103 protein-coding genes, 2 tRNA genes, 3 pseudogenes and 1 riboswitch (2 of these 109 running past the window's edge) are annotated in these 115,343 nt (G+C 56.6%); of the genes and pseudogenes, 50 read left to right on the plus strand and 58 right to left on the minus strand.

The features are described from left to right. Together CEPID_RS08990 and CEPID_RS08995 are read right to left on the minus strand one after the other, a co-directional pair. Window positions 1–7 (minus strand): annotated as a pseudogene (locus CEPID_RS08990) (MFS transporter) (it extends 1,238 nt beyond the left edge of the window). Window positions 8–185: 178 nt separating this feature from the next. Beyond that, window positions 186–1,103, minus strand: coding sequence for an alanine:cation symporter family protein (locus CEPID_RS08995; RefSeq protein ID WP_047240699.1), 918 nt, complete (start codon window positions 1,101–1,103; stop codon window positions 186–188). 47 nt (window positions 1,104–1,150) lie between these two features. Between CEPID_RS08995 and CEPID_RS13585 the strand changes: the two genes are divergently transcribed. Then, a protein-coding gene (locus CEPID_RS13585; protein ID WP_144413386.1) for an IS3 family transposase occupies window positions 1,151–2,376 on the plus strand; the annotation gives its coding sequence in 2 pieces (ribosomal slippage) (window positions 1,151–1,430 and window positions 1,430–2,376; 1,227 coding nt in all). An 81-nt stretch (window positions 2,377–2,457) separates the two neighbouring features. Here the strand turns inward: CEPID_RS13585 and CEPID_RS13690 are convergent. Beyond that, a pseudogene (locus tag CEPID_RS13690) lies at window positions 2,458–3,012 on the minus strand (alanine:cation symporter family protein); the annotation flags it as partial. A gap of 272 nt (window positions 3,013–3,284) precedes the next feature. On the opposite strand from CEPID_RS13690, the gene CEPID_RS09015 reads away from it, so the two are divergent. The 5 genes from CEPID_RS09015 to CEPID_RS09035 all read left to right on the plus strand — a co-directional run bounded on the left by CEPID_RS09015 (window position 3,285) and on the right by CEPID_RS09035 (window position 9,459). Further along, window positions 3,285–3,962 carry a GntR family transcriptional regulator gene (locus CEPID_RS09015; protein WP_047240700.1) on the plus strand — a complete coding sequence of 226 codons (678 nt, stop codon included), beginning with the start codon at window positions 3,285–3,287 and terminating at the stop codon, window positions 3,960–3,962. Between the two features lie 220 nt (window positions 3,963–4,182). Next, window positions 4,183–5,373 carry an NAD(P)/FAD-dependent oxidoreductase gene (locus CEPID_RS09020; RefSeq protein ID WP_047241462.1) on the plus strand — a complete coding sequence of 397 codons (1,191 nt, stop codon included), beginning with the start codon at window positions 4,183–4,185 and terminating at the stop codon, window positions 5,371–5,373. A 13-nt stretch (window positions 5,374–5,386) separates the two neighbouring features. After that, on the plus strand, window positions 5,387–6,787 hold the full coding sequence (hglS, locus tag CEPID_RS09025) for a 2-oxoadipate dioxygenase/decarboxylase (RefSeq protein WP_083984425.1): 1,401 nt from the start codon (window positions 5,387–5,389) through the stop codon (window positions 6,785–6,787). 15 nt (window positions 6,788–6,802) lie between these two features. Continuing rightward, window positions 6,803–8,314: an L-piperidine-6-carboxylate dehydrogenase gene (amaB, locus tag CEPID_RS09030; protein WP_047240701.1), complete on the plus strand. Its 1,512-nt coding sequence runs from the start codon at window positions 6,803–6,805 to the stop codon at window positions 8,312–8,314. Window positions 8,315–8,334: 20 nt separating this feature from the next. Beyond that, a complete protein-coding gene (locus CEPID_RS09035; RefSeq protein WP_083984520.1) occupies window positions 8,335–9,459 on the plus strand; it encodes a Glu/Leu/Phe/Val family dehydrogenase in 1,125 nt (374 codons plus the stop codon). A gap of 61 nt (window positions 9,460–9,520) precedes the next feature. On the opposite strand, the gene CEPID_RS09040 is transcribed toward CEPID_RS09035, so the two are convergent. Beyond that, window positions 9,521–12,298, minus strand: coding sequence for an FAD-binding and (Fe-S)-binding domain-containing protein (locus tag CEPID_RS09040; RefSeq protein WP_144413499.1), 2,778 nt, complete (start codon window positions 12,296–12,298; stop codon window positions 9,521–9,523). A gap of 143 nt (window positions 12,299–12,441) precedes the next feature. Here CEPID_RS09040 and CEPID_RS09045 point away from each other — a divergent pair, with 143 nt between their 5' ends. Beyond that, the gene (locus CEPID_RS09045; protein ID WP_047240704.1) at window positions 12,442–13,146 is read left to right on the plus strand and encodes a GntR family transcriptional regulator; all 705 of its coding nucleotides are present in this window, start codon (window positions 12,442–12,444) and stop codon (window positions 13,144–13,146) included. An 833-nt stretch (window positions 13,147–13,979) separates the two neighbouring features. Further along, on the plus strand, window positions 13,980–15,338 hold the full coding sequence (locus tag CEPID_RS12530) for a hypothetical protein (protein ID WP_052843476.1): 1,359 nt from the start codon (window positions 13,980–13,982) through the stop codon (window positions 15,336–15,338). 32 nt (window positions 15,339–15,370) lie between these two features. On the opposite strand, the gene CEPID_RS09055 is transcribed toward CEPID_RS12530, so the two are convergent. Continuing rightward, complete coding sequence (locus tag CEPID_RS09055; protein WP_047240705.1) at window positions 15,371–15,964, minus strand: Type 1 glutamine amidotransferase-like domain-containing protein; 594 nt, start codon at window positions 15,962–15,964, stop codon at window positions 15,371–15,373. A 73-nt stretch (window positions 15,965–16,037) separates the two neighbouring features. Here CEPID_RS09055 and CEPID_RS09060 point away from each other — a divergent pair, with 73 nt between their 5' ends. Then, entirely contained in the window at window positions 16,038–16,781 is a 744-nt protein-coding gene (locus tag CEPID_RS09060) for a sulfite exporter TauE/SafE family protein (protein WP_047240706.1), read from the plus strand. A 261-nt stretch (window positions 16,782–17,042) separates the two neighbouring features. On the opposite strand, the gene CEPID_RS09065 is transcribed toward CEPID_RS09060, so the two are convergent. Genes CEPID_RS09065 through CEPID_RS09090 form a run of 6 tightly spaced genes read right to left on the minus strand, consistent with a single transcriptional unit; the run spans window position 17,043 to window position 23,615 of the window. Next, window positions 17,043–17,891 carry a phosphodiesterase gene (locus CEPID_RS09065; RefSeq protein WP_047240707.1) on the minus strand — a complete coding sequence of 283 codons (849 nt, stop codon included), beginning with the start codon at window positions 17,889–17,891 and terminating at the stop codon, window positions 17,043–17,045. Window positions 17,892–17,916: 25 nt separating this feature from the next. Continuing rightward, window positions 17,917–18,918, minus strand: coding sequence for a LacI family DNA-binding transcriptional regulator (locus CEPID_RS09070; RefSeq protein ID WP_158408038.1), 1,002 nt, complete (start codon window positions 18,916–18,918; stop codon window positions 17,917–17,919). Continuing rightward, window positions 18,911–19,798, minus strand: coding sequence for a glycerophosphodiester phosphodiesterase family protein (locus tag CEPID_RS09075; RefSeq protein ID WP_047240709.1), 888 nt, complete (start codon window positions 19,796–19,798; stop codon window positions 18,911–18,913). Before CEPID_RS09075 ends, CEPID_RS09070 begins: the two co-directional genes overlap by 8 nt. Further along, a complete protein-coding gene (locus tag CEPID_RS09080) occupies window positions 19,795–21,516 on the minus strand; it encodes an ABC transporter permease (protein ID WP_047240710.1) in 1,722 nt (573 codons plus the stop codon). Before CEPID_RS09080 ends, CEPID_RS09075 begins: the two co-directional genes overlap by 4 nt. After that, a complete protein-coding gene (locus CEPID_RS09085) occupies window positions 21,513–22,523 on the minus strand; it encodes an ABC transporter ATP-binding protein (protein WP_047240711.1) in 1,011 nt (336 codons plus the stop codon). Before CEPID_RS09085 ends, CEPID_RS09080 begins: the two co-directional genes overlap by 4 nt. 24 nt (window positions 22,524–22,547) lie before the next feature. Further along, window positions 22,548–23,615, minus strand: a complete 1,068-nt coding sequence (locus tag CEPID_RS09090; protein WP_047240712.1) for an extracellular solute-binding protein — start codon at window positions 23,613–23,615, stop codon at window positions 22,548–22,550. A gap of 356 nt (window positions 23,616–23,971) precedes the next feature. On the opposite strand from CEPID_RS09090, the gene CEPID_RS09095 reads away from it, so the two are divergent. From CEPID_RS09095 to CEPID_RS09110, 4 genes are all read left to right on the plus strand, one after another. Continuing rightward, on the plus strand, window positions 23,972–24,688 hold the full coding sequence (locus tag CEPID_RS09095; RefSeq protein ID WP_047240713.1) for a helix-turn-helix domain-containing protein: 717 nt from the start codon (window positions 23,972–23,974) through the stop codon (window positions 24,686–24,688). Next, window positions 24,681–25,460 (plus strand): Fic family protein, encoded by a 780-nt coding sequence (locus CEPID_RS09100; protein ID WP_144413501.1) that lies wholly within the window; start codon window positions 24,681–24,683, stop codon window positions 25,458–25,460. Before CEPID_RS09095 ends, CEPID_RS09100 begins: the two co-directional genes overlap by 8 nt. 130 nt (window positions 25,461–25,590) lie before the next feature. Continuing rightward, window positions 25,591–25,893, plus strand: a complete 303-nt coding sequence (locus CEPID_RS09105; protein ID WP_052843478.1) for a hypothetical protein — start codon at window positions 25,591–25,593, stop codon at window positions 25,891–25,893. A gap of 57 nt (window positions 25,894–25,950) precedes the next feature. Continuing rightward, the gene (locus CEPID_RS09110; protein ID WP_047240714.1) at window positions 25,951–26,982 is read left to right on the plus strand and encodes a hypothetical protein; all 1,032 of its coding nucleotides are present in this window, start codon (window positions 25,951–25,953) and stop codon (window positions 26,980–26,982) included. On the opposite strand, the gene CEPID_RS09115 is transcribed toward CEPID_RS09110, so the two are convergent. The 3 genes from CEPID_RS09115 to CEPID_RS09130 are packed head-to-tail and all read right to left on the minus strand — an operon-like array spanning window position 26,961 to window position 30,846. Further along, a complete protein-coding gene (locus CEPID_RS09115; protein WP_047240715.1) occupies window positions 26,961–28,016 on the minus strand; it encodes a ParA family protein in 1,056 nt (351 codons plus the stop codon). The genes CEPID_RS09110 and CEPID_RS09115 overlap by 22 nt on opposite strands. A gap of 50 nt (window positions 28,017–28,066) precedes the next feature. Beyond that, complete coding sequence (locus CEPID_RS12535; RefSeq protein ID WP_052843480.1) at window positions 28,067–29,065, minus strand: GIY-YIG nuclease family protein; 999 nt, start codon at window positions 29,063–29,065, stop codon at window positions 28,067–28,069. 2 nt (window positions 29,066–29,067) lie between these two features. Continuing rightward, window positions 29,068–30,846, minus strand: a complete 1,779-nt coding sequence (locus CEPID_RS09130) for a GmrSD restriction endonuclease domain-containing protein (protein ID WP_236684230.1) — start codon at window positions 30,844–30,846, stop codon at window positions 29,068–29,070. 360 nt (window positions 30,847–31,206) lie between these two features. Between CEPID_RS09130 and CEPID_RS13595 the strand changes: the two genes are divergently transcribed. The 7 genes from CEPID_RS13595 to CEPID_RS09165 all read left to right on the plus strand — a co-directional run bounded on the left by CEPID_RS13595 (window position 31,207) and on the right by CEPID_RS09165 (window position 39,078). Further along, entirely contained in the window at window positions 31,207–31,704 is a 498-nt protein-coding gene (locus CEPID_RS13595) for a nucleotidyltransferase family protein (protein WP_047240716.1), read from the plus strand. 393 nt (window positions 31,705–32,097) lie between these two features. After that, complete coding sequence (locus tag CEPID_RS09140; RefSeq protein ID WP_047240717.1) at window positions 32,098–32,319, plus strand: hypothetical protein; 222 nt, start codon at window positions 32,098–32,100, stop codon at window positions 32,317–32,319. 44 nt (window positions 32,320–32,363) lie between these two features. Beyond that, window positions 32,364–35,141 carry a class I SAM-dependent DNA methyltransferase gene (locus tag CEPID_RS09145; protein WP_047240718.1) on the plus strand — a complete coding sequence of 926 codons (2,778 nt, stop codon included), beginning with the start codon at window positions 32,364–32,366 and terminating at the stop codon, window positions 35,139–35,141. 86 nt (window positions 35,142–35,227) lie between these two features. Beyond that, a complete protein-coding gene (locus CEPID_RS09150; RefSeq protein WP_047240719.1) occupies window positions 35,228–37,696 on the plus strand; it encodes a CHAT domain-containing protein in 2,469 nt (822 codons plus the stop codon). A 413-nt stretch (window positions 37,697–38,109) separates the two neighbouring features. Continuing rightward, window positions 38,110–38,337 (plus strand): hypothetical protein, encoded by a 228-nt coding sequence (locus CEPID_RS13160; RefSeq protein WP_144413503.1) that lies wholly within the window; start codon window positions 38,110–38,112, stop codon window positions 38,335–38,337. 259 nt (window positions 38,338–38,596) lie between these two features. After that, window positions 38,597–38,794, plus strand: coding sequence for a type II toxin-antitoxin system RelE/ParE family toxin (locus CEPID_RS13740; protein WP_144413504.1), 198 nt, complete (start codon window positions 38,597–38,599; stop codon window positions 38,792–38,794). Beyond that, window positions 38,791–39,078: an addiction module antidote protein gene (locus CEPID_RS09165; RefSeq protein ID WP_047240721.1), complete on the plus strand. Its 288-nt coding sequence runs from the start codon at window positions 38,791–38,793 to the stop codon at window positions 39,076–39,078. The genes CEPID_RS13740 and CEPID_RS09165 overlap by 4 nt, the downstream gene beginning before the upstream one ends. A gap of 52 nt (window positions 39,079–39,130) precedes the next feature. Here the strand turns inward: CEPID_RS09165 and CEPID_RS12940 are convergent. Continuing rightward, window positions 39,131–39,517, minus strand: a pseudogene (locus tag CEPID_RS12940) (elongation factor 4); the annotation flags it as partial. Window positions 39,518–39,611: 94 nt separating this feature from the next. Here CEPID_RS12940 and CEPID_RS12540 point away from each other — a divergent pair. Further along, window positions 39,612–40,991 carry a hypothetical protein gene (locus tag CEPID_RS12540; protein WP_052843482.1) on the plus strand — a complete coding sequence of 460 codons (1,380 nt, stop codon included), beginning with the start codon at window positions 39,612–39,614 and terminating at the stop codon, window positions 40,989–40,991. Window positions 40,992–41,001: 10 nt separating this feature from the next. Here CEPID_RS12540 and CEPID_RS09180 read toward each other — a convergent pair whose 3' ends face one another. Beyond that, window positions 41,002–41,430: a Type 1 glutamine amidotransferase-like domain-containing protein gene (locus CEPID_RS09180; RefSeq protein WP_236684231.1), complete on the minus strand. Its 429-nt coding sequence runs from the start codon at window positions 41,428–41,430 to the stop codon at window positions 41,002–41,004. Between the two features lie 546 nt (window positions 41,431–41,976). Beyond that, a riboswitch (SAM riboswitch) is annotated at window positions 41,977–42,091 on the plus strand. A 16-nt stretch (window positions 42,092–42,107) separates the two neighbouring features. On the opposite strand from CEPID_RS09180, the gene CEPID_RS09185 reads away from it, so the two are divergent. Beyond that, window positions 42,108–42,542 (plus strand): hypothetical protein, encoded by a 435-nt coding sequence (locus CEPID_RS09185; protein WP_061363644.1) that lies wholly within the window; start codon window positions 42,108–42,110, stop codon window positions 42,540–42,542. A 96-nt stretch (window positions 42,543–42,638) separates the two neighbouring features. Here the strand turns inward: CEPID_RS09185 and lepA are convergent, their stop codons facing one another. The 6 genes from lepA to CEPID_RS13695 form a co-directional block, all read right to left on the minus strand. Beyond that, window positions 42,639–44,489, minus strand: coding sequence for a translation elongation factor 4 (gene lepA, locus CEPID_RS09190; protein WP_047240724.1), 1,851 nt, complete (start codon window positions 44,487–44,489; stop codon window positions 42,639–42,641). Window positions 44,490–44,591: 102 nt separating this feature from the next. Then, the gene (locus tag CEPID_RS09195) at window positions 44,592–45,386 is read right to left on the minus strand and encodes an ABC transporter ATP-binding protein (RefSeq protein ID WP_047240725.1); all 795 of its coding nucleotides are present in this window, start codon (window positions 45,384–45,386) and stop codon (window positions 44,592–44,594) included. Next, window positions 45,383–46,351, minus strand: a complete 969-nt coding sequence (locus tag CEPID_RS09200) for a FecCD family ABC transporter permease (RefSeq protein WP_052843484.1) — start codon at window positions 46,349–46,351, stop codon at window positions 45,383–45,385. The genes CEPID_RS09195 and CEPID_RS09200 overlap by 4 nt, the downstream gene beginning before the upstream one ends. After that, a complete protein-coding gene (locus CEPID_RS09205) occupies window positions 46,348–47,316 on the minus strand; it encodes a FecCD family ABC transporter permease (RefSeq protein WP_047240726.1) in 969 nt (322 codons plus the stop codon). Before CEPID_RS09205 ends, CEPID_RS09200 begins: the two co-directional genes overlap by 4 nt. A gap of 4 nt (window positions 47,317–47,320) precedes the next feature. Beyond that, window positions 47,321–47,887, minus strand: coding sequence for an ABC transporter substrate-binding protein (locus CEPID_RS09210; RefSeq protein ID WP_407921596.1), 567 nt, complete (start codon window positions 47,885–47,887; stop codon window positions 47,321–47,323). Window positions 47,888–47,968: 81 nt separating this feature from the next. Further along, window positions 47,969–48,229: a hypothetical protein gene (locus CEPID_RS13695; protein WP_330217762.1), complete on the minus strand. Its 261-nt coding sequence runs from the start codon at window positions 48,227–48,229 to the stop codon at window positions 47,969–47,971. 84 nt (window positions 48,230–48,313) lie between these two features. Here CEPID_RS13695 and CEPID_RS09215 point away from each other — a divergent pair, with 84 nt between their 5' ends. From CEPID_RS09215 to rpsT, 4 genes are all read left to right on the plus strand, one after another. Continuing rightward, window positions 48,314–48,946, plus strand: a complete 633-nt coding sequence (locus CEPID_RS09215; RefSeq protein WP_052843486.1) for a siderophore-interacting protein — start codon at window positions 48,314–48,316, stop codon at window positions 48,944–48,946. A gap of 21 nt (window positions 48,947–48,967) precedes the next feature. Then, the gene (locus CEPID_RS13745) at window positions 48,968–49,093 is read left to right on the plus strand and encodes an SIP domain-containing protein (RefSeq protein ID WP_407921623.1); all 126 of its coding nucleotides are present in this window, start codon (window positions 48,968–48,970) and stop codon (window positions 49,091–49,093) included. 29 nt (window positions 49,094–49,122) lie between these two features. Beyond that, the gene (locus CEPID_RS09220) at window positions 49,123–49,704 is read left to right on the plus strand and encodes a type II toxin-antitoxin system PemK/MazF family toxin (RefSeq protein WP_052843489.1); all 582 of its coding nucleotides are present in this window, start codon (window positions 49,123–49,125) and stop codon (window positions 49,702–49,704) included. A 219-nt stretch (window positions 49,705–49,923) separates the two neighbouring features. Continuing rightward, window positions 49,924–50,187, plus strand: coding sequence for a 30S ribosomal protein S20 (gene rpsT, locus CEPID_RS09225; RefSeq protein ID WP_047240727.1), 264 nt, complete (start codon window positions 49,924–49,926; stop codon window positions 50,185–50,187). Between the two features lie 731 nt (window positions 50,188–50,918). On the opposite strand, the gene CEPID_RS09230 is transcribed toward rpsT, so the two are convergent. Beyond that, a complete protein-coding gene (locus tag CEPID_RS09230; RefSeq protein WP_047240728.1) occupies window positions 50,919–52,262 on the minus strand; it encodes an FAD-dependent oxidoreductase in 1,344 nt (447 codons plus the stop codon). Window positions 52,263–52,452: 190 nt separating this feature from the next. Here CEPID_RS09230 and CEPID_RS09235 point away from each other — a divergent pair, with 190 nt between their 5' ends. Genes CEPID_RS09235 through CEPID_RS09265 form a run of 7 tightly spaced genes read left to right on the plus strand, consistent with a single transcriptional unit; the run spans window position 52,453 to window position 58,918 of the window. Then, window positions 52,453–54,174 carry a nitrite/sulfite reductase gene (locus CEPID_RS09235; RefSeq protein WP_083984430.1) on the plus strand — a complete coding sequence of 574 codons (1,722 nt, stop codon included), beginning with the start codon at window positions 52,453–52,455 and terminating at the stop codon, window positions 54,172–54,174. Further along, a complete protein-coding gene (locus CEPID_RS09240) occupies window positions 54,171–54,410 on the plus strand; it encodes a hypothetical protein (protein ID WP_047240729.1) in 240 nt (79 codons plus the stop codon). Before CEPID_RS09235 ends, CEPID_RS09240 begins: the two co-directional genes overlap by 4 nt. Next, complete coding sequence (locus CEPID_RS09245; RefSeq protein ID WP_047240730.1) at window positions 54,397–55,161, plus strand: phosphoadenylyl-sulfate reductase; 765 nt, start codon at window positions 54,397–54,399, stop codon at window positions 55,159–55,161. The genes CEPID_RS09240 and CEPID_RS09245 overlap by 14 nt, the downstream gene beginning before the upstream one ends. Beyond that, window positions 55,158–56,054: a sulfate adenylyltransferase subunit CysD gene (cysD, locus tag CEPID_RS09250; protein ID WP_162488680.1), complete on the plus strand. Its 897-nt coding sequence runs from the start codon at window positions 55,158–55,160 to the stop codon at window positions 56,052–56,054. The genes CEPID_RS09245 and cysD overlap by 4 nt, the downstream gene beginning before the upstream one ends. Next, on the plus strand, window positions 56,054–57,337 hold the full coding sequence (locus CEPID_RS09255) for a sulfate adenylyltransferase subunit 1 (protein ID WP_047240732.1): 1,284 nt from the start codon (window positions 56,054–56,056) through the stop codon (window positions 57,335–57,337). Before cysD ends, CEPID_RS09255 begins: the two co-directional genes overlap by 1 nt. Beyond that, a complete protein-coding gene (locus tag CEPID_RS09260; protein ID WP_047240733.1) occupies window positions 57,337–57,939 on the plus strand; it encodes a sirohydrochlorin chelatase in 603 nt (200 codons plus the stop codon). Before CEPID_RS09255 ends, CEPID_RS09260 begins: the two co-directional genes overlap by 1 nt. Window positions 57,940–57,952: 13 nt before the next feature. Beyond that, entirely contained in the window at window positions 57,953–58,918 is a 966-nt protein-coding gene (locus tag CEPID_RS09265; RefSeq protein ID WP_047240734.1) for a sulfite exporter TauE/SafE family protein, read from the plus strand. 26 nt (window positions 58,919–58,944) lie between these two features. Here the strand turns inward: CEPID_RS09265 and CEPID_RS09270 are convergent, their stop codons facing one another. From CEPID_RS09270 to obgE, 13 genes are all read right to left on the minus strand, one after another. After that, window positions 58,945–59,586, minus strand: coding sequence for a LysE family translocator (locus CEPID_RS09270; protein WP_047240735.1), 642 nt, complete (start codon window positions 59,584–59,586; stop codon window positions 58,945–58,947). Window positions 59,587–59,622: 36 nt separating this feature from the next. Then, window positions 59,623–60,576: a DNA polymerase III subunit delta gene (holA, locus tag CEPID_RS09275; RefSeq protein WP_144413563.1), complete on the minus strand. Its 954-nt coding sequence runs from the start codon at window positions 60,574–60,576 to the stop codon at window positions 59,623–59,625. Window positions 60,577–60,648: 72 nt separating this feature from the next. Beyond that, on the minus strand, window positions 60,649–62,046 hold the full coding sequence (locus CEPID_RS09280; RefSeq protein ID WP_052843490.1) for a ComEC/Rec2 family competence protein: 1,398 nt from the start codon (window positions 62,044–62,046) through the stop codon (window positions 60,649–60,651). After that, entirely contained in the window at window positions 62,043–62,693 is a 651-nt protein-coding gene (locus CEPID_RS09285) for a ComEA family DNA-binding protein (protein WP_047240737.1), read from the minus strand. Before CEPID_RS09285 ends, CEPID_RS09280 begins: the two co-directional genes overlap by 4 nt. A gap of 63 nt (window positions 62,694–62,756) precedes the next feature. Next, window positions 62,757–63,569, minus strand: a complete 813-nt coding sequence (locus tag CEPID_RS09290; protein ID WP_047240738.1) for a DegV family protein — start codon at window positions 63,567–63,569, stop codon at window positions 62,757–62,759. 2 nt (window positions 63,570–63,571) lie between these two features. After that, window positions 63,572–64,270, minus strand: a complete 699-nt coding sequence (locus tag CEPID_RS09295) for a histidine phosphatase family protein (RefSeq protein ID WP_047240739.1) — start codon at window positions 64,268–64,270, stop codon at window positions 63,572–63,574. After that, window positions 64,267–64,734, minus strand: a complete 468-nt coding sequence (gene rsfS / locus CEPID_RS09300; RefSeq protein WP_047240740.1) for a ribosome silencing factor — start codon at window positions 64,732–64,734, stop codon at window positions 64,267–64,269. Before rsfS ends, CEPID_RS09295 begins: the two co-directional genes overlap by 4 nt. Window positions 64,735–64,845: 111 nt before the next feature. Continuing rightward, window positions 64,846–65,517 carry a nicotinate-nucleotide adenylyltransferase gene (gene nadD, locus CEPID_RS09305; RefSeq protein ID WP_047240741.1) on the minus strand — a complete coding sequence of 224 codons (672 nt, stop codon included), beginning with the start codon at window positions 65,515–65,517 and terminating at the stop codon, window positions 64,846–64,848. Between the two features lie 44 nt (window positions 65,518–65,561). Continuing rightward, on the minus strand, window positions 65,562–66,452 hold the full coding sequence (locus CEPID_RS09310; RefSeq protein WP_047240742.1) for a hypothetical protein: 891 nt from the start codon (window positions 66,450–66,452) through the stop codon (window positions 65,562–65,564). Window positions 66,453–66,623: 171 nt separating this feature from the next. Continuing rightward, the gene (locus CEPID_RS09315) at window positions 66,624–67,967 is read right to left on the minus strand and encodes a glutamate-5-semialdehyde dehydrogenase (RefSeq protein WP_083984432.1); all 1,344 of its coding nucleotides are present in this window, start codon (window positions 67,965–67,967) and stop codon (window positions 66,624–66,626) included. A 21-nt stretch (window positions 67,968–67,988) separates the two neighbouring features. Further along, the gene (locus tag CEPID_RS09320) at window positions 67,989–68,897 is read right to left on the minus strand and encodes a D-isomer specific 2-hydroxyacid dehydrogenase family protein (RefSeq protein WP_047240743.1); all 909 of its coding nucleotides are present in this window, start codon (window positions 68,895–68,897) and stop codon (window positions 67,989–67,991) included. A gap of 68 nt (window positions 68,898–68,965) precedes the next feature. Continuing rightward, window positions 68,966–70,177, minus strand: coding sequence for a glutamate 5-kinase (gene proB / locus CEPID_RS09325; RefSeq protein ID WP_047240744.1), 1,212 nt, complete (start codon window positions 70,175–70,177; stop codon window positions 68,966–68,968). 24 nt (window positions 70,178–70,201) lie between these two features. Further along, window positions 70,202–71,713, minus strand: a complete 1,512-nt coding sequence (gene obgE, locus CEPID_RS09330; RefSeq protein WP_047240745.1) for a GTPase ObgE — start codon at window positions 71,711–71,713, stop codon at window positions 70,202–70,204. Window positions 71,714–72,140: 427 nt separating this feature from the next. Between obgE and CEPID_RS09335 the strand changes: the two genes are divergently transcribed. Further along, the gene (locus CEPID_RS09335; RefSeq protein WP_047240746.1) at window positions 72,141–73,019 is read left to right on the plus strand and encodes a hypothetical protein; all 879 of its coding nucleotides are present in this window, start codon (window positions 72,141–72,143) and stop codon (window positions 73,017–73,019) included. Between the two features lie 489 nt (window positions 73,020–73,508). Here CEPID_RS09335 and rpmA read toward each other — a convergent pair whose 3' ends face one another. From rpmA to CEPID_RS09350, 3 genes are all read right to left on the minus strand, one after another. Then, window positions 73,509–73,775, minus strand: coding sequence for a 50S ribosomal protein L27 (gene rpmA, locus CEPID_RS09340; protein ID WP_047240747.1), 267 nt, complete (start codon window positions 73,773–73,775; stop codon window positions 73,509–73,511). A gap of 39 nt (window positions 73,776–73,814) precedes the next feature. Beyond that, window positions 73,815–74,120 carry a 50S ribosomal protein L21 gene (gene rplU / locus CEPID_RS09345; RefSeq protein WP_047240748.1) on the minus strand — a complete coding sequence of 102 codons (306 nt, stop codon included), beginning with the start codon at window positions 74,118–74,120 and terminating at the stop codon, window positions 73,815–73,817. A gap of 180 nt (window positions 74,121–74,300) precedes the next feature. After that, window positions 74,301–77,267 carry a translation initiation factor IF-2 N-terminal domain-containing protein gene (locus CEPID_RS09350; RefSeq protein WP_052843492.1) on the minus strand — a complete coding sequence of 989 codons (2,967 nt, stop codon included), beginning with the start codon at window positions 77,265–77,267 and terminating at the stop codon, window positions 74,301–74,303. A 250-nt stretch (window positions 77,268–77,517) separates the two neighbouring features. Here CEPID_RS09350 and CEPID_RS09355 point away from each other — a divergent pair, with 250 nt between their 5' ends. Beyond that, window positions 77,518–78,240 (plus strand): hypothetical protein, encoded by a 723-nt coding sequence (locus CEPID_RS09355; RefSeq protein ID WP_047240749.1) that lies wholly within the window; start codon window positions 77,518–77,520, stop codon window positions 78,238–78,240. A gap of 206 nt (window positions 78,241–78,446) precedes the next feature. Here CEPID_RS09355 and ndk read toward each other — a convergent pair whose 3' ends face one another. Continuing rightward, window positions 78,447–78,857 carry a nucleoside-diphosphate kinase gene (gene ndk / locus CEPID_RS09360; protein WP_047240750.1) on the minus strand — a complete coding sequence of 137 codons (411 nt, stop codon included), beginning with the start codon at window positions 78,855–78,857 and terminating at the stop codon, window positions 78,447–78,449. Window positions 78,858–79,280: 423 nt separating this feature from the next. On the opposite strand from ndk, the gene CEPID_RS09365 reads away from it, so the two are divergent. Beyond that, a complete protein-coding gene (locus CEPID_RS09365) occupies window positions 79,281–80,582 on the plus strand; it encodes a hypothetical protein (RefSeq protein WP_047240751.1) in 1,302 nt (433 codons plus the stop codon). 76 nt (window positions 80,583–80,658) lie between these two features. Here the strand turns inward: CEPID_RS09365 and CEPID_RS09370 are convergent, their stop codons facing one another. Beyond that, window positions 80,659–80,970, minus strand: a complete 312-nt coding sequence (locus tag CEPID_RS09370) for a hypothetical protein (protein ID WP_047240752.1) — start codon at window positions 80,968–80,970, stop codon at window positions 80,659–80,661. Between the two features lie 26 nt (window positions 80,971–80,996). Here CEPID_RS09370 and CEPID_RS09375 point away from each other — a divergent pair, with 26 nt between their 5' ends. Both CEPID_RS09375 and CEPID_RS09380 read left to right on the plus strand, forming a co-directional pair. Continuing rightward, on the plus strand, window positions 80,997–81,899 hold the full coding sequence (locus CEPID_RS09375) for a pirin family protein (protein WP_047240753.1): 903 nt from the start codon (window positions 80,997–80,999) through the stop codon (window positions 81,897–81,899). Window positions 81,900–82,201: 302 nt separating this feature from the next. Then, window positions 82,202–83,554 (plus strand): IS256 family transposase, encoded by a 1,353-nt coding sequence (locus CEPID_RS09380; protein ID WP_047240754.1) that lies wholly within the window; start codon window positions 82,202–82,204, stop codon window positions 83,552–83,554. Window positions 83,555–83,814: 260 nt separating this feature from the next. Here CEPID_RS09380 and CEPID_RS09385 read toward each other — a convergent pair whose 3' ends face one another. Genes CEPID_RS09385 through CEPID_RS09395 form a run of 3 tightly spaced genes read right to left on the minus strand, consistent with a single transcriptional unit; the run spans window position 83,815 to window position 88,330 of the window. After that, window positions 83,815–84,234, minus strand: a complete 420-nt coding sequence (locus CEPID_RS09385; protein WP_047240755.1) for a DUF4233 domain-containing protein — start codon at window positions 84,232–84,234, stop codon at window positions 83,815–83,817. After that, complete coding sequence (gene folC / locus CEPID_RS09390) at window positions 84,231–85,709, minus strand: bifunctional tetrahydrofolate synthase/dihydrofolate synthase (protein WP_047240756.1); 1,479 nt, start codon at window positions 85,707–85,709, stop codon at window positions 84,231–84,233. The genes CEPID_RS09385 and folC overlap by 4 nt, the downstream gene beginning before the upstream one ends. A gap of 2 nt (window positions 85,710–85,711) precedes the next feature. Next, window positions 85,712–88,330: a valine--tRNA ligase gene (locus CEPID_RS09395; protein WP_047240757.1), complete on the minus strand. Its 2,619-nt coding sequence runs from the start codon at window positions 88,328–88,330 to the stop codon at window positions 85,712–85,714. A gap of 285 nt (window positions 88,331–88,615) precedes the next feature. Between CEPID_RS09395 and CEPID_RS09400 the strand changes: the two genes are divergently transcribed. Continuing rightward, a complete protein-coding gene (locus tag CEPID_RS09400) occupies window positions 88,616–89,644 on the plus strand; it encodes an EcsC family protein (protein WP_158408039.1) in 1,029 nt (342 codons plus the stop codon). 98 nt (window positions 89,645–89,742) lie between these two features. Here the strand turns inward: CEPID_RS09400 and CEPID_RS09405 are convergent, their stop codons facing one another. Further along, a complete protein-coding gene (locus CEPID_RS09405; protein ID WP_047240759.1) occupies window positions 89,743–90,717 on the minus strand; it encodes a malate dehydrogenase in 975 nt (324 codons plus the stop codon). Between the two features lie 384 nt (window positions 90,718–91,101). On the opposite strand from CEPID_RS09405, the gene CEPID_RS09410 reads away from it, so the two are divergent. Beyond that, entirely contained in the window at window positions 91,102–91,824 is a 723-nt protein-coding gene (locus tag CEPID_RS09410) for a TetR/AcrR family transcriptional regulator (RefSeq protein WP_047240760.1), read from the plus strand. Window positions 91,825–91,889: 65 nt separating this feature from the next. On the opposite strand, the gene clpX is transcribed toward CEPID_RS09410, so the two are convergent. Then, window positions 91,890–93,158 (minus strand): ATP-dependent Clp protease ATP-binding subunit ClpX, encoded by a 1,269-nt coding sequence (gene clpX, locus CEPID_RS09415; RefSeq protein WP_047240761.1) that lies wholly within the window; start codon window positions 93,156–93,158, stop codon window positions 91,890–91,892. A gap of 190 nt (window positions 93,159–93,348) precedes the next feature. Here clpX and CEPID_RS09420 point away from each other — a divergent pair, with 190 nt between their 5' ends. Further along, the gene (locus CEPID_RS09420; RefSeq protein ID WP_047240762.1) at window positions 93,349–94,107 is read left to right on the plus strand and encodes an alpha/beta fold hydrolase; all 759 of its coding nucleotides are present in this window, start codon (window positions 93,349–93,351) and stop codon (window positions 94,105–94,107) included. 99 nt (window positions 94,108–94,206) lie between these two features. On the opposite strand, the gene CEPID_RS09425 is transcribed toward CEPID_RS09420, so the two are convergent. Both CEPID_RS09425 and CEPID_RS09430 read right to left on the minus strand, forming a co-directional pair. Then, a complete protein-coding gene (locus CEPID_RS09425) occupies window positions 94,207–94,821 on the minus strand; it encodes an ATP-dependent Clp protease proteolytic subunit (protein ID WP_047240763.1) in 615 nt (204 codons plus the stop codon). A gap of 17 nt (window positions 94,822–94,838) precedes the next feature. Beyond that, a complete protein-coding gene (locus CEPID_RS09430; protein ID WP_047240764.1) occupies window positions 94,839–95,420 on the minus strand; it encodes an ATP-dependent Clp protease proteolytic subunit in 582 nt (193 codons plus the stop codon). 224 nt (window positions 95,421–95,644) lie between these two features. Here CEPID_RS09430 and CEPID_RS09435 point away from each other — a divergent pair, with 224 nt between their 5' ends. Continuing rightward, window positions 95,645–97,033 (plus strand): hypothetical protein, encoded by a 1,389-nt coding sequence (locus tag CEPID_RS09435; RefSeq protein ID WP_144413506.1) that lies wholly within the window; start codon window positions 95,645–95,647, stop codon window positions 97,031–97,033. A gap of 70 nt (window positions 97,034–97,103) precedes the next feature. Here the strand turns inward: CEPID_RS09435 and tig are convergent, their stop codons facing one another. From tig to CEPID_RS09450, 3 genes are all read right to left on the minus strand, one after another. Continuing rightward, complete coding sequence (gene tig, locus CEPID_RS09440) at window positions 97,104–98,444, minus strand: trigger factor (protein ID WP_047240766.1); 1,341 nt, start codon at window positions 98,442–98,444, stop codon at window positions 97,104–97,106. A 176-nt stretch (window positions 98,445–98,620) separates the two neighbouring features. Next, a tRNA-Pro gene (locus CEPID_RS09445) sits at window positions 98,621–98,694 on the minus strand. 860 nt (window positions 98,695–99,554) lie between these two features. After that, window positions 99,555–99,629, minus strand: a tRNA-Gly gene (locus CEPID_RS09450). A gap of 211 nt (window positions 99,630–99,840) precedes the next feature. On the opposite strand from CEPID_RS09450, the gene CEPID_RS09455 reads away from it, so the two are divergent. Then, window positions 99,841–100,062, plus strand: a complete 222-nt coding sequence (locus CEPID_RS09455; protein ID WP_047241477.1) for a hypothetical protein — start codon at window positions 99,841–99,843, stop codon at window positions 100,060–100,062. A gap of 102 nt (window positions 100,063–100,164) precedes the next feature. Continuing rightward, window positions 100,165–100,974 (plus strand): hypothetical protein, encoded by an 810-nt coding sequence (locus tag CEPID_RS09460; protein ID WP_047240767.1) that lies wholly within the window; start codon window positions 100,165–100,167, stop codon window positions 100,972–100,974. Between the two features lie 69 nt (window positions 100,975–101,043). On the opposite strand, the gene CEPID_RS09465 is transcribed toward CEPID_RS09460, so the two are convergent. Continuing rightward, window positions 101,044–101,517, minus strand: a complete 474-nt coding sequence (locus CEPID_RS09465; protein WP_047240768.1) for a ribose-5-phosphate isomerase — start codon at window positions 101,515–101,517, stop codon at window positions 101,044–101,046. Window positions 101,518–101,639: 122 nt separating this feature from the next. Here CEPID_RS09465 and CEPID_RS09470 point away from each other — a divergent pair, with 122 nt between their 5' ends. Both CEPID_RS09470 and CEPID_RS09475 read left to right on the plus strand, forming a co-directional pair. Continuing rightward, complete coding sequence (locus CEPID_RS09470) at window positions 101,640–102,860, plus strand: TIGR04053 family radical SAM/SPASM domain-containing protein (protein ID WP_047240769.1); 1,221 nt, start codon at window positions 101,640–101,642, stop codon at window positions 102,858–102,860. A 62-nt stretch (window positions 102,861–102,922) separates the two neighbouring features. Continuing rightward, window positions 102,923–103,648 carry an HNH endonuclease family protein gene (locus tag CEPID_RS09475; RefSeq protein ID WP_047240770.1) on the plus strand — a complete coding sequence of 242 codons (726 nt, stop codon included), beginning with the start codon at window positions 102,923–102,925 and terminating at the stop codon, window positions 103,646–103,648. Between the two features lie 7 nt (window positions 103,649–103,655). Here CEPID_RS09475 and CEPID_RS09480 read toward each other — a convergent pair whose 3' ends face one another. After that, on the minus strand, window positions 103,656–104,270 hold the full coding sequence (locus tag CEPID_RS09480) for a mycothiol-dependent nitroreductase Rv2466c family protein (protein WP_047240771.1): 615 nt from the start codon (window positions 104,268–104,270) through the stop codon (window positions 103,656–103,658). 195 nt (window positions 104,271–104,465) lie between these two features. Between CEPID_RS09480 and pepN the strand changes: the two genes are divergently transcribed. Beyond that, entirely contained in the window at window positions 104,466–107,045 is a 2,580-nt protein-coding gene (pepN, locus tag CEPID_RS09485) for an aminopeptidase N (protein ID WP_047240772.1), read from the plus strand. Between the two features lie 90 nt (window positions 107,046–107,135). Here the strand turns inward: pepN and CEPID_RS09490 are convergent, their stop codons facing one another. Then, a complete protein-coding gene (locus tag CEPID_RS09490) occupies window positions 107,136–109,778 on the minus strand; it encodes a choice-of-anchor M domain-containing protein (RefSeq protein WP_052843494.1) in 2,643 nt (880 codons plus the stop codon). A gap of 128 nt (window positions 109,779–109,906) precedes the next feature. On the opposite strand from CEPID_RS09490, the gene CEPID_RS09495 reads away from it, so the two are divergent. The 3 genes from CEPID_RS09495 to CEPID_RS09505 all read left to right on the plus strand — a co-directional run bounded on the left by CEPID_RS09495 (window position 109,907) and on the right by CEPID_RS09505 (window position 111,919). Continuing rightward, complete coding sequence (locus tag CEPID_RS09495) at window positions 109,907–110,443, plus strand: lipoprotein LpqH (RefSeq protein WP_083984433.1); 537 nt, start codon at window positions 109,907–109,909, stop codon at window positions 110,441–110,443. 158 nt (window positions 110,444–110,601) lie between these two features. Continuing rightward, window positions 110,602–111,528, plus strand: a complete 927-nt coding sequence (locus CEPID_RS09500) for a mechanosensitive ion channel family protein (RefSeq protein WP_236684232.1) — start codon at window positions 110,602–110,604, stop codon at window positions 111,526–111,528. A 10-nt stretch (window positions 111,529–111,538) separates the two neighbouring features. Next, window positions 111,539–111,919, plus strand: a complete 381-nt coding sequence (locus CEPID_RS09505; RefSeq protein WP_047240775.1) for a globin — start codon at window positions 111,539–111,541, stop codon at window positions 111,917–111,919. A gap of 19 nt (window positions 111,920–111,938) precedes the next feature. Here CEPID_RS09505 and CEPID_RS09510 read toward each other — a convergent pair whose 3' ends face one another. From CEPID_RS09510 to CEPID_RS12545, 4 genes are all read right to left on the minus strand, one after another. Then, window positions 111,939–112,544, minus strand: coding sequence for a hypothetical protein (locus CEPID_RS09510; RefSeq protein ID WP_047240776.1), 606 nt, complete (start codon window positions 112,542–112,544; stop codon window positions 111,939–111,941). Then, window positions 112,541–113,044: an acyl-CoA thioesterase gene (locus CEPID_RS09515; protein WP_052843497.1), complete on the minus strand. Its 504-nt coding sequence runs from the start codon at window positions 113,042–113,044 to the stop codon at window positions 112,541–112,543. The genes CEPID_RS09510 and CEPID_RS09515 overlap by 4 nt, the downstream gene beginning before the upstream one ends. A 169-nt stretch (window positions 113,045–113,213) precedes the next feature. Beyond that, complete coding sequence (gene ettA / locus CEPID_RS09520) at window positions 113,214–114,884, minus strand: energy-dependent translational throttle protein EttA (protein ID WP_047240778.1); 1,671 nt, start codon at window positions 114,882–114,884, stop codon at window positions 113,214–113,216. Window positions 114,885–114,996: 112 nt separating this feature from the next. Beyond that, window positions 114,997–115,343 carry the 3' portion of a single-stranded DNA-binding protein gene (locus CEPID_RS12545; protein ID WP_052843499.1) on the minus strand. Its footprint extends 232 nt past the window's final position, so the window shows 347 of its 579 coding nt (coding positions 233–579); its start codon lies off the right edge, out of view; the stop codon is at window positions 114,997–114,999.

The raw sequence follows: 115,343 nt of genomic DNA on the forward strand, positions 1-115,343 counted from the left end.
CTCGCACCGTATTGAGGACAGCTCTCCGGAGGTCATCCGGATGGTCCCGCTACTGCGCGACTGCTTGTGACATAGGATCCCTTTCAGTAATTTAGCGAAGTGGAACACATCACATAGGCCAGGGTGGTGTTGGAGTTAATTTCATGGGTCAAGGTCTCAAGCTTCCAGGCAACCAACATGCCCCGTCATCGTATGGTGGATCTCGGAGAAACTTCGACCTTCTTCTTGCCCAAAAGCGTTGATCGTTCATGCTCCGGAACAACCTCGCACTCACCGGAATCGACAAGGCGACGGTATCCCTGTACCTCCTCTTTCAGCTTCCCGCTAAGCAAGTAGATCCCCAGCAAGTTTGGAACTACGACGATGAAAAATACAGAGTCCGAGAATCGAGTGACTGTTTCGAGTGACACCGCTGCACCTACCACGATCATCAACAGGTAGACGACGTCGTACATGCGACAAGCGAAGCGATTTCCTTTGAACAAGAAGCCAGCTGCTTGACGACCATAGAAGGAGTAGCTCAGGACGGTCGAGAAACCAAAGAGGACAATACATACCGACAGAATTACAGGGAACGCGGCGTGAACAGTGGAGAAAGCATTCGTGGTCAAAATGATGCCATCGGCCCCTTCATTTTGGTATTGACCAGTAACGATAATTGCGAATGCGGTGAGTGTACATACAATCACCGAGTCAATAAATGGCTCCCACGCAGCCACGAATCCTTCTTCAGCAGGACGATTGTTTTTCGCGACCGAATGCGCGAGGCCGGCCGAACCCACACCAGCCACATTGGAAAACAGTGCACGTTGAATGCCGATAATTGCAACGCCAATCAGCCCACCTTTAACTCCCTCCCCGGTTAGACCTCCCACCACAATTAACTCAATCGCTTTTGGAATCTGTTGATAGTTGACCAACACAATTGCGCTGGTTGCAAGAAAATACAACACAGCCATGACCGGCACCAATCGGCTGGTCATGCTGGCGATTTTTTGAATTCCTCCGAGAATCACAACACCAGCAACTAATGCCAGACCGACTCCGATGAGCCATCCTCGTCCATTCAATGGACTGCTCTCACCACCACTGATATCAATCATGAAGCGTCCTGGGTTTTGTTCCTACTCACTTTTGAGAGGATTGGAACATGGCCAAGAGGTATTCACAGGAGTTCAAGGATCGCGCGGTGCGGATGCTGATCGATCGTTTAGCCGATGATGGCTCGTGTTCTCAGTGGCAGGCGGTCAATGAGATCGCACCGAAGCTAGGGATCGCGAATGAATCGCTGCGCCGCTGGTACGAGCAGCATTTAGTGAACGCGGGTGAACGGCAGGGGCTTACGCGTGAAGAGCATGAGGAGATTAAACGGCTCAAACGCGAGGTTGCGGAGTTGCGGCGGGCGAATGAGATTTTGAAGACTGCTTCGGCTTTTTTCGCAGCGGAGCTCGACCGTCCGGCCCGATAATGATTGCTTATATTGATGAGTATAGGGATCGTTTCGGGGTCGAGCCGATTTGCCGGGTATTGGGCGTGAGTCTGGAGGGAGGGTTTATCACCTCTCGTGGCTACCGGCTGGCGAAGAGCAGGCCAGCGAGCGCCAGAAGCATACGAGACAGGATCCTGATCGATGAGCTCAAGAAGATCCACACCAAGAATTACAGCGTCTACGGGGTGCGGAAGATGTGGCATGCAGTGCGGCGTGCTGGTTGGGATGTTGGCCGTGACCAGGTGGCTCGGCTCATGAGAATCGGTGGAATTGAGGGTGTTCGCCGGGGACGCGCCCCAATCACAACCCGGCCCGTTCAGGAAGTAGATTCTCGTCCGGATCTGGTCAATCGGCAGTTCAAGGCCAGTAGGCCCAACCAGCTGTGGGTTGCTGATATCACGTATGTACGAACCCTATCCGGCTTCGTGTATACAGCGTTCGTTACTGATGTGTATAGCCGCAAGATTGTGGGTTGGGCGACGCGTTCTTCGATGAAAACCGAGGCGCTACCACTAGAGGCACTCGAGCAGGCCATTCAGGGAGCGAAAGATACTCTGGTGGATCTGACGCATCATTCCGATCATGGCTCGCAATACACGAGTGTTGCCTACAACGAGAAACTCGCTGACTACGGGATCAAGCCCTCCACCGGGAGCGTGGGTGATTCCTACGATAACGCGCTAGCCGAGGCTGTCAACGGCCTGTACAAAGCCGAGCTGATCTATTCCCAGCCCTGGTTCTCACTGACCGAGGTCGAGTTTGCGACGTTGAACTGGGTCCACTGGTGGAACCACGAGCGCCTCCACGAAGCCCTCGGATATAAGAGCCCTGCAGAGATCATCGATATGTATAATCACACCCGGGTCAGCGAGCTGACCCCCGTATAAGAAGCGGAACAAAACCCAGGACGCTTCAATCAAGTGCACCGCAATTTGATTGGACTGGAATATATTTCCCGCGCCCATCGCAGCAATCATAAAGCAAAACGCAAAGATGAAGCCCAGCGCTTTGCCTAGCTTCGGTTTGCCTATCGATGCCAGCCCATCCGTGAGGTAATACATTGGGCCACCAGCAATCGACCCGTCGTCATTAACGCGTCGGAACATTTGGGACAGCGTCGCTTCCGCTAGCTTTACCGCCATCCCCAATACCCCAGCAATCATGATCCACAATGCAGCCCCTGGGCCACCCATGGTGATGGCAACCGCTACACCGGCGATATTTCCCAATCCGATGGTTCCTGCCAATTCTGTTGCCATAGCCTGAAAGCTGGTTACCTCGCCAGGATCGTCATGGCGAGACATATGCCCGCGAATGATTCGCAGAGTTTGCATAGCATCCTTGAAAGGGCGCACACGCAGCCAAAAAGTTAAGAACAGGCCACCACACAAAAGCCAAAGAATTACGAGTGGAACTTGAGCGTCCCCGATGGGGATCGCGTAGAAGACGACTGTTTCCAATACATCCACGAAGGGGCCGAACACCCCTTGAATAGCTGCATCTATCGAACCGCTTTGGGACATGCTCTCTCCTTACCTGCTCTTATCTACAAATGCCGCCGGGACGACGACGTAAGTCAAATCAAAAGCAGAAACTAAAGTGATGTGGAACACATTATTTCTCGCAGTGTATCTTATGGATAACCGATAATCCATAAAATGGCGGGCAAATTTTGTAAACTACGTTTCGCTATAATTTTTCGAAGCACCGCCAAACTTCTGGCGACCGCCACATCAGGCCCCACCTACCAACACATCAGGCCCCGCCTACCAAGCCATAACCCCAAGGAGCGTCGATGACACAGCCTAAAGCCTGGGACCTGGGCGACCATTCGAGCAAGCTCCCACAAGCAACCCTTAAAGATTCCACCGAAAAACTGATTCGAAGTTTGCTACTTAACGGCGACATGAAGCCGGGCGAAATTTATTCCGCTAACAACCTCGCTCAGCAGCTTTCAATCTCAAACAGTCCGGTACGTGAAGCGATGATTGCACTCTCACACGCAGGACTACTACAGACGATCAAGAATCGCGGATTTCAGGTTGTGGAACTCACCCCAAAAGATCGACTGGAGGTCTATGAGATGCGATTAATGGTGGAAGTGGAGGCGGTTCACAAGGCCGCAAGCCTGCGGCTGTCCGATAATGAAGCAGCTCACCTACTACAGTTGGCACAGGAAAGCCTTGAAATCGCTCAGAACTCCAGTGGGAATTCTATCGGCGACTATTTGGATGCCGATGACAAGTTCCACACTTTTCTTGTTTCCCTAATTGGGAATAGACGCTGCTCAAAAATGGTACAGATTCTCCGAGACCAGTCTCGCGTCAACAACAATTATTCCCACCTCACCGACAGTGAAGAGCTTGTCCAAACTGCACGCGAGCATATTCTCATCACAAACGCCGTACTCGAAAATGAACCAAAGCGCGCTAAAAACCTCATGATCGACCATTTGGAATACGCAAAACCTTAAGTCCCGGCACTGCCCGGGGGCTCCGTGTCCGCCTGCCTTTAGCTAGCAAGCGCAAAAACACTCAACCTCGACAAATCACCCCCTACCCCGCCGGGCTTAAAAATTGTTCCCCAATTCGTGACATGGAACACATATGTGCGCTAAGGTTATCGATAACCGCTAAGCGGCAACTTTGAATATGGTCGTTGCTCAGCAGAGCACTTCTCGAAAGGAGGAAACCATGCAAGGGGAACCAGTCTCCCTCGAGCTGACATATGCCAACCATCAACCGGACATCGCAAACGTTGTGATCGTAGGCGGCGGAATCATGGGAATGGCTACGGCGTGGACGCTAGCCCACAATGGAGTCACCGGGATTGTCGTCATCGAACAATCAGAGTTGGGCAGCGGATCTTCCGCGAAGCCACTGGGTGGCGTCCGCGCAAACTTTTCTGACCCAGCGAACATTGTTCTGGGCAAACGATCGCTGGCAGCCTACGAGACCTTTGCCGATGACTTTGGTGTCGATATCCAGCTCAGCAAGGTCGGCTATCTTTTCGTAGCCCGAACCGAAGGAGAGCTGGAAAGCCTCAAGGCCTGCGCAAAGGCCCAACAGGAACTAGGCGTCGATTGTCGCATCATCACCGCAGCTGAAGCGGTGAGGCTCAATCCGCTTCTTTCTCCTACGCACATCACCGGGGCGATCTTCTCGCCGAACGATGGCCACGTCAAACCCTCCAAAGTCGTCGAAGGATACGCCCGCGCGTGCCAAGAGCTGGGGGTCACAATTCTCAATCACACCCAGGTACTCAACATTGCGGTCGTCGATAATGCAATTGATTCCGTAACCACAAACCGAGGCACCATTCACGCTCCCCGTGTCATCTGCGCAGCTGGCGCCTGGAGCCAACGGATTGGGGAAATGGTTGGCCAGCACTTGCCAGTCACCGCTGTGCGTCGCCTGATTGGCATTACTCCGCCTATCGACGGCGGCCACCCTACCATCCCGTTCACCATTGATCTCGGCTCAACAATGTATTTCCATAATTACGGCGAAGGGCTCCTAGTTGGGGTCTCGCATCCAGAAGAACCAAGTTTGTGCCGGGAATTCTGCTACGACTGGGTACAACAATTCTCCGAAACTGCTGAGTTAATCGCGCCAAGCCTTGCCAATCCAGCATTATCCGGCGGCTGGGGAGGTTTTTACGAAAACACTCCAGATCACAACGCCATGATCGGCGCATCAGAATCAGTGCAGGGTTTCTACTACATCACCGGTTTTTCCGGACACGGGCTTTTGCAAGCGCCGGCCGCTGCCGAATTGCTAACAGATATCTACCTTGGGCGGGAAAGCTTCATGGACCCCGCTGTTTGGTCTGCCAACCGCTTTGCAGACCTCGACCGACTAGTGCAAGAAGTAAACATCATCTAGCCAGGAGATCACGTTGTCTTTCAAAGCTACTTGGGAACTACGCGCGGATTTCGCTGTCGCGCTGTCAAAAATGTACGGCGAAGAAGTACCGGCATATCACACATTGGTGGAAGTATCTGAGCAGGTCAACCATGATTTCTTGGCCAAACAAGGGGCCAACGCCGAGCGTCTCGGATCCATCCGTCGCGTAACTGCCGAACGCCACGGCGCAATTCGAGTTGGCACTCCGGAAGAGCTACACCAGGTGGCAAAGATCTTCCGGGCTTTCGGAATGTTTCCAGTCGGGTTCTACGATCTTCGCGATGCTTCTCAATCTTCCGTTCCGGTCGTATCCACTGCGTTTCGGCCCATCGATGACTCCGAATTGGCCAAGAACCCGTTCCGTGTTTTTACCTCCATGCTCGCTGTCGATGACCCGCGATTCTTCAATCTGGACGTGCAAGATCGCCTGCGTGGCTTCCTTAATAAGCGTCAACTGTTCACCCCAGAGCTCTTGGACCTCGCCCAACAAGCGATCGATAACGAGGGGCTGGAGGAAGAAGCTGCACAAGAGTTCATCGACCTCGCTTGTGCTGCCTTCAAACTTTCCGACGACCCTGTCGACGAAGCTTGGTATCGGGAGCTCGAAGGAATTTCTGCCGTAGCAGCGGACATTGGGGGTGTCAGCTCTACGCACATCAACCACCTCACCCCTCGAGTGCTCGACATTGATGCCCTCTATCAGCGCATGTCCGACCTGGGGATCACCATGATTGATGAAATCCAAGGGCCACCGAATTGGGACGGACCTGATATTCTGCTTCGTCAAACCTCATTCCGTGCTCTCGACGAACAACGCCAATTCCGATTCGCCGACGGCACCGTGGGGCCGGGAAGTTTGCGAGTGCGCTTTGGTGAAGTCGAACAGCGTGGAATCGCACTTACGCCAAAGGGCCGTGGGCTCTACGACAGTATGCTTGCCGAAGTAGATGATCGCATGCAAAACGACCCCGGTCGCACCCGAGTCGAGATCGCCCGCGAAGTGTGGCAAGAATACCTCCCGACAACGGAGGCAGAACTATGTCGTCGCGGGCTGGGCTACTTCACGTTTTATCCTGCCGAGGGTGCCAAGAGTTCGCATAACGGAGTAGCAAAGCTCTCCGACCTTATTGAATCCAAGGTAGTGATAGCAGAGCCCATCGTTTATGAAGATTTCCTTCCCCGATCAGCTGCCGGGATTTTCCAATCCAACCTGACCGGCGCGGGCTCTCGGGACAATGAACAAACAGGAACCGCCTATGACATCGAATCCTTTGAGGAGATCATCGGCGAACGAGTCCATGACCCTTTTGATCTCTACCGATCACAGAGTATCCGCAGCCTTGAGCAGTTGGAAACTCAACTTTCGCTCACTATCGAAAACGACATCTTCTAGTAAAGGAGCCTTCCCATGACCGCAAATCACAAAGACCAAGTACTTGCCGCGCTACGAGCTTGTGGTGTTCGCGAGGAGGAACTCGGGGGCGATCTCACCTCTCGTACCCCACTCACCGGTGACAGCCTACTGAGTGTTCCGCGAGCTTCTCGCGAAGATGTTGCTGAAGCAATCGAAGCCGCAGACTCCGCGTTCAAGCAATGGCGCGACGTACCTGCTCCAGTTCGTGGCAACGTCGTTAAGCGCTGGGGTGAACTGCTCACAGAGCACAAGCGCGACCTCGCCATTCTGGTGCAAGCTGAAGCTGGAAAGTCGATGTCTGAAGCCGAGGGCGAAGTCCAAGAGATGATCGACATCTGTGACTTCGCAGTCGGGCAATCCCGCATGCTTTACGGTAAGACGATGCCGTCGGAACGCCCCGGACACCGACTAATGGAGACGTGGCACCCTATTGGTGTCGTTGGTGTAATTTCCGCGTTTAACTTCCCTGTTGCTGTGTATTCTTGGAACACCGCCATCGCATTAGTTTGTGGCAATACCGTGGTGTGGAAGCCTTCTGAAATGTGCGTCCTCAGTGCTTTGGGCGCACATTCCCTCCTGGCACGGGCAGTATCCGACTGCGACGCACCAGCGGACATTCACCGCCTCGTCCTTGCAGATCGCACCGCAGGCGAAGCAATTGTCGACGATCCACGCGTCGCGCTCGTCTCCGCGACCGGCTCCACTCGTATGGGTAAAGAAATTGCGCCCCGGGTAGCACAACGCTTCGGCCGATACTTGCTGGAACTCGGTGGTAACAACGCTGCAATTGTCACGCCAAGCGCCGATCTCGATCTCGCCCTGCGTGGCATTGTCTTCGCAGCCGCCGGCACCGCTGGGCAACGGTGCACCACGTTGCGACGCCTGCTGGTGCACAACAGCATCGCTGACAGTTTGGTCCCCCGTATTGCAGATGCCTATGGCACGCTCACCATTGGTGATCCACGCGATGAATCCGTGCTGGTCGGCCCGCTGGTCAACGAAACATCCTTCAACGCCATGCAGCAAGCGCTTCAAGATGCAGAGGCACAGGGAGGTGAAATCCTCTGCGGAGGCAAGCGCGTGCTTGCCGACGAGTTCCCGAACGCGTTCTATGTGCAACCAGCAATCGTGAAAATGCCAGCCCAAACCGAGGTTGTCCAGGCAGAAACGTTCGCACCGATCCTTTACGTCATGACGTACGAGAACTTTGACGAAGCCATTGAGATGCACAACGCCGTCCCACAAGGACTGTCGTCAGCTATTTTCACGCAGGATCAGAGCGAGGCAGAGCGCTTCTTGGCGTCCAGTGGTTCGGACTGTGGCATCGCCAATGTCAACATCGGCACCTCCGGCGCCGAGATCGGTGGCGCTTTTGGTGGCGAGAAGGAAACCGGTGGTGGGCGCGAATCTGGCTCGGATGCGTGGAAGGCCTACATGCGTCGTGCAACCAACACCATTAACTACTCGGGCGAGCTCCCACTTGCTCAGGGCGTTAAGTTTCTATAGGAGGACCAAAGATGTCTGATTTGTTTTCGCTGATGGATGAATGGGGTCCGGAGAAAATCGTCGCAGTCAGTGACCCCAAAACGAAAATGCGGGGAGTCTTGGTCATCGACAACACCGCCCGAGGCATGGGCAAAGGTGGCACCCGAATGCAGCCAAGTGTGTCTGTGGAGGAAGTCGCCCGGCTCGCTCGGGTAATGACGTGGAAGTGGGCCGGCGTTGACCTGTTCTTCGGTGGCGCCAAAGCTGGTATTCAGGCCGATCCGAACTCCCCGTACAAGGAAGAAATTCTCCGATCTTTTGTCCGGAAGCTTCACAACGAAGTGCCCGCAGAATATGTATTTGGGCTGGACATGGGCCTCACCGAGAATGACGCTGCCATCATCAATGACGAGTTGGGGCGAGGTGCTGCCGTCGGCACTCCTTACGAGCTCGGTGGTGTCCCCTACGACAAACTAGGTGTCACAGGTTTTGGTGTGGCTGAAGTAGTTGATGAGATTGCCGCGCATCAAGACCTCCAAGGCGCTCGTGTTGCGATCCAAGGGTTTGGGGCAGTTGGGCATGCTGCTGCAGCTCGCCTGCATGAACTCGGGTACCGCGTTGTTGCCATTTCAACTGCCCGGGGTGCGCTTGCAGACCAGAATGGCCTAGACATCCCAGCGCTTCTCGCAGCTCGGGAGCAACGTGGCGACGACCTAGTGCTTGACTACCCGGATCTAAGCATCTCTCCAGGCGCAGAACTACGCGAGGATGCTGAAATCCTTGTCCCTGCTGCGCTTCAAGATGTTATTGATTCATCGCTCGCACAAGAACTCTCGGCAAAGCTCGTGGTCGAAGGAGCAAATCTGCCGACTAGCCCCGAAGCGCAGCGAGTGCTGAAAGATCGGGGCATTGAACTCGTCCCAGACTTCATCGCAAACGCCGGCGGTGTAATTAGCGCAGCCTACGCCATGGAGGCGCGGACTTCTCCATTCCGTCCCTCGGAAGATGTCATCATGGACACGGTGTCAACCAAGTTGCGGGCAAACGCCACAGAGGTCATGAGCAACAACCGCGTCACGACGGAAACTAGTCACGAAACTGCTCGTAATATGGCCCAAGATCGAGTAGCTGCAGCAATGAAGCTGCGTGGTAAGCCGCTGCCATAGTCCTCTGCATTAGATAAGCCCGCTGGAGTTCAATTAGATCTCCAACGGGCTCTTCTTTTATCTATCGTTGCTTCTTCAGCGCTTCAGCTAGAACCTCGGCGAGATGTCGCGGTTTCACCCCCGTGCCTTGTTCAATGTGGGTGCGGCAGGAAAAACCATCCGCCATGACCAGACCATCATGTGCGCGGACTCGCGGGAATACTTCACGTTCTCCGAGTTCAAAGGACATTTTCGCGTGTCCTGCCTCGTATCCCCAGTTGCCTGCTAGGCCACAGCATCCCGTGCTGATGGTTTCCTCATCGATCCCCAGAGCAGCAAGAATCTCCACGTTGCCTGTCCGATCTCCTAAGGATCGCTCGTGACAATGCACCTGGGTGAGCGCTGCGAGTTCTGAAGGAGCGAAGGTAATTTGTTGTTTCCGTAGCTCGTCAGCCGCAAACGTTGCCCAGGACTGAGTTTGCTCGGCTAGCCTCTTGATCCACGGGTCGTCGCAAAGCTCAGTGGCCTCATGTTGGAGCATTGCAGTACATGATGGTTCGATTGCCACCACTGGAAGCCCAAGCTCAAGGTACGGGCGCATCACCTCGGCAGTCCTCCTGAGCACGCGCTCGGCCATACCAAGCTGGCCTGTGGAGTGGAAGGTCAGGCCACAGCATACGAAACCTTGCGGAACGATGACTTGATAACCCAGCGCTTCCAGCAGATCGACTGTCGCTTGTCCTGCCGACGTGTCCAAGTGATTATTGAACGTGTCAGGCCACAGCACTACCTTTTTTGTGGACTTGTGCCCTGCCCGGCTCTTTGCCCACTTTTGCAGGCTCATCGGAGCGAGGTGGATGAGCGGTCGCGACGTATCCACGCCGCCAAGCTTTGCGACGACATAACGCAGTCCCGGCATATGCATCATCATGTCGGCAAGCCTGGCTGCCTTAGGGATTGTGTGTAGCAACCTTGCGCTGACCGGCAACCACCCCATGAGGTAATGGGACATAGGCCGGAGTCGGTTGGCATAGAACTGGTTAAGAAACTCCGCCTTATAAGTGGCCATGTCAACGTTTACCGGGCATTCTGAAGCGCATGCTTTGCAGGAGAGGCACAGATCCAGGGCTTCTTTTACTTCTTCTGACCGATAGCCTTCCTGGATGGATTCGCCTCGGAACATCTCCGAGAGGATTCGGGCACGTCCGCGTGTTGAGTGGACTTCGTCATGGGTGATCTGGAAGGAAGGGCACATTGCGTTGTCCATGGATCGACATGCTCCAACACCGACACACCGGTTCACTGCATTGACGAAGCTACCTTCGTCTTTGGAAAAGGCATGCTTGGGTGTCAATTCGAACGTGCGTTGACCCGGCCCCGGCCGTACACCAGCATCGATGGGCTCTGGTTGCACTAGCACCCCAGGGTTAAAGACATGATCGGGATCAAAAATGTGCTTGAACTGCTCAAATAGAGCCAGCATTTCAGGGCTGTACATATGTCCCAACAGCTCACTTCGGGCGCGTCCGTCCCCGTGCTCACCAGACAATGAACCGCCGTAATGCGCAACTAGTTGGGCTGCTTGGGTCATGAAGGAACGGAAAACCTCCAGGCCACTGTCTGTACCCAAGTCAAAAGAAATTCTTACGTGAACGCACCCCTCCCCAAAATGCCCGAAGGGGATTCCTCGGAGATCATGCTGCTCCATGAGTGCATAGAGGTCTTGGAGATAGTCGGCCAGGTTTTCGGGTGGGACTGCAGAGTCCTCCCAACTTGGCCATGCTTCTCCCCCGTCCGGGAGACGAGTAACAATTCCAGCCGACGCTTCTCTGATGTGCCATAAGTTGCGCATGTCCGTCGGATCCGTCACGACTATCGCATCCACAGTTGGGACTAGGGTGGCCAGTTCCTGAGCCTTGGCTTCTGCCTCCTCGATTGTCGTTCCCCCTACCTCACAGTAAAGCCATCCACCAGCGGGCTTCCCCAATCTGATTCCGGGGAGATCTGCGCCCGCATCTTGCTGGCCGTTTTTTGCCCGCAACGCATCAAGCAAATCACCACCCATTCCTTCGATTGTGGAGACTCCATCAACGCGTAAGCGCGGTGCTGCTCGGGCAGCATCAAAGACAGTGTCAAACCCCAAGACTGCCAAAGCTTTTGCTTTGGGAACCTCGACCAATCGCACTGTAAGCGAGGTGATAATCCCGCAGGTGCCTTCGGTACCTGCGAAAGCTTTTGCAACGTCGAAACCATGCTCCGGCAGGAGGTAGTGCAGGCCATAACCAGAGACTTGGCGAGGAAACCGCCCCAGCTCCTGTCGAATCAGATCGCCATGGTTATTCACAAGTTCTTTCAGACTTTCATCTATGCCAGAGTCATCGACCCCACCGCGCCTGATGGTCACTTCGCGCCCGTCAAAAAGCATGACTGTGGCCTGGACAATATTGTCGGCAGCGGTACCCCAAGCAACAGAGTGGGAGCCGCAGGCGTTGTTAGCCACCATGCCACCGACTGTGCATCGACTGTGTGTCGATGGGTCTGGACCGTAAGTGAGTCCATATTCAGCCGCTGCCTCGCGGAGTTGATCGCACACGACGCCAGGCTCAACCACCGCAGTCTTCGTCACCGGGTCGATGCTTAGGATTTTGTTGAAGTACCGGGAAGTATCGACAATGAGGCCTTGGCCTATCGCGTTGCCTGCCACCGAGGTTCCTCCACCGCGCCCAACAATTGGCCACCGATTTTCGCGCGCAATGTCCAGCGCATCCCTGATATCAGCTTTAGTTTTCGGCTCGATGATCGCAGCCGGTACTCGTCGAAAAATTGAGGCGTCTGACACGTAAGCCGCACGTGTAGTCATATCGGTACGCATGTTCGTTCGAGAGACCTTTGCAAAGTAGCTTGGATCACGAGTTATTGCGGACATTAGCTCTGCCTTTCCCTGCTGACTGGTTGGGTAACATGTTACATGTTTCAGGCGACAAGAATGTTAGAATTGGAGCGATGAAGAACCATATTTCTCGAGCGGACTCGCTCACCAACCAGGTCATGACCCACGTGCGCGCGGCGGTTGCAGACGGTTCGATGTCCTCCGGCGAGTGGTACAGCGTCTACCAACTTTCGCAGGAATTAGGGGTTTCCCGTTCACCGGTGCGCGACGCCCTACTTCGACTTGAAGAAGCCGGATTAATCACATTCGCCAGGAACCGGGGCTTTCAAATCCGGGAAACGACCGCAGCAGACGTTGCAGAAATCTTCGCCATTCGCCTAGCTCTCGAGCCGGCCGCGGCTAGACGCGCAGCTGAGTTACGCACTGAAGCACACGTGAATACCCTCCAAACACTTCTCGACGACATGTCGATGCAAGCGTCCAACAAAAACGCTGAAGCTTTTTTCAATCTCGATCAGGCCTTTCACGGCGAAATTCTCAGCGCCGGAAGTAGCTTACGCAGCCGAGAAATCATTGATCGACTCCGCATCAGCACTCGCCTAATCGGTGTCTCTACCGCCGGAACGTCCCGCACCCTGGAAGATATCCACCGCGAACACGAACCCATTTTCCTAGCCATCGAAGCCCAATATAAGGAGGGGGCAGCTGAGGCAATGCGTGCGCACCTGCAGACCACCGGAAAGCTCTTGCTCCAGCAAGCGAGCCCCGAGATGGATGCTCAGCAAGTTTCCTCGTTCTGGGCCCAGTACACTGACTAGACCCCACATCCGAGAATGGTGACGACATCACGGCCCGTTCAGTGTTGGCAGTGCACATAGCTTCAGTTACGTGCTCGACGATTGTTTTTCCGCCGATCTTCTACTTTTGGCGTTTTCTGTCAGCTCGCACTTACTTATGGAACTCCGACAAACAGAACCCCTATTTGATCACTGCTTCGCCGCTCTAGTCTTGCCAAAGCTTTCGACGACAACCCCTCGAAGAACATCGCCACTCCGTAGCCATGAGAGACGAGTACCAATCAATCCTCAATTTCGTAAAGCACCCGGATAGCAGTAGATGTCCTTCGCTCCCCAACTAAGAACATGGCCATCGTTGATTCACTCGACTACCCGCGTGTTTTGTTCCCGCTTCTACCGTGCCCGCACTTGCGACTAGGAGCTTCACCCATTCTTGAGACGGCCAAGCACAGGTGCCCTGCCCACACTTACGACGAGGGGCTTCACAGGCGCTAAGTCGTACTTCCGCGGTAGTACTCCTACCCAGATCGGCCAAAAATCGTCGAAAATCGGGCGGCTACGTAGGAGTACTACCGCGAAGGTACTGAATAGCAGGTTTGCAGCACCAGGCAACACCAAGCAGCGCCGGCACCACAACAACACCAGGCAGCGCTGGGCACCACACCAGCCCAAACACCAGGCAGCACGCCAGCCCAGGCAGTGCCAGCACCACACCAGCCCAAGCCCCAGGCAGCACCAAGCCACCCCCTTATCCGGTGCCCGGAACCACTATTCACTCAACAATCAAGCACAGATACCGTGTGAAAGATATTCTGAATTAGATTCCCGTAGCTATACTCCCTTTGGAGCCCTCGATGAACCGAACTCTCTCCCTCATTGTTGCCACGTTGTCTGCGCTTGCGCTCGCAGGTTGCTCGGGTGGTTTCGCCGGAGACAAATCTGGCGAAGCTCCATCATCTGCTGTCAGCTCTGCAGTAAGTGGCGCCACCAGCGCTAATAGCGAAACGTCGGGCACCACTGCGCCGAACAATAAGAATGCTGAACTCGCTGATGCATATGCCAAGGTGTTGGACAATCCTGGAGCGTTTGATTTCATTAAGCCCAACTACTTCACGCCAGCTGGTACATACTCCTACTTCATCACTGAGGTCACGGGGGATGACTCCCCTGAGCTGCTTCTCCGCGCGGATGTGAAAGATTACTACGCCCCGGTAACGGTGTTCAGTAAGCCTAATGGAGGCGAACTGTTCAACACCCGAGAAGTTTTGCTCACCGGTGCAGGCTCTGCGGGCGGCGGACGAGCCGATGTCTTTGCTGCTCAATCCGGTATTGGGCTCTATCAGGCTGACTATCAATCAATTGACACCGAGATTCCGCTTCAAAAATATGTGATTCGTGATCGCAAGATAGTGCCGGAGGGTGGCAAAGCCCTCGTTAGAATTTCCTCGGTAACCAGCGGAGATCGCAAGAAGATCGATTGGACCCCAGTCTCCGACCGTGCCCCTCTTGAGCAACTACGCAATGGATCCGGCCAGAAAGCTGCAGCAGCTCCCGGGCCACAAACCGCGGTAATTAAGAACTGTGGCAAGAGTGGTGAGAATGCGGTGTTTACCGCTACCTCGGCTACGTCCTGCGGTTTTGCTAATGCGGTTGCAACTGCGGTGCGCGCCAAAGGAAACGCTGGTCAGCAGTTTTCTATCGATGCTGCCAGCCCAGTTACTGGCCAGCAGTACTCCCTGAATTGCTCGGTGAATGGAAATGAGACAGTGTGCGAGGGCGGCAACAATGCGAAGGTTGTCGTCCGCCCGGCCGGGCCTGGGGATGATGTCGCCAGTGCTTACGCGCACACCTACGAAGGGGTCGTCGTGGTGAAGAGCGCAATCGAAGTCTCCCCCAATGGTCAAACTCCGAATGGTGAAGGCCCAGAAAACGAATACATTGTGCTCGAGCTCAGCTCTCCACAAGATGTGAGCGGGCCTAGGGCCAACATTCCAAGTATCACCAGGAGTGTCAGCCAGATTGGCTTGGGGGCAAAGGAGATCTCTGAATACGGTGCTCGGGACGAAACCGGGCCGTGGCGTCCTTACGTGGGCAAGCGCATCAAGCTGCACATCAACAACGACTTCTACTTCCAGTCGGATGCCAGCCTTCCGATGGGAATGCCACGCGTATCCAACAAGAACGCGGATTATTCGGTTGAGGTCGTCGAGTAGCTCCTTACCTCGCTTTTCGACGGGCGCCGCTACTACACCAGCGTGATTCGGCCATCTTCTACGATGAGCGCCTGCCCGTCGCGAAGCAGTTGCAGCGGGTGGGTCTCACCGTATTTGGCCACGATTTCGGCGATGGTGGTGACTGGGTAGGACGGGATCGTGCCGGAGGCGTGCGGCACCACGCTGATGTCCACAAAGCCGAAGCCGGTGTAATCATGCAGGTCGGGAGCAATGCCGGGGTTGTCCATCGGTGAGATGTATTCGATGTTGGGGCTTGCGATCACCGACCCAGCACTCGTCCCAATGTAGGTAAGCCCAGCCTCGACCTTGGACTTTAAGAGGTCGAATGTCCCGGTGGTACGCAGGACGTTGAGGAGGTCGAAGGTTTCGCCACCTGCGGCGTAGACGGCGTCGACACTATCAAGGATGCTGGCGGCTTGGTCGGCGGGAGTGGTCGATAGGGGCAGGTCAACCAGCTCAAAGCCCTGGCTGGCCAGAGTGTTTCGCTCGGTCAGGACCCAGGAGGCATCGCCGTAGCTGCGGGCAGCATCACCGATGTATGCCAGTTTTCCGCTCACGAATTCGGGAAGGCGATCATGCATGAAAGATGTAAGAATCAGCTTCATTTCACCCAATTTACCTGGGGGCTTCGCCGACAGCCGGGCGTCGAGAAGCAGCGGTGGCCTAGACTTTCACCTTGTGCTTACTTCGACGGTTCTAATTTATGTGTTCATCGCGGTGCTGATCTTGTTCGGCTCGATCACCCAGGGAACGATCGGATTCGGGTTAGGCACGATTGCGACGCCGTTCATTGCGATGCTCAAACCAGAGCTGGTGCCCACACTCATCCTGATTCTGGCGCTATTCATCGCCAGCTACACGCTGTCGAAGAACTACCGGGAAACCTCGTGGCGCATCGTGGCGATTTCCTGCCTCGCCAGAATCCCTGGTTCGCTCGTCGGAGCCTGGGCGCTCACGCTGCTTTCCCACGATGGGCTATCAATTATGATTGGTGTCGCAGTGCTGCTTGCTATGTCGCTGTCTGGCCTGGGGTGGAGCCCACAGCCAAGCACCCAAAACACCGTGGTGGCAGGCGTAGCCTCCGGCTTTCTGGGCACCACCACCTCCATCGGCGGACCACCAATGGCCCTTGTACTGAAAAGGTTCAACCCAGCGCAGGTACGCGGCACGCTATCCGCCACCTTTGTGCTTGGCTGCATCATTTCGCTGAGCATCCTCACCTGGAACCACCAAGCGACCCTGCACCAAGTGAGCGTCGCCGCGGCCTACCTGCCGCTAGTCGCGCTCGGCCTTTACATCGCCAACCGCCTCAACAAACGTATCGACGCCGTGATGCTCAACCGCATCGTCATTGTCGTGGCTGTTTCGGCCGCCCTGGTGCTGATTGTGCAATCCGGCGCGGCGCTGATGATGGCGCGGTGATTTTTGCTGGGGTGTTTGGGGTGGGGCGCTTGGGGCGAGATGACGTCTCTCGAAATGGGCTTTTAGCCCGGAGAGCGCCCTAACGACGACCAACTGGCCGAATGCTTGGCGGCCACAGCAAACGTCTTAGAACAAACACACTTGGGACTCGCATAACTGGGTGAATCGTTTGGAGTGATGAGCTGGTTTTTGTCCGGAGCGTGCGGCTTTCGCTCGCCCGGCCAGTCCAAAATGTACATGCTCCGTCGTCTGCGGCACCTGCTAAATAGGTCGCCCGGGTATTAACCTCCCCACGGTTTCGCCGCCAGGCATCGGGACGCACGTGTGCATCACCGTATCCGGGTACACATGGACGAAGTTAAGACCTTGAAACTCATCTCGCCCCCGAGTGCCGTGCATAGGCGTGAAAAGATCCTGTGTGTAGCAGGAACTCGTAGCCACTGACACCGGGATTCCGGCGAAAGTTGCGAAGGTGGAGTAATGGAGGTGACCAGCAAGAATCGCCCGAACATCCGTGCCAGCTAAGAGCTCCGAAAGCTCGTGCTGGCCCCTGAGTTCCACGGAGATTGCTGCTTCTTGGATGCACGGAACCGGCGGATGGTGCATTACTAGCAGTGTGCCTTCCGGGGCAGGTTCACGAAGTACTTCGGCCAGCCACGTAAGTTGTGCGGTGCTGAATTCCCCGTGATGATGGCCAGGAACTGTGCTGTCCGCGACGACTACTCGTAGCCCTCCAAAGTTGTAAACACTGTCGCAGGAAGCTGAATGTGGGTCTGTACGCAGCAGTATGCTGCGAAAATTGCTGCGGTCATCATGGTTACCCATTGCCCAAAGAATCTGCGCTCCGATTCTTTGGGCAACTGGCTCTACGAGTTCACGCAACGCTAGATAAGATTCCGGCGTCCCGAAATCCGTGAGGTCGCCCGAAAAAATCAACGCCTCAGGACGAACCTCCATCGCTTCGACAGCTTCAAGCAATTTGGATAGGTGCTCGCGATATGCAGCTACTCCATGCAGCTTTTCACCTTTTTCAACCGCAAAGTGCGTATCGCTTATGTGGATAAAGAAATGGTCCGGCAATCCTCTTTCGGAGTCGCTGAACGTATACATAAAGTGTCCTTCTAGCTCGACGAAGCTAAATCCTGGTGACGGTGCGCCCCGGGATAAGTTCGCCTGCAATTCGATGAGTAATAATGGGCTGTGCTTTGGGCTTTTCAGTGGCGAGCAGATTTTTAAGCTCGGTGATGGCATGCTGGGCTACTTGCTCTACGGGGATTCGATAAGACGTCAGCCCCATCAAGTCGATGCCGGGCAGTATTCCATCACATCCGGTCACGGAAACGTCCTCCGGAACTTCGAGATTTAGGGCCTGACAGAAGCGGATAACGTCCAGCTGTCGAACATCGGACGGGCACATGACCGCCGTAATGCGATTGTCGAAAAGCTTGCTGCGCAGCTGGTCGTGTCCGTTCCCTTCAACGACATCGATGATGTGAGCGGTGATGCCTCTGTGTGCAAGCTCGGTGATCATCGCCTCGGCTCGGATCCATTCGGGGAATGACGTTTCTTTCGCTGTTCGAATCACTGCGATCCTGCGGTGTCCATTGCCGACTACGAACGCTGCGAGCTGCCGGCCTGCATCTTCTTCGTCGTACGAAACCGCGTGTATTTTCGCCGAAATCTCGGGGCGGCCAGCGCGAATGATCGGAACTTTTTGGTGAAACGGGATGAGCTGCTCGCTTGGCACGCTTCCTGTTGCCACCACGAGACCTGCTACTTGCATACCCAACAGATGGCGAAGGCTATTGAGCTGCCCCTCGTTGCTTCGATCAATACTAATTGTCATCGAGATCAAGTTCATAGCTTGTTCTTGGGCGGACCGCTGCAGCTCTGTAAAGAGTAGACCGTAGGCCGGGTTGGAGGCATCGCGGAGAAGCAGTCCAATTGTGTTGTGCTCCTTCGATGCCAACGAGCTCGCCATTACGTTCGGCACATAACCCAGGTCAGCGGCGACTTTCAAGACTCGCTTTCGGGTGGTGTCCGAGACCTTATTTTGCCCCAGAAATACCCGAGAAACGGATGCCCGCGAAACTCCGGCTCGCTCCGCAACGTCTGACATCGTTACCGGTCTATCCATCCGTTTGGACACCTGCACCTCGCATACATTCAGCCGCATAGGAACTTAACAGCCATGGCCAATCAGTTTGGATCGCGTGAACACCTCGGCCCAGCAGCTCACCCCAGCCTTGGTCAAATCCGTTTTGAAGTGACGTAGCGTCATCAAACCCCGCAAAAAGTGGAGTTTCGGAATCCACGTTCTCCGCATTGACGAATACAAATAATCCTTGCTTTGCAAACGCCTCGATGGTATCACTACGTGCGAATTCATGTTCCGGTGAATCAGCGAGTAACTCAACCCCCATCATGTTAAGACCGGCCTCATCCGTAAGCGCCCACGCTTCCGCTGACGTGCGACAAATCGGCATGAAGGGGTACTTCACGGGATGCTCCGCCAGGCTCTTAATCTGCGGGCTGTCCGCAGGTGCTTTGAGGAGTAGCTGTTGAGTCATATGCAACTGATCCAGCAGTGGCAACAACGTGGTCCACCAAGGCCAACTCCGGTCCAGATTAAATAAAAATTCCGACTTACCGGCAAAGCTTGCAAGCAGCGCACCGAGCTTTTCGACGGCGCCTTCCGCTAATTCTGACCCGTCCGCGTGGTACTTCAAACTTGAAATTTCTGCAGCTGATAAGTTTTGCAAGTTGGTGTGAATGCCGAAGTGCTTGTTCTCGAGTCCGTCATGGAAGGCATAGAATTCCCCATCGCGGGACATGGTGGCATCGATTTCAACCATCCCGGCTCCGCTAAGGAAAGCGGCGCTGACCGCAATACTAGTATTCTCGACCACTGTCCCAGCCGCTACTCCACGATGCGCTACGACGAGAGGCAGTTGTCTACCCAGTGTCGCATTGATTAAGCGGTTTTCTTCCGCGAATTCAGGTCTTCCGAATGTCATGAATGAGCTTTCTGGGTTTTGTGCATGTTGCGAGACCTGGTCGATCGCCCGTAGATCAGATACATCGTCGTCGAGGCAATGATCATCAACAAAACGGTGTAGACGAAAGTGTTTGCTTTAGCCTCGGGGCCGACGTTGTCTGCTGTATTGGCTTGGATTACCAATCCGAGTGGCTGGAACAGCGGATGGGCGAGGAATACCGCGGCATCGTAGTCGTCGAGCAGGCTGTTGAAATTTAATGCAGTGACAGCGGCTGTCGCAGGTAGGACTGCTGGGAAAATTATCCGTCGAAAGGCATAAAACGGGTGCGCTCCCATTAAGGTAGCGGCTTCCAAAAGTGAATTATTAATTCCAGCGAATGCGGACTTGAGCAGTCGCAGTGTAAACGGAATCTTCACGATCACATAGGCACACAACAAAATCGTCGCTGTTCCAGTGAGCACTCGACCGCCGAGCAAGGGCGTGGCGTGGTCGTAGCTCATGATTAAGCCCAGCGCGATCATGGTGGTAGGCAAAATCCACGGGATGTGCAGCAGGTATTCCAACGCCTCGGTGATCCAGTTGTTGTATTTAGTGAAGAAGTGCGCAGCCAGCAGCATTAACGCAGCGACGACAACTGAAGCTAGCAATGCGTAAATGACGCTCACCAAGAATGGCCGGAGAGCCCCGTCCTGGGTGAGTACTCGCACGTAGTTCTCCACAGTGAATTGACTGATATCGAATTTCCCAGTGTTTACCGCCTTGGGTGGCTGGAAGGAAAAAGCAATAATAAGCAAAACCGGCAGGAGATAAAGCAGCGCAAGCAGGTATGCCAAGGCATGGACAATTACATTAGTAACCGGGTTCGAGATTTTCTGCTTCACCAGTGCGGACGACACTTTAGATACGGAAAAGTACAACCCTGTGCGTTCGATCCGGTTGAATATTGCTAGCAGCACAATCGTGATCACGCCGAGGAAAATGGCGAGCAGAGCTGCAAGGTCTCGCGATGAGCCGCTAGTAGAAAAGGTCAAAACGATGGGAGCGATTGTTTGAAATTCCCTACCGCCGAGGATCTGCGGAGCAGATAACGCCCCCAGGCCAGTGAGGAATAGCAAAATCGTGACGGCTAAAAGGACAGGAAGAAGTGTTGGCAGCACCACCCGCCGCAAAATGTAGAAGTCGCCCGCTCCCATGTTCTTTGCTGCTTCCACCGTTTGATAATCCAGCTTGTTTAGTGCAGCGGTGACAAAAAGCATGTGGTTGGTGGTGGTGGCCAGGGTCATCGTGAAAAGCACTGCCCAGAAACCGCCGAACCATTCGGGATCAAGCCCTGGAATAATGGTCTTGAGAAGATCGGTGATTAGGCCGTCGCTTCCATAGACAAATTTGTATCCAGCGGCCAGGACAACGCCACCGTAGATGAATGTGGTGGCATACGCGAGCCACACAAATCGGGAGCCTCGTATTCGATAGAACTTGGTGACGAGGACGATAAAGACGCCGACCACATTGGCGGTTACTGACAAAGCAAATGCCAAGACCACACTGTTTCGCAGTGCTGCCATCGCGCGCTTCGACTTTGTCAGGCGTTCATAGGCGTCAAAACTGAATTTCCCATCGGGAGCAAAAGTCACATGGAGCAAGTTGATGTTGGGCCAGATCAGGAACGTAAAAACCATCCAGAGCGACACCAGAATGAGCAGAAGATGGATCGGGCTTTTTAGGACTGACTTCATGCGACAGAATCCTCACCATACTGCAGCACGTCTTGTGGGGAAAGGTAAATCGTGATGTCATCGGCAGGCTCGATGATCGTCTCCGGACTGAGTATCGCAAGGTCGCAGTCGCCAACGCTCACCAGGAGTTTGGTGAAGGTGCCGTGAAAAGTGGCGCTTTTGACTCGCGCGTCGATTGCAATTGTGCCCTGAGTTGGCTGCAAACGGGGGCGATCAATCCTTATATAGGATTCCTTGGTGTTATCAATCAGGGCTCCTTGCCGATTGAGTTCACGAATAAACTCCGGAGTGAGTTTTGAGGATTCGCCGATGAAGTTGCACACAAACTCGGTTGACGGAACATGATACACCTCTTGTGGCGTACCGATTTGCTCGATTGTCCCCCGATTAAAGACAGCGATCCGATCCGACATACTCAGCGCTTCTTCTTGATCATGAGTGACATACACCGTAGTAATTCCGAAATCTCGCTGCAGTGCTTTTAGTTCGGTTCGAAGCTGCTGGCGAAGTTTCGCATCGAGATTGGATAGCGGCTCATCAAGCAGCAGTATTTTTGGCTGCATCACAAGCGCACGCGCAATGGCCACACGCTGCTGTTGCCCACCTGAAAGCTCGTTCAAGTTTTTTGACAGATGTTGCGGGGTCAGATCTACACTGCGGGCGATGTCTGCCACTCGCTTTTCAATCTCGGTCTTGGGTACCTTCTTCACCTTCAAACCGAAAGCAATGTTTTCCCATACTGACATCGAGGGAAATAGCGCGTAGTTCTGAAAGACCATCCCGATTTCGCGCTTGTCCGGTGGCAGAGTTGTGATGTCTCTACCACCGACAATCAGGGATCCTTGTGAAGGAGAAATAAACCCTGCCAGAGTTCGAAGCGCTGTAGATTTGCCACAACCTGATGGGCCAAGAAGGGTGAAGAATTCTCCTTCTTCAATGTAGAGGTTTAGTCCGGGAATGGCCGTGAAATCGCCAAACTCAACCGTTATGTCTTCGAATCTGATCATTGCTTTCCCTCTGGTCCTGGGTTCTTAACGGAGGTATTCGAGTTCGATTTTTTCGATCCACTTGGACATGTTCGCGCGCACAAAATCCCAGTCGATGTCCTGCTGTTCCAAGGACTCGTGAAATTCCACGATCTTAGGGTCGGTTTTCTCGATCGCACCTTGGTTGGCAGGCATGGAGTTAAACTCCTTGGTCCACTCAGATTGCAGTTCTGCGGAACCGAACCAGTCAACGAACTTCTTGGCTTGTTCCTCATGCTTCGTGCCCTTGACCAGAGCTACTTGCTCGACCGCGTATGGGACGCCGACCTGAGGCTTAACTACTCCCGTTTTCACGTTGTATTGCTTTTCAAACTTGGGAATACCCGAGGTGAACATCTGGCCCATCGCAACTTCGTCTGCCGCGAAACGTGCGTAGAGGTCCTTACCCTTAACTGCCGGGCTACCCTTGGCAAAGAAGTTCTCAATTTGCTTCCAGCCTTCTTCGGATACACCGTGTTCACCCTTGTCATCCTTGTAACGAGTGAGGATGCCGGCCAGTACCAGCGCGGTGGTTGCGCCACCGAGGCCGGTTTCTGACTGGTAGCGACCATCGAACTTTGCATCCTTGCCCAGGTCGATCCAGTCCTTAGGGGCTTCATTTTCCGGCAGTTTATCAGCGTTGTAGGCAAGCACGATGCCCTGTTGTACTACTGGCCAGTAGCTCTTGCCTTGATCATTGTCCCCGAGCTTTTCATCAACTTGACCCGACCACTTAGGGGTGTAGTCAACAAGCACATCTTCTGCCTCGAGCTGCTCAAAGTACATGTGATTCAGGCCGAAAACGACATCAGCGACAGGATTTCCCTTTTCCGCGAGTAGCTTATTGGTGGTGTCAGAGCCACCTTGGCCAACAATTTGAATATCAAAACCGGCAGCCTTTGCCTTCTGAGTTAGCCAATCTGCTCGACCTTCTCCATTGGAATTGGTGTAGACGATGAGCTTGCCGCCAGCTTCCTGCTGTGGCGCGGTATCGGTTGTTTCTTCTTTGGAACATGCGGAAAGCGAGACTGTGAGGGCGAGCGCAGCCGTGACTGCGATGGACTTCTTGAACATGGGCATTCCTTGCCTGAGTTGAGACATAAACATGGAGTTCAGAGTAGGGAGAGCGCTCTCCCTTACCTCCTGAAGTCTCTACTACGCAGCTGAAATCTAGGGATATACGAGGGAAACTTTCCATTAATTCTTGACAGCTTGCCTATTAATTAAGAGCGCGCAAATGATTTAGCGCTACCATGCGGCAGCTATTCAAAGACCTTTCGATATCAATGGACTTTGTCAAACGACCCCAACACCGTCCGTCCACCTTTCACTCCACACAGCAGCCACAGCCAACTTTGTCGCCCACAAAAATTCTGTCGCACGCATGCAACATGCGTTGCACTCACGCAACAACTTGCTACGATTACGCCATGGAAATCAACGAGCTGATTCAAATCGCCAGTGAGCATCCGTCCAGGACTGCACGCGATGCTGGTATCGCTCGTTCCACCTTGAACCGCATTGCGGCCGGAAAGACTCAACCGTCCACCGACTCTCTACGGGAAATCGCCCTTACCCTTGGGTTTGATGTGGAGATGTCCGTGCGGGTGGCTGCGGATCCCGGCGCGGCACAAGCTGTACGATGCCTCTTGGATAGCCATGTCAGTGAAGCAGATGAAGTCTGGCTCGCAAGATTTGAGCGTTGGGGGCTAGAAGGCAGGAATCTGCTAGAACGCGCTGGTCAACTAAGCAATCCGTCAAACCAAAAGGGTGCGCGATTCTTCGGCTGGGCGCCTTCCCTTAATATTCCACTCGTCGTGGCGGCTGCCGCAGCCGGTGCCAGTTCGGGGTGGGCATTGTCTGGGGTCGCTGCCGAGAATTTCTGGCTTGGCGCACATAATCCGGGGCCAACTCTGCTGTGGACCACCGAGTCAGACAGGACGTGCGACCTGCTGGAGCGCACGCTCCCTCAGGCCGAGTCCCTCGAGCCCGCTGGAGTTGCCGTGGTGCAGGCCACCGGAACTGAATTGGTTGACCGTGCAGCGGACGGCCAGCTGTTTTATGCCGCCCCGATTCAAACTGCGCTGGATTTGTATGGATTGGGGTTGGATCCCACGGAGCTGACGAAGGGGTGGTTTGATGAATAAGATCCCAGACTCTGCAAGTTTCCGACGACCGATTCCCGTCCCAACAGCACAAGCTGCAACACATTCCACGGGCCGTATCACCTGGTCGCAGGCCCTCGAACTGCCTGCGCGAACACCGTCGGCCGTCGACAGGGCCGTCTTCAGGTTCCGCAAAGCGCTCCCCGATTTCACCTGGAACGCCGCCGCTCTGGAAGGCAACACATTCACCCTTCCTGAGGTGCGAACATTGCTGGATGGCGTGACCGTCGGCGGTAAACGTCTAGCGGAAGCAGAGCAGATTCTGGCACTGCGAGATGCGATTAACCTCCTTACAGACCTCGTATCTTCTGGCGATTTCCGCCTGGACAAACACACTTCCGACCTGATCCACGCTCAGGTTGCCCGCCATGAGGCCATCGAGTTCGGTAAGTTTCGCGGTGAAGGCAACGTAGCTGGTGGCGGTCACGTGCAGCTTACCGACGGCGGTCGCATCGAAGGAATCCCTGCAGCCGAGCTTCCCCGAGATTACGCAAACTTGATGACAGCCCTGGCTTCAATCTCAGACCCCGTTGTGCGAGCAATGGTGTACTTCTGCTCGGCTACCCGCAGCCAGTTCTACTTCGACGGCAACAAGCGCACCGCCCGCCTCATGATGGCCGGCGAACTGCTGGCCCACGGATACGACGCCATCAACGTCCCATACGCTCGGGCTTTGGAATTCCACATGGCTCTAGACGAGCTGTTCACGACGGACGACGCTACTGAGATGATGTTGTTTTTGGGGAGTTGTTAGGGCTTTTGCCGCTTTTCGACGCCCCAAGGTCCACTCCAAATGGCGCTGACGAGGCAAATCAGAATCCCAAGCTACTGAGCGTGTAGACCGCCTTATCTTGCGGATTCGAGAAGCTTTTGACTCCGCGCATGTGCAAGACATTAATGCTTGGATCAGACCTTTCGGCCTTCCCGACCCCGATGATAAGCAAGTTGTAATTGCCGCCAAACTGAGGGGCGCAGGAGCCATTGTCATCAACAATTTGCGGGAGTTTCCGAGAAACAGAATCCCCACCGGAACCGAAGTCAAATCTCCACGTGTTTTCAGCCCCTGTGCCGTTGACATCAATTCGTTCATTGCACTAATCGCTCAGGAGGAGATGACCTCCCGATTTGAACATCCATCAATGGGACTTGAAGAGTACCAATCGGCCTTGATCAATCTCGTTGCCTAGGATCGGGACGATGAATCTGGCAATTAGGCAGAAGTAATTTCGAGGTCTAGACCCACGATGTGGCACCACTTATCGTTAGAGTATGTCCGCAATACGCCCGATGTTCGCAACCCTTTTCACCACGTTTGGCCTGTTGGCAATGGGCATTGCGCTAGTCAGTGCTATTCCATTCTCAGCGAGAGAGTCGGCGCAGAGATCATCGGGGAAACCGCGGAAAGTGATTTAGCCACGATCCAAGGCGAGCTTGAGGCACCGATCAGAGTGGATCTTTTCCTTCACGGCGCCCCCAAGGAGTATCCGGAAGGTGCGCTGCAGCGCACCTTCAACTTCAACCCGCAATACGAAACTCGCGGCGCGTTGATAGTGGCATCTTCTTCCGCGGCCTCTCTCATACCGGACACGGTTGATCAAAATGAAACGCGTCGGATCTTGGAGCACGGTGGAGCCGTGGTGGCACATAGCGATGGGCGGTTGGAATTGCTCGATCAAGCGAAAACCGATCTGGACGGTGAAATCCTGATCACCCCGGAAACGGCGGAATCGCTCGGATTGGAAACGACTCCCTATGGAAGCTTGTTCGCAGGCGGGAACCGAATCTCCTTGTTGGATTCACTGGTTCATTTCAACGAAACAAATACAATCCTGGTGCGCAACCAGCACCTTACGGGTGTTGAACCATATTTCATCACACTTGGAGCATTCGCTTTGGTGTGCAGCTTACTTGTAGGAAGCCTTCTCTCCCGATCACGGAAAGTTCCTGCCATCGCCGTCTCCTTGTCGACCGTAATCTTGGTTCTCAGCCAGAGTCCTAGTTGGCTCCCGACGTGGGAGTTGATCATGTGGTGGGTCTCGATCTGTACTATCACCGCAGTCAGTTTTACACCGCCGCGATTTCGCTGGGGTGGCGCGGTTAGTAGAAATTGTTCCGTGATATTGCCCAGTCCACCTGCTGGTTTTGGCGACAAGACGGGTAATCATTGGTTAGATCTGAGCGACAGAGTTTCGTTCGAATCCAAAAGTGTTACCCAGAGCAAAATGAGTCAATTTGGGTCAAAGTTACAGTACAACTACCCAAATATCGCTTGGTAAACGTTGGAAGCCACCGTATCGATCTTTGCAGCGTATGAATCACGCTGGTTATTCTGAGCTCCCTTGATACCGTCGCTGCTGATTAGCGCTGCGATAGGAGCATGGACATCCTGCGCGGTTGCCGGCATTGAGTGCATATGAGGAACGTGGCCTAGCAACGTCGCTTGTGAGGTAGAGCTGAGTGATTTCTTGATTCGTTCTGCTTCGGTAGCGAACTTATCCCGGAAACGTTCGAAAGCTCCCACGAGTTGTTCCTGTCCATTGGATTTCTTCTTCATGTATTCGAGGGTGGTGTATCCGAGGTATCGCAGGCCTTGACCATCGAAACCGCCTAGACGCAAAGGTCGAGTTTTGGACTCAACATCCGAAGAGTACTTACGCCATTCCATCAGATTGCCCTCACAGATCTCGGAATACTGCGTAACCCAGGCATCAAACCAGCGAGCTAGATTTCCGAAGGCATGGAAACTAAACAGATCGGTGGCAGTTGGTGTAACAAAGGCATCGCAGCCGAGCAGAACAGTGCGGTTAAACGGGCCCAAGCTTGGTCCAACGTCAAAAAAGATCACGTCATAGCGATCTTGTTCTTCCATGGAGGCCGCTAACTGACCGGCCCAATGGATTCGACGAAATGGTCCCGTTTGGCGCCCGAGCGCGGACTGCCAAGCATCGCTCATCAAATCTTCGATCTGCGAAAGTGCCGGGTGTCCAGGCAAGACATCAACGCCAAATCGCTCAGATCGAACGGGGCGGATATTGGTGTTGATTTGCGATTCCCCCTCCCGCAAAGGCACGAAAATCGTGTACACCGTGTTTGCGAGTGAATCACGCTCGGCGACTTCATCGTCAGAACTGTCCAAATAAATGCGCTCGGTTTGATTCTCAGTCAGCATCAACTGGGTAGCGTTACACTGTGGATCGCAGTCAACATAGAGAACGCGTTTGCCCTGGTTAGCGAAGTAATGCGCAACGTTAGTGGATAGTGTCGTCTTACCGACGCCACCCTTGTTATTAAAGAAACTGATCGTGCGCATGACGGTCCTTTAGCTCGCAGGAATTCAGAACTCTAAATATAACAAGAAGGTCACGAAAGTGCGGCAGGAAGCTGGCCTTGTTGGGATGTCATCACCTCTCCAACGAGTGTTCGTGAATGCCATCGCCGGAAGAGATTCGACTGGTTCTGGCGCATTAATTCAATGGCAAAAGCTCGGGCTGCTTCTACGAGTTCGGGTATCTGGTCAAGCGTTTCCTGCAACCTACCGACCGGAATGTACAAGGCATCAGCCCTGGTCAACTCGTACTCAACGCAGACGCAAAAGCAGCCTTCCAATTCTCCACCGCATCTGAACTCGGCAAATGGTTCCCATTCGTTTTCTGGCACTAGCGTCCCCTCTGGGAAATTGATAAATACAAAATGTTCGTCTTTACCGTTGTTTGCAGATAGTTTCGTTCGAGGATGGACGACAAATTCCAGCACACCCAGATTTAGGGTTGCAAAACGTCCACCCGCGGTGCTGGGATAGTCGGACAAAGTCCAATAGAGTGACTCCAGTTCAGCAGCGTTCGGTATGAGGTCCGTGAACGCATATCGCAGGTCGCCAAAGATTCTCGCTAACAGCTCAGAATCTCTATCTTTGAGTTTGGTGCAAAGCTTGGAGGTCCCCTCGGGCACTCCAAAGTCAAAGGTCGAAACGCCGTAGTTACCTCGGCCTAGTACCCAGTGTTCTTGGTCTTCGACGGGTATGACTTCATCAAGACGGGACGGCTGCAGATGCCCAAAGTTGCCGGTCTTGTTCCTTAGTTCGATCCCCTGGCTTCGCAGCCGGGCGATGTGTTCGAATTCGATCGGGGTGAGATGGTCTTCCGGTACTGGAAAGAATTGAATCGCTTCAATGTCAGTCCAAGCTTTGTGGTGACGAGAACCGTGCCGATGGTTCGAGAATCTGGTCACCACATTCAATGCTTGGCCCACGTACTGCTCACCGTTAGTGAACTCCAGTACGTATATTCCGCGACGTTGATCGGCGGGAAACAAGGCTGCTACTGAATCGAAGCCTCCGATGGGAAACCGCTTGAAACGCACCTTTACAACCCGCGGTAGTACACCCGAAGCTTTGCTGCGATAAGGGTCCGGCGCTCTCGCAGAAAATCCTCATAGTTGTCTACGGTTGTCTCCAGAAGCGACCAAGGAACCGCATTCTCGTCAAAGTTGCGTTCGAGTTCCTCCTGCGAAGTAACTTCGCCAAGGGAAGGTACACCGGACTTAATTTGTGAGAGTACTTCAGCCAAGTATTCCGCGGGCTCCCGCTTTCCAATCCGGATGTTTACTGCAGTTTCCGCGTAAACGAAATTGCCGACTTGGTTGTAATCGCGCTTGTCATTGACACCGTTTTGGCGCAAATATTCCTTCGGCACCATGTGGTGAATATCGCCCTGTGTTTCAATCATCGAGCTCACTTCTGCGTGCTTAGACAGAAACGCCCGCGCTTTGCTCTTTACCTGCGAGGCTAAGAAGGTGCGGAATTGCGGGTTGCCAATGCTTGACGACGCCAGTCGCTGCGGCAAGCCGACTTCCCAGAAGGATTCGCCGAGCTCTGCTTCCTCGATTTCCTTGAGGGTTGCTTCGGCGCCGACAGAATCAACACCGCGGAGGTCTCGTTCAAAGGCAGTTTCAAAGCTGCCGGATGAACGCCCTGTGAGAGCGATCATCACAAACCAGCGCCGAACCACCGAACTGATTTCAGGATCCGGACGTTTCTGTTCACGCATAATTAGGAATAATGCGTATGCAAAGTTCACCGCATTGATGGAGCTGATCATGTTCGGGCGAATGAAACCGGTTGACTTCAGAATCACTAGAAACTTCTTGAATTCGTACTCGCTCACGGTACGAAGCAGAGCCTCTTCGAATTTATCATACGCTGGCTGAATACGTTCAGGCTCAAATTCACGGGTCTCGGGATTAAGGCCGCTGAGTTCACGCACGACAAAGGAAATTCGACCGCGTCGGAAGGCAAGCATCGAAGCGACGCGAATAAGGTCAACGTAGGAAGGGTCATAAAGGTCTTCTGTGTCGGACTTCAGCCAAGAAATGGCCTGCCAATGTGGCGTTGATGTGAATTCGTCATCGTTGAGCAACTCATCGAAATCATGCGGGCTGACTGCAAGATATGCGAAATAGTCGATTAGCTTGCGCAGGTTGCGCCCCTGTTCACCGTAGGCGCTGATCTTCGACATGACGAAGTCAGCACTGGAGAGCGGGACGCCCTTGGAGTTGATGCGGACAAAGATTTCGGTAACGGTTTCGACGTCTAGGTCGCTTGAGAGCGAAATGATGCCGATGGGTGCCTTAGGGATATCGATGAGCTTTTGAATAGCCTCGGCAACCTGTTTGATGTCAGCATCTGGATTCTTCTGCAGATACTCGGTGGTGAGCTCGAAGGAATTTGCTTTACTTACGACCTCGTGTATGTCATAAATCCACGCTGGCTGCTTCCGAATAAATGGTGTCGCCGTCTCAAATTCCTCGGTTTGCGGGTTGAAGGAAATAATGATGCGCTTTCGCTTGAAATCCTTGCCCATCACGGGTTCGCCTGCGAGAGCAGCGCGCAAAGCGGTAGTACGCTGCTGCCCGTCAATCAGAATTTGTTGAAAGCCCGCATGTCCTCCGCCTTTTACGGGCACGGTTTGCGATTTCCATGTAATCAAGTAGCCGACTGGATAACCCCGATATAGCGAGTCCATGAGGTCTCGGACCTTGATTGAAGTCCACACGAAAGGACGCTGCATTTCTGGGATAGCGATTTCATCGCTATCAATCCACGACAAAATCGTGCTGACCGTTTCCTGGTTAACGGAGTACATGCTCATAGTTTCAATAGTGCCACTGAACCCCACCATCCATGTTGGGAGAAGTCCGAACCCTTCACGAAAATCGTTCTGGAATTCTGCTTTCGTGGCTGTTACCAAAGAAATCGAATGTGATTGCTGGACAAGGATTCGAAGCCTCTTTAAAAGGATTGGCTTCAACAGCAAGTTGACATGCAAAGTCGCTGCTTTCCTTCTCATTGGATAATCGACGACGACCGCCTAACATCCGACTTTTAATTCGTAGCTCCGACTTTCATAATCCACCCGAGCCTGGCACTAATCGATTCTCAAGAATCCTTTCGCTAATCTCGGAAGTGACTCATCTTCATTGAACAGCATCGAAAGACTAATTCCGTGGGAACCGTTGCAGACCAGAACAATTACGAATTCCTGCTGTCGAAGCCTGTTTACAGTGCAAATCAACTTAAGAAACTTGGCAAGGCGCTGGTTCAAGGAGAGGCCATATCCAACTCGGATTTGATGAAATCATTCTTGATCCAACACGTGAAACTAACCGGTGCGTATTCGCAGGTACTCTTCAGAGTGCTCTCTGAAGCTCCATGCTTCTTACACCCTGATCAGTTCAGTGCATTTTCAAACTGGGGGCTCGAGCTCTCTGCACGAGTGAAGTCAGAAGACACGTTGCGGGACAAATTGATACGAAGTGGTCACCACGATCTCAGTCGAATTCGTGACGTATCTGGTCTTCGCATTCAAGGTGACATCTCGCTACGCAACCAATACCTTCTCGCCCAAAAGATACTCGGTGCACTTGAGGCGATTGGACTCGACACAAAAATCATCGATCGAATTCAAGAGCCGATCCAGGGGGTACCGCGCGATACACATTGAGGTAAAAGCTCCCGCTGGTCGATCCGAAATCCAATTGAGAACTCGATTACAGTCATTATGGGCAAACGTCTCTGAGAACGCCGCCGACATTTTTGGGCGTGATATCCGATACAAAACTCCATCTCAGTCTGCAGCACGAGACTTCTCGAACCAGCTGAAGTGTTTGAGCGACCAGAATTCAGACGCAGAAGAACGCTGGAATTCCACATTCATCAATTATGAACGACTTCGACACCGGTTAACGGAACTGAACGACCACGGAGTGCCATTCCGATCGGTGCTGCCCGATGGGCTTGAACAGGTAAAATCAACCTGGTTCAAGTTGCTGAGTAACAAGCGTGCCCTTGAACAATCAATTATTACGTTGAAATCAGTTCTGGAAGGAGTACAAGAATGAAAGGCTTCCTTGTCGAATACGACCGCAAGGCTGGCAAACTTGTGCGCCTGACCCCGTTTCCAGACCTCATGTCGGCCACTTTGAAGCGTCTCGAGCTCGACGCTCAGCGCACAAATCCTGACATTGAAATCGTCGCCATTGGGGCAGTCAACGAGCAGGCTCTTCGCACCAGCCACTCGCGTTATTTCCCTGTAAACGAGGCGAAGCACTCAGCATAGGTTGTTTGGTACAAAAATGGGTTTGTCACGATAAGATAACACCCATGACCGCGCTCTCCCCCGCCGAAAGACTCATTGCTGCCAAGACCTTTGCGAAAACGTGGAAGGGACGGGGTAACGAGAAGTCGGACACCCAGCAGTTTTGGCTCGAGCTCCTGCGTGATGTCATCGGCATGGAAGACACCACCATCAACGTCATTTTCGAGGCGAAGACCAGCGAGCGCGGCTACATCGACGTCTGGATTCCAGACGCGAAGGCGTTCATCGAACAAAAGTCAATCGACGTATCGCTAGACAAAGCCGATATTCGCCAAGGCAAAACGGTCACCGCTTTCCAGCAAGCACTGAACTACGCCAACACCATGCAGTTCAGTCAGCGCCCGCGCTACATCATTACCTGCAATTTCGACGAGTTCCGCGTCCACGACCTCGACAAAGAAAACGCAGAGATCAACTACCTCAGCTTCACCCTAGAGGAACTGCCTAACCAGCTCCACCTTCTCGATTTCCTCGTCGACCCGCAGAAAAACCGTGCCGTCCGTGAGGAAAAGGTCTCGATGGTTGCGGGCAAGCTCGTCGGCAAGCTTTACGACGCCCTTCGGTCCCAATACCTTGAGCCGGACACCGACGAAAGCCAGCATTCCCTCAATGTGTTGTGTGTGCGTCTCGTGTTCTGTTTGTTCGCCGAAGACGCTGGATTGTTTAACAAGAATGCGTTCTATGACTATTTGAATGGCTTGCGTCATGACCAAGTCCGAACCGCGCTCATCGAACTGTTCCAAGTCCTGAATACTCCTGTTGAGCAGCGCGATCCCTACCTGTCTGACCAGCTCAAGGCGTTTCCATATGTCAACGGTGGCCTCTTCGCCAAAGATGAACAGATCCCGCACTTCACGGCCGAGATCCTTGATTTGCTGTTGCACGACGTCTCCGAGAAAACCAACTGGTCCGAAATCTCCCCGACCATTTTCGGCGGCGTCTTCGAGTCCACGCTGAACCCAGAAACGCGCGCGAAGGGCGGGATGCACTACACCTCGCCGGAGAACATTCATAAGGTGATTGACCCGCTGTTTCTCGACGCCCTCAAGGACGAACTCACCCAAATCCTAGAAGAGCCTGGCGTTTCCGCGAACAAGCGTAAAAAGAACCTCGAGGCGTTCCACAACAAGATCGCCGGCCTGACCTTCTTCGACCCGGCCTGTGGCTCAGGCAACTTCCTCACCGAAACATACATTCACCTGCGCAAACTCGAAAACAAAATCCTCTCCGAACTCGCCGGCGACCAAACCCAACTCGGCTTTTCCGACGTCACCTTGAAGGTCAGCCTCAACCAATTCCATGGCATCGAAATCAATGATTTCGCCGTCTCCGTCGCCTCCACCGCACTGTGGATCGCACAGCTCCAAGCGAATCTCGAAGCTGAGGAAATCGTCACCACCAACATCGAAAGCCTTCCGCTTCACGACGCAGCCAACATCCACCACGGCAACGCCCTGCGCATCGACTGGAATGAAGTCATCGCGCCCGAGAAGTGCAATTACATCATTGGTAACCCACCGTTTTTGGGCTATTCCCGCCTGACTGACGAACAAAAGGAAGACCGAAAAGCCATTTTCGGCAAGGATGGCGGGCTCCTCGACTACGTCGCCTGCTGGCACAAGAAAGCCGCAGACTTCATGGAAGGAACCCAGTGCGAAGCCGCCCTCGTCTCCACCAACTCGATCTGCCAGGGCCAGCAGGTCGCTCCCCTTTGGCAGACGCTTTTCGACGCCGGAATCAAAATCAACTTTGCGCACCGCACCTTCGTGTGGAGTAACGAAGCGACAGATCAAGCGCATGTTTTCTGCATCATTGTTGGCTTCTCGTACGTTGATCGGGAGTTGAAGCAGGCTTGGACTTATTCGCGAGCTGGCGTCGAGTATTCGGAACCAACTCATCTCAATGGGTACCTAGCGGATGCCCCGGATGTGTTCTTGACTCGCAGGTCTAAACCGATTTCGAGCGTGCCCGAAATGGCCCAAGGATTCAAACCGGCTGACGGCGGAAACTTACTGCTGTCGCCTTCGGAACGGGACGAACTAATTGCTAGGGAGCCCGCTGCCGAAAAGTGGATCCGTAAATTCTCGATGGGTGCCGAATTCATCAATGGCAGGGATCGCTACTGCTTGTGGCTCCCCGAAATCACCGGAGCGGAACTCAAGGCGCTTCCCCTAGTGCGCAAGCACGTTGATGACTGCCGTGAATGGCGACTCGCACAGACGAAAACGGGCGACGCCTTCAAACTCGCTGACAGGCCACACATTCTGCGTCCGAATGGGAAGTTTCTTGATGGCCCATACATCGGAATTCCAAAGGTTTCATCCGAACGTCGCAAATGGGTACCGTTCGGCTTCGTCCGAGATGGGATGATCCCAGGTGACATGTTGTACTTCATCCCGTCCGACTCACTGTTTGTCTTTGGCGTAATGATGTCGCAATTCCAAAACGCCTGGATGCGAGTTGTGGCCGGTCGCCTCAAGAGTGACTACCGGTACGGGAACACGACTGTCTACAACAACTTCGTCTTCCCTGAGGTGGATAAGGCTGGCCGGGTGGACGTCGAGAAGCGAGCGCAAGCGGTGCTCGATGCGCGGGAGCTGTACGCGGGCGCGACGTTGGCGGACATGTACGACCCGGACAATGACTTCTTGTATCCGGAATTGATGAAGGCGCATCGGGAGCTCGACAAGGCGGTTGAGCGGGCATACGGCGTGGACTTTGATGGCGACGAGCAGAAGATCGTGTCGCATTTGTTTGGGCTCTACGACAAACTGCGCTGGTAAATACAGACTTTTCAAAATCACATGACCATGAATCAATTAGTCAATCGACAATCACTCACAAAAATAGCTAAAGAATCGGCAGAACTGTGCACACCGAGCAAATAATTGACAAGCTATTGGAAACTGCCAACCAGCGAGTTGAAGATTTTGAAAAAATAGACTGGAACGACGAGCTAATTTGGGCTACCGGGCAAAACTTATCTAGCACAATCAAGAGAGCTACCCGCCAAGATACGATCGACTTTGAAGCTGCCTTAAAGATTGCATCCAATATTAGCAAGTTTAAAACACTCGCAAAATTGGCCAACGAACCAAGAGCGCTTTTGGAAGCCCAAGATTACATCGGGCAAATTTTCCGTTCTTTGACGGTTCCAAACCGTGACATAGCCCGGAGACGTGCAGCGCAAATTCTGGAATCAAACTGCGCAGATCTCCAGAAGCTCGGCGATTTGCAGAGCGCGGCAATATCAATGTCGAATGCTGCAGTGTGTCTACTAGAAATCGAACATCCAACACTTGGTGAACTCAAACACAGTCTAAAATTGATGAGGAAATCAACCAAGTTACGAAAACCGGGATCTATAGATCACGGCATTTCTAAAATTAATGAGGCTCTATCCCAAATAAAGATTGCCAAAATTGATCATCCAAACTCGAAAAAATTCGAACAGTGCCTCGGCATCCTAGAGTCTGGCAGACAGATACTTTCTCAAAATAAGAAATTTGAATTAAAGGAATCTCAAGCCTATCTGTCAATCAAAGTAGAGATTTACGAAGGCTGGCTTGCCTATGAACTGAGAAAAGCCGACTATGAACTGACTCTTAAGGCTGCCCTTGAAATAGAATCATTGAAAAATATCAACCCAGATGCCATTATAAACTACACACACGCTATTAAAGCAAATCCCCTAATTTTCAACCTTGAAGAAACTCCATCATGGATTCCAACGCATCAGGAAATCTTAGAGATAGCCTTGTTACGCACCAAGGGACTTCAAAAATTTCTGCAATCAATTGAAAGTGAAGACCTCAGACATTTTACATCACAGAACATTCTACAAATTAAGCATCTCCGGCACTTATGTGGTCTTCTGACCTCACTAGACAGTGAGACAATTTGTGCTCTTGAAACCCTTTGGAACAATTCCGAATATTATCGGTACTTCCTTCACTGTAGCAGGCTATTGATTCATACCCAAATTTCATACGGAAGCTTTGACCAACACGCCAAAATGCTACTTGTGAACATGTACCAAACCCTCATTGTCCTTCGAGATGAATGGACAGATTTCGACATATCCAATATTTCAAAAAGTGAACCAAGTACATTTAGATTTTTGGCTTGCAAACTGGCCAGATTCAACTGTGCTAAGGAGGCCTTTTACACCCTTGAATTATCCAGAGGGTTAAAATCGAAACATACAAACAGCCAAGATATCTTCAAAGCAAACCAGGCCATAGGCTCCAGCCAACTGGCTGTTCACATTACCCATGATCCGACTGGCACTGTGGTTTTAGTTCACCAGAAAGACGCTTTTTCCGCACATCACTTTCCAAATTTGTCCGGATACCAATTAACGGGCATGTTATATGAACCCCACCTCGAAAACGCTGTCCACCCAGTCTGGCTAAGTAAGCGAAGTGGCTTTGTTCCTGCAATGAAGGATTTCTTAAGGCATTTGTCCCCTGTAGCAGAAGCGATTTCATCTTACGCAGCAATTTCCCTCTATATTTGCCCTGGTGGTTACTATTCTGCTTTACCAATTTGGAATTTACTTCATTTATCGAACGCAAGTCTAGCCGGACGGAAGAATATTTACATACTTCCTGCTTTTTGGCTATCTGGTCCCAAAAGTTCTTCCCAAGGGGAAATCAATCCCAAAATAGATATCCTCGAGGCATATGAGGTACCTGGTGCCAGTACCCTTGACTTTGCAAAACAGGAAGTTCACTCCATACAAAAGATTGTGTCTTCGGAATTTCAATACAGTCTTCACCCTGCCACTTTGGAGGATCTTCGCCATTCGGTCAGTAATAGTTCAATTGTCTTATTTTCAGGGCATTCCGTTGCGCACATCTATGGCGCCGATTCAAAATTGGTAACATACGGCACACACATAACTGCAAACGACATCCTTCAGGAGTCAATCACGTCACCGTTAGTCATACTTAATTCATGTGAATCTGGGCGCTTCTTATTTATGCAATACCCTGACGAGATGCTTTCGCTTCAATCCGCCTTTATTTATTCTGGTGCACGATTTGTGATTGGTACCGGCTGGCCAATTCGCGATAATACAGGTTTTTGTTTCAGTGTAAAATTTTTTGAAACCCTTCGCGACTCCATGGAGAAGGAAAAAGGTTTGGAGTTCGACGCTATTCCTGAAGTGTTTCACAAAACAATCGAATGGCTGAAGAATGCCACTGAATTTGAGGTTTTGCATTTATATTCGAACTATGCACCTTCGGCTGGCCACAGCATTAAAAACGGAGTTATTGTTTCCCCTTTTTTCTCTTTTGAAGACTGGGGGGCTTTCTATTTGATGGGGAGGTAGCAAGTCCTGTCCCACACTTTGCGAAAAATTGAACTGACCCCCGTTTAGCTGGGCGACGAATATGCCATCGAGGATCAGGGCCTTACCGGCGCCTTCGCGGGGCTGTCCTTTTTTTTGGCTACGCACTGTTCATCGGCATTGCAGATGCGACAGATACGGGCTGGATTGTGGCGGCCCTTGCGCGTTTTTGCGGGCAACATGTTTCGCGTGTAATTGCAATCACCGTTCAGTTTACCTTCCCCAAGGCAATAAGAACCCAAAAGCTAGCGATGGGCGTGCTGAGTTTGATCGACATCATTGCGCAGTTCCTGGCCGTCAGCCAGCTCATGCAGCAAGTGCCGAGGTGATGGCGAGTACGGCCTACTACATACCTAGAAAGTCGCGTACATCGCCGTCCTCGTCGTCTCCGCATATTGCCTGAAGATGCACCCTACTACCCTTCATTCCTCGTCGTACTGACGACGTTTTGGATGATCTACTACTGCCACATCGAATCGGGAGACCCAACAGGCTGGCTGAAATATGTCGCCTGGCGTCCGCGCTACCTCTCCGAATACGTCTGCTCTATCGCACTCATTGTCGGTGCCAGTGGCATGCTCACTGAAGTCCGCAAACGACACGGTCGACTGCGCAAAGATTAGGGTCACGGGTAGCGGCTAGCCACGTGCAGTGGTGGGACTATTCAGGAGCGCTCCAATGGAGTACGGCTGGCGCAGACAGTCACCGCTTCGCGATTTAATGAATGATTGCCACCATTGACCTATGTCGCCTATAGGCTACAATAGGGCTGTGGAAATCCTCAAAAGCGACCTGTTTGACGAATGGCTTGGCAAACTGCAAGACAGACATGCCCAAAAGCGGATACTGCTTGCCATCACTCGATGCAAAGCAAATTGACGGATGCTGGGAGACATCAAGTCTGTTGGAAACTCAGTCCAAGAGCTCAGGTTTCATTTTGGGCCCGGATACCGCATCTATTTCACGGAGTTTGGCGGAATAACAGTTTTCCTCTTAGCAGGAGGGGACAAATCGACCCAATCGAAAGACATTGCTACGGCCCAGAAAATGGCCACTGAACTGAAGGAGAAAATGCAATGAGCGCGACATACTCACATTTTGACGCGAGCAAGTACCTCGATTCGGAATCTGCAATCGAAGAGTACTTGGCAATTGCCCTCGAAGAAGGCGACAACAAGACCATTCAGTTGGTACTGCGAGATATTGCCAAAGCACGCGGGATGAGCGAGCTCGCAAAAGCGACAGGACTAAACCGGGAATCCCTGTATAAATCACTATCCAAGGAAGGAAATCCATCGTTCGCCACGATCCTCAAGGTCGTAAATGCTCTTGGCTTGCAAATAACGTTGAAGTCGGCGAGCTAAAACAACCGACCCCAGGAATCCCCGGAACCGGCCGTCGAAAAGCCGCAGAAAACTAACCCTCGTCCATACTCAGCGCCGCCACAAACGCTTCCTGCGGCACGGACACAGAACCGATGTTCTTCATGCGCTTTTTGCCTTCCTTCTGCTTTTCCAGCAGCTTGCGCTTACGGGAAACGTCGCCGCCGTAGCACTTGGCCAGGACGTCCTTACGCAACGCGTTATCAAGGTGCACAATCGCGGAGAAGGCGTCCACAGGCTCGCCCTGCAGCAAGATATCCGCCTTCGCCACATCAGCCTGCTACTCACCAGCCTTCACATAGCTAAGAGAGGCATAGCCACGGGTGTGGGACTTCAACATGTCAAAGAAGTCAAAGATGATCTCGCCGAGCGGCATCACATAACGCAATTCAACGCGATCCTCGGAAAGGTAGTCCATGCCGACCACCTAGCAAATCCCTTGCGCACCCCACCCCAAATTGATATTCTTTAATGGTTGTTGTCCCAGTTAAACTGCATATTTAAGGAATCCAGCTATGCGTCGATACGCAGCTTTGTTTGCTCTAGTCGCTTCCACTTCCGCCCTAGTTTCAGGCTGCGGCTCGATCGGCGAGACGCCCAAGAATTCGGGCAAGACAACGGTTGTTGTCATTCAGCAAGAAGGCGCCGTAGGCGAAGCAGGGGCAATCGATCAGGGGTTGGTTGCGGAATACAACAAGGTGCTCGACAATCCTGGAAGCTACGAATTCAACAAGACTGACAACTTCACTCCCGCTGGCACATATTCGTACGCTGTTTTCGACATCACCGGCGACAACGTGCCTGAACTAATGCTAAAGGCCGATGTCAAGGACTACTACGCGCCCGTCACCGTGTTCAGCCGGGGCGCGGACGGCACGGTGACAAATACAAAGGACGTAGTAATAAGCGGTGTCGCATCAGCAGGCGGCGGCCGCGCCTCCGTCTTCGCCGCCGGATCGGGCAAGGGGATTTATCAGGCGCTTTGGGATTCGCGAAACCCCGATGCTGCAGTGCAAGCGTATGAGCTAGACGGCCAAAACTTAACGAAACAAGGTCAGGAATCAAAAATACTGCTGAGCACGCTACCGGACGACGAGCATCAGCAAATCACCTGGGTGCCGGCTAACGACCGCAGTGGAGTGCAAGCGCTGCGCACTCCACTGGCATCGACAAAGGATCCGCAAGGAAATATGGGCAATGCGCCAGCTGGATTGGGACAACCGCACGGAAACGCCGCTCCAAGTGGCACGTGTGGATCTGCCGGTGGATTCGGCGTGGACGCAGACGGCTCCACCACCTCCTGTGAGTTCGCAAAGTCAATAGCCGAAGCGGTATCTTCGAGCCAGACCAAAACTGGCATTTTCGCAGTCCAAGCTAGTAGCCCAATAACGGGCCAGAGTTACACCATGAATTGCTCGGAATCCTCCGGCACCACTGTTTGCCGAGGGGGCAACAATGCCGTCGTAACGCTGAAAACCGCTGGTTCTGCGAACAGTCCGAAGCAGACGGCAGGGTCCGTCGTCCTCGAAGGAACCGTGGTACTCAAGCACCCTTCAGAGTTAATGAACGGCAAACCAACGCCAAATGGGGAACCTGAATCCAACGAATACATTTTGCTGTGGTTCGATACCCCCCGAGAAGTTACCGGGCAGAAATCCGGCACGCCAAATGGAACTACAACGAATCAAACCTACGGGGTTTCTCTGGGCAAAAAAGAGTCATTTAAGTACGGCTCGCCGTCTGACTCCACCGGCCCGTGGCGCCAGTACGTCGGCAAGCGCATCCGCATCACCACTACTACTGAAGCACTGTGGTACCAGTCAGATGCAGGCATGCCACTCAGCGCCGTACGTCTTGACAACAAAGGCAGCTTCACCGTAGAGACGCTGCCCTAACACCAACCCACTAGATCAATGTGGCCTTCCCGTCTTCAACCAACAGCGCTTGGCCGTCGTTAAGCAGTTGTAGCGGCAGGCGTTCGCCAAACTTGGCAACGATCTCTTCGATGACGGAGATTGGGTACGCCGGGATCGTGCCGGAGGCGTGCGGAACGATGCAGGCGTCGACAAGCGATAGACCGGTGTAATCATGCAGGTCGGGCGCCTTCTCGGGTGAATCCATGGGCGCGATATGTTCGATGGTGGGGCCGGCGACGACAGAGCCGGCGCTCGTACCTATGTAGGTGAGCCCTGCGGCAACCTTGTCTTTCAACATCTCGAATGCCCCTGAAGTGTGCATCACCTGCAGCAGATCGAAAGTTTCGCCACCCGCGACGTAAACCGTATCGACGCTGCCAAGCACCTCAGCAATGCGCTCCGGAGCAGAAGTGCTCAAAGGTAAATCAACGACGTCGAATCCCTGCTCTACCAGGGCAGTCCGCTCGGCTTAAACCAATGGAGCATCGCCATAGGAACGCGCGGCATCACCGATATAGGCGACCTTGCCCGAGACAAATTCAGGCAGGCGAGGATGAAGAAAAGAAGTCAAAATTAGTTTCATATGACTAACCTTTCGGAGATTGCGAAGAGAAAACCTGGTAACTTGCTAACCAGTCTTTTTCAAGCTCATTCAACAAAGCCCGCGAGGATCGGCCCATCATTGCTCTTTGTCACGCCCCTGTGGACGGCCTCCTATGCCCAAGTAAAAACCGGCTCCGTTGACCTATGACTACAAATCTTGGCCTGGTCCCATGCATTGCGCTTGAAATTGCCTGCAGTATCGCCTTCATCGTGGCGAGTAGTCGGATGCTTTCCGACGCAAAACAGCGACGCGGCAAGCAGAAATAACTGCACAGTTCATGCATCCCATTCGACCTTAATTAGCCGCAACATTGGTCGTCGAAAAGCAAGCTTTAGCGCAGTCTGCTATGATGATCTCATCGATTAAGAAGACTGGCCACAAGCCTCCTGCCTGGCCAGCTGGCAACCGCGCAGCGCGCACGGTGCCCGCAGGGGAAAATCGGCCCGCCAGCCAACCGGCCCGGGAAGAGCGAAAATTCGGAGACCACGATCATGACGAAGTTTTGTCGTCGCAAAGGACTCGGCCACCTTTTAAGCCCCATCCAGGTAGCGCTATCGTTGCGCAATGAAGAAGTCTTAAGCATCCCGTTGCAAGAGGTCGAGCTGCTGTATCGAGATGGAAACCTCTTCGAGCTGCGTATCGATGGCGGCTTGCCTCGCTTCGGCTGGCTGCACTCCCAGGCAGACATCACGCGCATCTTTGATGCGTACCTGCAATGGGGCGATGCCGGCTACGACCCGAAGTACAAGATCCTAAAAGTGTGGAACGGCGAGCGAATGCTGCTGACCCGCCTCAGCATCTTTTACCCCGGCGAGAGCTTCGGGGGCATCCTAAAAGAAGATTTCTACCGCCAGGAGCCAGAATGCGTCCTTAAGCACCCGCAAGATTTCCATGAGCACAGGTACGTGCCGGTCGAGTTGCCCTGATGAACAGCGGGGCCAGCAAACCAAACCTAGTTTCCCACCGCAAAGCAGGAATACGTGCGGTATGCGGGCCCCGGAGCCGGCCGTCGATAAAGCTAACTAACCCTCGTCCGTAGAAAGCGCCGCCACAAAAGCTTCCTGCGGCACCGACACGGAGCCGATGTTCTTCATGCGCTTTTTGCCTTCCTTCTGCTTTTCCAGCAGCTTGCGCTTACGGGAAACGTCGCCGCCGTAGCACTTGGCCAGGACATCCTTACGCAGCGCGCGGATGTTTTCACGCGCGATCACCTTCGTGCCAATCGCAGCCTGCACCGGCACCTCGAACTGCTGACGCGGGATAAGCTCCTTGAGCTTGACCGTCATCTTGTTGCCGTACCACTGCGCGTTGTCGCGGTGCACGATCGCGGAGAAGGCGTCCACAGGCTCGCCCTGCAGCAGGATATCCACCTTGACCAGGTCCGCCTGCTGCTCCCCGGCTTCCTCGTAGTTCAAGGAGGCGTAGCCACGCGTCCTACTCTTGAGCATGTCGAAGAAGTCAAAGATGATTTCGCCGAGTGGCATGGTGTAGCGCAACTCCACGCGGTCCTCGGAAAGGTAGTCCATGCCACCCATCTGGCCGCGCTTCTGCTGGCACAGCTCCATCGTGGTGCCCACGAATTCAGCTGGGACAATGATGGTGGTCTTCACGATCGGTTCCCACACCTCACGCAGCTTGCCGCCAGGCCAGTCGCTCGGGTTATGCACCATGAGTTCCTCGCCGTCTTCCGCCACCACACGGTAGGACACGGAAGGCGCGGTGGAAATCAGATCCAGGTCGAACTCGCGCTGCAGGCGGTCGCGGGTAATTTCCATGTGCAATAGGCCCAAGAACCCGAGGCGGAACCCAAAGCCCAAAGCCACTGAGGTTTCTGGCTCCCAGGTCAGCGCGGCGTCGTTAAGCTGCAGCTTTTCCAGCGCATCGCGCAAGTCTGGGTACTGGGCCTGGGAAATTGGGAAGAGGCCGGAGTACACCATCGGATTAGGGTCTTCATAGCCCTTCAATGCCTCCTCGGCACCGCCGGTCGCCCAGGTCACGGTATCGCCGACCTTGGACTGGCGCACATCCTTCACGCCGGTGATGAGGTAGCCCACCTCGCCCGGCCCGAGGCCCGCGCATTTCTTCGGCGTGGGCGACACGATGCCAATTTCCAGCAGCTCGTGGGTGGCGCCGGTAGACATCATCTTGATCTTCTGGCGGGGCTCAAGCTTGCCGTCGATCATACGAATGTAGGTGACCACGCCACGGTAGGTGTCGTAGACGGAGTCGAAAATCATGGCGCGCGCTGGGGCGTCGGCCCCGAACTCGGAGGCGGGTGGCGGCACAAGATCGCAGACGCGGTCCAGCAGGGCCTCAACACCTTCGCCGGTCTTGCCAGAAACCCGCAGCACGTCCTCCGGCTCACAGCCCACGATGTTCGCGATCTCCAGCGAATACTTCTCCGGATCAGCCGCGGGAAGGTCGATCTTGTTCAGGACCGGGATGATCTCCAAGTCATTTTCCATGGCCAGGTACAGATTCGCGAGGGTCTGCGCCTCGATGCCCTGGGCGGCGTCGACAAGCAAAATCGCGCCCTCACACGCCTCAAGCGCACGAGAGACCTCGTAAGTGAAGTCAACGTGCCCCGGCGTATCGATCAGGTGCATAACGATCTGCTCGCCCGCATACTTACCAGACTTCGGGGTCCACGGAATGCGCACGTTCTGCGCCTTAATCGTGATGCCACGCTCCCGCTCAATATCCATATTGTCGAGGTACTGGTCGCGCATATCGCGAGCCTCAATCACGCCGGAAAGACCGAGAATACGGTCCGCCAACGTGGACTTACCGTGGTCGATGTGCGCAATAATGCAGAAGTTTCGGATCTGCTTGGGATCCGTAAACGTGGTTTCCGCAAAGTTCTTCTGAGTCAACGAGGGCCCTTTCCTATATAACGCTTTAGGACTTTACCAGACTCATGGGCAGGGATTTTCCGATCAAGCCACGCTTATCGACGCCCCACCGCCCAACCCGGCCTACACCGTCCCCCGGGCAACGATCACCGAGGATCCCGAACGGGGATTCGGCCAAATCTCTGCCCTAAGCCCATAAGCTTCCGCCAGGTTAGCGCTAGTCAACACTTGTTTCGGCGATCCGTCCGCCAACACGTGTCCATCCTTGAGCAACACCAACTGATCCGAGTACGCGCCGGCAAGCATGAGATCATGCAAGACCATGACCACGGTCTTTCCAGCTTGAGATTGCTGCCGAGCTAGCTCCAGCACGTTGAGAGCGTGCGCGGGATCAAGGTACGTAGTGGGTTCGTCCAAAAGGATCACCGGGGTGTCCTGGGCTAAGACCATCGCAAACCACACGAGCTGGCGCTGACCTCCCGAGAGGGAATCCACCACGTGATTCGCCAATGTTTCCGTACCTGTGGCCTGCAGCGCTGCGTCGATAATGTCATTATCTTTGCGGGTGAGTCCCCCAAACAGCCCACGATGAGGATGCCTACCTCGGGCCACCAAGTCTCTAACCGCCAAGCCCGCTGGCGCAACGGGTTGCTGCGCCAACATGCCGATACGCCTCGCCGACTCCCGCGGTGACAGCTCTGCAAGGTCGTACTGAGCGACGGGCTCGTCGACAAGCACGACCGCTCCCGATCGCGGTTGAAGCACCTTCGAGCACGCCTTAAGCAGCGTCGATTTGCCACAGCCGTTCGGGCCGAGCAGGGTCGTAATTTTGCCCGGATTGGCCACGAAACTCACGCCCCGAACAACGTCGGGACCATCGCCGTAACCTGCCACGAGGTCTGTTACCTGGAGTTTCATCTCGTCCTTTGCATCATCATGAGGTTAACCAACATCACGCCACCCAAAGCCGAAGTCAAGAGCCCCACAGGAGCGGTGACCGGAAGCGCAGCTGCGATAGTCGCACACCAGAGCAACAGGGCCGCCCCGGTAAGCGCGGAGAGCAGCACAGGCGGTGTCGGGGTATGTCCAATAAGGCGCGCAAGCTGAGGCGCGACTAACGCCACAAAAGTAATAGGGCCAACAATCGAGACGACCACCGCCACGATGCCCGTCGCAGCGAGGATAAGAAGAAGCCTGGTGCGCTGCACCCGTACACCTAACGCAATCGCGGTGACATCGTCATGCGCCACAATGCGCAAATCACGATGCGGGCTTAGCCCCAACAGCACAAACACCAGCAGGCCGATGAGCAGGGGAAGCACCACTTCCCAACGAGCAAAAGCTGTGGACCCCGCCAACCACACCTGCGCTTCAGTAGCGCGCAAAATGTCTGCCCGCAGCAAGAGATATGACACCGCCCCCTGTGCAAACAACGCCAGTGCCACCCCGATGATAATCAACCGATCAATGGGTTCCTTGCGACCGAGCAACAGCAGCAGGGCCAGCATCGCCACGGCTCCGGCCAGGGCATACCCGCTGCGAAACCAAGCGTTAGTTACATCCGTCAGCGCAGTGGCAGCGACAACCGCCAAGGACGCCCCACCTGAAACCCCAAGAAGGTCCGGGGAAGCCAACGGATTACGAGCGATAGTTTGCGTCCATGCCCCAGCGATCGCCAACGCAGCTCCCGCAACCGCTGTCACGATAGCTACGGAAAGCCGCAGCTCCCAGATGATGTTCACTACGTTCGCGGGCCCGCCGCCATTGAGCACCGCGACGACATGGGCCGGGGAGATAAATACCGCCCCAACGCACAGGGTGGCCAGATATCCCCCAGCGGCAAGCCCCAGCATCAGCAAGCTGGACCATACATAGCGAGTCATAGCCGAGCTCCTGGCTTCACCAGATAAATCATCAGTGGCGCACCAAGGATTGCTAAGACCACGGAAAACTCTAATTCCCCGGGGTAGTTTGCTACGCGCCCTAAGATGGCTGCAGCCAACGCCAGGATTCCCCCAAGACAGGCCGTGGGCCACAGCAACTCGCGAACCCCTCCGGAACGTGCACAAGGACGCACCATATGCGGGGCAGCCAACCCCAAGAATGCAATCGGTCCGGCGGCAGCCGTCGCAGTGCCACCAGCGACAGCAATGGCGGTGATCACCCCAGCGAAAGTCACCGGGATGTTGACTCCCAAGGCAGCCGCCGAATCGTGGCCGAACGCCAGAACGTCGAGATTGCGCGCTACCAACGCGCCAATAATCATTGCGATGACCCCACCCGCGCCAGCAAGGAATGTTTCGGCGAAACCGCGCCCAACGGTGCTGCCCACTGACCATTGCCGCAGGTCATTAAACACTGACTTGGATTGCAAGGACAGCAGCATGGCCAAAGCCATCAACGTGGCGTTAACTCCAACCCCAACCAGAATAAGAGTAAGCGGATCTACGCTTTTCCGCGCTACGAAAACGATAAAAAGGGTGGCCACTACGGCGCCGATTAAGGCAACCACGGCCTGTTTTCCCAGGCCACCAGCCACCCCGTAGGTTGTGCCGAGAGCAATAGCGAACCGCGCCCCCGCCGTCACTCCAACGATGCCGGGATCTGCCAATGGATTGCGCGTCCAGACTTGCGCCAGCAGGCCGGAAATACCTAAGGACGCTCCCACCGCTACTGCAAGCAGCGTCCTTGGGATGCGCATCCCCCACATAATGTGGTTTACCTCGGGACCCGCTGCGTGGTGCAGCCCTGCCCAGACTCGAGCAATTGAAAGAGGCTGGGCTCCGACAAACAGCGATACCACCAGTACTGCCACCAGTACCAGGCCAAATCCGGCATGGGTGCGCATCACACTACTTCAGCTTGTCCAGTGCCCACGGGATAGATAGCGGGTCCGGCACACTCATCGCATTTCCTACGGCTTCCTCCACGAAAACCGTCTTGGACAGCAGTGGCTGGAATGCGGGGTCATCTTTCAACGCGCTTGCAGATCCCTGGTAATCCAACACGTACAACACATCTACTTGCTCAAGCAGCGAGTAGTTCTCAGGCGCAATGTCGCGGTAGAACGATGACTTGTCAGTTCCCTGCACTGCATCCGGGATGGTCAGCCCCATCGACTCAATAAACTGACCCCGCCCATCAGCGTCTGTGTACAAGCCCAACTTGCCACCATACGGCATCACGATGGCAGCCTTCTTACCCTGCAAATCCGGATGCTGGGCGCGGAATTCCGCAAATTTACCCTGCGTATCGGCGATGAGCTTCTCCCCCGCTTCCTGCTTATCGACGCCCGCCGCCACAGCCTTCACTTGGATATCCCACGGAATTTGCCAATTCTCATACCCTTGCGGTTTGAGGGTGACCGGCGCAATCTTTTCCAAAGCTTGCTTCGCCTGCGCATCCACCGCTTGATTCACCGCAATGATCTTGGTGGGCCGGGCGGCCGTGACTTGCTCAAGAATCGGCGCACTAAAACCTTGGGCCGTACCGAAAATCGGCTAAATGTCTTTGCCTTCCGCAAGCTGCTGTGCCCACGGCTCTAATCCGTTTGCAGGAACATCCCCCTGCGCAGAGAACGGGGCAACTACGGCCGGAGTGACTCCGAGAGCAAGCATGGTATCTGCGTCGCCGAGGCCAAGTGCGGCATAGCGCTGCTCTTGGGAATTGTCCTGTTCAACGTCAGTTTTCGAGCATCCGACAACCAGCAGGGAAGCGGACAACGCGAGGGCTAGGAACGAACATCGTTTCCTGTTCACCATCAACTCCAATTGCAATTAGGTAAGCCTAAGCTAAGTTAAGTAAGGTTAACCTAGATTGCGAGCTGTGCACCAAAGGAGAGCTTCATGGGAAAAAGCGTTATAGCCTGCCGCGTTTTTGACATCACTGACCCCTGCCCAAACCTGCGCCGGAGCACCCTCCACTCCCCCGATCTCATCGGGGCCCAACTCAGTGGCCCCGACGAGTATTTCGGCCCCCTCATGCCACCAACAGACGTTGCTTTCACCCCATTCGACTGCGTAGCAACCAACATCCGCGCCGCCGTACAGGCCCTACCGAACGAAACTCGCCCCAATTTGCGCTGGTACACCGTGCGCACCCTCGATGCCAGCAACGGCCTACTCACCTTCGATGTAGTTCTCCACAACTACGTCTCCGGCCCAGGATCCACCTGGATCAGTGGCGCACAAGTTGGGGATTCCTGCGGAATTTGCCTGGCACAGTCGCTCTGGCAGCCGACGACTGCCCCACAGATACTGGTCGCTGACACCACTGGCACGCCCGCATTACTGTCCATCTTGGATCAACTCCCCAGCGATGCCTTGGCAGACTGCTCGGTGGCGGTGTGCGCGCCGTCGAAAAGCGACATTGAATTGCCCGCCCTACCGCACTATTCACCGAGGTTAAGGCACCTTTCAGTGAAATACTCCGCCACCTCAACTGCTCCCCAAACGATCCCCGATGTGTTACGGCAATGAAAACTGGGCAATACCACAAAACTGTGGGCAAGCGGTGAAGATCGGTTAGTAAAGGCAGCGCGACGCTACGCGATCCACGACCTCAAGCTCCCTTCATCCGACGTCACCTTCGTGCCGTTTTGGTATTTGGGTAAACCCCGTCCCTAAATAACAGAAGCGCGCTACACTAGACGACTATGACTACCGAGGATTCGGGCACCTCAAGACTCGGCCACATCAGTGCACTCAAGCAAGGTTTTTCAAGCCTGACACAGCGCCGTCGACAAGCCCGGCGCGCCCGGCTGGAATCTGGATTAGAGCGCATCGGTAACCGCCTGGGACTCAACCCCACCGGGGCGACGGACTCCGAACGCGTCGAAGCGGCCTGCAGCGTGCGATCGACCGCAGACCTCGTGCGCAACATCTACTACGCCCCAGACATGGACGGGCACGCAGAACCGGGCGAAATCGTCTGGATCACCCTCCCCGCGGAGCTCTCCTCCAGCGGGAACAAAGATCGCGCGCTCCTGGTCGTAGGGCATGGTATCCAGACGATCCTCGGACTGCTCATCTCGTCAAATTCCGAACACAGCACCGAAGCCAACTGGGCGGAAATCGGCAGCGGCCCCTGGGAAGAATCCGGCGCGCCGGCCTGGCTACGCCTAGACAAAGTAGTCGAAGTACCCGAGCTCGCCATCCGACGCGAAGGGGCCGTCATGCCCCGCCAGCGCTTCGAACCGATCGCAACCCGCCTCCGCAACGAATACGGCTGGGGCTAGCTCAGCACATCATTTTTGGATTGCGACCCCGCAACTGGTATGGTTAACCGCTGTTGTTCACTTTAATATCCCGCACGCGATCTAGGCGGTCAGGACCTTGGGTCCGCTTTCAAAGATCACGCGCCTGCCCTCGCCGTTAGCCTTAGCGACGTCCGGCCGAACAAAGGGATTTGGTGGAAACATCTCCAATTGTTTTCTACACATAAGAGGTAACTTTCGATGGCAAACATCAAGTCTCAGATCAAGCGCATCAAGACGAACGAAAAAGCTCGCGTGCGCAACCAGGCAATCCGCTCCGGTGTCCGCACCGAGATCCGCAAGTTCCGCGCTGCCGTGGAAGCTGGCGACAAGGCTGCTGCTGAAGCTCAGCTCCGCGTTGCTTCCCGCAAGCTGGACAAGGCTGTCACCAAGGGCGTATTCCACCGCAACAACGCTGCAAACAAGAAGTCCAAGATGGCTTCTGCCTTCAACAAGATGGGCTAATTGCAGCTGATATAGCTGGTAACCGCGCTCTTCGCGCTTTTACGACGGCCGAGCTTTCCTTTAGTGGAAGGCTCGGCCGTTTGGCTTAGGGCGGTGCTGGGGCTTGGGCTTGGGCTTGGGGCGGCACGGTGGCTCGTCGGGACGCGGTGGCTCGTCGGGGCGCGGTGGCTCGTCGGGACGCGGTGGCTCGTCGGGGCGCGACTCAAAACTAGGCACAATTCGCAGAGCGCGTCCCTTCGGTGTAGTCGGACTACACAGATCGGCCGATTTTGCCCTATTTTCGACGCCCCGGTGTAGTCCGACTACGCCGAAGGGACGCGCTAGCAGGTCTGAAGCAACTTCGAGCCTCGCCCGACTCGCCCGACTCGCCCGACTGGCCCGACTCGGAACCCCGCAACCCCGGAACCCCAAAACCCCAAAACCCCGGCCCCCCGGCCCCGCCCCCGAAACCTCGGAGCCCTAGCGTCCTTCATAAAAGCACAAGACCCGGCATCACCAGCTAGTGATACCGGGTCTTGCCACCTTTAGGGCTTAGGCCAGGAAAGAAAACGCATTCAAGATGTTTGCGATGTTCTTCAACAGCTCAGCAAAGAAGCTAAGGAATTCAGAGACGCCAGCAGGCAAATTCATTTCGGTTCCCCTATCACGGTGAGTTGGCAGTTCAGCATTAAGAGATACTTAATAAGTTCTTAGTGTAACCGATAGCACCCATTCCGCGCATTCGCCGAGGTTTAGGCTTCGCTGGCACCAGTGGAGGCAGCGAGCATGTCATCCCACTCCACGATCTTTTTGCGTTCGCGCCCTTCCGTTTCCCCGGCTGCGCGCTCGGCTGCGTCGAGGGCGTACCAGCCGTCCCAGGTGGTCGTCGATATGCCGCGTGCGTTGAGGAGCTCCACGACGTCAACTTCGCGAACTCGCGATAGCTGCGGGGCGTCGGCAAATAGCAGGTCGACGGTTTCTTTGGCGTCGGATTTAGTGTTGCCAATGAGACCGATCGGGCCACGCTTAATCCAGCCAGTGACGTACAGCCCGGGGACGATGTCGCCGCCTGAGTGGGTGAGGACATGTCCGCCGTCGTTAGGGATTACGCCACGGTCGTCGTCGAAAGGTACCTCAGCGAGGGCGTCCGAACGGTAGCCGACCGCGCGATAGACCGTCTGAATTGGCCAGTCGGTATATTTTCCGGTTCCGCGGGTGCCGCCGTTGCCATCGAGCTCTTGACGCTCGGTGCGGATGCCCACCACGTGACCGCCCTCTTCCAGGACCTCCACCGGGGCTTCGAAAAGGTGAATGTAGAGCTTGTGCGGCGCGCCTTTCGGTTCCCGGATCGCATACTGTTCGAGGATCTGGCACACCAGGTCGGTGGATTTCGAGTCGCGACGCGCGGCCTCGGAGGCGGCATCATAATCGATGTCCTCCGGATTGACCACCACCTCGATCGTGGGCGAATGATCGAGTTCCTTGAGCTCTTGCGGGCTAAACTTCACCTGCGCTGGCCCACGACGTCCGAAAACATGCACCTCTTTGGCCTGGTTCGCACTGAGGGATCCGTAGACGTTATCGGGGATTTCGGTGACCTTCAGCTCATCGCCAGTCTTGGCCAGGATGCGGGCCACGTCCAAACCAACATTGCCGACGCCGATGACCGCCACCGAGTTCGCCGAGAGATCCCACTCGCGCTGGAACCGCGGATTGCCGTCATAGAAGCCAACGAATTCGGCCGCGCCGTGAGATTCCGGCAAATCAATACCTGGGATGTTCAGCGCCTTATCTGCTACCGCACCGGTGGAAATCACCACGGCGTCGTAAAGCTCGCGCAGTTCAGCGACCGAAATGTCGCGCCCCACGGTGACGTTGCCAATCAACCGGATCTCGGGCTGATCGAGCACCTTGTGGAGCGAATTAACAATTCCCTTGATGCGGGGATGATCGGGTGCGACACCGTAACGGATCAGGCCAAACGGTGCGGGCATCTGCTCAAAAAGGTCTACCTGGGCACCGCCACGCACGAGCAGGTCCGAGCAGTAAATTCCGGCGGGCCCAGCCCCCACCACAGCGATTTTCAATTCAGGCACAACGACTTCCCTTCAAAAGTAAACAGACTGATCGGTTCACAAACTAACGCAAACAACCACCGAATTGCAAGCTAAATATAAATTCATCAACTCTGACCAGCATTTACGCCAACAGACCGATCTAGACACTTGCCATATACCAAGTGGTCTGTAATATGGTGACCTACGTACTAAAGGGAAGGCAGAAACAATGACATCACAGGTCTCGGCTGGCCAATTGGGCGTCGAAAAGCCAGAAAAGGCAGAAAAGCCAGCCAAGCCACCGGCGCGCCCACGGAAGTCGCAGGGACAATGGCTTATCGACGGCACGACGCCACTCAATCACCCCGAGGAAGTCAAAGCCGACGACCCGGGGTTAGCCGTAAAGCAGCGCGTCATCGAGCAGTACGCGACTGCCGGCTTCGATGCCATTACCCCGGATGACCTCGCTCCGCGCCTGAAGTGGTGCGGGATTTACACGCAGCGTCGTCAAGACTTGGGCGGGGAGCTGACCGGCCAGCTCAGCGACGCCGAGCTCCAGGACAAATATTTCATGATGCGCGTGCGCTTCGACGGTGGCATCGCCACCCCGGAGCAATTCCGCACCGTGGGCGAAATTAGCCAGGAGTTCGCCCGCTCCACCGCAGACTTCACCGACCGGCAAAACATCCAGCTGCACTGGATCGAGATCGAAAACGTGCCGGAAATCTGGAACCGCCTTGACTCCGTAGGCCTGTCAACCCTCCTCGGCTGCGGCGACGTCCCCCGCGTGATCCTCGGCTCCCCCGTCGCGGGCATCGCCGCCGACGAACTCATCGATGCCACCCCGGCCATCCGCCGCATCCAACACGAACTCCTGCCACGGGAGGAATTCCACAACCTTCCCCGCAAATTCAAGTCTGCGATCAGCGGAAACCCGCGCCAGGACATCACCCACGAGATCCAAGACCTCGCCTTCATCGGCGTCAACCACCCCGAGCACGGGCCCGGCTTCGACGTCTACGTCGGCGGCGGGCTCTCCACCAACCCGATGATCGCGCAGCGCCTAGGCGTGTGGGTCCCGCTCGAACAAGTTCCCGACGTTTGGGCCGGAGTCGTGCGCATCTTCCGCGACTACGGTTACCGACGCCTCCGCAACCGCGCCCGCCTGAAGTTCCTCGTCGCCGACTGGGGCATCGAGAAGTTCCGCGAAGTCCTCGAAAACGATTACCTGCACACCAAACTTATCGACGGCCCCGCCGCCCCACCTGCACCTCGCTACCGCGATCACCTCGGCGTTCATCCCCAAAAGGATGGCAAGTTCTACGTTGGCGTCAAGCCGACCGTCGGCCACACCACCGGCGAACAGCTGGTCGCCATCGCCAATGTTGCCGACCAATTCGGCATCACCCGGATCCGGACCACCGTGGACAAAGAGCTGCTTTTCCTCGACGTCGCGGCCGAAGATGTCACCCGGCTGCAAGAAGCACTCACCGACATCGGTCTGTTTGCGCATCCCAGCGAGTTTCGGCGCGGCATCGTCTCCTGCACCGGTTTGGAGTTCTGCAAGCTCGCGCACGTCACCACGAAATCTCGCGCCATCGAACTTGTCGATGACCTGGAAGAACGCCTCGGCGACCTCGACGTACCACTGAAAATCTCCCTCAACGGCTGCCCCAACTCCTGCGCCCGCACCCAAATCGCAGACATCGGACTCAAAGGCCAAACCGTCACCGACGCCGACGGCAACCGAGTCGAAGGTTTCCAAGTCCACCTGGGCGGAGCAATCGGACTTAACCCGGATTTCGGCCGCAAGCTGCGCGGACACAAGGTGACTTCCGTCGAACTCGGTGACTACGTCTACCGGCTGGTCAACAAGTACAAGCAGCAACGCACCGATGGCGAGCAGTTCCGCGACTGGGTGTTGCGGGCCGAGGAGGCGGACCTGCAATGAGCATGCGTCGCAAGCCCAACCCTAACCGCAACCATCCCTTGCACTGCCCCTACTGCTCCTCCGAAGATCTCTTCCCCAACCTAGAAGGGGAATTCGCCTGGAAGTGCCATGACTGCCTGCGCATCTTCTCCGTCATGTTTCACGGCCAAGACGATCCAGAACACCGCCCCGCTCCCGCGGACTCCACCGCGGGAGCACTGAGAAAGAGTTTGGAAAAGCACAATGTTGCTCTTTGAGAACAAAAACTATCGCGACCCAAACATCAGCCCCGCCGGGCCAGAACCCGCGTCGCTGAGCGAAGACATAAAGCAGCGTAATGCGGAACTGGTTGCGCAGTACCAGGCGTCGCTAAGCGGTGCCTCCGCGCAGGACATCCTGGCTTGGGCAGCCGAACACGCCGGACCCACCGCCATCACGCTGAGCATGGAGAACACTGTGCTCGCGGAACTCGGCGCGCGGTATTTCCCCGCTGCCGACTTCCTGTTTCTAGACACCGGCTACCACTTCGAGGACACCCTGCTGGTCGCAAACGCAGTGGAGCTGCGCTACCCGGATCAAAAACTGGTGCGCGCCACCCCGGTACTTACCCGGGCGGAGCAAGATGACACCTACGGCCCGAACCTTTACCAGCGCAATCCCGAAGCATGCTGCCGAATGCGCAAGGTCGAACCACTCCAGCGCACCCTCGGCAACTACCAGGCGTGGGTCACCGGCATCCGCCGTGCCGACGGCCCCACTCGCGCACACGCCCCGGCAATCGAGCTCGATAAGGCCGGACGCTTGAAAATCTCCCCGCTCGTGACCTGGTCGCTGGAGGAAACCGAACGATTCGCCGAGGAAAACGAGCTGATCTACCACCCGTTGACCAAGCAAGGCTACCCCTCCATCGGCTGTGCAACCTGCACGCTTCCCGTAGCACCTGGCCAAGACCCACGCAGCGGCCGCTGGGCCGGAACCAACAAGACAGAATGCGGACTACACACATGAGCCTCTCCCCCCACCTCAAAGACCTAGAAAACGAATCGATCCATATCCTGCGCGAGGTCGCCGGACAGTTCGACAAGGTAGCGCTGCTGTTTTCCGGTGGCAAAGACTCCGTCGTGGTTTATGAACTCGCCCGACGCGCCTTCGCCCCCGCAGCCGTGCCTTTTGAGTTGCTGCACATAGACACCGGCCACAACTTCCCGGAAGTCCTGGAATTTAGGGACTCACTCGTCGAGCGCACCGGTGCCCGCCTCCATGTGGCTGAAGTGCAGGACTGGATCGACCGTGGCGACCTGGTAGAACGCCCCGATGGCACCCGCAACCCCCTGCAGACCATCCCGCTAGTGGAGACGATCGCCGAGCGTGGCTACGACGCCGTCCTCGGTGGCGCCCGGCGCGATGAGGAACGCGCCCGCGCGAAAGAGCGCATCTTCTCCGTGCGGGACTCTTTCGGCGGTTGGGATCCGCGCCGCCAGCGCCCTGAGCTCTGGAACCTTTACAACGGCGGCCACCTCCCGGGGGAAAACATCCGCGTCTTCCCCATCTCCAACTGGACCGAAGCGGACATCTGGGAGTACATCGGCGCCCGCGAGATCGAGCTGCCGAGCATCTACTTCGCCCACGAACGCGAAGTCTTCGAACGCGGCGGCATGTGGTTGACCCCCGGTGATTGGGGCGGCCCGCGTGACGACGAAGCGCTGGTCACCAAGCAGGTGCGCTACCGCACCGTCGGCGACATGTCCTGCACCGGCGCCGTGCTTTCCGACGCCACGACGATCCCCCAGGTCATCGAGGAAATCTCCACCTCCCGACTCACCGAACGAGGCGCCACCCGCGCCGATGACCGACTCTCCGAATCCGCCATGGAAGACCGCAAGAAGGAAGGCTACTTCTGATGACTACCGCCCTAGATAGCTCCACGCCAGACAGCACCGCGGTACTCGCGAGCCGCGAAACGCTTCGCCTATGCACCGCGGGCTCTGTAGACGACGGCAAGTCCACCTTCGTCGGCCGATTGCTACACGACACCAAGTCTGTGCTCGCGGACCAGCTCGCGTCGGTGGAACGCACCTCTGCCGATCGGGGTTTCGACGGCGTAGACCTGTCGTTGCTGGTCGATGGCCTGCGCGCCGAGCGTGAACAAGGCATCACCATCGATGTTGCCTACCGTTACTTCGCCACGGACAAGCGCACCTTCATCCTCGCTGATACTCCTGGTCACGAGCAGTACACCCGCAATACCGTCACTGGGGTGTCGACATCGCAGGTGGTGGTCTTGCTCGTCGATGCCCGGCATGGCATCGTGACGCAGACTCGTCGCCACCTCACCGCCGCCGCCCTACTGGGGGTTCGTTCGGTGATCCTGGCAGTCAACAAGATTGACCTGGTTGATTTCAGCGCCGAGGTTTTCCGGGCGATTGAATCCGAATTCGTCGCGCTCGCCACCGAGTTGGGAGTCGACGACGTCCACGTGGTCCCCACCTCCGCACTCTTGGGAGACAACGTGGTGGAGCGCTCCACCAACACCAAGTGGTACGAAGGCCCGACGGTGCTGGAACTGCTGGAAACCATCCCAGTCGGGCACGGCCGCGCTCTTGACCTCGATTTCCGCTTCCCGGTGCAGTACGTGATCCGTGAGCACGCTTCCGACTACCGAGGCTACGCCGGCCGGGTTTCCGCCGGCCGAATTTCCGTCGGGGATAAGATTTCTGCAGGGCGCGGGCTCGATTCCACGGTCATCGGCATCGATACTCCCGATGGCCCCACGGACACCGCCGTCGCGGGTGACTCGGTCACGCTTTTGCTGGCCGATGAAATTGACCTGGCCCGCGGTTCGCTGATCAGCTCAGGCAGCCGGCCCGAGCCAGTCCGCGAGTTCGACGCCACCATCGTGGCGCTTTCGGAAAAGTCCCTGCGTCTTGGCGCTACGTTGAAGGTCCGCTACGGCACGTCGCTGGTTCGGGGGCGCCTCGTCGCAATCAACGAGGTCCGCAACATCGATGCCGGCACCTTCGACACCGGTGCCACGGAAGTACGCCTCAATGACATCGCGCGGGTCCGCATCATCGTGGCCACTGACCTCGAGGTGGAACCCTATGCTGCCCGCGGAGCCGTAGGAAACTTCCTGCTGGTCGATCAAGCAACCGGCGACACCCTAGCCGCAGGTCTGGTCGACTAATGGCGGTGGTGTTGCTGGCACACGGCTCACGTCATCCGCAAGCGGGGGCCGGGGTCGAAGCCTTGGCTGCGTCCGTGGCTGCGGAGACGGGCGTCGATACGCGGGTTGCTTACCTTGACCTGCAGCAGCCCGCGCTTATCGACGTCGCCTCGCCCGGCGACACCGTTGTCCCCCTTCTTTTCACGAAGGCTTTCCACGCCACCCACGATGTCCCACAGGCCACCCGCGGCCTCGAGGTTCGGTTGACCGGCGGGCTCACCACCCTCGCGTTGGTGGACGCGCTCGCCCCCCTCGTGACCAGCCCAACCGTGCTGTGGGCGGTTGGTTCTTCCTCCGGTTCACCTGAGGTCCACGCGCTTGCTTTCGCATTGACGACCCGCACCGGACACTCCGTCACGGTCGGTTTTGCCACCCGCGGGCCCGCGCTCGCCGAGCTCCTGCCCGCCGCCGAGTCGGTACAGGTCATCCCGCTGTTTGTCACCCACGGTCTCCTCCTTGACCAGCTGGCGGAGCAAGTCGCAAACCTCGACCGACCCGGTGTCCACCTGCACCCACCCCTTACGACCCTGCTCACTCCCGTTGTAACTTCCCTGCTCACTTAAAGGATTCCTGCCCATGCGCACTCTTACGCTCATCGCAATCTCTGGTCTGCTAGCCCAGCTTGTCGACGGCGCGCTCGGCATGGGTTTCGGCGTCACTTCCACTACCTGTCTGCTTTATCTCGCGGCGTTGGGCCCCGCGCAGGCTTCCGCGATCGTCCACGCATCGGAGCTCGGAACGACCCTGGCTTCAGGGCTTTCGCACTGGAAGTTCGGCAACGTCGATTGGAAAGTTGCCCTGCGCCTCGGCATTCCCGGCGCGATCGGCGCGTTTGCAGGCTCCACCTTCTTATCCTTCGTGTCATTGTCGGCTGCCCGACCGTGGACATCATTCCTGTTGTGTGCGATTGGCGCTCACCTCGTCTGGCGATTTTCACGCGGGCGGATCAGACGCACCGGCAGTGCGCTTCGGACGGTGAAGTTCTTGCCGGGGCTCGGACTGTTGGGCGGCTTCGTGGATGCCTCTGGTGGTGGCGGCTGGGGCCCGATCACCTCATCCACGCTGCTCTCAGCGACGTCCGACTCTCCGCGCCGAATCGTCGGCACCGTCAATACCGCCGAGTTCCTGGTCACCTCAGCGGCGACGCTCGGCTTTGCGATCGGCCTGTGGCACGAGCTCATTTCCCAATTCTGGCTCATCATCGCCCTGCTTATCGGCGGTGTAATCGCAGCACCCATCGGGGCTTGGCTGACCTCGCGCCTCAATCCCTCGCTGCTCGGTGGGCTGGTGGGAACCACACTGGTGGCCACAAACATCAAAACGTTTTCTGCCGCTGCGATTCCCGTCGTTATTGTGGTGGGCGCGATCCTTTCGTACGTCGGGTACCGCAAAGCTCGGGAAGCTGCCTACCTCGATCCAGAGGCCGACGCGCGCCTACGCAGCCGGGGCCGCACCCATGGAGCGCGCGTGGTAAATAGCAGTTCCGGAGTGGACAATGACCGGGCTTATGCAGTGCTGAAAAGTGAGGAGCCAGGTCGCTGAGCGGTGGGTGTCTCTGTCGGTTGGCGCTAGCCGCGGATGCCTTCCACCAGCATGACTGCACCGACCACACCAAACAGCAGACCAGCGACGATGTCGATCCACGGCCCGGCGCGCACGATGCGACGCCGCACAACCTCCGCCGAAACCACCCACGCTAGGCACGAAAACCCGACGAACACGGTGATCGCAATGGCTGCCACAATTTCCAGCGAGGCGTACCACGGCGCATGCGCCGGAATAAATGGCGACATGATCGAGGCAAAGAATAGAACCGCCTTAGGGTTGGAAAGGTTCGTGATCAACCCCAGGCGATAGTTCTTCCCCAAAGAACCCACGCGCTGTTCAACGCCAACATCGTCGGGACGCAAGCGGTTTAGTCGCTGTTCCAAACCAGACTTCAGCAAGTTATAGGCCATGTACAGCAGCCACAACCCACCGAGGACCTGGATGACGCGCAGAATTCCAGGGTTCGCGGCAAACAACGCAGCCGTGCCGACGACCGTCAGCGACGCCCACACCACGATGCCCGAGGTGATTCCGGCGACCGCAGCGATGGCGTGTTTCCGCGAGTTCGCAGCTACGCGCATGATGAGGAACACGTCGGGCCCCGGAGTGAACATCCCCGCCAGGTTGAGCAACAAGATCGTGCCAAGCTGGGCAAAGGTCATGACAGCGCCTCTGAAAGTAAAATCACAACTGTCAGTTTAGCGCCCTGCTAATTCGGCGATGCGTCGCACTGCATCTTCAATGGCGAACTCCTGATCGCCACCCCGGCCTTTCGTGCTGGCGTCGAGCTCAGCCATGAGGATGACGGCATCGGAGACGGAATCGCCGTTCCAGCGGCGGGCAGTTGCGAGGACCGACCTCACCTTAAAGGGTGGGACACCTAAAGTTTTCGCCAACTCGTATTCGTTCCCGGCTCCTCGGATGCCATATGCCCTGGCGATCGAAATGACGCTGTTGGAAAGCGCAGCTGCGATCGCGACCGGCGAGGTACCCAGTTGCAGGGCCCGGCGCGTGGACGCGACCGCCCGTGCTAGCTGGCCCGAAACCGCTAAATCGGCAATATCAAACCCACTCACCTCCGCCACGCCTTCGTAATAGCGTCGGACGGCTTCCACAGTGACCTGGCCGTTGGTGTCAGCCACCAATTGACTCACTGCCGAAGCTAGTTCGCGTAGATCGGAGCCAACGCCTTCGAGAAGAGCATGGACGACGTCTGGAGTGACTCGTACTCCAAGCTGCCGGAATTCATTGCTCACGAACCCCTGCCGATCGCGGGCGTTCAGCTTTGGAACCTCGTGAACGTGTCCAAGTTTCTTCAGCTTAGACACCGCAGCCTTCTGCCGACCTTTGCCGTTGTGATGAATAATCACCGTAATCCCTGGTGCTACATCGAGGCATGCCTTCATCAGCAGGTCTAACGGCTCTTTACCCGATTCACCAGCATCCGTAAAGATGACTGCTCGGGCATCAGAGAAGAGCGACGGACTAAACAAATCAATCAAATCAGCTGGCGACACCTGTCCAGCGCGCAACGTCGTAACCTGCAGCTGTTCTCCCACGGGTAGTTCCACACGCAAAGCGTCCAGAATCTGTTTCTGAGCGCGCTCCGCCAGCAGGCTTTCCTCGCCGAGGATGAGGTGCACGCTGGGAATAGGTTTTGCAGTCACCTACTTAGTGTGCCATAGCTTCACAGCCGCCTCGAACGAAGACGTGCTCCCCCAGCCTCACCATATGCTCGCAATAGCCAGCGCTGCTATCCCGACGGCTAGGTGCGGCACCCGACGGGTATGAAAGAACCACACAATCCACATCCCTGCCAGCAGCGCTCCGCCTACCCCAGTTTCGGCACTCGAAAACGACAATTGGGTCAAGCGTGCGGCTACAGTGTGAATCCACCACGTAAAGGGTTCAGCCAATTTCAGTAGTGGCCACTCCAATCCGCCTGGTAGAAGGCTCAACCCAGCCGCAATCAGCCCGAAGATTGTTACGGGAGCGACTGCCGGGGCTACCAAGACGTTGGCCAGCACGGAAACCGTCGGCACCCGCCCCGCCATCAGTGCAATCAAAGGGAGCGTGACCACATCCGCGGCAACGGCCACAGCTAGGGCACGATTCGCGACATCAGGCAACCAGCGGTTGGCAAGGCCTCGGTAGATGAGTGGAAATAGCGTGACGATCCCCGCCGTAGCGGCCACCGAAAGTGCGAAACCATACGATGCGGCAAGACTTGAATCCCACAGCAACAACCCTATGACGGCCAGACACAAAGCATGTATCGGCTGAGTCTGCGCCGAACCCAACACCGCAATTAGTCCCACCACACCCGTTACCGAAGCTCGCAAAACGCTGGGTTCGAGCCCGACGAGTAATACGAATCCCGCTAGTGCACAAGCAGCAGCCCCCATTTGAAGCCGCGGTCCGAAGGTGATCGCACGACACAGCAAGACTGCCGTCACGGTGATAAGAGTGACATTGCTACCCGAGACGGCCGAAAGGTGTGAGAGCCCGGCATCTATGTAGAGCTGCTTCTCTGATGCGTCCTGCAGCCCGGTATCGCCGAGCACCATCCCAGGCAGCAAACCTTCGGATTTTGGGCCGACGGCAGCAACGACCGATTCGCGAAACGTCTCCTTAACTTCGTTAGCCCACTCAGCAATGCCTGCCGCAGGGCTGACCACATTCAGACTTTCCCCTTTCAACAGATGGGGATAGAGTCCTACACGCTCACCTTCAGTCTTGTGGAGCCCGGCGACAACATGAGTTCCAATCTCCGGTGGTTTTTCCGACACTATCACGGGCATTTCCCCTGGTAGGCCTGGAATTTTCATCGGCACCAGCCAACCGCCTGCGGTGGTGGCGATAGCCTCACCGGCGACCTGTCCAAAATAGACCCTTGATGCAACATGGGTATCTACTGTGTGCACACGCATCGAGGAAACCGCCGTGACCGCAGCCCCGAGTACCCCAACCACCATCGCTTGTCCAAACGCCCGCCACGCGATCGCCAGCACCATTGCCACACTCACCACAATCACACTGAGCCAGGGCTCTCGGAAGTAGAGAATCAGCAAGCAACAGCCCCAACACACCAGGGCAGCAGGAACGAGTCGCAGCTCGCTCACAAGGTCGCCTGATCCTTCATTTTCTCGAATTTTGACGGGCCTATTCCCTTGACCTCTTTAAGTTGTTCGATGCTGGTGAAACCGCCGCTTTGCTCTCGATAGGCGATGATTGCCTCCGCCGTCTTAGCCCCTACTCCTGGCAAATCTTCCAATGCCTTGGCATCTGCCGAATTTAGGGAAACCTTGCCAGGGGCTCGCCCAGACGGCTCAAGCGAGGACGCGGGCTCCCCGACACGGGGAATGACCAGGTGTTGTCCGTCGACAAGCTTGTGGGCAAGGTTGAGGTCGCGCAAGTGCGCATCAGCCGCGGGAGTGGCAGCGCTGAGGGCATCAGCCACTCGGGCGCCCGGGGTGAGCGTGACCAGGCCAGGTGCAACGACTGCCCCTCCCACGCTAACGATGAAGTCGGTAGCTGCGGTGGGCGCAGAGGTAGGGGTAGCAGCTAGTGCATATGGGTTGGTTACGGGCGCGAGCTGAGGCGGTCGCCGCAACATCGCAAATCCGGCGATGGACACCAGAACAGCAAGGGCCAGGAAAAGCCCGGAACGCAGGGAAATCTCCCAGCGAGGCTTCGGATAACGGACGTGCATTAAGTCTTCTTCGCCAGTGGGGCGAGTTAGTTCTTTGACTCGATCAGTGACATTCATGGCCTGCACCCTAGCCGAGGCCACTGTTCTCACCGCGGGCCATCGAACCGGGATTGGGGATAACTACTTCGCTGTGGATAACTCCGCGTCTGGAGACTGTGAGTACACCACCGATACTGCTATACTTCCGGGCCCTAAATGCACCGAGAGAACCGGGTCAATGTCCGTGGTCAGATAGCTGGAGCCACTGGCCAGCACGGCTTCCATCGTCGTCTGGAGATGGCGGGCAGCCTCTCGTGCTTCATGCTGCTGAATAGCAACGAAAACGGGCTGACCGGCCGCCCGTTCGGCGATAATTTCCACGAGTTTGATAAAGGCTTTGGTTTGGGTGCGGGTTTTCGCGGCCAGTTCCAGCTTGCCATTCTTGAGCATCATGATCGGCCGGGTGGCCAGTGCAGAGGACATCAATGCCGTTGCTGGGGACAGACGTCCGGACCGGCGTAGGTCGTCGATACGGTGCAAGTACACGTAAAGCTCGGAACGCTCCAGCGTGTCCACGGCGGCCTCGTAGCACTCTCCGAGGCTCGCGCCCCGAGAAGCCAACTTTGCCGCGGCCATCGCCGCTGCTCCCAGGCCCATGCCGGCGGAATTGGTGTCGATTACTCGGACCGAGTCATCGAATACCGCCGATGCGGTCACCGCGTTGGTCCAGGTGGACGAAAGCTCTTTGGACAGGTGCAGGGCCAGCACGCCGTCGTCATGCCCCCGCTCGAGCTGGCGAGCATACACTGCGGTGAGCTCCAGCGCGGTCAACCCGGCGGTAGATGCCACCCCGCTGCGGCTCATCACGTGCAAGGGCGCGATGGTGATGTCTAGTTCCTCGACAATGTCTGCAGGCAAATTTGCGGATGAATCAGTGACCACACGTACCGGCATCGCTACCTCGCGCTCACATTCCAACCGTCCAGATACCACTGAGCATCCCCCACGGTCTCTGGGGTGAACCGAGCTTGCGGGAGCACGGGATCTCCCTCACCGTCAGCATCCGGGCTGCCGGGGTAGTAGCGCGGGCGGGCAGTAAGTTGGGCCCAACAGGTGTTCTTCAGGCCCGACAACATGGGGTACTGCTGAACATCCAGGCGCAGCAATGCAGAAGTAAGCGCGGCAATGGTTCCGCCGTGTGCCACGACCAGCACCGTGGTGTCGTCCCAGTTATCGAGGGACAGCATCAGCTCGTCGATGACTGCCCGGGCGCGGGCTGCCACCGCAACGCGCGACTCGCCACGGGGCGGGGCCCAGGTAGCATCGTGGCGCCACAGTGCACGCGCCCCGGGGTACTGCGCATCCACTTCCTCATGGCTCATTCCCTGCCATTCACCCAAATCGGTCTCACGCAGCCGGGAATCGATGCGCACCTCGGCACCGATTTTGTCGGCCACAGACTGCGCAGTGATGCGGGCTCGCTGCAGGTCGGAGGAAACTATCGTGGTGATGTTCAACCCCTGCAGGTGCTGCGCGGCTTGTTCTGCCTGGGCAATTCCCACCTCGGATAGCTCAGTATCCATGTGGCCCTGCATACGGCGGGTAGCGTTGTAAAACGTCTCCCCGTGCCGTAGGAGAATTAGCCGCCGGGTCACAGCTCGTCCGCGTCCGGCTCTTGCTCAGCGAGCGGAATCTCGTCCTGGGTCTGGGCGTTACGTTCGATGGCTTCGGAAGCCCAGGCGGTTGGCCGCTCCGGGGTCTCAATTCCCTCGATGTCAATGAGCGGACAGTCTCGCCAGAGGCGGTCCAGCGCGTAGAACTCACGCTCTTCGTTGCGGAAGATGTGCACCACGATCTCGCCGTAGTCGAGCAGGGCCCAGCGCCCCTCGCGCACGCCTTCGCGACGAATTGGTTTTGCTCCCACTTCGCGCAGCTTGTCCTCTACTTCGTCGACAATTGCGGAAACCTGGCGGTCATTGCTTGCCCCGGCGATGACGAACAGATCGGTGATGGTCAAAACCTCAGAAACGTCGATGACCGCGATTTCCTCAGCTAGTTTGTCGTCAGCTGCGAGCGCGGCGACAGTTGCCAAACGAATCGATTCTTCAGATGCAGTCACGTCAGTCCTCTAACTTGGTTGTTTTTGAAACTCGAACACCTAGTTTCCCACGTTTCGGGGCAATTGTGCTAGTCGAAGCCCCAATTATGCCACCCCAATCGGCGCAATCTACTAGGAACCCGGGGTTGGATCGCGATCCTCATCCGGCCCACCGAGTTGATACAGCCTCCGCTTGGCGATGTACTGCACCACTCCATCCGGCACCAAGTACCAGACCGGCCGACCTTCGGCCGCACGTGCTCGGCAATCCGTGGAGGAAATCGCCATCGCGGGGATCTCCAAAAGACTAATGCGGCCACGGTGAATCTCCGGGTCCACATCGGATTCCAGTTCGTACCCCGGCCTGGTCACGCCCACAAAATGCGCCAGCTGGAACATCTTGTCCCAATCGCGCCAGGTGACAATCTTAGCCAAGGCGTCCGCACCCGTGATAAAGAACAGCTCCGCATCGGGGAATTGTTTCCGCAGGTCATGCAAAGTATCGATGGTATAAGTTTCCCCACCCCGATCAATATCAACCCGCGACACCGTGAAGTCCGGGTTCGATGCCGTGGCGATCACCGTCATCAAATAACGATCCTCCGCCTCGCTGACCTTACGATCAGCCTTCTGCCACGGCTGCCCAGTGGGCACATAAATGACCAGGTCCAGATCATATCGAGAGGCCACCTCAGAGCCGGCCACCAAGTGACCGTTGTGGATGGGATCAAAAGTGCCACCCATGATCCCGATCCGCTTCAGCGGGACATCGGGATCATGGGTGGCATGAGCAGCTGCATTCATGGCAATTGAGCCTACCGCAGCCGGGGCTTATCGACGCAACGAACCTAACCAACGGCGTGAATAAAGCCAGCTACCCGGCGAGCAACCTCATCGCGATCGCCAGGAAATGGCGTGGATCCAACGAAATACTGATTGTGGCCCCACGGGTTATCGACCGACTTGTTGATAACCTTTCTTGCATTGAAGTCGCACCACACGTCGCCCTGAACGCAGTACTCCAAACGCTTATCGTTGCTGCGCACACGGCTAGCGTTACCAACTGACTTGGCCAAGACGCCGTCGCCAGAGAGCCCGGAGCCGAAACGGTGTGGATCGTCAGCGCGAGTGTATGGCGAGCCCATGTAGACGGCACCAGCCAACTTCCCTTCGCGCGCCAGGGTGGTTTCCAACTTGGTGATCACGGTAGCGCCTTGGGAGAAGCCCACCAGCAAGTACTGCGGCCGGCACCCGGTGGTTGCTTCGTAGGTACGCACGGTAGCTTCCGAGCCCACACGCCCGATTGAAATCGACTCGACGAAGGACTGCGCGCGAGGAATCACAAGGTTCTTGAATTCAGACAATGCCTCAGAGACATTGTTTGGCTGCGGGAAATCACCTTCTGGGAAACGAGCCGGGTAAGCGCGCTCGTCAATACCAATCACCTGCACGTTACCCATGAGCGAAGTGCCAGTATCCCGCTGGTGAACTGCTTCCACATGGTGCAGGAATGACCGGATGGTGGATCCTTCGCGGCCATTGGACACCCATGGCGAAGCTCCATACTGGGTCTGCTGCCACTCATAACCGCCGTTTTGTCCCGAGCCACGAGCAGCAAGAATAACAACGGCTGGGCATCGCTCCTGCGCACCAGCAACAGGAGCACTCACGACAGCCCCGGCAACAACACTGGTCAATGCAGCAAGGAACGCGCCGGTGGCACGTAGCAGCTTCTTCATTATGAAAGGAATCCCTCTAGTTCAGGCACGCAGGCTCGGAAAAGGCCAGCAGGCATAAAACCGAAAGCGCTGGCCACAATTGACTACAAACAGTGGGATTGTCGCACACTTATGCCAATCCAGAAACTTAACCTAAAACTGTTGTGACGATTGTTTCCTATGGGGCAAAAGTTATGGGCGGGTGTGCCCATCCCCGGTCAGCACCCACTTCGTTGACGTCAGTTCCGGCAGTGCCATTGGGCCCCGTGCGTGCAGTTTCTGCGTGGAGATACCGATCTCAGCTCCCATGCCGTACACCTCCCCGTCTGTAAAAGCGGTCGAAGCGTTGATCATCACGGCTGCGGAATCGACCTCGGCGGCGAAACGCTCCGCAGTACGGAAGCAACGCGTCGCGATTGCGTCGGTATGCCCGGAAGAATAGCGGGCGATGTGCGAGAGGGCCGCATCGAGCCCGTCGACAAGCGCGACGGCGATGTCCATGGAGAGATACTCGTCTTCCCAATCCGCGTCCACCGCAGGAACGATGTCGCTCGCACCTACCGCTTCCAACTCCGCCACGTCCCCGTGCACGGTCACCCCGGCCTCTTGAAGAGCACGGATGACGCGCAACTTGTCGGCATCGGCAAGACCTTGGTCGAGCAGCGCGGTTTCCGTCGTGTTGCACACGCTTGGGCGTCGAGTTTTGCCGTTGAGTAGCATCTCAATTGCCTGGTCCACATCCACGTCGGCATCAATGTAGAAGTGGCAGTTGCCCGTACCCGTCTCGATCGTTGGAACAGTTGCACCGGTGACCACCGCGTTGATCAGGCCCGCGCCACCGCGTGGGATGACCACGTCCACCAGGCCACGGGCGGTAATGAGGTCCTGTACCGAATCATGGGTCTCACAAGGCAACAGCTGCACTGCATCTTCCGGCACCTCCTGGCTGCGCAAAACTTCCTGCAAGATTTCTACCAGCGCTTCATTGGACCGACGCGCCGACTTCGAACCACGCAGCAGCGCGACGTTTCCCGACTTCAACGCCAAACCAAACGCATCCACAGTGACATTAGGGCGAGCCTCATAGACCATCCCCATCACGCCCAGCGGCACTCGCACCTGCTTCATCGTGATGCCATTGGGCATGTTGCGCCCTTGCACGACCTCCCCGACAGGGTCGGCGAGCCCCGCGACCTGACGCAGCCCACCCGAGATGGCATGGACACGCTCCTGTGTCAACGCCAAACGATCCAGCAGGCTCTGCCCCATCCCGGCGTCCACACCGGCAGCCAAGTCAGCCGCATTGGCTTCCAACACCCGCGCAGAATTCTCTTCGAGTGCCTGGGCCGCAGCCAGCAGGATCTGGTTCTTCTTGGAGGTAGTCAACCGAGCGATAGCCGGAGCCACCTCTTTCGCGCGCCGAGCCTTGATCAGCACATCGGCACGCTCAGCAGCACGAAGCTGCGCAGCGGCGTCAATCTCAGCGGCGCCTGCAGTGTGGACATCGGCGCCTGCCGAATGGGTGTGAGCAGTCATGCTCGGCAATATTACCGGATCCTAATAGCCTTTTTCCGGGAAAACCTCGGTTGGCATCTCAGAGCCCTCGATAAAGGCTTTCGCATTCGCGACGATCGCCGGCGCGATCAACGCCCGGATACGTTCCTGCGTGTTCGCCTCGTGTGGCGTGATCACGACCTGATCCAACGACCACAGCGGATGCCCATCCGGAAGTGGCTCGGGTTCGGTCACATCCAAAGCCGCTCCGGCAATAGTGCCGTCTTGGACAGCCGCCACGAGGGCGTCCGTATCCACCAGCGGGCCTCGTCCAACGTTGACCACCACCGCGTGCGGGCGCATCTGGGCCAGCGTCTCCGCGTTGATCATGTGATGAGTCTCCGGGGTGAGTGGGGCCGCCAAAATGAAGTAATCGGCATCAGAGTAAATGGAGCCTGCTTCGGCCGACGCCCGGGTTTCGTCAGCCCCTTCGACCGGACGGCCAGAGTTGTTCACCGCGAGAATCCGGCAACCGAATCCCTTCAGCATAGGAATCAGGTCCCGGCCGATCCCGCCCGCGCCAAGAATGGCGACGGTCTTGTCATACAGCCAGGCGGTGCGCTGATCCACTTCTTCCTTGGTATCCCAGGTTTGCTTTCGGGCTACCAACACGTGGCAGTGCAGCTGGCTCAACAACAGCGCTACCGCAGACTCTGCAACCGTGCGCCCATAAATCCCGCCGGCGTTCGCCCAGCGACGATCGTCGGTGATGATACCGGCGTCGAAGAAGCCATCGATGCCCGCGAGGCACAGCTGTACCCACTTGATGTTCTCGCCAAGCTGGGGAAAATCAGCCGGGGTGCCATTGAAAACGAGGAAGTCAGCTTCCTCCAACGACGCCTGCTCGAAGCCATTTTCTTCTAGATGCTGAACTACGCTTGGCCACTGCTGTGGCATGAGATGAAACTTCATCCGTGATGATCCTTCCCTTGGTCACTCAATGTTAGGTATGTGGCCAGGGTATCGGAAAAGGCTGCGCGCTAGGCCCGAGATGCGAAATTTGACAGGTAGTCTGCGTGCACCACCGGACGGGTCAGCCCCGCCGGCAAATCGACGGTATGCATGCCAATCATGCTGCTCAGCGTCCGTGAATCATATGCCACCTCACCGCGGCCGACAATCTCACCGGCCGGACCCAGAATCTCCACGATGTCGCCGGCATGGAAGTCCCCCTCGATCTGGGTGATTCCCACCGCCAGCAGGGATTTCCCGCCAGCTGTTACTGCCCGAACGGCACCGGCGTCGATATGCAGCGTGCCGGTTGAGTCCGCGGCGTAGAGGGCCCAGAACTTCCAGGCATTAAGCCGGTTTTCTTTAGGGTAGAACACGGTCCCCACCTGGGCGTGGTCGAGGGCTGGGCCGATATTGTCTGCGCTGGTGAGCAAGGTCGGGATTCCGCCGCGGGCAGCGAGGCGGGCTGCCGAAACTTTCGTCGCCATGCCACCGGTGCCCACTGCCCCGCCGGAGCCAGCGACCACGCCAACAAGGTCATTACCGTCGCGAACTTCGGAAATGAACCGCGCGGTGGGATCGATCGGGTTTTTGTCGTACAGGCCGTCAACATCGCTGAGCAGGATAAGCGCATCGGCGCTGATTAGGTTGGCCACGATCGCAGCGAGGCGGTCGTTGTCGCCGAAGCGGGCTTCTGCTGTAGCCACGGTGTCATTTTCGTTGATGATCGGCACGGCCCGCAGCTGACGCAACCTATCGATGGTGTTCTGCGCGTTGCGCGCGCGGTCGCGTTTACCGGCGTCGCCGGCGGTGAGTAGCACCTGCCCACATACCCGACCATATCGGGCGAAGCTCACGCCCCATTGGTGTGCCAGATAAACCTGCCCAACCGAAGCCGCGGCCTGCTTGGTTGGTAGATCGGTGGGGCGCGTGGCCAAACCAAGCGGTGCCATCCCGGCGGCGATGGCACCCGAGGACACCACGATGATGTCGGAGCCGCGCGACATCCGAGCTTCCAGGGCGTCCACAATCCGGTCGATCTTGTCCGAGGAGACGTGGTAGTTGTCGTCGGTCAGCGACGAAGAACCGATCTTGACCACGACGCGACGCGCCACGCTGAGGCTAGCCCGCACTTCCGATTCATGCCCGAAAGCTGGCCCAGCGCCAAGCGATGCCGGGAATTGCGCTGGCGCAATGTCGAGTCCGGTGTAGGGCGCAGCTGGGAGAATCGGATTATTCATAGCAATTTAGTGTACTGAAGGTGCTTAGCCCTGCCAGCGCTCGCGGTCGGCTTCTTGTCCGTCGCCGAAGTCGAGTTCGTCGATAAGGCCACGGCGAGCTTGTGAGGCGCGCTTACGCTCCGCAGCCGAGGTGCGCTCGGAGCGCTCCAAGCGCACGTCGGTGCCACGCCCGGTGAGCATGGTGTCTGCCCCCGCTGCGGTCATTGGCTCCCACTCGAAGCTGACATCGCCGATGGTCACGGTCGCGCCTTCACGCGCCCCCGCCTTGTACAGCGCATCCTCCACCCCGGCCTTAGCCAGGCGATCTGCGAGGTAGCCGATTGCTTCGTCGTTTTCGAAGTCGGTCTGGCGGACCCAGCGCTCCGGCTTCTCGCCGCGAACGACATACCCGCCCTCAACTTCCGGATCATTTTCAATCACGAAGCCCTGCTTATTGCGGACCGCGTCCACAGCCTGCGGACGAATGATCTGGCGGACTTCAGCCTTCTGCTTCGGGTTCGCCTTGCGGTGCTGCTGCACGATCTCCAACAACTTAAATTTCAGTGGCTCCAGGCCCTGGTGCGCGACAGCGGAAATGATGAAAACGGGCCAGCCGAATTTTTCCTCGATATCCTGCTTCAAGAACACCGCAAGTTCCAACGCCTCCGGCACATCCGTCTTATTCAGCACCACGATCCTTGGGCGATCTTTCAAATCGCCCAAGCCGACGTCGTGCGCCAACTCAGACTCATACTGGGCCAACTCATTTTCAAGCGCTTCGATGTCCGAAATGGGATCTCGGCCGGGCTCCATCGTTGCCGTATCGACGATATGAGCGAGCACCGCCGTGCGTTCAATATGGCGCAGGAAGTCCAACCCCAAACCCTTGCCTTCTGATGCCCCCGGGATTAAGCCCGGTACGTCGGCAATGGTAAAAGTCTCATGCCCAACATGGACCACGCCCAGGTTCGGAGCCAAGGTGGTGAATGGATAATCGCCGATCTTCGGCTTTGCCGCCGAGATCACGGAGATAAGGCTGGACTTGCCAGCAGAAGGGAAACCGAGGAGGCCAACGTCCGCCATGGACTTGAGCTCGAGGGTGACGTCGTGCTTTTCCCCTTCTTCCCCCTTCAACGCAAACCCGGGTGCTTTACGTGCAGCACTGGCAAGCGCTGCGTTGCCCAGTCCGCCATGCCCACCTTCGGCAGCGATGTAGCGCATGCCATTGGTGGTCAGGTCTGCCATGACCTCACCCTTTTCGTTGAGGACAACCGTGCCTGCGGGGACCTCTAGTACGAGATCCTCCCCCCGCGCGCCATTGCGGTGGTCACCGGCGCCATTGGCACCGCGCTGTGCCTTGATATGCGGACGGTAGTGCAAATCCAACAGGGTGTGTACCTGCGGCGATGCCTCGAGGATGATGTCACCACCGTGTCCGCCGTTTCCGCCGTCGGGACCGCCCAACGGCTTGAACTTTTCGCGGTGGACCGAGGCACAACCATTACCCCCATCGCCGGCCTGAAGATGTAAAACCACTCGGTCAACGAATCGGTTCATGGTGCTTTCCTTTACTTTCCTACCGCCAAAACTGCGTCAACGAGAACTAACCGCATCTGCTATCGCTGTGCTATCCCCAGCTCAGTCGCCGCGGTGCGATCAACCTCGGTCATGATCTACGTCTATGCCGAGGAGCCATCTGGGTGCGACGATCACCAACCGGCAATACCATCGCCCATCCTAATAGCTAATAACCCCAGCGAGTCTAGTTACCAGTCTGCCAAAAGCCTAATGCTTGCCGACGCCTGTCAACGCTTGCCGACGCCTGTCAATGCTTGCCGACGCCTGTTCCGGCAATCTGATCTTCTTGGAGCAGCCATCGGTGATGCTTCCCGCGGTGATGAACGCGGGAACATTTCCTGTCCGGCGTTGCAAAAAGGGATATGTTTGACACACGAAAGTCTAAGAACAGAAAGGCTCTCAAATAATGGCGAAGTTTGGGGTCGCGAAAACACTTCTCGTGGTAGGGGCGGTAGTCCTCGTGCTACTTGTGATATTGGTTGTGTTTTTCGCGCGAGAGGTCGATGAACGCCTTTCTCCGCCTCACCTCAGTGGCGATCAACGACGCACGTTTGAACAGGTAGAGCCCAGCTTGCTCGCCGAGCTGCCACCCAATTCCAGCGTCAAAGCCGACCCGGCTCATGACAGGGAGCCAACTATCATGGCGCGACTCGACCTAGGTGAGCGCGATATCGATTCTGCAGTAGCTCTAATTAACGCTGCAGAACGCACACTTGCAGCTCATGCCCCAAAGGACTGGCGCACGGCGATCGAACGCGCGGATTTCACCGCCCCAGGCACCTGGTATTCAGTTCAAGGCAACTCCACCCCGGAATTGACTCAACAGCTGCGGTATGTCGCTTATTTCCCAGCGAAGCAAGGAACCGCTGTCCTAGTTTTTCCAAGTTCGGGTGTGGCCAATTTCGTGGTGGATGACCAGCTGTCTTGCCAGGATATCCTCGCTGCTCTTGGGAAACTTCCGGCAGATAACGTAGGACTGACCACGCGCGTCAATCTGCGCCCGTGCCACCAAGAGCAGGCGATGTACTCCATGTACTTTCGGCCCGAAACAGTGGAGCAACAAGCAGCTGCGCTGCAGCAGTTCGTGACTGCCGGCCCCAAAACGGTCAAGCATGAAGCAACCTCGCTCCCCGACGGCACACTGGTGATCAACGAGACGAAGTACAGCGGGCAGAAGAAGCCTAACCCTGCCGACTCTTACGCTCAGGCGTGGCCAGGAGGCACAGTGCGGATGCAGTTCAACGACTTCAGCATCCGGATGGACGGTTCCATTTCGGAGCACTAGACCTGGGTTGTGTTGCTCCCGCAGAGCAATACCCTCAATTTGTTCGGTACCGCGTTGTGCGCTCGTGGCGGGGTGGGCCGGTGTAGAAAAGTTTGCGGTGTAGCGATGAGGGGTCTAGTAAAGAAAAGTGTGTCTCTGATGCGTGTTTTCCGCAGTGTTGTGGCCCTGAAGCCAGTATTTACTGTGGTCTGGGAGCCGTAGCCGCTCGATGTCGTCACTTCGGTGTAGTCGGACTACCGCTGCGGGATTATATTCATTAAAAAACGCTGCTCTACGTAGTCAGACTACGCCGAAGCGACGACATAGCACTTGTGCAGTACACCCGCACGGCCGACGACACGCCGACCGGACACACTTTTCTTTACTCAACCCGCGATGAGACTTGTGGCTCTAGCGCCAACCGGACACTCACTTCTTCACTTAACCCAGGGCAGACATGCGAAAATCCCCGTCCTATTGGACGGGGATTCTTGCTCGTATTTAGCTGTATTAAGCTTCTACGGTCTCAGCTGGAACGATGTTCACAGTGCGACGGTTGCGCTTGATCGCGAACTGGACTGCGCCAGCCTTGAGAGCGAACAAGGAATCGTCGCCACCACGGCCAACGTTCTCGCCTGGGTGGAACTTGGTTCCGCGCTGACGGATGAGGATCTCGCCGGCCTTGACCTGCTGACCACCGAAGCGCTTAACGCCAAGGCGCTTTGCCTCGGAATCGCGACCGTTAGAGGTCGAGGATGCACCCTTCTTATGTGCCATTTGGTTTCCCTCCTTCAGGAAAGCTAAAAGCCTGCCGGCTTACTTGATACCTGTTACCTTGACAACGGTCAGTGGCTGACGGTGGCCCTGACGCTTCTTGTAACCAGTCTTGTTCTTGTACTTCAAAATCTTGATCTTCGGGCCCTTGGTGTGCTCGACGATCTCAGCGTTAACGCTGACCTTCGAAAGCTTTTCAGCATCGGTGGTTACAGTTGCGCCATCGACGAGCAGAACCGGGGTGAGAGCCACGGACGAACCTGGCTCACCCTCGATCTTCTCGACCTTGACGAGGTCACCTTCGGCAACCTTGTACTGCTTTCCGCCGGTCTTGACGATCGCATACATAGGAGGGCTACCCCTTTATCTAGAACTCGGCTCGGACACCTAAGTTGGGGCCCGAATGGACAAATATTTTTGGCGTTTACCTCGCGACTGCGCATCTCATTTGGCGCGCGGAAGCGATCTGTAAACAGCGACTGTCAAAGACTACCCGGTAAACACCCAAAAATACAAACTGCCTACTAGTTAGCCTTCCTGTTTCCGTACAACCCGGCGCCTACGGCGTGTCCCCTGTGACGATTGAGGCTTTTGTTGCTTTGCGACGACCGGTTGCTCTTTCTCAACGACCTGCTGAGCCACCGGTTGTACGACTCGTCCAGAAGCCAACTTCTTCACGGCGCGTCGTCGCCCCCGACGTGGGGTACCCGTCGCTACGGCTTCCGCAGCGACAGGTTGCTTGACCTCGGGTTCTGGTGCTTGAGTCTCCAGTTGCGGCGCCAGGCGCTTGACCACACGTCGGCGTCCGCGTTGCCGCTGAGTCTTTACACCAGCAGTATTTTCTTCGGGTTCCCGGACTGGATCTTCGGCAATCGTAGCGTAGTCCTCGGGCTTTGGTTCGTGATCCGAAACGGAGTTGCCTCGGGTTGCGCGACGTCGTCGAGGCGATGCCTTAAACGCAGCTAGGGCTTCGTCATAGGTCTCGGCCGGGCGGTAATCCGCACCCGAAGGTTCTTCGGGGTCTTGTTCATCCGCCGACGCTACTGCTTCTTCGGCAATCTGCTGGATGTCAAAGGTCGCTTCGTTCTTCGCCCGACGACGACCACGACGACGCGCTGGGGCCGGGCTGGATTCTTCGGGTTCGGTGTCGAGGACCACTACGGCGTCGGCAAGCTCCTCGATGGACTTCTTTGGCTCCTCGTGCTGCATCGCCACGACCAGCGGATGTTGTTTCGGATCATGCTCGGGATGGCTCGGCACGGTTGGGATAGTTTCGTGTTCGGCGCGCGAGCGCTTGCCGTAGACCGGGCGCTCCTCCACCTGCTCGATGGGATCGCTATGCACGATCAGGCCACGGCCAGCGCAGCATTCACACTCAGTAGCGAAGGTTTCCAGCAATCCGGTACCGAGCTTCTTGCGCGTTACCTGCACCAAGCCGAGGGAAGTCACTTCGGAGACTTGGTGGCGGGTTCGGTCCCGGCCGAGTGCTTCGGTGAGGCGACGCAGGACCAGGTCTTGGTTTTCTGGCAGCACCATATCGATGAAGTCGATCACGATCATGCCGCCCATGTCGCGCAGGCGCATCTGACGGACGATTTCTTCGGCTGCCTCGAGGTTGTTCTTGGTGACGGTTTCTTCGAGGTTGCCACCAGCACCGGTGAACTTGCCGGTGTTGACGTCAATCACAGTCATGGCTTCCGTGCGATCGATGACCAGGGTGCCTCCGGAAGGCAACCACACCTTGCGGGAAAGTGCCTTTTGGAGTTGCTCATCGATTCGGTACGCCTCAAAGGCGTCCACGCCGCCGTGCTCGGCAGCCTGGTACTTGACCACTCGATCAAGCAGATCAGGCGCAACTGACTTCACGTAGGCATGCACGGTGCTCCAGGAACGTCGACCATCGACGATGAGATGGTCAAAGTCCTCATTGAACAGGTCACGAACGACCTTAACCAGCATGTCCGGTTCCTCGTACATGGTCACCGGTTTCGCGCCCTTGGCGGATTTCTCCTCCGCGGTGCGCTGTTGGATCTGTTCCCACAGGTTATGCAGGCGGTTCACATCGGCTCTGATTTCCCGCTCGTGCACGCCTTCGGCTGCGGTGCGGATGATGGCGCCGCCATCGCCGGGGATGACCTCTTTGAGGATCTCCTTGAGGCGCTTGCGTTCTGTTTCTGGAAGCTTCCGGGAGATCCCAGCGGAACGACCACCTGGAACATAGACCAAGAAGCGGCCTGCGAGCGAGATTTGCGTCGTTAAGCGGGCACCCTTGTGCCCAACTGGGTCCTTAGAGACCTGCACGAGGACCTGGTCACCGGACTTGAGCGCCTGCTCAATCTTGCGGGAACGGCCACCGAGACCAGCGGACTTCCAATCCACCTCACCGGCGTAGAGCACGCCATTACGCCCCTTACCGATGTCGATGAATGCAGCCTCCATGCTCGGCAAGACATTCTGCACGCGACCGAGGTAGATGTTGCCCACCATGCTGGACTGGGTTTCAGACGTTACGAAATGCTCCACGAGCATCTCGTCTTCCAAAACGCCGACCTGAGTGACGTAGCCGTGGCCGTCGGAACGCTGCTTTTCGCGAACCACCATGGTTCGCTCGACCGATTCGCGTCGCGCGAGAAACTCAGCTTCAGAAACGATGTGACGCTTCTTGCGGGACTCCTCCCGACGCTCAGAACGGCGCCGGCGCTGCGCCTCCAGACGCGTGGACCCCTTGATCCCCATGGGTTCCTCGATGGTTTCCTCGTCAGTTGCGCCCTCCGAGGCCTCAAGGTCGCTATTATCGACGCCCGTCTCGCCGTCCTGCTGCGTCGAGCCTTTGCCACGCCCCCGGCCCCTACGCCCGCGTCGCTTCGAACGAGATGAGTTGTCATCTTCGTCTGAATTGTCCGCGAAATCATCATCTTCTGCTTCATCGGCAGAGATAACGAGTGGTTCCGGCGCCTGGAAAATCGGGGTAACAAAGGTAGTTTCTGCTGGTGGCGGGGTCACTTCAGGGACCACATCTTCCAGCAGCTCTGCGTCTTGTTCAGCAAGAGCGGCGGCGTGGAGGTCGATCGCGGCCAGTTGCTTCTCGACCTTCTCCTCAATCTGATGGATCTCGTTGGCGACGTTCTTTTCGACACGGCGTCGCAACGCATCGTCTTCAGAGTCTTCGGTGCTTTCGACGAATTCAGGCACTGTGTGTGGAGCCGGCTCCTCGACGAGTTTGGCAGCGCTCTTGGTGGCTTTTTTGGCTGCCTTTTTAGCGGCTTTCTTGGCGGGCTTCTTGGCGGGCTTCGTCTTCGGTTCTGGCGTTTCTGCCGGGTCAAGCACGTCCAGCACACGGTGCACTTCGTCGGTGCTCAGGTTGGATTGCGCGACTTTCACTAGACCCAGTTTGTCCAGCTCAGCGATGAGTTCCTTCGAGGTCAATCCTAGTTGTTTCGCCAGGATGTGAACTCGTGTTTTCTCACCGAGTTGCGCTCTATCAATTTTTGCCACAGTTTTCTCCCTGTGCTTTTGGTCGTCGTTACGGCCCGGGCGCTGGTACTTGGCTTATTTGCTGGCGGGGTACCGCCGCCACACAGGCCGCAACTCGAATCGTATGAAGCTTGTTCGACATCAGGGTCTCGCTCAGCGAATCTGCGAGGTTCTCAACCCATGCAGAGCGGGCGCGACCCAAACGTTAACCCCATTGTGTCACAGCTTGCCACCGTTGGCGTTGATAGGCGCAGTCAGTACACTAACGAACATGAGCTCCGAAAAGCCCAAATGGGTTCCCTATGTCCCCCTCGCCGCCACCGTTGGACTGACGAAATCAGGCCTGCTCAGCCCAGGGCTTATCGACGCTCCCCTTTGGATTTTCTTCCCCTTGCTCGCCCTATCCATCGTCGTATTAATCCCTGAGTTCCGACGCGGGACCCACAAGCAAGTAGATTGCTACCGGCCAGAGAACGTGGAGTACCCGCCATTTCCTTGGGTACGTGTCGCAGCCCCATGGTTAATACTGGCCGCCGGCGATGTTTCCCAAGCTTTCGGATTCTCTCTTGGCGGGACGATCTCACCTTGGGTACCTGCGGGAAGCTTGTTCTTGATAATCACAGTAGCGCTGACCTATTCCTTTACTCACCTCCAAGACGCCGCGATTCGTCAAGGACCACGACGTGCAAGAATGCTGGCAGCCCGCGGGCTAGAATCAGTGACCGCGCACCGAATAGACGTGATGAGCAAACATCGACAATTCGCGACCGGGCTTATCAACATGAACAGCTTCGACGGGACCCGCGCCCAAGCCCGTCTCGTAGCCAACTTCCAGCAACTGACAGCGACAGAAGTGCTAGACAAGGCTAAAGAACTCGAGTCGGTGGGCCTTGCAAAAATCTCTCCGATTATGTTCCCGGACGAACCCGAAAAGTGGTGGGTCGAGCTGACAGAGCTGGGAGTACGCACGCTCGCAGCGACGCAGCGGAGGTAGGTTTGGTTGCCTGCATGCCAATCTACGGGCTGTCATCCACTGGCTGTCATCTACGGTGCGCTAAATTGCACAAAACCGCCCCGAATCCAGCAAATCCGGCACTTTCACGCACCCTCGATGACAAACCACCTACATGCCACCCACGACAAACCAAAAATCCGCCCGACTAGCTACTGCCAGTCGGGCGGACTCTCCTCAAGCGCAGATTAGAGGTTAGGGAACCAGATTCCAATTTCGCGCTCTGCAGATTCTGGGGAGTCAGAGCCGTGAACGACGTTCTCGCCAACGGTCAGTGCAAAGTCGCCACGGATGGTGCCAGGAGTTGCCTTAGAAACAGGATCGGTGCCACCTGCGAGCTGACGCCAAGCGTCGATGGCGCGCTCGCCTTCAACGATGCCGGCAACCAGCGGAGCGGAGGTGATGAAGGAGACCAGTTCACCAAAGAATGGCTTATCAGCATGCTCGGCGTAGTGCTTTTCAGCGGTTTTCTTGTCTGCAACACGCAAATCCATAGCGACGAGCTTCAGCCCCTTGCGCTCGATACGAGCGATGATTTCGCCTACATGGCCATTGGCAACGCCGTCTGGCTTGATCAAAATGAGAGTACGTTCAGTCATATTTGCCATTGTACGGCATGTTTGACCACACGCCCGGTTACCCCCGTTTATGCAATACTTTTTCGCTTCTAAGTAAAAAGGGAACTTTCGTTCTTTGAAGATCTTAACCATCGGTTACATGCTGACATATAAACATTGATTACTACTGTTAGATTGGCATTTTTCCCACAAAAAGGTAAACGGTAGGTAAACAACTGCCCCATCTCGGGGCAACAGAACAAAATACCACCAGCCCCACCCCTCCCACAGGTAACAAGCTGGCAATTCCCTCACTAAAGTCTGACCAGAATTTCCTTGCTTCCAGATTGCGGACAGGCAACGCTTAAAGAGTCATTAAGACAATCGATGCCGATTTGCACGCACCTCCACGGACACCGAATCAGTATCTTCACACCCACATTCACATCAGAAGGAGGCTCCACAGTGAAGCTCACCACCTCGTTCGGTAGCGTTCTCGCCGCCGGCGCATTGATTTTGGGATTGGCAGTTCCAGCGCAAGCTGCCACCACCGTAGACACCTACCCGGAGACTCCTAAGCTGAATCCGCAGCTGCCACTCGTGCACACCCTGCACGGCTCGGACTCTATCAAGGCAAACATCCACAATCCGTACCCGGTTTGTAACGCTTGGGAAGACTACCGCACCGTAGCCTACAAGGTCACCGATTCCTTCACCCCGGCTGGCACGGTTTCTACCACCAACTACACCAAGGACGACATCAACCTGGAGCAGTCGCTGTCCAAGACTCAGGCGATCAAGCTGAACGTCCAGGGCGACCAAACCTCCACCGTCAGCGCTAATGCTGGCTACTCCGAGAAGGGCGCTTCCTTCGGCATCGCCGCTTCCTTCGCTCAGAAGATCGGCCTGTCGGCGTCCTACGAACTGTCTTGGCAGGTCGGCCAGAAGATCGGTCCTTACAAGGTTCCTGCAGGCCACACCGGTGAGGCTAGCTACGGCTTCCGTGCCGTAACCTTCTCCGGCACCCAGCAGTACTGCAAGCTGGACGGAACCTGGTCCAACCCAACCCCATGGGTGGCCCTGGTCCCAGTGAAGAATGAAGTTCAGGTCCGCACTTACGACACCTTGACCGGCGCACACCCAGGCATCAACCCTGCTGAGCTTACCGACGAGCACGAGACGGCTCCTGTCGATCCAGAAACCCACGAGACGGTCGATGCTGCCGACCCAACCCCTGAGGAAGTTCAGGACCTCACCGGCGTTACCCCTGAGGCTCCAGTCGAGCTGAACACGACGCACGACATCGCACCTCACTTCACTGTTTCTAGCGCAAAGGCTGCTGGTTATGCTGGCGTTGTTGCGGTCAAGCTGCGCAACGAAGGCTCCAAGCGCTACTTCAACGAAAACGGTGTCACTACCTTCCGCGTTGATATCAAGACTGCTGATGGTCCTCAGGAAGTTGACCGCCCGATCTCCGGCTACGGAAAGAATGGCGCACACATCCGCGACCTCGGCTACGACCGCGCAAAGTCGACCCGCACCTTCGAGATCACCCTGTCCAACCCGGTTGAGGTCGGCGATGATCAGACCGTGGCTACCCTCCACTTCGGCGACGGCAACACCAAGCTCGGCCGCTTGAAGAACAACATCGTTATCACCCAGACCACTCGTCTGGCTGACGACAACTCCACCAACAATGACCAGAACGTCGACTCTCGTTCTGCCACCCAAGATGATTTCGGCAACGACATCGAGGGCCTCTTCTAAGCAATAAGTGCTACAACCCAACAAGCGGGTGTGATCTGGAGAAAAACCAGGTCACACCCGCTTGGTGTATTTATGGCTACGCGGCGTCGACAAGCTGGCGGGCAGTGAGCAGATCAGCGTCGCGGTACCACAAGCGAACCTGCTTGATGGCGGCTATCTCCTGCCCACGTGCTTTCATGTCCCGGATCGTCGCTAGTTGCTCATCGTCTAAGACAATGGGGTTTCGCTGCAGGCGCTGTTCGCGAGCCCGCTTCTGCATCCCGGTGAAAAGCCTTCCCCCGGCGAGGACGATCAGCAAGACCGGCACCCACCATGGGTTGCCGGCAAACTTCGTGTAAACCGCCGCTAGTGCGAAAACCGCTGCCAGGAAAAAGTCGAGATTGCGCATGGCACAAATCCTACTAAGCTGGACCCATGACTGCAGTTGAAATCCTCACTCCTCGCGATGTTCCCCTAGGCGGGCCGCGCGCCATGACCGTCCGCCGCACCCTGCCACAGCGCCAACGTTCCCTCATCGGCGCATGGTGCTTCATTGACCATTTCGGCCCCGACCGGCAGCGCATGGACGTCGCCAGCCACCCCCACACCGGCCTCCAAACCGTAACCTGGCTTTTCGACGGCACCATCAAACACCACGACTCGGGCGGATTCCACGCCACGGTTTACCCAGGCGAAGTCAACCTCATGACCGCAGGAAACGGCATTTGCCATACGGAAGTTTCCATATCCGAAACCCTCCACGGCGTGCAACTGTGGACGGTACTACCGGACTCAGATCGCTTTAGCGCACCACGAAAGCTCGACCATCATCGACCCGAGCCACGCGCGATCACGGGAGCAGTGGTACGCGAGTTTATCGGCGGTCCCTCCCCCATCGAGACCTTTTCAGGGCTAGTGGGCACCGAAATTCTCCTCGAGCCGGGCGCAGACATCGAATACCAGCTCAACCCCGAGTTCGAACACGGCTACCTGCTTGATTCCGGAGATCTGACTGTCGGTGACACCTCAATTCCACTCCATGCTCTGGGCTACACCGGGATTGGGGAAGCATCAGTACGACTGCGCTCCGAGGAAGGCGCCCGCGTGGTCCTGATCGGTGGCGAGCCACTGGGCGAAGAAATCGTGATGTTCTGGAACTTCATCGGCCGCAGCTACGAAGAAATCGAGGCGTTCCGAGCTGCTTGGGAGGCGGAATCCGAGCAGTTTGGCGAGGTCGAAGGATACGAAGGTAACGGGCCACGTCGCCTGCCAGCCCCTGCACTGCCAAATGCACAGATCAAGCCACGCAAGAACCCACCACCCGTAGCGCAACCATAGTCCTTACATTTGGGCTCGCTGTTGCTGGTTGGGTGTCGCGCCCCCCAGGTTTCAGCGAGCCGCTTAGGGCTTCGGAGCGCTTAGGGCTTCGGAGCGCTTCGGGGTTCGGGGTGCTTCGGGGTTCGGAGCGCTTCGGGGTTCGGGGTGCTTCGGGGTTCGGGGTGCTTCGGGGTTCGGGGTGCTTCTTACCGCGACCAATTTGTGCTGCAGACCTGCTATGTCGTCCCCTCGCGGTAGTCGGACGAGGGTGTCAGATGGTTTGTGTGTGGGGTTCCACCACATAGTCCGAAGGATGAACCATTATGACACCTATGTCTCCGAAGAAGCATCAGGATGCCGATCAAGTTAAAGCTGTTTCCAATAGGATCATGGCGAGCCCGGAATTATCGACACTGATCGGTGAGCTAGCCCAGGCTGCCGATGGCGACATCAACGCGCTTGTTCGTGGTGTGCTGCAGTCATCGATCAACAGCGGGCTGGCCGCTGAAATGGATGCCCACCTGGGTTATGAATCCGGTGACCGTACGGCAAAGGCCACTGCTGGGCAGACGAACCATCGCAATGGTAGTTATTCAAAAACAGTCGACACGAACTACGGGCCGATCGATATTGATGTGCCCCGGGATCGTGATGGGTCGTTTATCCCGCGAATGGTTCCCAAAGGCGCCCGCCGGATTACAGAGCTGGATGACATGATCGTGTCGTTGTATGCCGGCGGCATGACGATTAGGGATATCCAGCACCATATCCACACGTCCTATGGGGTGGATATGTCCCATGAGACGATCAGCAACGTCACCGATAGCGTGCTGGATGCCGTCATGCAGTGGCAGCACCGCAAGCTGGATGCGTTTTATCCCATCATGTTTTTAGATGCCATCCGTATCAACGTCCGCGACGGTGGCAGAGTCGTTAACAAGGCTGCCCACATTGCTGTAGGCATTGACCTCGACGGAATCAAACACATCCTCGGCATCTGGGTTGCCGCCAATGAGGGTGCATCGTTTTGGTCAGGGGTATGCGCTGAACTGGCTAATCGTGGAATTGAAGACGTCTTCATCGTTGCCTGCGACGGGCTGAAAGGTCTGCCGGAAGCTATTGAAGCGACCTGGCCGCACTCGCTGGTGCAGACCTGTGTGGTGCATCTGATCCGTAACGCCAACAAATACGTCGCCTACGGTGACCGCAAAGCCGTCTCCGCCGCGCTGAGAGAGGTCTACACGGCAGTCAATGAGACCGAAGCACGCAGCGCGCTTAACCGGTTTGCTGACAGTGACCTCGGTAAGAAATACCCACAATCTGTCTTGGTATGGGAACGCGCCTGGGAGAGGTTTGTACCGTTTCTGCAGTTCACTCCTCAGGTGCGGAAAATGATCTACACGACCAACGCGATCGAATCACTTAATAGTGAACTGCGTAAAGCCACCCGCAATCGCATCCAGTTCCCCAACGATATCGCTGCTGTAAAAGCGCTGTGGTTGACGATCTGCACGATCGAAGACAAACGAGCACTCAAGCGTGCAAAGAAAGCGAAAGGGGCACCGAAACCAGATAAATCAGGACGCATAATCGAAGGGAGAACAACCGTCGGCTGGATGGAAGCACTCAACCAAATGATCGTCGCCTACCCCGACCGATTCGCCCCATACATCTAGCAACCAAACCACCACACACAAAAAACTTGACACGCCCTAGTCGGACTACACCGAAGCCCTATTTTTGGCGATATTTTGCCGTTCTGCGTAGTCCGACTACCGCGAGGGGACGACATAGAGCTTCTAAAGCCCTAGGTCAAGCGCCCACCCACAGCCGCACATCGAATACAGCCACACATCGACCCCCGCCACATGAGCGCCCTCGTCGGGATTACCCCATCAGGTCAAAAATTCCTCTGATCAGGCAATTCCGGCCTCGCCTAGGTGTGCTGTGTGGTTAGCAACCCGCGGCGCATCCGCTCGATGAGATTCTTTCGCAGGATGAGGATGTAGAACCAAACGGCAGCGAAGATCAAGCCCATGATCCCCGCGGAATAATGCACGAAGAATCCGCCGACAACAGCGATGACCTGCAGCGCGATATTCACGGGCAACGCGTAGGGCTGCTTCTGCACAAAGGCCCAAAGAAAGTGGAATACACCCAAAACGGTGACAAACACCCAGTTGAAGGTGGTCCAGTGTTCGCCCGAATCAACTTTGGCGATCACGGTAAGAATGAGCAGCAGGGCGATAGATTCCAGCACGAGGGTGCCAGCCATGACACCTCGTAGTCCCTTCATGGGGTCTTTCGCCGGGGCGTGTCCAGGGCCGAGTGGGCCGTATTCGACGTCTTTGCTCATGCTGGGTCCTTTCCGAAAAGTGCTCGGGCTTCGCCGGCAGTCACGACCGAACCCGTAATGATAACGCCTGATCCGGACATCGGTCCGTCGGTGTCTTCGGCCAACTCTACTGCGAGCTCGATCGCGTCCGGTAGACGCGGAGCAACGTGGACGCGTTCCTCGCCGAAAATTTCGCGCGCGATGTCTGCCAGCTCGTAGCAATCCAATGCCCGCGGAGACGTGTTTTGGGTTATCACGATGTCGTTAAGGTATGGCTCGAGTTCGGTAATCACGCCGCGGACGTCCTTGTCTGCGAGCACCGAAACCACACCGACCAACCGAGCGAAGTTGAAGTCGCGGGCGAGCGCTTGCCCCAGTGCGCGGGCGCCGTGCGGGTTGTGAGCGGCATCGATAAAAGTGGTAGGTGTTGCACGGACCCGCTCCAGGCGACCTGGGGATTCAACCTGTGCGAAGCCCGCCCGCACAGTCTCGAGGTCCAACTGGCGGCCGGAGCCGGCACCGAAGAACGCCTCCACTGCGGCCAAAGCGACCGCGGCGTTGCGTGCTTGGTGCTCGCCGGAAAGGGGTAGGAAGATGTCTTCGTAAACACCGCCGAGGCCACGCAGAGTAATTTGCTGGCCACCGACGGCGATGCTGCTGGATATCACGCCAAATTCGGAACCTGCGCGGGCCACCGCGGCGTCGACCGAGATCGCTTTCTCCAGGATCACTTGGGCGGCTTCCGGCTCTTGCTCGGCCATGACCACAACATTGTCTGGTGGGGTGAGCAGGTCGTCTGCGTCCCACCGCGACTTAATAATGCCGGCCTTTTCGGCAGCGATTTCCGCGAGAGTGTCCCCCAAGATCCCGGTGTGGTCGAGGCCGATCGGCGTAATCACGTTGACGTCAGCGTTGATGACATTCGTGGCATCCCAACGTCCACCCAGTCCTACTTCCACCACTGCGACCTCCACGGGTGCGTCGGCAAAAGCGGCGTAGGCCATCGCCACTAGGATCTCGAATTTCGACATTGGTACCGACGCCCGCGCGTCAACCATCTCAACATACGGTTTGATTTCTTCCCAGGTGCGCACATAATCCCGCGGGTGAATCGGCTGCCCGTCGATAGCTATCCGCTCGGTGACGAGCTGCAGGTGTGGGCTGGTGGTCCGGCCGGTGCGCCGGTGGAAGGCCCGCATGAGGGCCTCGATCATGCGCACTGTCGACGTTTTCCCGTTCGTCCCCGCAACGTGGATTGCAGGGAAAGACCGTTCGGGGTTGCCGAGCAGATCCATGAGCATTTCGATCCGCTCCAGCGAAGGATCGATCTGGGTCTCGTTCCAGCGCTGGTCCAACTCGGATTCGACCTCGGCCAAGGCCGCCAGATCCTCTGCCGTGATCTCCGCAGGCGCGGGCGCGTTGGTGGGGCCGGCGGCGTCGATAGGCAGGGTTAGCCCGGTTTCTTCAAGGGATACTTCCCCGAAATCCTTGTGCATGGTTAGCTAAGCTCCTGCAGGCGGGCGGTGATCCGATCGAATTCCTCTTGTGCGATCTGCTGACGCTGCTTGATCTTTTCCACCACCGCGTCCGGCGCCTTAGCGAGGAATGCCTCATTACCCAGCTTCTTCGCCGTCGTCTCGAGCTCCTTCTCCGCAGTCTTCAGGTCCTTTTCGAGGCGCTTGCGTTCCGCAGCGAGGTCAACGGTTCCAGAAGTATCCAGTTCCACCTCGGTGGTCCCGTGGCTGAGGCGGATCTCAATGCTTGCGCTTGGTTGGAAGTCCGCTGGCTTCTCGACGCGTGCGAGGGTCCGAATCGTGTCCTCCAAGCCCACGAGGTCGCCGAATTCGAGGCGGGCCGGCACCCATTGCGATGGCTTCACGCCTTGGTCCGAACGGAAGCGACGGATCTCGGTGATGAGTTTTTGGGCATCTGCAATGCGACGACGTGCGTCTTCATCAGTTACTTCGCCGCCATTAGTCATCTCCTTGGTTGGCCATTCGGCGATGACGAGGGACTCGCCGTCGGTCAGGGCTTTCCAGAGGGTTTCGGTGACGAACGGCATCGCTGGGTGGAGCATGCGCAGGACAGCATCGAGCACGCGACCGAGGACGAGCTTGGTGTTTTCCCCTTGTTCGCTGTTGCCTTCGCGCGGGATTTGAACCTTGGCAATTTCGAGGTACCAGTCACAGAGCTCATCCCAAGCGAAGTGGAACAGCAGCTCGTTCGCCTTGGCGAATTGGTAGCGGTCGAGGTAGTCGTCGACCTGTGCGCGGACTTCTTCGAGGCGGTCGAGGATCCACTTGTCGGCGTCGCTAAGCTGGGCACGCTCTGGCAGGCCACCGACGACAGCGCCATTCATCAGGGCGAATTTGGTGGCGTTGAACAGCTTGGTGGCGAAGTTACGCGAGCTTTGCGCGGCGTCCTCGCCGACGGGGAGGTCGACACCCGGGTTAGCGCCGCGGGCCAGGGTGAAGCGGAGAGCGTCGGCGCCGTAGCGCTCCACCCAATCCATCGGGTCAATGCCATTGCCGAGAGATTTCGACATCTTGCGGCCCTGCTCGTCGCGGACCAGGCCGTGGAGGAAGATGTCGGTGAATGGTACTTGCTTGGTGCCGAAGGTACCGAACATCATCATGCGAGCTACCCAGAAGAACAGGATGTCATAGGCGGTGACCAGCACCGACGTGGGGTAGAACTTGTCGAGTTCAGGTGAGCCCTCCGGCCAGCCCATCGTGGAAAATGGCCACAGTGCAGAGGAGAACCAGGTGTCCAGGACGTCTTCGTCTTGGACGTATCCTGCTGGTGCTTCCTCACCTGGCCCAACGCAGACGACTTCCCCTTCCGGCCCGTACCAAATCGGGATACGGTGGCCCCACCACAGCTGGCGGGAAATTGTCCAGTCGTGCATGTCATCGACCCAGTCGAAGTAGCGAGGTTCGAGGTTCGTTGGGTGAATCTTGGTCTCGCCGGTGCGAACTGCGTCGCCAGCCATCTGGGCGAGCTCGTCGACCTTCACGAACCACTGCAGGGACAGGCGCGGTTCAATGGGCTCGCCGGAACGCTCGGAGTGACCCACGGAGTGCAGGTATGGACGGACCTCCTTAACGATGCGTCCCTGCTCAGCCAGCGCTTCGCGGATCTTGACGCGGGCTTCGAAACGATCCATGCCGTCGAATTGAGTGCCGGTGTCGGCGATGTGGCCGGTGGCGTCCATGATGGTGGGCATCGGCAGGTCATGGCGCTGGCCGAGAGCGTAGTCATTCGGGTCATGCGCTGGGGTGATCTTCACGGCACCGGTGCCGAACTCGGGATCCACGTAAGTATCTGCGACAATGACCATTTCCCGGTCCGCGATGAATGGGTGCTTGAGTCGCTTGCCCACGAGGTCCTTGTAGCGCTCGTCATCTGGGTGGACGGCGACTGCGACGTCGCCAAGCATCGTCTCGACGCGGGTGGTGGCCACGATGACGTGGTCGCCTTCTGGATCGCCGTAGAGGATGGAGACGAGCTCGCCTTCAACGTCCTTGTACACAACCTCAATGTCGGAGACAGCAGTCTCGAGCACTGGAGACCAGTTGACCAGGCGATTCGCGCGGTAAATCATGCCCTGGTCATAGAGCTGCTTAAAGATGGTCTGGACAGCGTTGGACAGGCCCTCGTCCAGCGTGAAACGCTCGCGGGACCAGTCAACGCCGGAACCAATGGCGCGCATCTGGTCAGTGATCTTGCCACCGTATTCGCGCTTCCACTCCCAGACCTTCTCGATGAATTCCTCGCGCTCATAGTCCCAGCGCTTCTTGCCTTCCTTCTCCCGCAGCATAGCCTCAACCTTGGTCTGAGTGGCGATACCCGCGTGGTCCATGCCCGGCAACCAAAGGACCTCAAAGCCCTGCATACGCTTGCGACGCGTGATGGCGTCGATAAGGGTGTTGTTGAGCGCATGACCCATGTGGAGCTGGCCCGTCACATTCGGCGGCGGAAGCATGACGGAAAATGGCTGCTTGTCGCTGTTTGGATCAGCGGTGAAGTAGCCCTTTTCTACCCAACCCTCGTACAGGCCCTTTTCGACGGCCTTCGGGTCCCAGCTCTTTGGAAGTTTGTCCGCGCGATTAGTCATGGTGACTATCTTAACGCGGGACGTGTTGAGGCTTCGCAGCGGTCGAAGGGCCGGTGCGTAGCAATCATTTCGGGCGAATGATTGCTACGCGGTCCTCGGACATTTCATCAGCAAGCAGATCTGCTATCGCGTAGTTTCTTATATCTCTCGAATGATCGCTACACGAGCTATACCCCGAGGACCAGAAATTCCACCTAACAAGACAGTTCTCTGGCTTATCGATGTCCGTCCCCTCCGCTAGATGGAAATCCTTGGATGCCGTATGTTAATGAAGCTATGAACTCGATGTCTGATTACGAATCGGCTGCTTGGCAGCGCCTGATTGAAGAAGCCAACGGAGCTAACACGAAGGCAAACCGAAAGCTCCTTAAAGTTCCCGATAAAATACAGACAAAAACGAAGGAAGTTGGAAGTTTCGTAGGCACTAAGTCTCAAGCTGCCATTCAGAAGATTCCGGGAGCTCAACAGGGTGTCGAAGTGACCTCGGAGCTTCTTGCCCAAGCGATGCAAAAGGCCATGGAGGGCTTGCACTCCGTCACAGTTGACTTCGGTATGAATTCGATTGACACGGGCAAAGTAGTAGAACGACTCAACAAAAAAGGTGCGAAAATCGAGTCATTTGACGAGATTCGCACCCTTGATCTGCGCATCTGCGACCGCGCCACGTCTAACTCAAAGCAGTTGTACTCTCTGGCTGGCATCGCTGAGGGCGCAGCCTCTTCTCTCGTGGTGTCTGGTCTCACGGTTAGTTCAACGGTTTCTGGTGGCACCACAGCCGCCGTTGCGATTGGTGCGGTCGCTACGGATACTGTGGCCGTTTTGACTGGCATGGGACGAATCGTCGCAAGTGTGGCGGCGCATTACGGTTACGACGTGAAGGAGCCAGAAGAAGCAGCGTTTGCTGCTGGTGTCCTTTCATATTCAACAGCATCCGGGAGCGCGGAAAAGGCTGCTTCACTGGCAGCTCTTTCACGGCTGACTCAACAAATGATGCGCAATCCAACTTGGAATCAACTTTCAAGTAATCTCATGGTTCAAGTTCTCAAGCAGGTGTACAAGCTGCTCGGAATGAACCTCACCAAGCGCAAGCTCGCTCAAGCAGTACCTGTTCTTGGAGTCGTCATCAACGGCGGATTGAATGCAAAGATGGCCCAAGATACTTTCCATCGCGCCCACACTTCATACCGTCTTCGGTTCCTCACGGAGAAATACGGCCTTGATCCTGCAGAATGGGCTCCGAAGGTCGACGATCCCGCCACCGACATTCCGCTCATCGATGAAATCATCGAAGCCGAAATCGTAGAGGCGGACTAGCTTTTTCAACGCTCCCCGCCGAACCCGCAAGGCGAAATCCCCCTCCAAGCAGACGCAAAAGCGCCCCGCACAAAGGCGGGGCGCACTGCAGTGAAAAATTAACCGAGCAGGTCCTTCACGGCTTCGCGTTCTTCCTGAAGTTCGGCCACGTTGGCGTCGATAAGCTTACGCTGGAAGTCGGAAATCTCCAGGCCTTCCACGACCTTCCACTCGCCCGCTTCGGCGTAGGTTGGCAGGCCCACGATGATGCCTTCTGGGATGCCGTATGCGCCGGTGGATGGGATCGCGGCGGAAACCCACTGGTCGGTGCCGTTGATCCAGTCATGCATGTGGTCTATCGCTGCGGAGGCAGCGGAGGCAGCGGAGGACTTGCCGCGAACCTCGATGATTTCCGCACCACGCTTTGCGACGCGTGGGATGAATTCATTCTCGTACCAGGCAGAATCTACCAGCTCAGTGACTGGCTTGCCCTCGCACAGTGCGTAGGTGATGTCTGGGAACTGGGTGGCGGAGTGGTTGCCCCAGACGACCATCTTCTCAAAGTCGGTGGAGTCCTTCTCCAGCTTGGTGGCCAGCTGAGACAGAGCACGGTTGTGGTCCAGACGCATGAGCGCGGAGAAACGAGAAGCCGGCACATCTGGGGCAGCGGACTGAGCAATCAGCGCGTTGGTGTTGGCTGGGTTACCCACGACGACAACGCGAATGTCATCGGCGGCATGATCGTTGATGGCCTTGCCCTGTGGGCCGAAAATTTTGCCGTTGTTCGCCAGGAGGTCGGCACGCTCCTCACCCTTGCCGCGAGGCTTTGCGCCGACGAGGAAAGCTGCGGACGCACCATCAAAAGCCTCCGCTGCGGAGGACGTGATACGGATGTTTTTCACCAGCGGGAATGCGGAGTCAAGCAGCTCCATCGCGACACCTTCGGTGGCACCCAGAGCGGATTCAATTTCTAGAAGGTTGAGTTCGACCGGGACATCTTTGCCATAAACATCGCCATTAGCGATGCGCCACAGCAGTGAGTAAGCAATATTGCCAGCAGCACCAGTGACTGTTACTTTCTTTGCAGTCGACATGAGTGTTCCTTTCGTCGGGGATAACAGCTCCTAAGCACCACCCTAGTGACATTCACCGGCCTGCACCGGCCAAGTTAAAAAGTGGTCCACCCTGGGTTGGAGGGACGCAGCGCACTGGGTCACACTCCGAAAACTGGAGCAGCTCAGAAATACACCCCCATATTTAGGAATATCAGCCTGAGTTTCCGCCACATCGGGCAGGTTGGAGGGAAAAACTGCCAACTTTCAGGCACGATGAAAAAAGCTAAGTTATTTTCAACGGTGCTTGTCGTAGGTCACTTTATCCATTCAGGACATCGCGTGTTCGGGGAAGGGGCCGTCGATAAGCCAGCGCTGCCTGGTGAGGCGCGCACTGGTGCGGAAAGGCCATGAACGACGGTGAATATGTCATCCCACGAGGAAGCGAGCGTATCGACGCGCAAAGTCGTAGAAATCGCGCTGATGCGCTTTTCTATCGACGGTTTCGACGAAACCCGGCTTGAGCCCATCGCGCAGGAGTCGGGGATGTCCAAGCGCATGATCCACTACCACTTTGGGGATAAGCGCGGGCTCTACCTGGCTGCGCTCAAGCTGGCTATCGCGCAGCTTCGTCCGGAACCCCAAGACATGGAGCTGGAGTCGACTGTTCCGGTGGAAGGGGTCCGCAAGGTCGTTGAGGTGATCTTCAATCAGATCATGGCTCATCCGCACGCCGTGCGCCTGATGGTGCTGGAGAATCTATTCAACTACGGCGGGCTGAAAGACAGCGCTCCCCTAGCCGACCAATCCGCGGTACTGCTCCAGATGGACAAGCTACTCATGCTCGGGCAAGATGCCGGCGCTTTCCGCCCGGGGATCTCAGCGCTCGATATTTACACGATCATCACGTCCCTGTGCTTCCACCGCACGATCTACCATGCTTCGTTTAGCAACCTCTACAACATGGACCTGCTTGACGACGTCAACCTGGCCGGAAGCCGAAACTTGGCAGTAGACACCGTGCTGGCGTTTCTGACGTCCAACCTCAACTCACAGCACGAGATCAGCTATCTACAGCCACGATCCGATGCGGACGAGGACCGCAGTTCATCCGTGTACGACCTCGATACGGATGTCTTCAGCGAATAACACCGAGGTTCGGTAACGCGACACCCGCGCTGGGCGGTCAGCGCGGGCTAAGTGGCTAGCGCGGGTTAGGCGCTCTTTTCCTCCACGATGAGTTCAGGATCAGCCTCACCGCGCGCCACGTCCGCGGTAATGACCACTTCTTGTAAGTCATCCCGGTCGGGGATGTCGTACATGATCGGCACGAGAATCTCTTCCATGATGGAACGCAACCCGCGCGCGCCCGTCTTGCGTTCCAGTGCCAGATCGGCGATAGCGTCCAAGGCGTCCGGGGTGAAGCGCAAGGAAACACCATCCATCTCAAAGAGGCGTTCGTACTGCTTGACCAGCGAGTTGCGTGGCTCGGTGAGCACTCGGACCAGGGAAGCCTGGTCAAGATTGGTCACCGTAGCAACCACCGGCAGGCGACCAATAAATTCTGGAATCAGACCGAACTTGACCAAGTCTTCTGGGCGCACCTCGGAGAAGATGTCCACTAGGTCGCGCTCGGCAACCGAGCTCACCTCAGCGCCGAATCCCAGCCCTTTCTTACCGCGACGAGCCTCAATGACCTGCTCAAGCCCGGCGAAAGCGCCCGCCACGATGAACAAGATATTGGAGGTATCCAACTGGATGAATTCTTGATTAGGGTGCTTGCGCCCGCCCTGCGGTGGGACCGCAGCCACCGTTCCCTCCAGGATCTTCAACAATGCCTGCTGCACGCCTTCACCCGATACGTCGCGGGTAATCGAAGGGTTCTCCGACTTCCGCGAGATCTTATCAACCTCATCGATGTAGATGATGCCACGCTGGGCGCGGGCCACATCGAAATCTGCTGCTTGCAGCAGCTTCAACAGGATGTTTTCCACATCTTCACCGACGTAGCCTGCCTCCGTGAGTGAGGTGGCGTCGGCGATGGCGAAGGGGACGTCGAGAAGCTTGGCGAGCGTCTGCGCCAAGTAGGTTTTTCCGGATCCGGTCGGCCCGAGCATGAGGATGTTCGACTTGGCGAGCTCAACGTCATCATCACGCTTACGGCCCAGCTGACGAGTTTCCTCCGCGCGAATGCGCTTGTAGTGGTTGTAGACCGCAACCGCGAGCGTGCGCTTTGCGCGATCCTGCCCGATCACGTACTTATCGAGAAACGCCGAAATCTCCTTCGGCCGTGGCAACTTAGCCTCTTCACGTTCCTCGTTGGCGGCCGTGTTGAGTTCTTCTTCGATGATCTCATTGCACAGCTCGATGCATTCATCACAGATATACACACCGCCACCGGCGATGAGCTTCTTCACCTGCTTCTGACTCTTGCCACAAAACGAGCATTTCAGCAGGTCAGCGCTTTCTTGCATGCGTGCCATTAGTGTTTCGTATCTCGCAATCTTGACGTGTCGAAGGCCGGACTAGATGCCTTACCTTACCGCATTCGGTTCGTTGCTTGGTTGCGCACCGCCGAGCGCCTAGCCTATCGACGCCCGGACCTTATTCGCTCGTTCCAACGCTATCCTAGAGGCCACTATTCCCCATTCCACAGAGAGGTTTTCACTCACAATGACTCGCTTACATTCCGTCACTTACGGCCCATCTGAGGGAATCCCACTTGTGTTCGTGGGCTCGCTCGGCTCCAGCGTCAAGATGTGGCTACACCAGCTGGACCACTTTGCTGCGACGCGTCCGGTTATCGCAATCGACTTGCCCGGCCACGGCCACTCGGACGTCATTGCTGGCTCGCCGAGCATGGCGGATTTTGCCGAAGCGGTGCTGAAGGCCGCACCGCAAGGACAGTTCGACCTCGTCGGATTATCGCTCGGCGGGGCAATTGCCCAGCATATTGCGTTGCATTACCCGGATCGCGTTCACCGCTTGGCTTTGGTTTCTACGGCCGCTGTCTTCGGTGAGCCGGAGGCGTGGGTGCACAAGGCTGCAGACGTGCGCGCAGGCAAACTTGATCAATTCTCCCACGGCACTCTCGAACGCTGGTTCTCCCCCGGTTGGCGCGAGTCGCATCCTGCTTCACTTGAATACTGGCGCTCGATGGTCGCTCGCACGGACGCCGAAGGTTACGCGTCAGCATGCATGGCGTTGTCCACGTTTAATTCCCGCGCGGAACTGCCAGGATTGTCGGTGCCTACCCTGGTGGTCGCCGGCATCCAGGACACGTCCACCCCACCGGAGGTTGTGCGTGAGCTCGCTGAACTCATCCCGGGCGCCCACTATGTGGAGCTCGATCCTGCAGCACACCTACTCAACGTCGAGCGAGCGGAGGATTTCAATTCACTTCTGGCAGATTTCCTTGACCAGAAGAGCTAAGAGGCACTATTCACCGAAGCCGATTGCCTTCGAGATGGCCAGAATCCGCACGAAGCGAGCCATCTTGAAGACAATCGGCGAGCTGGAACAAGTAAAGAACTAGCCGTTCAGCTTGCGGTAATCGAAGACCTGGTCAATGATCCCGTACTCGACTGCTTCCGCAGCGGTAAGAATCTTGTCACGGTCGGTATCGATCCGGATCTGCTCCGCAGTCTTTCCGGTGTGGTGAGCTAACGTGGATTCCATCAGGGAACGCATGCGTTCGATCTCACGGGCCTGGATCTCGAGGTCCGAAACCTGGCCCTGGACGCCACCGGTCGCCGGCTGGTGGATCAGAACACGAGCGTTTGGCAGAGCTGCACGCTTACCTGGGGCACCCGCCGCGAGGAGCACGGCAGCAGCCGACGCGGCCTGACCGAGGCAAACGGTCTGGACGTCCGGACGGACGTACTGCATCGTGTCGTAAATCGCCATCAACGAGGTAAACGAGCCACCTGGCGAGTTGATGTACATCGTGATGTCGCGGTCCGGGTCCATGCCTTCAAGAACCAGCAGCTGAGCCATGATGTCGTTGGCGGTAACATCGTCAACCTGGTTTGCCAGGAAGATAATGCGCTCTTCAAAGAGCTTGTTGTATGGGTCCGTTGTCTTCGTGCCGTAAGCGGACTGCTCTACGAACTGTGGAAGGACGTAACGGGAAGTAGGCATCTGCATGAGAGGTGTAGTCCTTCCTAGTTGGTGATCTCGCCGTGCTTGGCGTGCTCGATGACGTGGTCGACGAAGCCGTATTCCTTCGCCTGCTGGGCGGTGAACCACCGGTCGCGGTCAGAGTCCTTGGTGATCTGCTCAAAGGACTGGCCGGTGTGCTCCGCAATAAGTTCAGCCATTTCGCGCTTGGTATGCGCGAACTGCTCTGCCTGGATTGCGATGTCAGAAGCCGTACCACCGACACCTGCGGATGGCTGGTGCATCATGATGCGGGCGTGTGGCAGCGCGTAGCGCTTGCCCTTCGTGCCAGCGGACAGCAGAAACTGACCCATGGAAGCTGCCAGACCCATGCCATAGGTAGCGATGTCGCACGGCGAGTACTTCATCGTGTCGTAGATAGCCATACCTGCGGTGACCGAGCCGCCTGGCGAGTTGATGTAAAGGGAAATATCGCGAGTTGGATCCTCTGCAGAAAGCAGCAAGATCTGGGCGCAAAGTTTGTTGGCGATGTCATCGTCAACCTGGGTGCCCAAGAAAATGATGCGCTCACGCAGGAGGCGCTCGTAGACCGAGTCGCTCAAGTTCATTCCATTTGGAGAGGTCATGTATTCCTACCCTACTAATCGTCGAATGTTGATTCACCCAATCTAACGCACTTCGGGCAGCAATCATGCCCGTGTTCGCTCACAGCGTTGGCAAGATGGACGTCTCCGGACACCGGGCGTCGATAATCGGGCCCCCACCCGGACGGGGTGAAACTAAAACTTATGGTGTCATGATTTGGCGTCTCAAGATATTTCGGCAAGCTGCAGAACGTAAACTGGAAATTGTGCCCTTCGCTAATTTGCCCTCAACCCCTGCTCGCGCCCGGAAACGGCTGCTTGAGTCGGGTTTAGGGCAATGCGTTGGACCGTTTGGTCGACGCGCGAATTTAGCGACGGCGGCAGCCCACGCTGAGATCCCGTTGCCTGTGGCGGAATCCATTTTTGGCGACGAGGCTGGATTTTCAGATGCGCTGCGCCAGCAGGTGCTCGATGTTTTCTATGGTTTCGTACACCCGCAGCTCAACGGGACGGATCCGGAAGATGGGCTCACCAAACGAATTCGGGCAATCGCTCTTGGTTTTCTCCGCTTCGCGATCTCCGAACCAGTGCATATGGGCGCCTATTTCAACGTCTTCAATACCCATCGGCTCCCGGACTCATGGGACTGCAACCTGGGTGACTTCGGCTTGGACCCGCTGCTCAAACTCGTCTTAATCGAAATACAGCGCGACATGGCGCGTCATTCCACAATCGACGACGAGGATCGGCGCAACTGGGTTTGGCTCACCCAATCGCTGTCGATCTATTCCGGGATGATCGGAATGGTTCACTTGAGTACGTTTGGCATTACTCGCCACTTGAGTGATGCCGCCAAGAACCAACTCATGCGGGCTGTCGTCAATCATGTTGTCATCGCGACTGAGGTCACTCGCAACGAGGGGCTCGAACTAGACATCAAACCCGATGGCTTTCTGCCCTCCTCCCCACCCGCAGTTCAAGGTGGCAAGGGCCCCGAGGCTACTTACGCAGCCATCATGTCCTCCGCCATCGCTTGCATCGGACAGCAGTGGGTGGAGGAAGTCACCTTGGATGAGGTCCTGCAGGGCACACCGATCACCCGTACCGAAGCGGTAGCGCTTCTCGACGCCGAAAAGTCCCTCACTCGTCAAGTTGAGGAATACCTTGACCTTGCCACCGCAGAGCATATGCAGGCGATGATGGCGGAGCTTCCTGCTGATTCTTTACCAGTGAACCTCACGAAGGCTGTTGGGTTCGCTTACGTGGAGACGGCGATGGATAACCCCGTTGCTTTTGATGTCCACATTTGGGTCTCGTCTCGCTCGATTGTGCCCGCGTCCTTTGACAACGGCGACGAGAATTTCGAGATGGGCGCATCCTTTTCCATGTTGCAGGACTTGGTCCGCGCGAGTATCGCTTTGGGTGGTGGCGAACGAGACTCGTGGCCATTATTCGAGCAGACCATGAATTTGTGGATGAACGCCCATGGCTTGGCCAAAAGCTTTGCTAACGGCCCGCTGAGCCAACTACCCATCGAGCAGCGGCGCCAGCTAGCTGTTCCAGTGATCGGTGCGACGATCGGGGGTATGGTCACCCAACTCGGGCTGCATCTACCTGGGGTATCCGACGTTTTGGTGGTTGCCGAACGGCCGTAGTTCTTTACAGACCCCAACACAAAAAGGGCGACCCCACCAAAGTGATGGGATCGCCCTTCGCGTTTTTGAATTACTCGGCTTCGGTTTCCGTAGCCTCTTCTTCGATGCCGAAGTACTCGGAGGCATCGATGTTGTTGCCGTCGGTGTCGGTTACGGTGACCTTGCAGATTGCCGACGCAAGCGCCTTGCCGCGACGTACATCGGCCCACAGGTTCGCAATCTGGCCGGACTGGCTCAGCTGAGAAACGAACTGGTTTGGATCCATGCCGTAAGACTGTGCGGTGAACAGAATGTGGTCGGACAGCTCCTGCTGGGATACCTCTGGGTTCTCTTCCTCAGCGAGGACGTCCAGGAACAGCTGGGTACGCACTGCCTGCTCAGCGTTTTCGCGGGAATCCTTATCGAACTCCTCGCGGGAAGTGCCCTGTGCCTGCAGCAAGGACTCGAAGATCTTCTCGTCGCCACCAAACTGGCCGAGCAGCTGCTGAAGCTGGCCCTGGACCTGCTCTTCAACGATGCTCTGTGGAAGTGCGAATTCCGACTTGTCGAGGGCTTCCTTCAGCACCGCGTCGCGAATTGCAGAAGCCTGCTGTGCCTTTGCGTTCTCCTCGACCTGCTTTGCCAGGGACTCACGCAGCTCTTCGATGGTGTCGAACTCGGAAGCCATCTGAGCGAACTCATCGTCAGCTTCTGGGAGTTCACGCAGCTTCGTGGCGGTGATTTCTGCCTTGATGTTGCCCTTGTCGCCGGAAGGGAGGGTGGTTTCGAATTCCACGGTCTCGCCGTTCTTGGCGCCGAGAAGGGCGTCGTCCAGGCCGTCGATAAGCTCACTGCCACCGATCTGGTGGTTGAGGCCCTCGGTGCCGAGGTCCTCAATGGTCTCGCCGTCTGCGTCAGTTGCGGTGATGTTCAGCGTGACGAACTCACCCTTCTTCAGCTTGTGGTTGTGGTCCTTCAGTGTGCCGAAGCGCTCGCGGAGGTGATCGAGCTCGTGATCAACGGCATCGTCGCCCACCTGCAAAGGCTCGACCTCGACCTTGAACTCGGAGAAATCCGGGAGGGTGATCTCTGGGCGAACATCAACGTCAGCGGTGAACTCGACGAGCTCGCCGTCCTCCAACTTGGTGATATCGATGACTGGCTGCCCAATAACCTTCAGCTCATGCTCATCGACAGCCTGGGAGTAGCGAGAAGGCAGCATGTCATTGACGACCTGCTCGAGAACTGGGCCGCGGCCAATGCGCGCCTCCAAAAGCTGGCGTGGCGCCTTCCCCTTACGGAAACCCGGAATGGAAACTTGCTGAGACAAAGCCTGGTATGCCTGATCGAACTCTGGCTTGAGTTCATCAAAAGGAACCTCAACGGTGATCTTGACGCGGGTGTCATTCAGCTGTTCTACGGAACTCTTCACGAGTAATTCTCCTGGGGTGTTCAAGTGACTATTTGCCCAACACTCTACCTGTGTCGATTTTTGACGCTCGGCAAGAGGGGGCCTTAACGCGCTTATCGACGACCAGTTGCCAGATCGGGGATCAATCGAAATACAAAAAATGAGGTATCACCAGAAGGTGATACCTCATTCACTTGTCGGGGCGACAGGATTTGAACCTGCGACCCTCTGCTCCCAAAGCAGATGCGCTACCAAGCTGCGCCACGCCCCGATGTACTGCTGTGCGGTACGAAAAAGAACTCTACATTGAGAACTCACATAAACGCAAAACAGGACGTAGATCGCACTTTTTCCAACACGGCGAGGTGCTGGGGCGATCTGTGACGCTTAGGGGCGGGGCGCCATTGCGGTGACTCAAAGACAGATGGGCGAAGCGATGAATCATGCTGATTTGATAACTGTTCTCCGCGAGGAATGCCGGAGGAGTCAGCTGTTTACTCATCCCGAGTCGCGATGCACGTCGTGAGCCGGAGCCTCCTTCAAGATGCGCCCGGTCTCGAGATGGCTGCTGCAGAATTGTCATGACGGGCAAGCTTCACACGTGCTAATCAGTACTTCCGTGGTAGTACTCCTGCCCAGAATGGCGAAAAAGGCCCGAAAATTGGGCTGCTGCGTAGGAGTACTACTTCGGAAGTACGACCTGGCATATGTGCAGCCCTAAATTTCGGTCGAAAGCCGGTCCCAGCCAACACCACCATCTGGATAGGGCAAAACACCAACTAGATACAAAACTGGGTTAAGTAAAGAGAAGTGTGTCTCTGATGCGTGTTTTCCGCAGCGTAGTGGCCCTAAACTCGGTTGTTATTGTTCGTTGGGAGCCGTAGCTCGCTCGATGTCGTCGCTTCGGTGTAGTCGGACTACCGCTGCGGGATTATATTCATTAAAAAACGCTGCTCTACGTAGTCGGACTACGCCGAAGCGACGACATAGCACTTGTGCAGCACACCCGCACGGCCAGCGACACACCGACGAAACACACTGTTCTTTACTTAACCCACAAAACTACCCAGCCAGATCAACGCGACAAACAACAAAAGCCTCGAAGCACAACCGTGCTCGAGGCTTTAAAATTGGAGGGAATGACGGGAATCGAACCCGCGTCACCAGCTTGGAAGGCTGGGGTAATAGCCACTATACGACATTCCCATTCGCAAATTGCTTATGCAACTATAGCGCAGATCATTCATTGGGCCAAAACTGCCGGTAGATCAATTTTGAAACCAGCGACCCGTTGCTGCCCATTCATGTATATCCACGACAGGCGCCAGTTATTAAATACCAAATGAATCCGTTCTGTTATCTAAATGTGTCATTTTTGATGCAAGATTCGAAGATGTGGCCACTAAAATCGGAGGTCATGCAACCGAAAATCATCGACGCCGATTCCGGTCACGAACTATGGACTGCCACCGAATGCGCAACGTTCTCGGAAACAGCCCGGGGCACGTTTACTAGTTACGCTGGGCGAGGCCGGGCACCGAAACCCGTCGCGAAGCTGCACGGCCTGACTTTGTGGGACTGTGAAGACGTCAAAAACTGGAGCGCCGAGCGTAAAGCCAACAAGTCGGGGCAAGATTAGCCCGGCGAAAACACACCGTTTGTTTGGAGAAGGAACTTTTCCTTCTCCTTTGTCGTTTTGAAGGTGTTGAACTATCCACTCTAAAACCGGGAGCCACACTCGATGATCGGCCTAGTCCTCATTTTCCTCGCCATAGGCCTTGGCGTTTTTGCTATCAACAAGCTGTCTGCGGGCAACTCAAAGAAGCAACAAGCGGCTCAGTTTGCGGACGCGATCGCTGACGCTCGCCGCTGGAATGAACGCCTCGGCTCCCAGGTTCTGAGCCTCGCCGGCTCCGACCAGGCCTCCTCACAAGCGCTTGCCGACGCCTCCGAACGCTTCAACGCTTCATCCTCCCAGCTGAGCACCGCTCAGACTGTGAAGCAGGCCGAACTCGCCCGCGAGTCGGCACTCGAAGGCCTGCATTACGTTAATGCCGCGCGGGAAATCATGGGGATGCCAGCAGGTCCTGAGCTGCCTCCACTCGAAGGCCAACGCGCGGCCGGCAAAGTCACTGAGCAGCGCACAATCGAGTTTGAGGGTAAGCAAATCACCGCTTCCCCACAGGCAACTCCTTATGCCAACCACTACTACCCTGGCGGCATGGTGGCGGGCCGCCCCGTTCCCGCTGGCTGGTACTCCGAGCCGTGGTGGGCATCGGCACTGCGTTCCGGCCTGTGGACAGCCTCCAGCGTGATGATGTTCTCGATGATGTTCAACGGCATGTCCGGCGTCGGCTACAGTGCCCAAGCCTTCGAAAATGGCTACGGAGACGGGTACCAAGATGGCCTGGAGGCCGCTGGTGGCGATGCTGCCGGTATCGAAGGCGGCGATGTGGGAACTGGCGAAGTCGACGGTGGCGATGGTGGCCTCTTCGATTTCGGTGGCGACTTCGGTGGCGGAGACTTCGACCTCGGCGGATTCGACTTCTAAGCCCTCACCGATACGACAAGACCCCATGCCCTGGATCTAGGGCATGGGGTCAAGCTTTGCTAAAAATGTCTACTCTGCCGGTAGTGCAGGAGCGATGCCGGTCTTTTCGTAATCGGCAAGGATATCGATGCGACGCTGGTGACGTTCCGCACCAGACCATTCCTGATCCAAGAAGGCGTCGACAATAGCCAGCGCTTCTTCTTTCGAATGCATACGGCCTCCGAGACCGATGAGCTGTGCATTGTTGTGCTCGCGAGCTAGTCGAGCAGTTTCCGGCGACCAGGCCAGCGCGCAGCGCGCACCCTTGACCTTGTTGGCGGCGATCTGCTCACCATTGCCGGAGCCACCTAGCACGATCCCTAGCGAACCCGGATCGTTGACGGTGCGAGACGCAGCCTCAATGCAGAAGGCAGGGTAATCGTCGTCGGCATCGTACGTGTGAGCACCGCAGTCGATAACTTCGTGTCCATTGGCTTTGAGGTGCTCGGCAATAACGTTCTTCATTTCGAACCCAGCATGGTCCGCTCCAAGATATACGCGCATGGCTCCCAGTCTAGCCGACGTCGAAAAGTTGGCATTAGTCACAAAATCAAACTTTAGTTGGACTCCGTACCCCACCCCTCGCTAACGTGAGCTTCATCAGCAAACAAAGGAAGTAGTTAGCTATGTCACATGCGCCAGTCGTGCGCACCGTTCGGCACGACATCAATACGAAGCCGTTCATCGTGATTTGGGAGGTAACCCGGGCGTGCGCCCTGGTCTGCAAGCACTGTCGCGCAGATGCCCAGCACAAGCCGCACCCCAACCAGCTCAGCACCGAACAAGGCAAGGCCCTGCTTGCCAACTTGGCAGCCTACGACAAGCCCAAACCACTGGTCGTACTCACAGGTGGTGACCCGTTCGAGCGTGATGATCTCGTGGAACTCACCCAATACGGCACAGAGCTCGGCCTGAACATTTCCCTCTCCCCCTCGGTGACACCTCGGCTCACTCCAGAGCGCATCCACGCCCTGCGGGAAGCAGGTGGAAAGGCCATGTCGATGTCGCTGGACGGCGCAACCGCAGCAACCCACGACGCCTTCCGTGGTTTTTCCGGGACGTTTGATCAAACGCTAGCCACCGCACCGATCATTAACGAGGCTGGATACCGCCTCCAGATCAACTCCACGCTCACCAAAACAAACATCCACGAGGCCCCGTCCCTACTCAAAACGGTCATCGAAATGGGTGCGAAAATGTGGTACGTGTTCTTTCTCGTCCCTACCGGGCGCGGGGCGGCCCTCAACGCCCTCGACCCGCAGGAGCGCGAAGACGTGTTGCATTGGCTTGCCGACGTCTCCGACCGTATCGCCATCAAGACGACAGAAGCACCGCAATACCGACGCGTCGTCATCCAGAACCAAAATGGGGTTGCTTACGAAGGTAGTCCGCTCTACCACGAGTTGACGGCCAAAACGACCGAATTATTAGGCGAACGCCCGGCGCGTCCCCGCCCGCCACGTGCACCAATGGCGGTGAATTCGGGTTCAGGGTTCGCGTTCATTGACCACGTGGGCGATGTCTACCCCAACGGTTTCCTACCACTGCACTGCGGAAACGTCACTAAGCAGGACTTCCACGACATCTATACACATTCGCCTGTCTTTAAGCTGCTGCGCGATCCCGATCACTGGCACGGAAAGTGTTCGGTGTGCGAATTCCACGATGTTTGTGGCGGTTCTCGGTCCACCGCGTACGCTCTCACCGGCGACATCAGCGCGTCCGACCCCACCTGTGTGTATGTTCCACCTGCTTGGAGCGGAACCGAAACAACTGGGACAGCTCGCACTGTGGAGATTCCGCTCTCCTCGCCGCGGTCTGCGGAGGCGACTGCGGCCACCCAATAGCAGATGCGCTAATATGAGCTTCTTCCCTGCCCCATCAGCAGCCATGTGAGGAGCTCATCAGCGTGCGTCGCACCGTTATTTCCCTGCTCACCGTCGTTTCGGTAACCCTAGTGGGAGGCACGCAGGCCTGCGCCAGCGCCCTGAGTTCGCAGGGCACTATCCCTGCCAGCGTCGGCACTGGCGACGCCCCTGGCATCACTCCTAGCGCCAGCCCGGCGTCGCAAAGCATGGCGGCACTCAATGCTTTGCCTGTGAAGGGTCGGGCGCCGAAAACCGGTTACAGCCGCGAGAAGTTTGGGCAGGCGTGGAGCGACGACGTTGTGGTGGAGTTTGGGCACAACGGTTGCGATACTCGCAACGATATTTTGCGCCGCGATCTGACTGGCACCATCCTGAAGGAGGGCACGCGCGGGTGCGTGGTGCTCAGCGGCATCCTGCATGACCCGTACACCGCCACCGAGATCGCTTTTACCCGCGGAAAGGCCACGTCCAGCGCCGTTCAAATTGACCATGTGGTCGCGCTTTCCAATGCGTGGCAGACCGGAGCACAGCAGCTGAGCGACGACCAACGCCGAAACCTGGCCAACGATCCACTCAATCTACTAGCAGTCGACGGGGCTGCCAACCAACAGAAGGGCGACAGAGATGCCGCCACGTGGCTCCCTCGCAATAAGGCGTTTAGATGCACTTACGTAAGCCGCCAGGTCGAGGTGAAAACCAAGTACCAGCTGTGGGTCACTGCACCAGAAAAGGAAGCTATCGGCCGGATTCTGGCACAGTGCCCGTAAAAGTTACCTAGTCGAACTTCGGCGACTCGGTACGGCTGCGCTTGATTTCGAAGAAAGAAGGGAAACTTGCCAGCCCGACGGCGTGGTCAAAGATTCGACCGGCTTCCTCGCCACGTGGGATTCGAGTAAGCACCGGGCCAAAGAAAGCGGTATCCCCAAATTTCAGGACCGGTGTTCCGACATCGTCGCCCACCTCAGCCATGGCGCTGCCGTGGAACTCACGCAGCGCGTCATCCCACTCAGTAGTGTTAGCAACTTCAGCTAACTCTGCAGGTAGCCCAACTTCAGCGAGCGCTGCTGGGATGAGATCGTCATAGCCACCAAAGCCGGAACGTCCGCCGTTTCCACCAGGATGGATAGCGGTTCCCAGTGCAGTGTAGAGCGCATCGACTTTGTCTGGATGTTCGGTGGCGACAGCCGCGAACACGCGCGCGGGACCCCAGTTCGCTTCCATCTTCTTCATGTAGTTGGGGTCGAGGTCACGGCCGTCGTTGAGCACAGCCAGCGACATAGGTACCCATTGCACCTCCACGTCACGAACTTGCTCGACCTCTTTGATCCATCGTGAGGTGACCCAGCAAAATGGGCAGGACACGTCGAACCAGAACTTAACCTTTTCCACGCGGTACTCCTTAAGGTAGATGTGCGTTTTCCGGCCCCATTGTAGGCCCGCCCACACAAAGTTGTGCGCGCTTTTCTCTTCGCAAAACTCCCAGCACTTGCGGCAGCAACGGGTAGTAGTTTCGTGTTCGTGCCCACACTAGTAAGTTTGCAGTAGGCAAATCACATTTCTTTTCCATTTGAAAGGACCCTTAACTTGACGTCGATTAATTTGACCAGGGCCGAAGCTCAAGAACGTTCTGCCATGCTGCGCACGCAGCATTATGACATCACCCTCGATCTCACCCAGGGAGAGGAAAGCTTCGGCTCCCGGACCGTCGTAAAGTTTGAGGTTACTCAGGCTGGCGATACTTTCATTGACCTGCGGGCGTCGGAAGCTACGGCCGCCCTCAACGGTGCCGAACTGCAGTTTTCCTATGACCCCGAAACTGGAATTCCACTCACTGGCCTCACTCCGGGCGAATACGAGCTCGTCGTAGACGCCACCATCCCCTACTCGCACACAGGTCAGGGGCTCCACCGTTTTACTGACCCAGCGGACGGTAAACCATACCTGTACACACAGTTTGAAACCGCAGACGCTAAGCGAATGTTCGCCTGCTTCGATCAGCCAGATCTCAAGGCAACCTACTCAATTTCTGCGTTGACGCCAGCGGACTGGAAGTTCATCACCAACGCGGCGGCAACTAGCTCCGTGGAAGGTGGATACCTTCACCACACCGCCGAGGTTGACTACCTGCTCTCCACCTACCTCGTTGCCGTATGCGCTGGACCTTACTTCGAGGTGCGCGACGTATGGCGTGGCCAGCTGACTCACCACCCGGAGACCCCAGGTGACCAGCCACACGAGGTGGAAATCCCGATGGCGATCTACTGCCGCGAATCCATCGCGGAATCTCTCGATGCGGACCGGCTCTTCACCGAGACGAAGCAGGGCTTTGATTGGTACCACCGCAACTTCGGCTACGCCTACCCGTTCGGCAAGTATGATCAGCTTTTCGTTCCGGAATTCAACATGGGCGCGATGGAAAACGCCGGTTGCGTGACCTTCCGCGATGAGTACGTGTTTACTTCCAAGGTCACGCGCTACCGCTACGAACGTCGATGCGACACCGTGCTGCACGAAATGGCGCACATGTGGTTCGGAGATTTGGTCACCATGCAGTGGTGGGATGACCTCTGGCTTAACGAATCCTTCGCAACCTGGTCTGCCGCGATCTCCCAAGCCGAGGAAACCGAGTACGACACCGCTTGGGTCACTTTCGCAAACGTAGAGAAGTCCTGGGCATACCAGCAGGACATGCTGCCTTCGACCCACCCCATCACAGCTGACGCCACCGACATCGAAACTGTCGAGCAAAACTTTGACGGCATCACCTACGCCAAGGGGTCTTCGGTGCTCAAACAGCTGCAGGCCTATGTTGGACGCGAGGCATTCTTGGCCGGGGTGCGACGTCACTTCGCTCGTCACGCTTTCGGCAACGCTACTTTCGATGACCTGCTCGGCGCGTTCGCGGAAGCCTCCGGCCGTGATCTTTCCGGCTGGGCAGATCAGTGGCTCAAGACCACCGGCGTCAACCGGTTGTCCCCGCAGTTTAGCGTCGAAAACGGCAAGTACACGTCGTTCGCAATCACACAATCCGGCGCACAGCCCGGCGCGGGAGAGCTGCGCACGCACCGCATTGCAGTCGGCCTCTACAAGCTTGTCGACGACCAGGTGGTACGCGTCCACCGCGAAGAGCTCGACGTTGCTGGTGAATTAACCGAAGTCGCCAACCTGATTGGCAAAGAAGCCGCTGACCTGGTTCTGGTCAATGACGACGACCTCACCTACTGTATCCTCGGCCTCGATCCGGCATCCCTAGATTTCGTGGTGGAAAACATTGGCCGCATCGCGGATCCCATGCCACGCACCTTGTGCTGGTCCGCGGCATGGGAGATGACACGCGCCGGCGAGATGAAGGCCCGCGACTTCGTCGCCTTGGTAGGCGCTGGTGCTCTGGCTGAAACCGAGATTGCAGTGCTGGAGCGGGTGTTGTTGCAGGCGACAACAGCAGTTTCTGCCTACGCGGATCCAGTGTGGGTAGATGCGACCGGCCGAGACATGCTGGCTGATATCTTGCTCGATGGTGTGGAGAACGCCGAGCCAGGATCGGACTTCCAGTTGGCGTTTGCACAGGCACTGGCCAAGGTACGTCCGAACGCCCGGGCTATTTCCTACTTCGAGTCGATTCTGGCTGGCCAGGCACCTGCTGGGCTGGTTGTCGACGCTGACCTGCGTTGGTGGGCGCTGACCGCCCTGATCGCGGCCGGTGAGATCGCCAATCCAGCTGAGGCTATTGCTGCCGAGCAGCAGCGTGATCCTTCCGCTGCCGGCCAGAATTCCGCTTGGCGAGCCACCGCGGCCATCAAAACCGAGGAGAACAAGGCATCCGTATTCGCTGAGCTCACCGATCTATCGAAGCCGCTGTCAAATCTGGCAACTCGCCACAAAATCGAGGGCCTCAACTTTGCCGGTGCTGCCGACAGTTTGCAACAGTTCAACGAGCGCTACTTCGCCCTCGCTGACAAATTTTGGGCACAGGCCTCCTCCGAGGTGGCGCTGGCAACGCTGAACGGCATTTTCCCAAGCTGGGATATTTCCGAGGAAGGCCTGCAGCGTGCCGACGACTTCTTGGCATCAGACCACGTCTCCGGTTTGGTGCGTGTGGTCTCGGAGAACCGTGACCGCATTGCCCGCGCGCTGCGCAACCGCAAGATCGACGCAGCTGGCTAACTCAAGCTGGTTAGTCACATAATTAATGGCTCCGTCTCCGCTCGCATTGAGCAGGGTCGGAGCCATTTGTGTGGAGTGCTGCGTGACTGCCTAGCGGCGGCTACGCACCATGCCGAGGGAGATCGCTGCGAAACCTGCACCAAGCAGGAGCATCGCAAGACCACCTAGCAACATTGCGTTGGCACCGGTGGCCGCTAGCTGCCCCCTTTTTCCCGAGGTTGCCTGTGCTGCTGGGCCTGCTTTGGCATCAACATTTGCCTTATGTGCTGCTGGTTTCTGCCCATTCTTCGGCTCCGGTTGTTGGTCCGGCTTCACAGGGTTGTGCTGCATGGAGTCCTTGTGTGCTGGGTTGTTAGCCCCGGCGGAACCACGGGAGTCCGACGATGTTGTGGCGTCGTCATGTCCCAACCGCAGAATACCTGGTAGCAATGCTGCCGCACCCAGGCCCCACCCGAGCAATTCCAAGCGGTTGTCCGAGCCGGGTTTCTGGGTACCACCAGCTTCGCTCGGCGCTGGTGTCACAGTGGTCGGGCTTGGTTCCACTGTCGTAGTCGGCTCGCTCGGTGCCGGCGCAGCGGTGGTCAGTTCGCTCGGCATAGGTTGTGGCTCAGCGGCCTCCCCCACGACAAATCGAACGAATGCTTCTGGTGTTTCAAACGACCCATCTATAGCGCGCACCCGCATCTGCATGGTGTACGTGCCTGGCTTGGAAAACACCCAGTTGTTGTGCAGGTGGATCGCCCCGGTACGCGTGAAAGAATGCTTGTCCGTGGAGTTGACCAGCATTTCTTGCAAGCCACCAAGTCCTGTGGTGAATGCCCACCATTGCGCCCCGTCAGGCATTGACTCCGGCAACAACTCAAACTCCAGCTCCTTGCCATCGACATCCGGAAGCTTCTCGGAAGAAAATCCGGGCCACGGCAGGCCCTGTTGCTGGGTTTGCGACAGCGTCCACACTTCCCCTCCGGCTGCTTTCAAGAACGGCAGCTTTTCGACGACCTTCGGTTGCTTTGCCAGGTCGACCCGGGCGGAATCACCAATCACAATGTCAACAGCACCGGGGTCTCGCAATGTATGAGTTTTGGTGATGAGGCCAGTGTCGTCGCCGAGGGCTATGCGCACCGCGTCGTCGATAAGCACGGGCCCAAGGTCTATGTGGCCACTGCCAAGTTGGACGCGGGTGACATCCAGGCCCATGGGCGTCGGCTCCACGGATGGTGCCGCAGTGCTGGTCGCTGGCGGGGTGGTGCTGGAGGATGTCGAAGGGACTACGGGCGCGGCTGCCGCGACAGCGAATTCGGCATCTCCGTCGGCTTCCATGGATTCGCTGAGATGGTGCACGAATTCGGTGGCGCCGGCGTCCGTAAGCGAATCCGGAACGAGGCGCATTTTGAGCACACCAGCTGGGGAATCACAGAAGTCGCGGGATTCGATGCTGCTGCGTTTGCCTGGCACAGAAACGAAGTCGAAGACACACGAAGGGTATTCATCAGTTTCGGAATCGTAGTAGCCACCGACCACTCGGAAAGAGATGCGATCATCGGCAGGTACTGCAGAGATCTCCACCATGCTCTCGCCTACCGGGTAGGGCTGCGTGTGGATGAGGACGCTGCGGTCGTCAAGCTGTTTGAATGCGTCGTCGAACGCCGGGGCCGGATCTTCAGTCTTCGGCTCTGGGAACGTGCCTTCATCAGTGGTACTTGCTGAGCCAGTGGTAGCTGCATAGGCGACCGGGCTGGATACCCACCGTGGACTTTCACTACTGGAATCTGGGACGAATACCACCTGGAAGTTCGATTGAGCGGAACCAATCATCTCGCTCCACGTTGCCGTCCCTGCATTCACGGGCACTTCGGCAAGGTAGAAACCGTCTATGTAGAAGACAGCGGTGCCAGAATCTTTGGTGTTTCCCGTGCTGAAGATGAGATCAGTGAGGTGCGCTGCTTCGTCGCCCGGTGCGATCCGCAGCTCAGACTTCATTGGTGAGCCAGTTGCGGGTGCTGCGTCGAAGGCTGCTCGGACATCGCCCAACCCACTTTTGCTTGGTTGGGTGCCACCGACTTGCCAAGTTACGGTCTGAGGTTCGGAAGCCACGATCGCGCCGTCGGTGGTGCGTGCGGAGGCACGGTAGGTCAACCGGTAGTTACCTGGTTTGGTGAAGGTAGTCGCATTGTGAGTGTGCGTACCCGGCGCAATCCACGTGCTCCGACGGCCAGCATCGTGGCTAGACAGCAACCGCAACACGGGAAAGTCTGCATCGCTGTAGTTAAATTGTTCCATTCGACCTGGGCCATCGAAGCCCACGAGATCGAGGGTGAAAGAGTTGTCGCGGAACTTTTCTGTCGGAATGCCGATGTCCGCGCCGAATCCCAGCCAAATAGGGTATTCTCCGCTCGGCGTTGCAGGGCCGAGGTAGAGCAGATCGCCCGGTTTGCCCAGGAAATCCAGCCGGGGGTCGTCGGCCACTTGGTACACATATTGGATGCCGTCGTCAGGGTTGCCTTTCCCGAACCAATTGACGGTTTCTTCAACAGGGAGTTCTTGACCCTTGAATTCTGACTTCAACGAAAACGTGTTGCGGGACGGATCCCAGTACACCTTTGGGGAGTCGATGTGACCAGCCGTGGCCACAGTGAGTTGATCGTTGGGCCCCGCAACCGCGGGAGCCTGCGAAAAGAGGAGAGCTACCGAAGCTGTGGTGGCAGCCAGCGCACTGCTTATTGTTTTCAACACGCATCCTTAATGACAATGTTTATTTATAGCAGCTCCCAAATTAATCCCAGGTGGAAATTATTGTCAATTTAAGTAGCCGTGATTTTCCTTCCTACCCCCGCACCCAGTAGTTTCATAGATAAACGAACATGCCTTACCAGCCGCACAAGTTCTACGTGCTCTCACCGCACCCGAAGGAACCCATGCCACGCCACGTTGCCGTCACAGCCCTCGTCGTCTCCGCTACTGCTCTCTCCCTCACCAGCTGCAGTCAATCATCGGACGACCCCAGCACCAACGCGGTCGAAACCACCACCCCAGCAGTCCCCATTGTCGAGGTTGATACCAAGAACACCTCCGGCTATGCCATGCTCAACGGGTTCGAAATCCTCCCAGCGAACTCCCCAGCAATTTGCACCAGACAACAAGAGCGCATGACCGTCATCCTCGGCAACATTGGCTCCAAAACCGTGGCCAGCGCAATTATCGACGCCGGGAAGGTCACCGACGTGACCATCTCAGATCCTGAAGACACACTGACGCTCACTGCTGGAGCTGGCACGGCGACGCTCACCCAGCAAGGGCCCGTGTTCACCTTGGAAGGCCAAGCTCCAGGTGTACGCAAAGCCAATACCCAATCTGGAGAAATGCCCATGACCTTCCTGATGACATTCGAGTGCCCATAAGTTCATTTACTGCCACGTTGCGCCACCGGAAGTCAGGGCTGTGCAGAGCGATGGGCGACTAGCTGTTCACGACTCGAAAAGCCCGCCAGCCCCAGCGCCTCCGCATCTGCCAGAACCAAAGGTTTGGACTATCTTAGACGCTGATGGTTGACACAAGCATGATAAAGACAGGTACTACCGATATCAGTTCCTGGTGGGATAACCCCACCACCCAAATGTGGTTGGTTGACCGACCTCTACACATCGTGTTAACGCTGGTGGTCGCGCTGGCGCTGCATTGGGCGTCGAAAAGGCTGGTGGACAAATTCGCCCAGCATGCCATTGATTCGCCACCTCGTCTGCCAAGTTTTGGTCCCACCCGCCAGCAAGAAAAGGCGGTAACCGCGACTGTCGACGTGCGGCGTGAGGCACGCATCCGAACGCTGGCAGGAGTGTTTAAATCTGCGGTCAATATTGTGATTTGGTTGTGGGTCCTCATAGACGTACTCGCCACCATTGGGATCAATGTCGCCCCACTGATCGCCTCGGCGGGCGTGGTTGGCGTAGCCCTAGGTTTTGGCGCTCAAAGCCTGGTCAAAGACTTCCTTTCCGGCGTGTTTATGCTGCTAGAGGACCAGTACGGCGTGGGTGATGTCATTGACGTCGGCAAGATTTCCGGCACTGTTGAGGATGTCAGCCTACGCCTAACCACGATTCGCGATCTCGACGGCACCGTCTGGTTCGTTCGCAACGGGGAAATACTGCGGATTGGTAATTTCAGCCAGGGTTATGCTTTCGCCCGCATCGATATCCCAATCGGCCTGGACAATGACGTGGAAACCGCAAAACAGGAGATCATGGCGGCCACCGAACGCGCAGCAGCTCTCGAAGACATCGCTCCGCTATTGCAGGCAGAACCGGTCATGGACGGCGTTGCCAAAGTCGACGTCGACTACCTCACCATTCGCGTGCGCGTAAAGACCGAGCCTGGCCAGCAATGGCACGTTCAGCGCACGATGTACGAACACATCGTTTCCAACCTCCACACTGCAGGAATCAAGCCCGCGTTCACCCTGCGCAATTCCCAACCCCAACCAAACGAATAAGCTGGCAGACATGACGTTTTACGACGAGGTTGGTGGCCAACCTACTTTCGATGCAATTGTCGACGGCTTCTACGCACAGATTCCCGACGACGACATCCTCGGCCCAATGTATCCCCCAGAGGACATGGCGGGAGCTCGCGACCGCCTCGCCTGGTTCCTCGCCCAATACTGGGGAGGGCCACAAACCTTTTCCGAGCAACGCGGACACCCGCGCCTGCGGATGCGCCACGCACACTTCCACGTGAATAGAGACGCAGCAATCCGCTGGCTCGAGCTGATGAAGAATTCCCTCGACCAGATCCCAGAAACCACGCTTGACGACACCCACCGCGCCGCCATGTGGGAGCACATGGAACGGGTGGCTGCGATGCTCATTAACCGCCCCGACTAGTGAGCTCTGGTTGCGGCTCCTAGATCAGCAGGCTTAGCCCCTGGGATTGATACACCGAGCCGAACGGTGCGTCGAGCCGCACCCAACGCCCAGCTACGGCAACACGAACATGACGTGGAATCTCTGGACGGGCAGCACGCCCGGGAATGAGACCTAAAGAATTACAGGCAAAAATCATCCGCATGGTCACCGCGGCGGTTTTCCCACCGCCACTGACCTGCAATACCTCTTGGTCCAGGAGCGACTTCGGCGGGCCCAACGGCCCGGAGAAGCTGCGAGCAAGGTCTTTGCCTTGGTCCAGCAACTGATGCACGACATCCACGGGGATGATGTCGAGCTGTTCGAATTTCCCCACCGGTGGCAACGCTCCGGGCCAGGAATTCGGGATCGACTTAGTGAGCGCGCCGGCCAGCAGCTCACTTGCAGGAAAGATCGATTCTTGCCCGGTTAGTTCCGCTGTGACACGCCTCGACGCAATAACGTCGAAGGGCGTAGTGACAAATACCTCACAATCGCCATTCGGCAAGAGTTGTATCCGAGCAACAGCATCACTTTGCAGGGCTACAGCCCGGGTTAGCAGAGCGTGTAAACCATGCTGACCCGAGGTGATATTGAAAACGGTCATTCTTTAATATCTGTGGTGTCGTCAGTTCCCTCGGCAGCAGGCTCCCCTGCCGCGAGCGCTGCATCCGGCGTGGAAACGCTAATGAGAACTTTTCGCTCGTGCTCCGCAATGGGACGAGGAGAACCACTAACCAAATCGACCACGATCTGCACGCATTCAATGATGCAAGCGATGGTGCCATGACGGTCTTTGAGCTGCTGGACCGTAGTAAACGACGTCCGCCCAATATGAATCACTTGCGTTTCGACGATCACTTCTGCCGTATCCGGCATGATGGAGCTAACGTAATCGATTTTCATGGATCGCACGTAGGCGGCCGGCATGGCATGGCCACGCTCCACAAACTCTTCCATGGCGAAGACTGCGCGTGCTTCTTGTGCGATTTCAATGTAAGAGGCGTTGTTGATATGGCCGAATCGGTCGAAGTCACCCCACCGGACTGGAATTTTGGTGATGTGGATCGGGCCGTTTCCTAACCGGCTCTCAGTGCTCTCAGACAAGTCATTCCTCCGGTTTCCCAAAGCGTAATTTTCAACACGTCTAGCCTAGTGACTTTTGAACCCAAGCGCGCAGGCTAACAACCTTTGGGGTTAGTCGGTTTTAAACCAAAAAGGATTCGCCACCAGCCTGTGTTGGTCAGCAGCGAATCCTCTATATATCGGTCCGGCATTAGCGGGTCAGCTTGCGGTGCGTCACACGAGACGGACGGGCTGCATCTGCACCGAGGCGCTCAACCTTGTTCTTTTCGTAATCCTCGAAGTTTCCTTCAAACCAGAACCACTGTCCTTCTTCGATGTTGCCTTCCCACGCCAGGATGTGGGTACAGGTACGGTCTAGGAACCAGCGGTCGTGCGAAATGACCACGGCACAACCTGGGAAGTTTTGCAACGCATTTTCCAGGGAAGACAGGGTCTCCACGTCCAGGTCGTTGGTTGGCTCGTCCAGGAGGATCAGGTTTCCGCCCTGCTTCAGGGTCAGCGCTAGGTTGAGACGGTTGCGCTCACCGCCGGAGAGCACCTTCGATGGCTTCTGCTGGTCCGGGCCCTTGAACCCGAACGCTGACAGGTACGCGCGGGATGGCATTTCGTTCTGGCCAACGACGATGTAGTCCAGGCCGTCGGAAACAACTTCCCAGACAGTCTTTTCTGGATCGATGTTTTCACGTCCCTGGTCCACGTAGGACAGCTGTACGGTCTGGCCAACCTTGACCTCGCCGGCATCCGGTTGTTCCAGGCCCACGATGGTCTTGAACAGGGTGGACTTACCCACACCGTTCGGGCCAATCACGCCGACGATGCCGTTACGAGGCAACGTGAAGGAAAGATCCTTGATCAGAACGCGACCATCGAAACCCTTGTCCAGATCCTTGACCTCAACAACCTGGTTGCCCAGGCGAGGTGGCGTCGGGATCTGAATTTCTTCGAAGTCAAGCTTCTTGTACTTCTCAGCTTCGGCTGCCATCTCTTCGTAGCGATCCAGACGAGCCTTGTTCTTAGCCTGACGAGCCTTGGCACCAGAACGCACCCAGGCCAGTTCTTCCTTCAGGCGCTTTTGCAGCTTCTGGTCCTTCTTACCAGCAACCTCAAGGCGCTCTGCCTTCTTCTCCAGGTAGGTGGAGTAGTTGCCTTCGTATGGGTAGAGCTTGCCGCGGTCAACTTCACAGATCCAACCGGCCACGTGATCGAGGAAGTAACGGTCGTGGGTAACGGCAAGGACAGCGCCCTTGTAGTCAGCGAGGTGCTTTTCCAACCAGAGCACCGACTCCGCATCCAAGTGGTTCGTAGGCTCGTCGAGAAGCAGCAGGTCAGGCTCAGAAAGCAACAGCTTGGCCAGGGCTACGCGACGACGCTCGCCACCAGAAAGGTTAGTAACCGGCGCATCGGAAGGCGGGCAACGCAGCGCGTCCATTGCCTGCTCAATCTTGGAGTCGATTTCCCACGCGTCAGCTGCGTCGAGTTCTTCCTGCAACTTGCCCATTTCTTCCATGAGCTCGTCGGTGTAGTTAGTTGCCATTTCCTCGGCGATGGCCTCGAAGCGCTGCTTCTTTTCGAAGATTTCTCCCAGGCCCTCTTCGACGTTCTCGCGGACCGTCTTTTCCTCGTTCAGAGGTGGCTCCTGCAGCAAGATGCCGACAGTTGCGCCTGGATCCAGGAAAGCCTCGCCGTTGGAAGGCTGATCAATGCCGGCCATAATCTTCAGGATCGAGGACTTACCAGCACCGTTAGGTCCAACAACACCAATCTTGGCACCTGGGTAAAAGGCCATTGTCACGTTATCGAGAATGACCTTCTCGCCATGTGCTTTGCGCACGTTCTTCATCGTGTAGATGAACTCGCCCACGTTTTCCCCTTATATAGAGAGTCCAGAATTTAAGTCCCCTAAAGGGTACATGACGACTCTCTGGAGTGGGCGCCGACCGTGCTTTATCGACGCCCACCTTCCCCGAACACCACTAGGCGGAGTGCTGCGCCATCTCTGGCGAGTCCTCCCCCAGGCAATCCTGGTGTTCGGGATCGTCAAAAGGGGGCTCTTCCTCCGGCAGATCAGTCGCGGGTGCAGCTGCAGCCGACTCATTGACCGGTTCCGAAGCAGCTCCTTCCGCTGCCGTCGTAACCGTTACCAATTGGGCCTTGAACTTGGCGTCGAGCTCCTCCAGCATTTGTTTGCGTCGCTGTGGCCCGAATTCCGTCGCTACCACCATGTACTTATTCAAGTCCAAACCAATGTGGGTTGCTTTGACATAGGTCTTGAATTGGCGCTGCCCGTCTTGCATCCACTCGCTGGACATCAGGAATCCGG

It is taken from the genome of Corynebacterium epidermidicanis, assembly GCF_001021025.1.
GTDB lineage: Bacteria > Actinomycetota > Actinomycetes > Mycobacteriales > Mycobacteriaceae > Corynebacterium > Corynebacterium epidermidicanis.

Excerpts from the sequence above, each read along its gene's own strand:
- CEPID_RS08995 (WP_047240699.1), bottom strand. The coding sequence starts at position 1,103 with ATGATTGATATCAGTGGTGGTGAGAGCAGTCCATTGAATGGACGAGGA.
- CEPID_RS09015 (WP_047240700.1), top strand. The coding sequence starts at position 3,285 with ATGACACAGCCTAAAGCCTGGGACCTGGGCGACCATTCGAGCAAGCTC.
- CEPID_RS09020 (WP_047241462.1), top strand. The coding sequence starts at position 4,183 with ATGCAAGGGGAACCAGTCTCCCTCGAGCTGACATATGCCAACCATCAA.
- amaB (WP_047240701.1), top strand. The coding sequence starts at position 6,803 with ATGACCGCAAATCACAAAGACCAAGTACTTGCCGCGCTACGAGCTTGT.
- CEPID_RS09040 (WP_144413499.1), bottom strand. The coding sequence starts at position 12,298 with ATGACTACACGTGCGGCTTACGTGTCAGACGCCTCAATTTTTCGACGA.
- CEPID_RS09045 (WP_047240704.1), top strand. The coding sequence starts at position 12,442 with ATGAAGAACCATATTTCTCGAGCGGACTCGCTCACCAACCAGGTCATG.
- CEPID_RS12530 (WP_052843476.1), top strand. The coding sequence starts at position 13,980 with ATGAACCGAACTCTCTCCCTCATTGTTGCCACGTTGTCTGCGCTTGCG.
- CEPID_RS09055 (WP_047240705.1), bottom strand. The coding sequence starts at position 15,964 with ATGAAGCTGATTCTTACATCTTTCATGCATGATCGCCTTCCCGAATTC.
- CEPID_RS09065 (WP_047240707.1), bottom strand. The coding sequence starts at position 17,891 with ATGTATACGTTCAGCGACTCCGAAAGAGGATTGCCGGACCATTTCTTT.
- CEPID_RS09070 (WP_158408038.1), bottom strand. The coding sequence starts at position 18,918 with ATGGATAGACCGGTAACGATGTCAGACGTTGCGGAGCGAGCCGGAGTT.
- CEPID_RS09075 (WP_047240709.1), bottom strand. The coding sequence starts at position 19,798 with ATGACATTCGGAAGACCTGAATTCGCGGAAGAAAACCGCTTAATCAAT.
- CEPID_RS09080 (WP_047240710.1), bottom strand. The coding sequence starts at position 21,516 with ATGAAGTCAGTCCTAAAAAGCCCGATCCATCTTCTGCTCATTCTGGTG.
- CEPID_RS09085 (WP_047240711.1), bottom strand. The coding sequence starts at position 22,523 with ATGATCAGATTCGAAGACATAACGGTTGAGTTTGGCGATTTCACGGCC.
- CEPID_RS09090 (WP_047240712.1), bottom strand. The coding sequence starts at position 23,615 with ATGTTCAAGAAGTCCATCGCAGTCACGGCTGCGCTCGCCCTCACAGTC.
- CEPID_RS09095 (WP_047240713.1), top strand. The coding sequence starts at position 23,972 with ATGGAAATCAACGAGCTGATTCAAATCGCCAGTGAGCATCCGTCCAGG.
- CEPID_RS09100 (WP_144413501.1), top strand. The coding sequence starts at position 24,681 with ATGAATAAGATCCCAGACTCTGCAAGTTTCCGACGACCGATTCCCGTC.
- CEPID_RS09110 (WP_047240714.1), top strand. The coding sequence starts at position 25,951 with ATGTGGCACCACTTATCGTTAGAGTATGTCCGCAATACGCCCGATGTT.
- CEPID_RS09115 (WP_047240715.1), bottom strand. The coding sequence starts at position 28,016 with ATGCGCACGATCAGTTTCTTTAATAACAAGGGTGGCGTCGGTAAGACG.
- CEPID_RS09130 (WP_236684230.1), bottom strand. The coding sequence starts at position 30,846 with ATGTACTCCGTTAACCAGGAAACGGTCAGCACGATTTTGTCGTGGATT.
- CEPID_RS09140 (WP_047240717.1), top strand. The coding sequence starts at position 32,098 with ATGAAAGGCTTCCTTGTCGAATACGACCGCAAGGCTGGCAAACTTGTG.
- CEPID_RS09145 (WP_047240718.1), top strand. The coding sequence starts at position 32,364 with ATGACCGCGCTCTCCCCCGCCGAAAGACTCATTGCTGCCAAGACCTTT.
- CEPID_RS13740 (WP_144413504.1), top strand. The coding sequence starts at position 38,597 with ATGCTGGGAGACATCAAGTCTGTTGGAAACTCAGTCCAAGAGCTCAGG.
- CEPID_RS09165 (WP_047240721.1), top strand. The coding sequence starts at position 38,791 with ATGAGCGCGACATACTCACATTTTGACGCGAGCAAGTACCTCGATTCG.
- CEPID_RS12540 (WP_052843482.1), top strand. The coding sequence starts at position 39,612 with ATGCGTCGATACGCAGCTTTGTTTGCTCTAGTCGCTTCCACTTCCGCC.
- CEPID_RS09185 (WP_061363644.1), top strand. The coding sequence starts at position 42,108 with ATGACGAAGTTTTGTCGTCGCAAAGGACTCGGCCACCTTTTAAGCCCC.
- CEPID_RS09195 (WP_047240725.1), bottom strand. The coding sequence starts at position 45,386 with ATGAAACTCCAGGTAACAGACCTCGTGGCAGGTTACGGCGATGGTCCC.
- CEPID_RS09200 (WP_052843484.1), bottom strand. The coding sequence starts at position 46,351 with ATGACTCGCTATGTATGGTCCAGCTTGCTGATGCTGGGGCTTGCCGCT.
- CEPID_RS09205 (WP_047240726.1), bottom strand. The coding sequence starts at position 47,316 with ATGCGCACCCATGCCGGATTTGGCCTGGTACTGGTGGCAGTACTGGTG.
- CEPID_RS13695 (WP_330217762.1), bottom strand. The coding sequence starts at position 48,229 with ATGGTGAACAGGAAACGATGTTCGTTCCTAGCCCTCGCGTTGTCCGCT.
- CEPID_RS09215 (WP_052843486.1), top strand. The coding sequence starts at position 48,314 with ATGGGAAAAAGCGTTATAGCCTGCCGCGTTTTTGACATCACTGACCCC.
- CEPID_RS09220 (WP_052843489.1), top strand. The coding sequence starts at position 49,123 with ATGACTACCGAGGATTCGGGCACCTCAAGACTCGGCCACATCAGTGCA.
- rpsT (WP_047240727.1), top strand. The coding sequence starts at position 49,924 with ATGGCAAACATCAAGTCTCAGATCAAGCGCATCAAGACGAACGAAAAA.
- CEPID_RS09235 (WP_083984430.1), top strand. The coding sequence starts at position 52,453 with ATGACATCACAGGTCTCGGCTGGCCAATTGGGCGTCGAAAAGCCAGAA.
- CEPID_RS09240 (WP_047240729.1), top strand. The coding sequence starts at position 54,171 with ATGAGCATGCGTCGCAAGCCCAACCCTAACCGCAACCATCCCTTGCAC.
- CEPID_RS09245 (WP_047240730.1), top strand. The coding sequence starts at position 54,397 with ATGTTGCTCTTTGAGAACAAAAACTATCGCGACCCAAACATCAGCCCC.
- cysD (WP_162488680.1), top strand. The coding sequence starts at position 55,158 with ATGAGCCTCTCCCCCCACCTCAAAGACCTAGAAAACGAATCGATCCAT.
- CEPID_RS09255 (WP_047240732.1), top strand. The coding sequence starts at position 56,054 with ATGACTACCGCCCTAGATAGCTCCACGCCAGACAGCACCGCGGTACTC.
- CEPID_RS09260 (WP_047240733.1), top strand. The coding sequence starts at position 57,337 with ATGGCGGTGGTGTTGCTGGCACACGGCTCACGTCATCCGCAAGCGGGG.
- CEPID_RS09265 (WP_047240734.1), top strand. The coding sequence starts at position 57,953 with ATGCGCACTCTTACGCTCATCGCAATCTCTGGTCTGCTAGCCCAGCTT.
- CEPID_RS09270 (WP_047240735.1), bottom strand. The coding sequence starts at position 59,586 with ATGACCTTTGCCCAGCTTGGCACGATCTTGTTGCTCAACCTGGCGGGG.
- CEPID_RS09285 (WP_047240737.1), bottom strand. The coding sequence starts at position 62,693 with ATGAATGTCACTGATCGAGTCAAAGAACTAACTCGCCCCACTGGCGAA.
- CEPID_RS09290 (WP_047240738.1), bottom strand. The coding sequence starts at position 63,569 with ATGCCGGTACGTGTGGTCACTGATTCATCCGCAAATTTGCCTGCAGAC.
- nadD (WP_047240741.1), bottom strand. The coding sequence starts at position 65,517 with ATGAATGCAGCTGCTCATGCCACCCATGATCCCGATGTCCCGCTGAAG.
- CEPID_RS09310 (WP_047240742.1), bottom strand. The coding sequence starts at position 66,452 with ATGAAGAAGCTGCTACGTGCCACCGGCGCGTTCCTTGCTGCATTGACC.
- CEPID_RS09315 (WP_083984432.1), bottom strand. The coding sequence starts at position 67,967 with ATGACTGCTCACACCCATTCGGCAGGCGCCGATGTCCACACTGCAGGC.
- CEPID_RS09320 (WP_047240743.1), bottom strand. The coding sequence starts at position 68,897 with ATGAAGTTTCATCTCATGCCACAGCAGTGGCCAAGCGTAGTTCAGCAT.
- proB (WP_047240744.1), bottom strand. The coding sequence starts at position 70,177 with ATGAATAATCCGATTCTCCCAGCTGCGCCCTACACCGGACTCGACATT.
- obgE (WP_047240745.1), bottom strand. The coding sequence starts at position 71,713 with ATGAACCGATTCGTTGACCGAGTGGTTTTACATCTTCAGGCCGGCGAT.
- CEPID_RS09335 (WP_047240746.1), top strand. The coding sequence starts at position 72,141 with ATGGCGAAGTTTGGGGTCGCGAAAACACTTCTCGTGGTAGGGGCGGTA.
- rpmA (WP_047240747.1), bottom strand. The coding sequence starts at position 73,775 with ATGGCACATAAGAAGGGTGCATCCTCGACCTCTAACGGTCGCGATTCC.
- rplU (WP_047240748.1), bottom strand. The coding sequence starts at position 74,120 with ATGTATGCGATCGTCAAGACCGGCGGAAAGCAGTACAAGGTTGCCGAA.
- CEPID_RS09355 (WP_047240749.1), top strand. The coding sequence starts at position 77,518 with ATGAGCTCCGAAAAGCCCAAATGGGTTCCCTATGTCCCCCTCGCCGCC.
- ndk (WP_047240750.1), bottom strand. The coding sequence starts at position 78,857 with ATGACTGAACGTACTCTCATTTTGATCAAGCCAGACGGCGTTGCCAAT.
- CEPID_RS09370 (WP_047240752.1), bottom strand. The coding sequence starts at position 80,970 with ATGCGCAATCTCGACTTTTTCCTGGCAGCGGTTTTCGCACTAGCGGCG.
- CEPID_RS09375 (WP_047240753.1), top strand. The coding sequence starts at position 80,997 with ATGACTGCAGTTGAAATCCTCACTCCTCGCGATGTTCCCCTAGGCGGG.
- CEPID_RS09380 (WP_047240754.1), top strand. The coding sequence starts at position 82,202 with ATGACACCTATGTCTCCGAAGAAGCATCAGGATGCCGATCAAGTTAAA.
- CEPID_RS09385 (WP_047240755.1), bottom strand. The coding sequence starts at position 84,234 with ATGAGCAAAGACGTCGAATACGGCCCACTCGGCCCTGGACACGCCCCG.
- folC (WP_047240756.1), bottom strand. The coding sequence starts at position 85,709 with ATGCACAAGGATTTCGGGGAAGTATCCCTTGAAGAAACCGGGCTAACC.
- CEPID_RS09395 (WP_047240757.1), bottom strand. The coding sequence starts at position 88,330 with ATGACTAATCGCGCGGACAAACTTCCAAAGAGCTGGGACCCGAAGGCC.
- CEPID_RS09400 (WP_158408039.1), top strand. The coding sequence starts at position 88,616 with ATGTCTGATTACGAATCGGCTGCTTGGCAGCGCCTGATTGAAGAAGCC.
- CEPID_RS09405 (WP_047240759.1), bottom strand. The coding sequence starts at position 90,717 with ATGTCGACTGCAAAGAAAGTAACAGTCACTGGTGCTGCTGGCAATATT.
- CEPID_RS09410 (WP_047240760.1), top strand. The coding sequence starts at position 91,102 with ATGTCATCCCACGAGGAAGCGAGCGTATCGACGCGCAAAGTCGTAGAA.
- clpX (WP_047240761.1), bottom strand. The coding sequence starts at position 93,158 with ATGGCACGCATGCAAGAAAGCGCTGACCTGCTGAAATGCTCGTTTTGT.
- CEPID_RS09420 (WP_047240762.1), top strand. The coding sequence starts at position 93,349 with ATGACTCGCTTACATTCCGTCACTTACGGCCCATCTGAGGGAATCCCA.
- CEPID_RS09425 (WP_047240763.1), bottom strand. The coding sequence starts at position 94,821 with ATGCAGATGCCTACTTCCCGTTACGTCCTTCCACAGTTCGTAGAGCAG.
- CEPID_RS09430 (WP_047240764.1), bottom strand. The coding sequence starts at position 95,420 with ATGACCTCTCCAAATGGAATGAACTTGAGCGACTCGGTCTACGAGCGC.
- CEPID_RS09455 (WP_047241477.1), top strand. The coding sequence starts at position 99,841 with ATGCAACCGAAAATCATCGACGCCGATTCCGGTCACGAACTATGGACT.
- CEPID_RS09460 (WP_047240767.1), top strand. The coding sequence starts at position 100,165 with ATGATCGGCCTAGTCCTCATTTTCCTCGCCATAGGCCTTGGCGTTTTT.
- CEPID_RS09465 (WP_047240768.1), bottom strand. The coding sequence starts at position 101,517 with ATGCGCGTATATCTTGGAGCGGACCATGCTGGGTTCGAAATGAAGAAC.
- CEPID_RS09470 (WP_047240769.1), top strand. The coding sequence starts at position 101,640 with ATGTCACATGCGCCAGTCGTGCGCACCGTTCGGCACGACATCAATACG.
- CEPID_RS09495 (WP_083984433.1), top strand. The coding sequence starts at position 109,907 with ATGCCTTACCAGCCGCACAAGTTCTACGTGCTCTCACCGCACCCGAAG.
- CEPID_RS09500 (WP_236684232.1), top strand. The coding sequence starts at position 110,602 with ATGATAAAGACAGGTACTACCGATATCAGTTCCTGGTGGGATAACCCC.
- CEPID_RS09505 (WP_047240775.1), top strand. The coding sequence starts at position 111,539 with ATGACGTTTTACGACGAGGTTGGTGGCCAACCTACTTTCGATGCAATT.
- CEPID_RS09510 (WP_047240776.1), bottom strand. The coding sequence starts at position 112,544 with ATGACCGTTTTCAATATCACCTCGGGTCAGCATGGTTTACACGCTCTG.